This window comes from Microcoleus sp. B4-D4, assembly GCF_036705185.1.
In the GTDB taxonomy this organism is placed as follows: Bacteria; Cyanobacteriota; Cyanobacteriia; order Cyanobacteriales; family Microcoleaceae; genus Microcoleus.
Genome location: NZ_JAUBTX010000004.1, coordinates 98,178 through 213,520 on the forward strand (window position 1 = coordinate 98,178; position 115,343 = coordinate 213,520).

106 protein-coding genes, 1 rRNA gene and 1 pseudogene (1 of these 108 only partly in view) are annotated in these 115,343 nt (G+C 45.8%); 59 read left to right on the plus strand and 49 right to left on the minus strand.

The window, feature by feature from the left end; translation table 11 throughout:
- The 7 genes and pseudogenes from QUB13_RS05070 to QUB13_RS05100 form a co-directional block, all read right to left on the minus strand.
- Positions 1-970 (minus strand): annotated as a pseudogene (locus tag QUB13_RS05070) (hypothetical protein); the annotation flags it as partial.
- 3 nt (positions 971-973) lie between these two features.
- On the minus strand, positions 974-1,651 hold the full coding sequence (locus tag QUB13_RS05075; protein WP_333379527.1) for a DNA-binding response regulator: 678 nt from the start codon (positions 1,649-1,651) through the stop codon (positions 974-976).
- Between the two features lie 339 nt (positions 1,652-1,990).
- A complete protein-coding gene (locus tag QUB13_RS05080; RefSeq protein ID WP_333379530.1) occupies positions 1,991-3,262 on the minus strand; it encodes an FAD-dependent hydroxylase in 1,272 nt (423 codons plus the stop codon).
- A gap of 693 nt (positions 3,263-3,955) precedes the next feature.
- A complete protein-coding gene (locus QUB13_RS05085) occupies positions 3,956-7,072 on the minus strand; it encodes a PAS domain S-box protein (protein ID WP_333379532.1) in 3,117 nt (1,038 codons plus the stop codon).
- A gap of 587 nt (positions 7,073-7,659) precedes the next feature.
- Positions 7,660-8,634 (minus strand): serine/threonine-protein kinase, encoded by a 975-nt coding sequence (locus tag QUB13_RS05090; RefSeq protein ID WP_333379535.1) that lies wholly within the window; start codon positions 8,632-8,634, stop codon positions 7,660-7,662.
- Positions 8,574-8,789: a hypothetical protein gene (locus tag QUB13_RS05095; protein ID WP_333379537.1), complete on the minus strand. Its 216-nt coding sequence runs from the start codon at positions 8,787-8,789 to the stop codon at positions 8,574-8,576. Before QUB13_RS05095 ends, QUB13_RS05090 begins: the two co-directional genes overlap by 61 nt.
- 451 nt (positions 8,790-9,240) lie before the next feature.
- Positions 9,241-9,903: a glycoside hydrolase family 108 protein gene (locus QUB13_RS05100; protein ID WP_333379539.1), complete on the minus strand. Its 663-nt coding sequence runs from the start codon at positions 9,901-9,903 to the stop codon at positions 9,241-9,243.
- Positions 9,904-10,002: 99 nt separating this feature from the next.
- Between QUB13_RS05100 and QUB13_RS05105 the strand changes: the two genes are divergently transcribed.
- The 3 genes from QUB13_RS05105 (at position 10,003) to QUB13_RS05115 (ending at position 13,569) form a co-directional block, all read left to right on the plus strand.
- Positions 10,003-12,192: an O-linked N-acetylglucosamine transferase, SPINDLY family protein gene (locus QUB13_RS05105; protein ID WP_333379541.1), complete on the plus strand. Its 2,190-nt coding sequence runs from the start codon at positions 10,003-10,005 to the stop codon at positions 12,190-12,192.
- Between the two features lie 206 nt (positions 12,193-12,398).
- Entirely contained in the window at positions 12,399-12,995 is a 597-nt protein-coding gene (locus QUB13_RS05110; protein WP_333379543.1) for a tRNA-(ms[2]io[6]A)-hydroxylase, read from the plus strand.
- Positions 12,996-13,086: 91 nt separating this feature from the next.
- Positions 13,087-13,569, plus strand: coding sequence for a GNAT family N-acetyltransferase (locus tag QUB13_RS05115; protein ID WP_333379546.1), 483 nt, complete (start codon positions 13,087-13,089; stop codon positions 13,567-13,569).
- A gap of 83 nt (positions 13,570-13,652) precedes the next feature.
- On the opposite strand, the gene QUB13_RS05120 is transcribed toward QUB13_RS05115, so the two are convergent.
- The 3 genes from QUB13_RS05120 to QUB13_RS05130 all read right to left on the minus strand — a co-directional run bounded on the left by QUB13_RS05120 (position 13,653) and on the right by QUB13_RS05130 (position 20,420).
- The gene (locus QUB13_RS05120; protein ID WP_333379548.1) at positions 13,653-17,492 is read right to left on the minus strand and encodes a PAS domain S-box protein; all 3,840 of its coding nucleotides are present in this window, start codon (positions 17,490-17,492) and stop codon (positions 13,653-13,655) included.
- 284 nt (positions 17,493-17,776) lie between these two features.
- Complete coding sequence (locus QUB13_RS05125) at positions 17,777-19,168, minus strand: malic enzyme-like NAD(P)-binding protein (RefSeq protein ID WP_333379550.1); 1,392 nt, start codon at positions 19,166-19,168, stop codon at positions 17,777-17,779.
- Between the two features lie 856 nt (positions 19,169-20,024).
- Positions 20,025-20,420, minus strand: a complete 396-nt coding sequence (locus QUB13_RS05130) for a hypothetical protein (RefSeq protein ID WP_333379552.1) — start codon at positions 20,418-20,420, stop codon at positions 20,025-20,027.
- Between the two features lie 293 nt (positions 20,421-20,713).
- On the opposite strand from QUB13_RS05130, the gene argS reads away from it, so the two are divergent.
- Positions 20,714-22,471: an arginine--tRNA ligase gene (gene argS, locus QUB13_RS05135; protein WP_333379554.1), complete on the plus strand. Its 1,758-nt coding sequence runs from the start codon at positions 20,714-20,716 to the stop codon at positions 22,469-22,471.
- Positions 22,472-22,701: 230 nt separating this feature from the next.
- On the opposite strand, the gene QUB13_RS05140 is transcribed toward argS, so the two are convergent.
- The 7 genes from QUB13_RS05140 to QUB13_RS05170 form a co-directional block, all read right to left on the minus strand.
- A complete protein-coding gene (locus QUB13_RS05140) occupies positions 22,702-23,100 on the minus strand; it encodes a type II toxin-antitoxin system RelE/ParE family toxin (RefSeq protein WP_333379556.1) in 399 nt (132 codons plus the stop codon).
- Positions 23,090-23,650, minus strand: a complete 561-nt coding sequence (locus QUB13_RS05145) for a hypothetical protein (protein ID WP_333379557.1) — start codon at positions 23,648-23,650, stop codon at positions 23,090-23,092. Before QUB13_RS05145 ends, QUB13_RS05140 begins: the two co-directional genes overlap by 11 nt.
- Positions 23,651-24,493: an ATP-grasp domain-containing protein gene (locus QUB13_RS05150; protein WP_333379558.1), complete on the minus strand. Its 843-nt coding sequence runs from the start codon at positions 24,491-24,493 to the stop codon at positions 23,651-23,653.
- Between the two features lie 311 nt (positions 24,494-24,804).
- Positions 24,805-25,236 carry a DUF4279 domain-containing protein gene (locus QUB13_RS05155; protein ID WP_106147661.1) on the minus strand — a complete coding sequence of 144 codons (432 nt, stop codon included), beginning with the start codon at positions 25,234-25,236 and terminating at the stop codon, positions 24,805-24,807.
- A gap of 23 nt (positions 25,237-25,259) precedes the next feature.
- Positions 25,260-25,415: a polymorphic toxin type 33 domain-containing protein gene (locus QUB13_RS05160; protein ID WP_333379559.1), complete on the minus strand. Its 156-nt coding sequence runs from the start codon at positions 25,413-25,415 to the stop codon at positions 25,260-25,262.
- 151 nt (positions 25,416-25,566) lie between these two features.
- Complete coding sequence (locus QUB13_RS05165; RefSeq protein ID WP_333379560.1) at positions 25,567-26,256, minus strand: ImmA/IrrE family metallo-endopeptidase; 690 nt, start codon at positions 26,254-26,256, stop codon at positions 25,567-25,569.
- Between the two features lie 15 nt (positions 26,257-26,271).
- On the minus strand, positions 26,272-26,595 hold the full coding sequence (locus QUB13_RS05170; RefSeq protein ID WP_172189318.1) for a helix-turn-helix domain-containing protein: 324 nt from the start codon (positions 26,593-26,595) through the stop codon (positions 26,272-26,274).
- Positions 26,596-26,846: 251 nt separating this feature from the next.
- Between QUB13_RS05170 and QUB13_RS05175 the strand changes: the two genes are divergently transcribed.
- The 8 genes from QUB13_RS05175 to QUB13_RS05210 all read left to right on the plus strand — a co-directional run bounded on the left by QUB13_RS05175 (position 26,847) and on the right by QUB13_RS05210 (position 32,455).
- Positions 26,847-27,113 carry a hypothetical protein gene (locus QUB13_RS05175; protein ID WP_332966511.1) on the plus strand — a complete coding sequence of 89 codons (267 nt, stop codon included), beginning with the start codon at positions 26,847-26,849 and terminating at the stop codon, positions 27,111-27,113.
- A 188-nt stretch (positions 27,114-27,301) separates the two neighbouring features.
- The gene (locus QUB13_RS05180; RefSeq protein WP_333088707.1) at positions 27,302-28,003 is read left to right on the plus strand and encodes a hypothetical protein; all 702 of its coding nucleotides are present in this window, start codon (positions 27,302-27,304) and stop codon (positions 28,001-28,003) included.
- Between the two features lie 61 nt (positions 28,004-28,064).
- Positions 28,065-28,433 (plus strand): hypothetical protein, encoded by a 369-nt coding sequence (locus QUB13_RS05185; protein WP_333379561.1) that lies wholly within the window; start codon positions 28,065-28,067, stop codon positions 28,431-28,433.
- 57 nt (positions 28,434-28,490) lie between these two features.
- Positions 28,491-29,468, plus strand: coding sequence for a hypothetical protein (locus QUB13_RS05190; RefSeq protein ID WP_333379562.1), 978 nt, complete (start codon positions 28,491-28,493; stop codon positions 29,466-29,468).
- 114 nt (positions 29,469-29,582) lie between these two features.
- Entirely contained in the window at positions 29,583-30,662 is a 1,080-nt protein-coding gene (locus tag QUB13_RS05195; RefSeq protein ID WP_333379563.1) for a hypothetical protein, read from the plus strand.
- A 145-nt stretch (positions 30,663-30,807) separates the two neighbouring features.
- Positions 30,808-31,530 carry a DUF433 domain-containing protein gene (locus QUB13_RS05200; RefSeq protein WP_333379564.1) on the plus strand — a complete coding sequence of 241 codons (723 nt, stop codon included), beginning with the start codon at positions 30,808-30,810 and terminating at the stop codon, positions 31,528-31,530.
- Entirely contained in the window at positions 31,527-31,952 is a 426-nt protein-coding gene (locus QUB13_RS05205) for a hypothetical protein (RefSeq protein ID WP_333379565.1), read from the plus strand. The genes QUB13_RS05200 and QUB13_RS05205 overlap by 4 nt, the downstream gene beginning before the upstream one ends.
- 221 nt (positions 31,953-32,173) lie before the next feature.
- Positions 32,174-32,455, plus strand: a complete 282-nt coding sequence (locus QUB13_RS05210) for a YiaA/YiaB family inner membrane protein (protein ID WP_333379566.1) — start codon at positions 32,174-32,176, stop codon at positions 32,453-32,455.
- A 155-nt stretch (positions 32,456-32,610) separates the two neighbouring features.
- Here QUB13_RS05210 and QUB13_RS05215 read toward each other — a convergent pair whose 3' ends face one another.
- From QUB13_RS05215 to QUB13_RS05235, 5 genes are all read right to left on the minus strand, one after another.
- Positions 32,611-33,078, minus strand: coding sequence for a ferredoxin (locus QUB13_RS05215; protein ID WP_333088695.1), 468 nt, complete (start codon positions 33,076-33,078; stop codon positions 32,611-32,613).
- A 100-nt stretch (positions 33,079-33,178) separates the two neighbouring features.
- Entirely contained in the window at positions 33,179-33,565 is a 387-nt protein-coding gene (locus QUB13_RS05220; RefSeq protein ID WP_193974477.1) for a DUF1257 domain-containing protein, read from the minus strand.
- 41 nt (positions 33,566-33,606) lie between these two features.
- Positions 33,607-33,816 (minus strand): DUF2997 domain-containing protein, encoded by a 210-nt coding sequence (locus tag QUB13_RS05225; protein WP_332966526.1) that lies wholly within the window; start codon positions 33,814-33,816, stop codon positions 33,607-33,609.
- Positions 33,817-34,051: 235 nt separating this feature from the next.
- On the minus strand, positions 34,052-34,393 hold the full coding sequence (locus QUB13_RS05230; RefSeq protein WP_333379567.1) for a hypothetical protein: 342 nt from the start codon (positions 34,391-34,393) through the stop codon (positions 34,052-34,054).
- Positions 34,394-34,410: 17 nt separating this feature from the next.
- Positions 34,411-35,283: an ABC transporter permease gene (locus tag QUB13_RS05235; RefSeq protein WP_333379568.1), complete on the minus strand. Its 873-nt coding sequence runs from the start codon at positions 35,281-35,283 to the stop codon at positions 34,411-34,413.
- Positions 35,284-35,412: 129 nt separating this feature from the next.
- Here QUB13_RS05235 and QUB13_RS05240 point away from each other — a divergent pair, with 129 nt between their 5' ends.
- Positions 35,413-36,741, plus strand: a complete 1,329-nt coding sequence (locus QUB13_RS05240) for a M16 family metallopeptidase (RefSeq protein WP_333379569.1) — start codon at positions 35,413-35,415, stop codon at positions 36,739-36,741.
- A 431-nt stretch (positions 36,742-37,172) separates the two neighbouring features.
- Positions 37,173-38,201, plus strand: a complete 1,029-nt coding sequence (locus QUB13_RS05245; RefSeq protein WP_333379570.1) for a C39 family peptidase — start codon at positions 37,173-37,175, stop codon at positions 38,199-38,201.
- A gap of 330 nt (positions 38,202-38,531) precedes the next feature.
- Here the strand turns inward: QUB13_RS05245 and nadC are convergent, their stop codons facing one another.
- Positions 38,532-39,392, minus strand: a complete 861-nt coding sequence (gene nadC / locus QUB13_RS05250; protein WP_333379674.1) for a carboxylating nicotinate-nucleotide diphosphorylase — start codon at positions 39,390-39,392, stop codon at positions 38,532-38,534.
- 264 nt (positions 39,393-39,656) lie between these two features.
- Between nadC and QUB13_RS05255 the strand changes: the two genes are divergently transcribed.
- From QUB13_RS05255 to QUB13_RS05290, 8 genes are all read left to right on the plus strand, one after another.
- On the plus strand, positions 39,657-40,115 hold the full coding sequence (locus QUB13_RS05255; protein WP_333379571.1) for a hypothetical protein: 459 nt from the start codon (positions 39,657-39,659) through the stop codon (positions 40,113-40,115).
- Positions 40,116-40,131: 16 nt separating this feature from the next.
- Positions 40,132-40,665, plus strand: coding sequence for a hypothetical protein (locus QUB13_RS05260; protein WP_333379572.1), 534 nt, complete (start codon positions 40,132-40,134; stop codon positions 40,663-40,665).
- A 2-nt stretch (positions 40,666-40,667) separates the two neighbouring features.
- On the plus strand, positions 40,668-41,735 hold the full coding sequence (locus tag QUB13_RS05265; protein WP_333379573.1) for a hypothetical protein: 1,068 nt from the start codon (positions 40,668-40,670) through the stop codon (positions 41,733-41,735).
- A 14-nt stretch (positions 41,736-41,749) separates the two neighbouring features.
- A complete protein-coding gene (locus QUB13_RS05270) occupies positions 41,750-42,763 on the plus strand; it encodes an SPFH domain-containing protein (protein ID WP_333379574.1) in 1,014 nt (337 codons plus the stop codon).
- Between the two features lie 309 nt (positions 42,764-43,072).
- Complete coding sequence (locus QUB13_RS05275) at positions 43,073-44,185, plus strand: tetratricopeptide repeat protein (RefSeq protein ID WP_333379575.1); 1,113 nt, start codon at positions 43,073-43,075, stop codon at positions 44,183-44,185.
- Positions 44,186-44,229: 44 nt separating this feature from the next.
- Positions 44,230-44,400, plus strand: a complete 171-nt coding sequence (locus tag QUB13_RS05280; RefSeq protein ID WP_333379576.1) for a hypothetical protein — start codon at positions 44,230-44,232, stop codon at positions 44,398-44,400.
- Positions 44,401-44,473: 73 nt separating this feature from the next.
- On the plus strand, positions 44,474-44,947 hold the full coding sequence (locus QUB13_RS05285; RefSeq protein ID WP_333379577.1) for a type II toxin-antitoxin system VapC family toxin: 474 nt from the start codon (positions 44,474-44,476) through the stop codon (positions 44,945-44,947).
- Between the two features lie 3 nt (positions 44,948-44,950).
- Positions 44,951-45,145, plus strand: a complete 195-nt coding sequence (locus QUB13_RS05290; protein WP_333160832.1) for a hypothetical protein — start codon at positions 44,951-44,953, stop codon at positions 45,143-45,145.
- A gap of 68 nt (positions 45,146-45,213) precedes the next feature.
- On the opposite strand, the gene rrf is transcribed toward QUB13_RS05290, so the two are convergent.
- From rrf to sufR, 3 genes are all read right to left on the minus strand, one after another.
- Positions 45,214-45,330 (minus strand): 5S ribosomal RNA (gene rrf, locus QUB13_RS05295).
- Between the two features lie 244 nt (positions 45,331-45,574).
- On the minus strand, positions 45,575-45,982 hold the full coding sequence (locus tag QUB13_RS05300) for a hypothetical protein (protein ID WP_333379578.1): 408 nt from the start codon (positions 45,980-45,982) through the stop codon (positions 45,575-45,577).
- A 69-nt stretch (positions 45,983-46,051) separates the two neighbouring features.
- Entirely contained in the window at positions 46,052-46,744 is a 693-nt protein-coding gene (sufR, locus tag QUB13_RS05305; RefSeq protein ID WP_333379579.1) for an iron-sulfur cluster biosynthesis transcriptional regulator SufR, read from the minus strand.
- Positions 46,745-46,932: 188 nt separating this feature from the next.
- On the opposite strand from sufR, the gene sufB reads away from it, so the two are divergent.
- The 7 genes from sufB (at position 46,933) to QUB13_RS05340 (ending at position 54,065) form a co-directional block, all read left to right on the plus strand.
- A complete protein-coding gene (sufB, locus tag QUB13_RS05310) occupies positions 46,933-48,372 on the plus strand; it encodes a Fe-S cluster assembly protein SufB (protein ID WP_333088681.1) in 1,440 nt (479 codons plus the stop codon).
- A 239-nt stretch (positions 48,373-48,611) separates the two neighbouring features.
- Positions 48,612-49,403 carry a Fe-S cluster assembly ATPase SufC gene (gene sufC, locus QUB13_RS05315; protein WP_333379580.1) on the plus strand — a complete coding sequence of 264 codons (792 nt, stop codon included), beginning with the start codon at positions 48,612-48,614 and terminating at the stop codon, positions 49,401-49,403.
- The gene (sufD, locus tag QUB13_RS05320; RefSeq protein ID WP_333379581.1) at positions 49,400-50,740 is read left to right on the plus strand and encodes a Fe-S cluster assembly protein SufD; all 1,341 of its coding nucleotides are present in this window, start codon (positions 49,400-49,402) and stop codon (positions 50,738-50,740) included. The genes sufC and sufD overlap by 4 nt, the downstream gene beginning before the upstream one ends.
- 160 nt (positions 50,741-50,900) lie before the next feature.
- On the plus strand, positions 50,901-52,163 hold the full coding sequence (locus QUB13_RS05325) for a SufS family cysteine desulfurase (RefSeq protein ID WP_333379582.1): 1,263 nt from the start codon (positions 50,901-50,903) through the stop codon (positions 52,161-52,163).
- A 134-nt stretch (positions 52,164-52,297) separates the two neighbouring features.
- The gene (locus tag QUB13_RS05330) at positions 52,298-52,693 is read left to right on the plus strand and encodes a deaminase (RefSeq protein WP_333379583.1); all 396 of its coding nucleotides are present in this window, start codon (positions 52,298-52,300) and stop codon (positions 52,691-52,693) included.
- Between the two features lie 5 nt (positions 52,694-52,698).
- Positions 52,699-53,268, plus strand: a complete 570-nt coding sequence (locus QUB13_RS05335; RefSeq protein ID WP_333379584.1) for an Imm1 family immunity protein — start codon at positions 52,699-52,701, stop codon at positions 53,266-53,268.
- 155 nt (positions 53,269-53,423) lie between these two features.
- Positions 53,424-54,065 carry a Uma2 family endonuclease gene (locus QUB13_RS05340; RefSeq protein ID WP_333088677.1) on the plus strand — a complete coding sequence of 214 codons (642 nt, stop codon included), beginning with the start codon at positions 53,424-53,426 and terminating at the stop codon, positions 54,063-54,065.
- 224 nt (positions 54,066-54,289) lie between these two features.
- Here the strand turns inward: QUB13_RS05340 and QUB13_RS05345 are convergent, their stop codons facing one another.
- The 4 genes from QUB13_RS05345 to QUB13_RS05360 all read right to left on the minus strand — a co-directional run bounded on the left by QUB13_RS05345 (position 54,290) and on the right by QUB13_RS05360 (position 64,038).
- Complete coding sequence (locus QUB13_RS05345) at positions 54,290-57,436, minus strand: efflux RND transporter permease subunit (RefSeq protein ID WP_333379585.1); 3,147 nt, start codon at positions 57,434-57,436, stop codon at positions 54,290-54,292.
- Positions 57,437-57,841: 405 nt separating this feature from the next.
- Positions 57,842-60,985 (minus strand): efflux RND transporter permease subunit, encoded by a 3,144-nt coding sequence (locus tag QUB13_RS05350; protein WP_333379586.1) that lies wholly within the window; start codon positions 60,983-60,985, stop codon positions 57,842-57,844.
- 377 nt (positions 60,986-61,362) lie between these two features.
- Complete coding sequence (locus QUB13_RS05355; protein WP_333379587.1) at positions 61,363-63,297, minus strand: efflux RND transporter periplasmic adaptor subunit; 1,935 nt, start codon at positions 63,295-63,297, stop codon at positions 61,363-61,365.
- Positions 63,298-63,657: 360 nt separating this feature from the next.
- On the minus strand, positions 63,658-64,038 hold the full coding sequence (locus tag QUB13_RS05360; protein WP_333379588.1) for a hypothetical protein: 381 nt from the start codon (positions 64,036-64,038) through the stop codon (positions 63,658-63,660).
- A gap of 108 nt (positions 64,039-64,146) precedes the next feature.
- On the opposite strand from QUB13_RS05360, the gene QUB13_RS05365 reads away from it, so the two are divergent.
- From QUB13_RS05365 to QUB13_RS05380, 4 genes are all read left to right on the plus strand, one after another.
- Entirely contained in the window at positions 64,147-64,341 is a 195-nt protein-coding gene (locus tag QUB13_RS05365) for a hypothetical protein (RefSeq protein WP_333379589.1), read from the plus strand.
- Positions 64,342-64,464: 123 nt separating this feature from the next.
- Positions 64,465-65,661 (plus strand): sensor histidine kinase, encoded by a 1,197-nt coding sequence (locus QUB13_RS05370; RefSeq protein WP_333379590.1) that lies wholly within the window; start codon positions 64,465-64,467, stop codon positions 65,659-65,661.
- 10 nt (positions 65,662-65,671) lie between these two features.
- Positions 65,672-66,319, plus strand: a complete 648-nt coding sequence (locus QUB13_RS05375) for a response regulator transcription factor (RefSeq protein WP_333379591.1) — start codon at positions 65,672-65,674, stop codon at positions 66,317-66,319.
- Positions 66,320-66,366: 47 nt separating this feature from the next.
- Positions 66,367-66,792 carry a hypothetical protein gene (locus QUB13_RS05380; protein ID WP_333379592.1) on the plus strand — a complete coding sequence of 142 codons (426 nt, stop codon included), beginning with the start codon at positions 66,367-66,369 and terminating at the stop codon, positions 66,790-66,792.
- 137 nt (positions 66,793-66,929) lie between these two features.
- Here QUB13_RS05380 and QUB13_RS05385 read toward each other — a convergent pair whose 3' ends face one another.
- Together QUB13_RS05385 and QUB13_RS05390 are read right to left on the minus strand one after the other, a co-directional pair.
- Entirely contained in the window at positions 66,930-67,754 is an 825-nt protein-coding gene (locus tag QUB13_RS05385; RefSeq protein ID WP_333379593.1) for an SDR family oxidoreductase, read from the minus strand.
- 116 nt (positions 67,755-67,870) lie between these two features.
- Positions 67,871-68,185 (minus strand): zinc ribbon domain-containing protein, encoded by a 315-nt coding sequence (locus QUB13_RS05390; RefSeq protein WP_194061809.1) that lies wholly within the window; start codon positions 68,183-68,185, stop codon positions 67,871-67,873.
- Positions 68,186-68,387: 202 nt separating this feature from the next.
- On the opposite strand from QUB13_RS05390, the gene QUB13_RS05395 reads away from it, so the two are divergent.
- The 5 genes from QUB13_RS05395 (at position 68,388) to QUB13_RS05415 (ending at position 71,064) form a co-directional block, all read left to right on the plus strand.
- Positions 68,388-69,128, plus strand: a complete 741-nt coding sequence (locus QUB13_RS05395; RefSeq protein ID WP_333379594.1) for a hypothetical protein — start codon at positions 68,388-68,390, stop codon at positions 69,126-69,128.
- A gap of 235 nt (positions 69,129-69,363) precedes the next feature.
- Positions 69,364-69,837: a TspO/MBR family protein gene (locus tag QUB13_RS05400; protein WP_194070276.1), complete on the plus strand. Its 474-nt coding sequence runs from the start codon at positions 69,364-69,366 to the stop codon at positions 69,835-69,837.
- Between the two features lie 6 nt (positions 69,838-69,843).
- Positions 69,844-70,209, plus strand: a complete 366-nt coding sequence (locus tag QUB13_RS05405) for an AAA family ATPase (RefSeq protein ID WP_333379595.1) — start codon at positions 69,844-69,846, stop codon at positions 70,207-70,209.
- Positions 70,203-70,328 carry a hypothetical protein gene (locus QUB13_RS05410; protein ID WP_333379596.1) on the plus strand — a complete coding sequence of 42 codons (126 nt, stop codon included), beginning with the start codon at positions 70,203-70,205 and terminating at the stop codon, positions 70,326-70,328. Before QUB13_RS05405 ends, QUB13_RS05410 begins: the two co-directional genes overlap by 7 nt.
- Positions 70,309-71,064 (plus strand): tRNA(His) guanylyltransferase Thg1 family protein, encoded by a 756-nt coding sequence (locus QUB13_RS05415; protein WP_194008978.1) that lies wholly within the window; start codon positions 70,309-70,311, stop codon positions 71,062-71,064. The genes QUB13_RS05410 and QUB13_RS05415 overlap by 20 nt, the downstream gene beginning before the upstream one ends.
- A 122-nt stretch (positions 71,065-71,186) precedes the next feature.
- On the opposite strand, the gene QUB13_RS05420 is transcribed toward QUB13_RS05415, so the two are convergent.
- Together QUB13_RS05420 and hslO are read right to left on the minus strand one after the other, a co-directional pair.
- Complete coding sequence (locus QUB13_RS05420) at positions 71,187-73,253, minus strand: hypothetical protein (protein WP_333379597.1); 2,067 nt, start codon at positions 73,251-73,253, stop codon at positions 71,187-71,189.
- A 253-nt stretch (positions 73,254-73,506) separates the two neighbouring features.
- Positions 73,507-74,406, minus strand: coding sequence for an Hsp33 family molecular chaperone HslO (hslO, locus tag QUB13_RS05425; RefSeq protein WP_194070284.1), 900 nt, complete (start codon positions 74,404-74,406; stop codon positions 73,507-73,509).
- Between the two features lie 711 nt (positions 74,407-75,117).
- Here hslO and QUB13_RS05430 point away from each other — a divergent pair.
- Positions 75,118-75,771, plus strand: a complete 654-nt coding sequence (locus QUB13_RS05430) for a Crp/Fnr family transcriptional regulator (RefSeq protein WP_333379598.1) — start codon at positions 75,118-75,120, stop codon at positions 75,769-75,771.
- 18 nt (positions 75,772-75,789) lie between these two features.
- On the opposite strand, the gene QUB13_RS05435 is transcribed toward QUB13_RS05430, so the two are convergent.
- From QUB13_RS05435 to QUB13_RS05465, 6 genes are all read right to left on the minus strand, one after another.
- Positions 75,790-78,795 carry a CHAT domain-containing protein gene (locus QUB13_RS05435; RefSeq protein WP_442922134.1) on the minus strand — a complete coding sequence of 1,002 codons (3,006 nt, stop codon included), beginning with the start codon at positions 78,793-78,795 and terminating at the stop codon, positions 75,790-75,792.
- Between the two features lie 442 nt (positions 78,796-79,237).
- A complete protein-coding gene (locus QUB13_RS05445; RefSeq protein WP_333379599.1) occupies positions 79,238-80,458 on the minus strand; it encodes an FtsW/RodA/SpoVE family cell cycle protein in 1,221 nt (406 codons plus the stop codon).
- 551 nt (positions 80,459-81,009) lie between these two features.
- Positions 81,010-81,213, minus strand: a complete 204-nt coding sequence (locus QUB13_RS05450) for a phycobilisome linker polypeptide (protein WP_006634929.1) — start codon at positions 81,211-81,213, stop codon at positions 81,010-81,012.
- 318 nt (positions 81,214-81,531) lie between these two features.
- Positions 81,532-82,017, minus strand: coding sequence for an allophycocyanin subunit beta (gene apcB / locus QUB13_RS05455; protein WP_006634930.1), 486 nt, complete (start codon positions 82,015-82,017; stop codon positions 81,532-81,534).
- A 176-nt stretch (positions 82,018-82,193) separates the two neighbouring features.
- Complete coding sequence (gene apcA / locus QUB13_RS05460; RefSeq protein WP_333379600.1) at positions 82,194-82,679, minus strand: allophycocyanin subunit alpha; 486 nt, start codon at positions 82,677-82,679, stop codon at positions 82,194-82,196.
- A 69-nt stretch (positions 82,680-82,748) separates the two neighbouring features.
- Positions 82,749-82,877: a hypothetical protein gene (locus tag QUB13_RS05465; RefSeq protein WP_333088647.1), complete on the minus strand. Its 129-nt coding sequence runs from the start codon at positions 82,875-82,877 to the stop codon at positions 82,749-82,751.
- Between the two features lie 270 nt (positions 82,878-83,147).
- Here QUB13_RS05465 and QUB13_RS05470 point away from each other — a divergent pair, with 270 nt between their 5' ends.
- Complete coding sequence (locus QUB13_RS05470; protein ID WP_333379601.1) at positions 83,148-83,405, plus strand: hypothetical protein; 258 nt, start codon at positions 83,148-83,150, stop codon at positions 83,403-83,405.
- Between the two features lie 371 nt (positions 83,406-83,776).
- Positions 83,777-84,985: a hypothetical protein gene (locus QUB13_RS05475; RefSeq protein ID WP_333379602.1), complete on the plus strand. Its 1,209-nt coding sequence runs from the start codon at positions 83,777-83,779 to the stop codon at positions 84,983-84,985.
- A 113-nt stretch (positions 84,986-85,098) separates the two neighbouring features.
- Here the strand turns inward: QUB13_RS05475 and QUB13_RS05480 are convergent, their stop codons facing one another.
- Positions 85,099-85,683, minus strand: a complete 585-nt coding sequence (locus QUB13_RS05480; protein ID WP_333088644.1) for an endonuclease dU — start codon at positions 85,681-85,683, stop codon at positions 85,099-85,101.
- Between the two features lie 93 nt (positions 85,684-85,776).
- Positions 85,777-85,971 (minus strand): hypothetical protein, encoded by a 195-nt coding sequence (locus tag QUB13_RS05485; RefSeq protein WP_333379603.1) that lies wholly within the window; start codon positions 85,969-85,971, stop codon positions 85,777-85,779.
- Here QUB13_RS05485 and glpK point away from each other — a divergent pair, their 5' ends adjacent.
- Complete coding sequence (gene glpK / locus QUB13_RS05490) at positions 85,972-87,459, plus strand: glycerol kinase GlpK (RefSeq protein WP_333379604.1); 1,488 nt, start codon at positions 85,972-85,974, stop codon at positions 87,457-87,459.
- A gap of 74 nt (positions 87,460-87,533) precedes the next feature.
- Positions 87,534-87,911 (plus strand): cytochrome c6 PetJ, encoded by a 378-nt coding sequence (gene petJ / locus QUB13_RS05495; protein ID WP_333379605.1) that lies wholly within the window; start codon positions 87,534-87,536, stop codon positions 87,909-87,911.
- A gap of 16 nt (positions 87,912-87,927) precedes the next feature.
- On the opposite strand, the gene QUB13_RS05500 is transcribed toward petJ, so the two are convergent.
- Positions 87,928-89,478: an NB-ARC domain-containing protein gene (locus QUB13_RS05500; protein WP_333379606.1), complete on the minus strand. Its 1,551-nt coding sequence runs from the start codon at positions 89,476-89,478 to the stop codon at positions 87,928-87,930.
- 464 nt (positions 89,479-89,942) lie between these two features.
- Between QUB13_RS05500 and QUB13_RS05505 the strand changes: the two genes are divergently transcribed.
- The 5 genes from QUB13_RS05505 (at position 89,943) to rpmA (ending at position 93,187) form a co-directional block, all read left to right on the plus strand.
- A complete protein-coding gene (locus QUB13_RS05505) occupies positions 89,943-90,887 on the plus strand; it encodes a hypothetical protein (RefSeq protein WP_333379607.1) in 945 nt (314 codons plus the stop codon).
- A 107-nt stretch (positions 90,888-90,994) separates the two neighbouring features.
- The gene (locus QUB13_RS05510) at positions 90,995-91,504 is read left to right on the plus strand and encodes a DUF3122 domain-containing protein (protein ID WP_333379608.1); all 510 of its coding nucleotides are present in this window, start codon (positions 90,995-90,997) and stop codon (positions 91,502-91,504) included.
- A gap of 336 nt (positions 91,505-91,840) precedes the next feature.
- Positions 91,841-92,056, plus strand: a complete 216-nt coding sequence (locus tag QUB13_RS05515) for a hypothetical protein (RefSeq protein WP_194008992.1) — start codon at positions 91,841-91,843, stop codon at positions 92,054-92,056.
- A gap of 414 nt (positions 92,057-92,470) precedes the next feature.
- A complete protein-coding gene (gene rplU, locus QUB13_RS05520; RefSeq protein ID WP_194008993.1) occupies positions 92,471-92,863 on the plus strand; it encodes a 50S ribosomal protein L21 in 393 nt (130 codons plus the stop codon).
- A 27-nt stretch (positions 92,864-92,890) separates the two neighbouring features.
- Positions 92,891-93,187, plus strand: coding sequence for a 50S ribosomal protein L27 (rpmA, locus tag QUB13_RS05525; RefSeq protein WP_333379609.1), 297 nt, complete (start codon positions 92,891-92,893; stop codon positions 93,185-93,187).
- Positions 93,188-93,552: 365 nt separating this feature from the next.
- Here the strand turns inward: rpmA and thiS are convergent, their stop codons facing one another.
- Both thiS and QUB13_RS05535 read right to left on the minus strand, forming a co-directional pair.
- Complete coding sequence (thiS, locus tag QUB13_RS05530) at positions 93,553-93,765, minus strand: sulfur carrier protein ThiS (RefSeq protein WP_333379677.1); 213 nt, start codon at positions 93,763-93,765, stop codon at positions 93,553-93,555.
- A gap of 180 nt (positions 93,766-93,945) precedes the next feature.
- Positions 93,946-95,028, minus strand: a complete 1,083-nt coding sequence (locus QUB13_RS05535; protein ID WP_333379610.1) for a thiamine phosphate synthase — start codon at positions 95,026-95,028, stop codon at positions 93,946-93,948.
- A gap of 220 nt (positions 95,029-95,248) precedes the next feature.
- On the opposite strand from QUB13_RS05535, the gene QUB13_RS05540 reads away from it, so the two are divergent.
- Complete coding sequence (locus tag QUB13_RS05540; protein WP_333379611.1) at positions 95,249-97,126, plus strand: DUF1565 domain-containing protein; 1,878 nt, start codon at positions 95,249-95,251, stop codon at positions 97,124-97,126.
- 915 nt (positions 97,127-98,041) lie between these two features.
- Here the strand turns inward: QUB13_RS05540 and QUB13_RS05545 are convergent.
- The gene (locus QUB13_RS05545) at positions 98,042-98,191 is read right to left on the minus strand and encodes a hypothetical protein (protein ID WP_333379612.1); all 150 of its coding nucleotides are present in this window, start codon (positions 98,189-98,191) and stop codon (positions 98,042-98,044) included.
- A gap of 64 nt (positions 98,192-98,255) precedes the next feature.
- Positions 98,256-98,942: a peptidoglycan-binding domain-containing protein gene (locus QUB13_RS05550; RefSeq protein ID WP_333379613.1), complete on the minus strand. Its 687-nt coding sequence runs from the start codon at positions 98,940-98,942 to the stop codon at positions 98,256-98,258.
- Between QUB13_RS05550 and QUB13_RS05555 the strand changes: the two genes are divergently transcribed.
- The 5 genes from QUB13_RS05555 to QUB13_RS05575 all read left to right on the plus strand — a co-directional run bounded on the left by QUB13_RS05555 (position 98,941) and on the right by QUB13_RS05575 (position 105,633).
- Positions 98,941-99,147, plus strand: a complete 207-nt coding sequence (locus QUB13_RS05555; RefSeq protein WP_333379614.1) for a hypothetical protein — start codon at positions 98,941-98,943, stop codon at positions 99,145-99,147. The two genes, QUB13_RS05550 and QUB13_RS05555, sit on opposite strands and share 2 nt — an antisense overlap.
- A gap of 88 nt (positions 99,148-99,235) precedes the next feature.
- Positions 99,236-101,167, plus strand: coding sequence for an SdrD B-like domain-containing protein (locus QUB13_RS05560; RefSeq protein WP_333379615.1), 1,932 nt, complete (start codon positions 99,236-99,238; stop codon positions 101,165-101,167).
- Positions 101,168-101,344: 177 nt separating this feature from the next.
- Complete coding sequence (locus QUB13_RS05565; protein ID WP_333115938.1) at positions 101,345-101,509, plus strand: hypothetical protein; 165 nt, start codon at positions 101,345-101,347, stop codon at positions 101,507-101,509.
- Between the two features lie 318 nt (positions 101,510-101,827).
- Complete coding sequence (locus QUB13_RS05570; protein ID WP_333379616.1) at positions 101,828-104,395, plus strand: SdrD B-like domain-containing protein; 2,568 nt, start codon at positions 101,828-101,830, stop codon at positions 104,393-104,395.
- Positions 104,396-104,772: 377 nt separating this feature from the next.
- Entirely contained in the window at positions 104,773-105,633 is an 861-nt protein-coding gene (locus QUB13_RS05575; protein ID WP_333379617.1) for an SDR family oxidoreductase, read from the plus strand.
- A gap of 254 nt (positions 105,634-105,887) precedes the next feature.
- Here the strand turns inward: QUB13_RS05575 and QUB13_RS05580 are convergent, their stop codons facing one another.
- The gene (locus QUB13_RS05580; RefSeq protein ID WP_333379618.1) at positions 105,888-106,916 is read right to left on the minus strand and encodes a hemerythrin domain-containing protein; all 1,029 of its coding nucleotides are present in this window, start codon (positions 106,914-106,916) and stop codon (positions 105,888-105,890) included.
- 353 nt (positions 106,917-107,269) lie between these two features.
- On the opposite strand from QUB13_RS05580, the gene QUB13_RS05585 reads away from it, so the two are divergent.
- The 5 genes from QUB13_RS05585 to QUB13_RS05605 all read left to right on the plus strand — a co-directional run bounded on the left by QUB13_RS05585 (position 107,270) and on the right by QUB13_RS05605 (position 115,193).
- A complete protein-coding gene (locus QUB13_RS05585) occupies positions 107,270-108,535 on the plus strand; it encodes a M16 family metallopeptidase (protein ID WP_333379619.1) in 1,266 nt (421 codons plus the stop codon).
- A 395-nt stretch (positions 108,536-108,930) separates the two neighbouring features.
- Positions 108,931-110,199 carry a M16 family metallopeptidase gene (locus QUB13_RS05590; RefSeq protein WP_194009023.1) on the plus strand — a complete coding sequence of 423 codons (1,269 nt, stop codon included), beginning with the start codon at positions 108,931-108,933 and terminating at the stop codon, positions 110,197-110,199.
- Between the two features lie 872 nt (positions 110,200-111,071).
- Positions 111,072-111,674: a hypothetical protein gene (locus tag QUB13_RS05595; protein ID WP_333379620.1), complete on the plus strand. Its 603-nt coding sequence runs from the start codon at positions 111,072-111,074 to the stop codon at positions 111,672-111,674.
- A 249-nt stretch (positions 111,675-111,923) separates the two neighbouring features.
- Complete coding sequence (locus tag QUB13_RS05600) at positions 111,924-113,741, plus strand: efflux RND transporter periplasmic adaptor subunit (protein WP_333379621.1); 1,818 nt, start codon at positions 111,924-111,926, stop codon at positions 113,739-113,741.
- Positions 113,742-113,927: 186 nt separating this feature from the next.
- Positions 113,928-115,193 (plus strand): ABC transporter permease, encoded by a 1,266-nt coding sequence (locus QUB13_RS05605; RefSeq protein ID WP_333379622.1) that lies wholly within the window; start codon positions 113,928-113,930, stop codon positions 115,191-115,193.
- A gap of 16 nt (positions 115,194-115,209) precedes the next feature.
- Here QUB13_RS05605 and QUB13_RS05610 read toward each other — a convergent pair whose 3' ends face one another.
- On the minus strand, positions 115,210-115,343 hold the final stretch of the coding sequence (locus QUB13_RS05610) for a class I SAM-dependent methyltransferase (RefSeq protein WP_333379623.1). Its footprint extends 1,339 nt past the window's final position; the window shows 134 of its 1,473 coding nt (coding positions 1,340-1,473); the start codon falls outside the window, past its right edge — the gene reads right to left on this strand; it ends in the stop codon at positions 115,210-115,212.

The following is a 115,343-nucleotide window of genomic DNA, read 5'->3' on the forward strand; positions in this document are numbered from 1 at the left end:
CACTGTAGGCTGCTGCCAGATTATTTTTCGTCGCCGCCCATTCGGGAAAGGCATCGCTGGTGTAGACGGTTAATGCATCAGTGTAAGATGCGATCGCCAGTTCGATATTCTCTGCTTTCTCTCCGCTGATTCTGTCACTGTAGGCTGCTGCCAGATTATTTTTCGTCGCCGCCCATTCGGGAAAGGCATCGCTGGTGTAGACGGTTAATGCAGCAGTGCAAGATGCGATCGCCAGTTCGATATTCTCTGCTTTCTCTCCCCTGATTCTGTCACTGTAGGCTGTTGCCAGATTATTTTGCATCCCTGCCCAGTTTTCGCTTCCGGGTTCCCAATTACTTAAAAGTATTTGATAACCGGTAATGGCAATTTCAAGATTATTCGCTCTTTTCCCCAGCGGAAAGTCACTAATATGAATACTCAAGTTTCCAATGAGGCCGAGAATAGATTCAATTGCTGCGGGATGTTTGGCAATAAAATTCTGGGTCACTTGCTGTAAAATCTCGGCAAAACGGTCATTGAGGAGATGTTGCCGCTCGGCCAGCATGGGGTAAATTACTTTAATATCGCTGTTGCTATCTTGTTCTGCTTGCAATAAGTCTCGGATAAACTCTAAATACTCTTGGGGATTTTCACCTTCAGAGTTATCGCTATCTCCCTCATCATTCATCCCCAAGAATTGCCCTAGCTGACTGACCAAATTCCGTAAAAAATTAGCGTCATTTTCCTGTCCTTCCTCGGCCCGGTTTTCTGCTACTGACTCGCAAGCTTGCAGAAACCCCGAATCTACCAATTCTAAGTTAGCCTGTAAAATCTGCGGTTCCTCACCGTTGGCACAAGTCAGGAGTGTCTCAATCAATTGCAGATAAACTTGGGCGCGGTTTTCATCCATGATGGCGAGGAGGTAGCCAGTAACACCGATGTTTATTTTATCACGATTGATGGTTTGGCGGTTGACGCTCCCCCGTATCAATTTCTACCCAATCCCGAACAAGTAATCGAAATTACCATCTCCCACAGAGTTTTTAAGCGTATTGATAATTTTCCTTGTATTATCGTGAGGCCCTTCAATATAACAAGGTTTTCCATTGCGACCGAATTTCAAGCCAATTTCGCTGGTTGATTCTCCTAAATGAGCCTTCGACTGCTCGAAATCGCGATGCGGTTCAAAGCCTAATGTTTTGGCATAAGCGATCGCGCCCCAAACCAGGGCTTGTGCTTGCTCTAAACTAATCTCCTCGTATTCTTGAATAAACTGCGAGTAACAAAGCTGAACGAAATTTTTATATTGGCTATCGTTGCAGTTACGTGGCGGGATGGCATCCTTGACTCCCAAACACCAGTAGTCGATCAAATAAGAGGCTGCAACAAAACGATTGTATCCCTTGGAACGGGTAACCACCACTAAACCCAAACCGCCCGCTTCAGAGGTTTCATTACGCAACAAGGCATTCGCAAAATTTACATCCACGAGACATTGAGCAACGGGCAATAACTCTCCTTTTTCGGCGCTAGCGAGGGCTGTTTGTTCTGCATGAGATTGAAGAAAGGTACTGACTTCGGATGCTTTCAATCCTAACTTTCGGGCAATTTGTTTGGGCGTTAATTGGCGATCGCGCAGGTTGAGAATTTCTTGTTCTTGTTCGGGCTGCATAGTTTTTCTATTGCCGTCAGGGCTGGGTTCGATCTGAGTCGATCATTGTACCGCGTTTTTGCGACCAACTTCGTAACATTGCAAAGATTGAGGAAAAAACCCAGTTTCTTTGATGGTGCCAGTGGCGAGCAACCTCGGCTATCCCGATAGTCCGCCAGGGGTTTCAACCCCTGTCTCATAGCAAAAGTTCTCTTAAAGAGGACTAAAGAGTTTTTCATTTTTATCTCGGATTTTCAGTCGGTTTCAACCGACTTTCGCTATTAGCCAGGGGTTGAAACCCCTGGCGGTTGTGGCAACACCGCTAGAGTGCAAGCAACATAGGAAAAAACCCGGTTTCTTCTAATTTTTGGCTAATTCCGGCGGCCGCCCCATTAAGCCGGTCATCAAGCGCAATGCTAAAAACCTCACTGGGGGAATTGTCCGCAAACACCACAATCCGAAGCGGCGAAATGCGACTATTGGCAGCCAAGTATTAGAAAATAATCTGTCTAGAAAATCGGTAAATCCTAACACGATTAAATTCTCTTTTTTGCGCCAGTTGTGATACCGTTTCAATACTCGCAAATCGCCGATGTCTTCGCCTTTTTGGTGTGCTTGCTGCAAGATTTGGGCGATCGCCCCTGCGTCTCGAATGCCCATATTTAATCCCTGCCCGCCCACGGGATGGCAGCAGTGGGCCGCATCGCCAATTAGTGCTAATCTGGGCAAAACGTAGCGATCGCTCTGCATTAACTGCACCGGAAACAAAAAGCGATCGCTCTCCAATTCCAAGTTTCCCAAAATCCCGCCCGTGCGCTGTTCCAACAAAGTCAAAAACTCTTTTTCATCCATTTGTTGCAAAGCTTTAGCTTCCGCGTGGGGTGCTGTCCAAACTACTTGACAGCGGTTCCCAGGTAATGGTAAGACTCCCATCGGGCCGCTCGGCCAAAAGCGCTCAAAAGCGATATCATTGTGCGGTTTTTCTGCTTTAATAGTAATCGCAATGCAGGATTGCCAGTATTTCCAGCCGCGAGTGCCGATATTTGCTGCTGTGCGGATTCGAGATTTAGAACCGTCGGCGGCAACTAACAATTTAGTACGAATTGTGCGAGTTTCGCCGTTTTGTTTGATGTGAATTTCAGCGCTATTATTTAAATATTTTACATCTATTACTTCCGCCGGACAAACCCAACTGAAATTTGGATTTTTTGCCAAACATTCGTGCAAAGCTGACAGCATGACTCGGTGCTCGCCAACGTAACCTAAAGCTGTTTTTGGTACCGGCAATTTGCCAGTATTTCCCAAATCCGGGCGGTGGAATTCGACGACACCGGGATAGTCGCCGTCGCAGAGGCTAATTTGCTCGAAGGTGGTGATTTGCGGCAAGATTTGCTGCCACACGCCGATACCTTCTAAGATCATTCCCGATAGCAGGGTGATTGCGTAAGCTTGTTTTTTGGCTGCTGCGGCTGCGGGGAGTTGGGTTTCAATTATGGCTATTTTTAAGCCGGAATCTTTTAAAGCGCAGGCTAAGGTAGCGCCGACTATACCGCCTCCGACGATGGCTATGTCAAAGTCGAGTGTTGGTGTTTGAGTCGAGGCTGCGGTTGGAGAAAGTTGGTTTACGGGCATTTTCAAGGAAGTTTGTCAAAGTAAATTGGATAGTTGCTTTTTTATTGTAAAGAATTATTTCGATTTTGGGCGATCGAAAAGCGGAGCCTCTGGATATGGGTTCGGAGGCTGAGGCCGGGAAGCAGAAAATCGCGGTTTAGCTCCCCGACTTCTTTAATAAGTAGAGGAAATGGATATTTTCACATAAAAAATAACAGGTAACGGAGGATGCGGCAATACAGTTTCTTTACCGTAAGAAACTAATTTTTCTATTAACTGCGGGGAAATGGCGCTGCCATCTCCTGACTGTGGATAATATTAATTCCGATGCTGCCGGATTGGATATTGTTGTTTATGATAGCGAAAAACTAACAATTAATAACTAACAATTAAGAGGGCGGGAACGCACCATCCACCGCCCCTACCTACTGACTATTAACTAATGACTACTAACTAATGACTAATGACTACTGACTAATGACTAATGACTACTAATACCAAATCCGGGTAATATACCCCCTTGATGATTCGGCGGTTGAAACCGCATCTACACAAACGATGTCGGCCTGCGCCGACTGGTTCATACAGGGGATATAAACCCGGATTTGGTATAACAAATGAGGGCGGGCACGCACCATCCACCGCCCCTACCAACTAACAACTAACAACTAACAACTGACAACTAACAACTGACAACTAACAACTAACAACTGACTACTGACTACTGACCATTTCCATGATTTTTTCCGCCGCCAGGGCTGATACGTTCTGGCAAATGGGAATCTCGATGGCAAACTCTGCACCTTCCCCGGACGCAGAAAGACACTGCAATTTTCCTCGGTGTTTTTCAACTATAATTTGATAGGCGATCGACAATCCTAATCCGGTACCTTTTCCGACTTCTTTAGTAGTAAAAAATGGGTCGAACAATTTGCCAATAAATTCTTGCTTGGCTCCCATTCCGCTGTCAGCAATCCGAATTGTTGCCATGTCTGAATCCGCACTGGTGCTAATCCGAATTGTGTTGGGGCGAGAATATATTTCTTTTGAAGAATGCTTGCTGTTGTATTCTTCGATGGCATCGATCGCATTTGTAATAAGATTCATAAATACTTGATTGAGCTGACCTGGATAGCATTCGACTTTTGGGAATGTACCGTATTCTTTGATAATTTTAATAGCCGGACGAGCTGCATTAGCTTTGAGCCGGTGCTGCAAAATTAGCAAGGTGCTTTCAATTCCTTCGTGAATGTCTACTCGCTTCATCTGCGATTCGTCAAGTCGCGAAAAGTTACGCAAGGATACAACTAAGTCGCGGATGCGATCGGCTCCTACTTTCATGGATTCCAAAATTTTCGGAAAGTCTTCCATTAAGAAATTAATTTCAATATCTTCGGCTGCTTCTACAATTTCCGGGAGGGGATTTGGGTATTTTTCCTGGTAAAGGTGGAGCAAACCGAGCAAGTCTGTAGCATATTTGCTGGCGTGGGTGATGTTGCCGTAGATGAAGCTAATTGGGTTGTTAATTTCGTGGGCGACGCCGGCGACTAACTGCCCAAGAGAAGAGATTTTTTCGGTTTGGATGAGTTGAGTTTGGGTTTCGTGCAAGTCGCGGAGAGCTTTTTCTAGCTGGATTGCTTGCTGGCGGTACTGTGTGGCTGACTGTTCCATCGCTGCCAAAACTTGCACTCGATCGCTAATGTCGGTGTGAGTTCCCACCCATTCGCGAACGCTGCCGTCTGCGGCTAAAACTGGAACTGCGCGCACCCAGAAGTGCCTGTAGCTGCCGTCTGCTGCCCGCAAGCGGTGCTCGACTTCGTAGAGACTTTTGGTTTCAAATGCGCGCATCCAAGCTTGTATTGTGCGATCGCGATCTTCTGGGTGCACTGATTTTATCCAGTAGTCCTTGTCTTCTTCCAAACTTTGCCCTGTATATGCCATCCATTCAAGGGGGGCGATCGGCTTGCCGTCGGCGTCTGTCATCCAAACCATCTGCGCGGTGGCTGCAATCAGCGATCGGTAACGTTCCTCGCTCAGACGCAGCGCTTGTTCAGCTTGTTTGCGATCGCTCATGTCGCGGGCAATAGTTGAAATGTATGCGAGTTTGCCGTCGGATGCCGAGTGGGATAGGATGACTTGGCTGACGGGAATTTCCAGGCCCGATGCTGAGACAAAGGTTGTTTCTCCACTCCAAAAGCCCTCGGAAACAGCGGTGGCGATCGCGCCTTTCAAAGCACTGCGGGCTGAGGCTGCCGTGAATTCTGCAACTTGTCGGTTGGATACATCTGCATTTTCGTCTATACCCACCATTTTTCGGCCTGCTTTGTTGATGTAAACGGCACGTCCTTCGAGGTCGCAGATACCTACAAAATCCGGCGTTGCTTCCAGAATCGCTGCCAGACTTCTGTTGGCAATTTCGGCTTGTTTGCTCTCAGTAATATCCCGCGCGACGCTAACTATTCCGCTAATGTTTCCTTGCCCGTCCCGGTAAGCGTTTTTTGTCGAAAGAAATGTCCGCAAATTGCCTTTAATTGGTAGTTCTTCTTCGATAACTTGCGTTTTTCCCGCTGTTACAATCTGGCGATCTGTTTTCCTAATATTGCTCGCAATTTCGGGCGGAAATAACTCGCTGTCATCTCTGCCAATAATTTCGCCGACCGATTTGCCAATTATACTAGCGCCCGCATCGTTTAGCATGATGTAACAACCATGAATATCTTTGACAAATAGGGCTGTTGGCGTACTGTTAATGACTGTCACCAGCAGGTTGTAGTTTTTTTCAAGCGCCTGCTTTGTTGTTTGAGAATTTATAATTTGTTGCTGCAATTGCTCGTTGGCGAGTTGCAGTTGGAGAGTCCGTTTTTCAACTTGAGTTTCTAAGTCGGATTTAGCTTTCCTAAGTCCCAGTTCTGCTCGATAGCGCTTCCGGTCTGCGGTACACAGAGTTTTCGCGTTCTGCCAAATCAGAACTGTAAAAACGATCGCATTCAAGACACTTAACAGCGATAGTCCTAGCTCTGGTTCGTAGGCTTGAAATCGCTCTCCGTAAATGATTAAAAAACCCGCTAAAGGCGGAATAATGATTGCCTGCGGCAACAAGCGCCTTGCCATGATGCCGCCCGCGCGATCGCTCGCCATTACTGCTATTAATCCTTGCTCTGGATTGGTAAATAAAATGCCGAGGCTGAGCAACATAAATGCTGCGGACGTGTGCAAAGCCATGCCTGTATGATCGCCAATTCGGTAAAATAAAGCTTTGCCGTAGAAATAGCCTATCAAACCCAGAAATGCAATTAAAAATGTACAACAGCTTAATATTTGAACCGGCGGGTATTTAGGGCGGCGTTGTGACAGCAGCAACTGGGCTGTTCCCAGAAATAAAAAAGCAGCAGCAGTATTTGGTGCCATGCGTCCTGGTGTTCCGGGGTTTGGCAAGGTGTAACTTTCTTTAAATAACAGTTGGTCGATGCCTAATTCTAAATTAAAGCTGTATTGAACTAAGGTTAACAGGCTAATTAGTATGATTAAAAAGGAACTGCTAACAATTAAAAATTTAAATATTTTTTGAAATTTTATTGTTGTTAATTTGGCGCGTTCTTGTTGTTGGAGGCACAGAGAAAGCCCGCCCAAAATAAAGCATACTGCTGTATTGGCTTTCATTGTTACGAGTCCGGGCAGAATGCTTTTTAAGAGTTGCAGATCGAAGATCCAACCCAAAATGACTGTACAGCCGATCGCGATTACTGCAATTCCAGCTTTTTTGGCAAAAGACTGGAGCGCAACAATTGTGGTTGAAGGTGGCTGCGCTTGTGCGGGTTCAAAACGTTCCAATTTCTCGATACCTCAAATTATTGGAGTTTATACTTATCTAAGGTAACAATAAAGACTGTCGTTATATTGTTGCGCCTTATACAAAGCTGCTTAATATCTTGTGAAAATTGCCTAGCCAAAAATATTAATTATCTTATCTAATTTCAGAGAGAGTGTCAACTAAAAGTAGAAGGCTAGAGATGTAGAAAAAATTTGGCGTAATTCAATATTTTTTTGGGCTGGTTAGTGAAAATCAAAGATTGCTTGTTTGTTGTTCCTTCGGTTTTTTTCATTCTATGTCAAAAATTAGCCATCGCCCGATTCATCGGTTCAGGCGAGTGTTTGCAGTCAGTCGTTGGAGGGGTTATGGTGGCGGATTGTGCGATCCTCTGCGTTGATGAGCCTCCCATAGGGGCGGGCTGCACTAACGGCACAAAAAATAAGACTCGGCGGTTGAAACCGCGTCTACACAAACAAAGTCCGCGCAACGCGAGACTCAATAGGGCGTATTAAAACCGGATTTTGGTATCAAATCTCACATCAATGGTCTTGGGTTTCGTTCTTTAACTAATGACTAATGACTAATGACTACTGTCAACTGTCAACTGTCAACTGTCAACTGTCAATTGTTGAAGTGCGAGCATTGCTTCGGTTGCTGATGGGTAACGCTGGGGAAAAGCGTACAGCACCATCTGGTCTAAAATGCTAGCAAACTCCGGGGTGACAGTTGCATTTTTCTGCCAGATGAGATTGCCTAAATTATCGACTTTGAGTTGTTTCGGCCGCATCCCTGTCAAGGCTTGAATGCCGATGATTCCGACAGCGTAGATGTCGCTGCAAAATTTTGGCGAACCGATGGCTTGTTCGGGGGGAATGTAGTCTTGCTGGGTGCCGCCGCGCGATCGCGTTTGACCTGTGCTATTTTGCGAAATGTTGATTTCTTTAACTGCTCCAAAGTCAATTAATACAATCTTGCCGTCTGATGCGCGCTCGATTAAGTTTTGAGGGTGAACATCGCGGTGAATTACATTTTGTTTGTGAACGAAGGCCAGGACTTCTAAGATATCTTTTAACAAAGCAATAACGCGATGTTCTTCCCAGGGTTGACCTTCGATTAATTCTTGATACAGGGGTTCTCCTTCGATGAATTGATAGACTAAATAAAAATATCCATCTTCTTCAAATCGAGCTAACAATTCCGGTATCCGATCGTGTTTCCCTAAGCGATACAATACGCGCGTTTCTCGATCGAATAGCTGGCTGGTTCTGTCTGACTGGCTTTTCAGGCGCTTGACGAGACACAAAGGTCGATCGGGCAAATTTTCATCTTCAGCGAGATAGGTATCGCTGTACTCGGTGCTCGCCAAATGTTCTCGGATTCGGTAACGCATCCGCAGCAGTTGTCCCAATATCGGATCCAGAGATTGAGGTGGTTGCGTGCCTTTTTGTACACCTCTGATGATGCAGTCCCAAAGGTTTGCTCCGACTACTCTTTCTTCTGCTTCAATAATTCCTGCTTGCTTCAGTACCTTGGTGAGGTCTTTCCACAAGTTGTAGCCGACATACCGCGCCAGGTAGCCCACGGTGTAGCCACGGGCGGATCGTTTTGCTGAATTTCTTGATACGTCAAACCCCCTAAAACGCCTCGCGCGATCGACTGTTGCAACCGAGTTAGGCGTTTTTGGGTTTGTTCGTACACCAGATTGTCTAAAAAATTTATTGCTTCTTCTACTGTCATATTTTCATGGTTTAAGTTACTCGTGCAGCCGCTATAGGTTTTGTTTTTATGTTTCTGTTATGGGCGGTTTATGTTCAACTGATTAGTCTTTTAGGATCGAAAACTTAATAACTTAAGCACTTCCTACAGTCTTTTCTTATCTAAGGATCGAAAACTTAATAATACCAATTTCATAAAGTAGCGCTAGATATTACCCCCCCGAACTCGCGGGGGGCTAAGACTTCATCTATAGCACATCTTTAGAAAAATGGTATAACTTAAGCACTTCCTACAGTCCTCTCTCCAGAAGCCGCGAGATAGAAGGAGGCAGAGCCTCCGCACCTGCATTACCAGGCAGAGCCTGGTAACGAGCAATTTTATTTGTTGATTATAATTCGGAATTACCAACTGCTTTCCTGCCAACAACCAACAACAAACAACCAACTGCCAACTGACAACAATCAACTGCCAACTACTTAATCTTGTTTACGTAGCCCCACAAACTGTAATCGCGGCTCAGCCAACCCCGAAAAAAAGCCATTTGACTCGGATCTTCTTGCACCCGTTTGTAGCGGTAAATAATCCGTTCGTTAATCATTTGTAGCGCTGTATTTTTGTTGTTAGCGACTTTCAATGCTTCCCTGGTGCGCGCGTCAAAAATGCCGCTTTGTGGCAATCCCAAGGCTTGCTGGAGAAATGTAATAGAATTGTTAATACCGAAATTAACTGCGGTGTCAAACATGACGATCGCCAAAGCAGGCTGCATAGTTCCCGAAAGACTAGAATCCCAGTAATATTTATAAATTTCTAGGAGCTCTGCTTCCGACATTTGCGTCACGTCAAGGGGCGGCAGCCCGCGACTGTAGCGGTACGAGTTGTATTCTGTTTGCAGGATGCCCCGATAGGTTCTGCCGCCTTTATCGGCTGGGTGATTGCTGAATCCACCCTCAAAATATAAGGTGAAATAAAGAGCAGTTTGAAATACTCGCTGCCGAAAGTTCGCTGTTTGCTGTTGTGCGAGAGTCTTTTGGGCAAAAGGCAAGGGGATTGCTAAGGCTAACAAGAGTATCCCCAGCAGGAGGTTTGGCTTCCACTTGATGTTAGGTTGGTGCTGTGTCGCTTGCTTGTCGCTCATAAATTCTCTGTGACGATCGCGCGTAATTCCGCTAAAACTGGTACTCTGCAAAATAATATAGATTCAACCTTTAACTTGATAGCACAGATAGGCCGCCAAATGAATTCCGATTTTCGCAACCAATCCGAAACACCCCAATTTGAAGATGCTGCATCGCTGACAGTCGTTGCAGAAACCTATTACTCCCAAGGTGATTTAGCAGCAGCAGTCGCTGCTTGTCGCCAAGCTCTGGAATTGCAACCGGATTGCGCGGCGGCTTACGTGACAATGGGTAACGTGCAGCAAGCCAGCGGCCAAATTGAGGAAGCGATGCGGTTTTATTCGGAGGCGATCGCCCTGAATCCCGATTTTGCTGAGGCCTATGCTAATTTAGGCAGTATGCTCTACAAGCAAGGGCGTTTGGTGGAGGCGACTGTCAATTACCAAAAGGCGATCGAACTCAAACCAACTTTGGCCGCTGCTTACTGGAATTTGGCAGGGGCGATGAAGCAGCAAGGGCAGTTTGATGCTGCTGTAGCCTACGAACAAAAAGCTCTCGAACTCAATCCCCATCTGGCTCAGGTAGATTTTTACATAAATTTGGGAGATAAATTAGCGCGGCAGGGGAAGCTAGATGAGGCTGTGGCTGCATGGCAGCAGGCGATCGCATTAAAACCCGATTTACCCGAAGCATACTGTCAAATTGGCATAATTTTGCGCCACCAAGGCAAATTTAAAGACGCCATACCCAACCTGCAAAAAGCCCTAGAAATTAAACCCGATTTTATTTCGGCCCACCAACATTTGTGCGGCATCCTCAGAGATACTAGCAATTTAGCAGCCGCGCGGCAAGCCGTGCACGCATACAGCCAAATGTGCGCCGAAACCGATCCTATTATGACGGCGATTTACTTCGTCAGCACCTATCAAGTATCGGGATTGAATCAAATTGCAGGCGATCGATTTTTAGAATTAGAATCCTACTTGCAGCAAAACTTAGAAACGGCAAGTTCGGTAGAAATTAAATCGCTTTATGCAAACTTCTTATTCAGCACGCCCTATCTGCGAGATGACTTGGCAGCAAACTCTAAACTTTACAGATTAATTGCCAAAAAGTACGTTGACAAATGTATCAAACCTAATTTTCCTCAACCTGCAAATTACAGTTACCAACCAAAAGCCCCAGGTAGCAAATTAAAAATCGGCTTTTTATCCAATCACTTCAGCCGCCATTCTGTAGGTTGGTGCAGCACTGACATCATTCGCGAATTGTCGGAAATCACGCCCAACTTGCATTTATATGCTTCCGAAAGAATTGTTTCTGACGATCGCACTCAGGAATTTGAAAAAATTGGCAAACTGACTTATCCGAAAACTTACCCGAACGGACTTGCCAATTCCGCAGAAATTATCGCCCAAATTCAGCAAGATGAATTAGACGTTTTAGTCGATTTAGATTCTCTCAGCGTACCGATTCACGCAGACATTCTCTACCAAAAACCAGCACCAGTTTGTATTTCTTGGTTGGGATTTGATGCACCTTACATATCCTCGGAAAATTACTTTCTTACAGACTGGCACTCGCACCCAGAAGGTCGCGAAAAATATTATGACGAACAGCTAATTAGGATGCCGGATTCTTTTGTAGCGGTGTCAGGTTTTCAGAGGTACGGAGTCGATCCGGTGGCATTGAGAAGGTCGAATCGGATCGGTTTGGATCAGATAGTTTATTTGTGCGTCGCTCCGGGCCGAAAATTTAATCGCGACTTAGTAAAAGCACAAGTTGCGATTCTCAAACAAGTGCCGAACAGCGTTTTAATTCACAAAGCTTTGGGCGATGCTGCGGTGTTTGAGGCTGCGTATCATCAAGCTTGCGAAGCTGAAGGAGTCAGCAAGCACCGAATTAAGTTTTTGCCGAGGTTTGCTACGGAGGAAGAGCACAGAATTGTCTATTTGCTGGCAGATGTTTTGTTGGATTCCTATCCTTATAATGGAGGAACTCACACTTTAGAGGCTTTGTGGTTTAATTTGCCTGTGGTGACTCGTACTGGAGAACAATTTTTATCGAGAATGGGTTATTCGTTTTTGCAGGTTTTGGGGATGGAAACTGGTGCGGCTCGGTCTTGGGCGGAATATGTGGATATGGGTGTAAAATTGGGTAAAGATGGTGATTTGAGACAGGCAATTAAAGCGCATTTGATGAAGTCTAAAGACCCAGCTAATTTGTCGCCGCTGTGGAATCCTAAAAAGTTTGCTGATGATATGTATGGGGTGTTTGAAAAACTGTGTAAAATCAATTTTGAAAAGTAGGGACACGGCAGTGCCGTGTCCTAGTCCCTGCGCCGGACACGGCAGTGCCGTGTCCCTACAATTAATCGGGCGATGGTTACATTTTTAATCAAGGAAGATGGATTATTTTTGGGTAGGGAAACGGCATTGCCGTGTCCTCGGTTGCCTATCCTTCCGATGCAAAGGTCAACGATATCATTCCTCTCAAATCTAAAATCTAAAATAATATGAGTTTAACACTGCCAACTATTAAGTTTTTGAAACAGCCAACTTCGGAAGCTTGGATCGAACAGGCGATCGCCCATTTGGATACAATTTTGTTAGATCATTCTCACTGCGAGCGGAAAGCGGCGGGAGTAGCGTTAAATTTAATGTTTCGCTACCCAGCGCGGGAAAAGTTGGTGAGGATGCTAACAGCGATCGCCAGGGAAGAATTAGAGCATTTCGAGCAAGTCAACCAGCGGTTGGAACAGCGCGGTATCGCTTTGGGGCCTTTGGCTGCGCCTCCCTACGGTGCCGGTTTGTCCGCCCAAATTCGCAAACAGGAACCGGAGAGACTTTTGGATTCTTTGCTGGTTTCTGCTTTGATTGAAGCGCGGAGTCACGAACGGCTGGGGCTGTTGGGCGATCGTTGTCCCGATGCCGAATTAGCTAAGTTTTACCGCAGTTTGATGGCTTCGGAAGCGCGCCATTATGGGATATATTGGATTTTAGCAACAACTTATTTCGATCGCGCTTTGGTGATAGAACGGCTGGAGGAATTATCATTGTTAGAAAGTCAGTTGCTGGCAACTCTTTATCCTGAACCGAGAATTCACAGTTAAAAGTTGGGTGTATTTCTATACTGTAAAGCACAAATAATCAGTAGTTTTACGGTTGCTACAGCAAACCAATAATTATAATTTTCAACAACCCATGAAAACTCAACATTTAGATTTTTTGATTCGTTCCTGGGAAACGCGCGATCGGGCGGATGCGTTCAATTTAATTAAAAATATTTTAGCAGAGTACGGTTTAAACTGTGAGCCTTGCGGGGCAGATCGAGATGTCTATGATGTCGAATTATTTTATCATAAAAATGGTGGAGAATTTTGGGTAGTAGAACGGCAAGAAGAAATCGTGGGTACGGCCGCTTATTATCCGATTGAACGCGGTAATAATGCTGTAGAAATTCGCAAAATGTATATTTTGCCGGCAGTAAGGCGAAAAGGTTTGGGAAAGTTTTTACTGCAAGAGTTGGAAAGTACAATAATGGCTCGCGGCTTTGATGAAATCTGGATCGAAACGGCTAGCGTTCTCAAGGAAGCTGTTAAGATGTACGAAAATAGCGGATATTTACCGACGACTGGTGTGGAAACGCCAAGGTGCGATCGGGTTTATGTAAAATGTTTAAGTTAAAAGCCAAGTCCAAAAAACCAAGTTCGTAGTGAGGACTTTAGTCCTTCTTTCCCCAAACCCAGTTTGTGGGAATTTTACGGGTTTTAATTTCTTTTTTGCCGCAGCGGAATCTCGATCGCAAATTCGGCACCTTCTCCCACTACAGAATTGCACGACAACTGACCGCCGTGTTTTTCTACGACAATAGAGTGCGAAATTGCTAATCCTAAGCCCGTGCCTTTGCCGACTGGTTTTGTGGTAAAAAATGGGTCAAACAAGCGCTGTTGCACGTCTTCGCTCATCCCTGGGCCACTGTCAGTTATTCGCATCGCCACGCAGTTATTTTCCGTTACTTCGGTACGAATCGTAATTGTGAGATATTTGCCCGTGCGAGCGAAATTATCAATTTCCATTTCCACAGCGTCGATCGCATTTGTCAACAAATTCATAAATACTTGATTTAACTGACCGGGATAACATTCCACTAAAGGCAAGTTACCGTATTCTTTGACAATATTAATAGGCGGGCGATCGGGTTTATTTTTCAGGCGGTTTTGCAAAATCAGCAGCGTGCTTTCGATGCCTTCGTGAATGTCAACTTGTTTCATTTCAGCTTCGTCAAGTCTTGAGAAAGTCCGCAGGCTCAAAACAATGTCGCGGATGCGATCGGCTCCGAGTTTCATAGATGATATCATTTTCGGTAAATCTTCAATAAGATAATCAATTTCCAACTCTTCTCTTGCCTCTAAAATTGTGACAGGTGGCTGCGGGTATTCCTGCTCGTAAAGTTGCAGAATTTTTAGCAAGTTTTGAGTGTATTCACTGGTGTAGCTGAGATTACCGTAGATAAAATTAACCGGGTTGTTAATTTCGTGGGCGACACCTGCTACTAACTGTCCCAAACTAGACATTTTTTCACTTTGAATTAATTTAGTTTGGGTGCGTTGGAGTTGGTACAAAGTTTGTTCTAGGTGTTGAGTTTGAGATCGAGCTAATTCAGCCGCTGTAAGGGTTTGGGTGTATAATTCTGCGTGGTCGATCGCGATCGCAATTTGAGCAGTTACCGCTTGCATCAGCTCGACTTCTGAATCGCTCCAATGGCGCGCGGACACAGCCTGATAGCAGCTAATCGTGCCTATATCGCCGGAAGCAGTATGAACCGGCAGCGACAGCACTGAGTTAACTTGAAATGCCTGGAAAATTGCGCGCACTTCTACATCTTCAAACAAGCTAACATCATCAACTCGCAGAATTTGTTGGCGCAAAATCTGCTGCACTGCGGCACTAGATTTGTCATCTACAGCATAGGCACCAATAAAACTAGGCAAATCTGCATTCTTTGCTTCGCAAACTATTTCCCACATTGGAGGATTGCTGTTGGGGCGATACCAAATGAAGACGCACCAATCTAGCTGCATCAGATTGCGAATTTCTTGAACGGCGGTTGCTAAAATTGTGTCTAAATCCAAAGAATTGCGGATTTGGTTGGCAATTTGATTCAACAGTTGTTCTCGTTGAGCTTGCTGTCTCAGGGCTTGTTCCGATCGCACTAATGTTTCTTCAGCCACCTTGCGATCGGTTAAATCTTGGACGACTGCTTGGATATGTTTTTGATTTCCCACTTCGATGGCTGTCAGCACGACTTCTGTAAGAAACTCAGTACCGTCCGATCGCTCGTGCAGCCAATCAAAACGGTGGTTTCCGTGTTCAAAGGCGATCGCCATCATTTCGCTCGCCAATGTCGAAGAATCTCTGCCATTGGGTTGAAAAGGTGGCGACAATTTACCCGGATGATTCCCAATAAACTGCTCTTTTCCAGTATATCCAAATAGTTTTAATGTGGCGTTATTGACATCGTAAATAATATTTTCATCGGACATAAAAACAGCTATAGTGGTTGATTCGTACAGCGATCGAAATTTGGCTTCCGAATGTTTCAATGCCGCTTCTGTTTGCTTGCGAGCAGTAATGTCGGCAACCATTGCCAAAGCCCCGACATAGCGCCCTTCTTTGTCTGAGAAGGCATTAGTAGAAACCATCGCCCACAAGTCGCTGCCGTCTCGACGAAGGAACTTAAAATCGTGCTTTTCGCTAATTCCTTCACGGCGGCGGTTGAGATTGGCTTCGGCGATCGCCATGCCTTCTGCATCCATGAAAGCAAATAGCGGCTGCCCGATCGTCTCCTCTACGGTGCAGCCGAGCATATCGGCCATTTTTTGGTTGACAAAAGTAGTTTTACCCTCCGCATCGATTATCCAAATTCCTTCATCGGCTGTCTCGACAATGCACCTGTATTTTTCCTCGCTTTCCTTGAGGGCTTCTTCTGCCAATTGGCGCTCAGTAATGTTTTGAGTCATCAACAATCCGCCGGTGATTTCTTGCCGTTGGTTTCTGACTGGCAAAGTGTAAGCGAGGTAGATGCGATCGCGGTAAGTAAATTCTGTTACAACTGTTTCTCCTGCGAGCGCCGCCCGATAATTCGGCTCGACGGCACGGCAAAAATCGGACTCGAATACTTCCCAGATTGTCTTGCCTTCCATCAATTCTTTGGAAAGCCCCACGGCTGCTAATTCTGTACCTTCTACCAGGGTGTAGCGCATTTCTTTGTCAAACAGCATCACCGCACCGTTAGGAATGTTGCTTGCCATCGTGCGGTATAGCTGTTCGCTTTTTTCCAGTGCTGCTTCTGCTTTTTTGCGATCGCTAATGTCAATGACGAGTGCACCGATGCCGATCGCCTCACCGTCTTTGTCTAATAGAGGAAAATAAGAGCCTGTCATGTGTAGCACAACTCCTGGCAGCCTGGGATTTTCAGCGCTCGTCTCGATGTTAACTAAGGGAGTTTTCGTTCTCAATATTTCGGCGTACAAAGGCTCTAGCATTGGAGCGATATGCGGCATTATTTCGCGTAGAGTCTTGCCGAGGTGTTCTGCGGCAGTGAGGCAATTTATTTGTGCTAAAAATTGATTAATTTGCACGTAGCGCAGTTGCGAGTCAAAAATGCAAATTCCCGCCGGGGCTTCCTGCAAAAAGCTATCGAACAGTGCTTTTTTTTGTGCTAATTCTTGTTCTAAAACTTTGCGATAGCTGATATCTGTCAAATAGCCAACCATCCCAATAACTTCTTCCGTCTTGTCTTTCAGCAGCGAAAGTGACAGGTGCGATTCAAATTGTTCTCCAGACTTGCGACAGGTAATAATTTCTACTTCGTGAAAACCTTTTTTTTGTAGGGGTTTGATAACTTGCTCTAATAAAAATTCCTGCTGTTGGGGAGGGTAAATTATAGAAATATGCTTTCCGATTACCCAATCTTCTTGATATCCGTATAACCTTTCGGAGGCTTGATTCCAACTGGTAATATACCCGTCGATATCGGTGCAAATCACCGATTCTCGAATTTGGTCTAAAACCAGACTGTGGTGGTGCAGTTGCGATTTTGCCACTTTGAGTTCGGCGTTTTTTTGTTGGAGTAGTTCCTGAGTTTTTGCCAGTTCAGCAGTCTGCTTCGCGAGCAATTTTTCTAGATTTGAATTGCTGTGCTCTGTTGATTCCAGCGGCTCGCTATTGTCATTCTGAATATTAAAAATTTCTTCCGCACTCAAGCAAATCGCGGACTCTCCTTCTGTTTCAATTGTCCGCTGGGAAACTCGCACGGGTACGAGATAGTTATTTTTATGTTTGTATGCTGCGGCGCACGATCGCGTGGAGCTATTTTTAGTAAGATTTTCTCGATCTTTTTTTGTTTCAGCGCAATCTGTTTGCAGAATTTCCCAGTAGTTGAGCTTGATAGTTTCTGCAACTGTGCGCCCGATCGTACTTGCAAAAGCTGGATTTACGTCCAAAAAAGTCCCGTCCGCGCGGCACAATGCTAGCCCGATAGGACTTAGTTCTAATAAGTTGCGGTTGCTGCGATCGCTCCGGTCTTCTCCTAACTGGCTTTGCATCTGACTTAGCTAGACTTGGGTGATTCAATTGGGAGCATATAGGGCTTTGTAAAAAGCATTTTTTTATTGAGAGTGTTCCGCGCGTGCATTCATTGTAAAACTCGCGAGCCGGGACAGCACTCTAAATGTAAAACAGAGACGCTCCGATTCAATTATATCTTTATTATCTAGTTTATTGTAACTTTTATAACTCGGTAAGGAAGTTCGACTAAGGAAGCCGAACTTCCCTCTATGCGTTACATCAGTTAAATCTGCGATCGAATCCGTTGCGGAACTTCGTTCAATTAATCGCGGGCGATACCTTCGGCGCGGGCGGCCAACTGCACTGCATCGGCGACTGCTATCGCAACTCTTTCGTCAAAAACAGATGGTATAATATGTTCTTTGTCAAGTTGAGAAGAGCTGACTAAAGAGGCGATCGCGTAAGCTGCACCCAAATACATACTGGTCGTAATCGTGCTAGCTTTGCAGTCCAAAGCACCTCGAAATATCCCCGGAAATGCCAAAACATTGTTAATTTGATTTGGGTAGTCGCTGCGTCCGGTGGCAATAATTGCGGCATCTTCCATAATTAATTCTGGCTGAATTTCGGGAATGGGATTTGCCATTGCAAAAACAATCGGATTCTCGGCCATCGATCGCACCATCGATCGCGTCAGCACGCCGGGGGCGCTAACGCCTAAAAATACATCCGCACCGGCGATCGCATCTGCCAAAGTACCGCCCTTGGCCACAGCAAATTCTAGTTTTTCTGGGTTCATGTCCGTGCGCTCTTTGGAGAGGACGCCTTTGGAGTCGCACATGATGATATTTTCGGCACCTGCTTGGCGCAGCAAGCGGGCGATCGCGACTCCGGCCGCACCGGCACCGTTAATCACGATACACACTTCTGCAAGGGTTTTTTTGACAATTTTCAAGGCATTAATTAGTGCTGCCAAACTAACAATCGCAGTGCCGTGCTGGTCGTCGTGAAAAATCGGAATATCTAGAGTTTCCCGCAATCTTGCTTCGATTTCAAAGCAGCGGGGAGAAGAAATATCTTCGAGATTCACTCCCCCAAAAACCGGGGCAATAATCTGCACGGTGCGAATAATTTCTTCGGTATCTTGAGTGTTCAGACAGATAGGAAAGGCATCAATTCCGGCAAATTCTTTAAATAGCATGGCTTTGCCTTCCATGACCGGCAGGGCGGCCTCTGGCCCCAGGTTTCCCAGTCCTAAAACTGCGCTGCCGTCGGTAACAATGGCAACAGTATTTTGTTTGATTGTGAGGTTGTAAACTTGTTGCGGATCGTTGGCGATCGCAGTGCAGATGCGGCCGACTCCGGGGGTGTAAGCCATTGCCAAATCAGACTGGCGTTTGAGGGAAATTTTGCTTTCTACGGTGATTTTTCCGCCTCGGTGCAAGTGGAAAGTGCGATCGTACACGTCGATCACTTTGATATCCGGTAGCGTTTTTACTGCTTGGACTATTTCTTCGCTGTGCTCGGTGCTCGAAGCATCGACGGTGATATCGCGCACCGCAGTAGCGCGGGTTTGCTCGATCGAGTCGATTTGTCCTAAGTTGCCGCCTGCAGAGGCGATCGCGTTGATGACGCTGGCGAGCATTCCCGGCTGGTTCGGCACAGCAACGCGAATCGTTAAACTAAAGCTGGGGTTCGGTGTCAGTTTTACCATGAGGGCTTAATTTGAGATTTGAGAATTTCAATCTTAGATTTTATCGCCCATATTAGACATAAAATTTAATAATTAAAATTTTCAACTTAAATTTTTAACAAATTCTCCGATCGCGGCAGAGCGATCGCACTATATATCGCCGTAGGGTGCGTCAGTTTCAAAGTGTTTGAATTGTGTCAAAAATCGGGACTGACGCACCCTAAGCTTTTGCTCATATAGATTGTGTATGGCAATTGAGGGGGAGAGGGGGATCGGGGGAGAGAATTTGACAATTTTTGATTGTCATCAAAATCTACAATTTAAATGCACAACAGCTTACGAACTACTAGCGATATATCGCCGTAAGGTGCGTCAGTTTCAAAGTGTTTGAATTGTGTCAAAAATCGGGACTGACGCACCCTACTAACTACTAACGATATATCGCGTGGTGAGGTATGCCTTATGCCCTATGCCCTATGCCCTATGCCCTATGCCCTATGCCCTATGCCCTATGCCCTATACCTCATAGGAGAGATCGAAAGGCTCTACTAACTCTCAACTGTCTTTTGAAGCGAGACACCCGGAAATTTTATGCGGCGTTTTGGCGGCTTTGATGGTGGAGCTAAAAAGTAGATGCACGGCTGTTTGAGCCTGCAGGTAAAAATCAGAGCGACTGACAAGCGAGCCTTTTATATATTAATTTTCCCGACTTGTTTAACACTCTTTTATAACGAGTGCAATGTTGCTTTTGATCGAATTACCTGCACGATTTGCCCTCTAGATTCCAGCAACTGAACTAACAAGCAATCTATTCGATGCCTGCAAGCTGCACAGCTTGGGCAGATCGCAGCGATTTGCTGGTTGCTAACTGTCAATTTTAGCGATCGGCAGCAGCATCGGCACATAGAATAGTAAAGAATTTGCAAGCCAGACAATCTGGGGGAACTTTTTCTAAGTCTTGCAGAGCGACCGGTCGATCTGCTTCGCTGCAGGCGGGAACTATGCACAGGGCAACTTGTCCGACTCCAGCCATGAGTTCGGCAACTCGCTCCAAAATACTGTCGATTTTTTCTATTAGTTGCTCTGCTGCATCGAGACTCGGCGCGATAATGAAAAAGGTTTTGACTCCATCGGGACAGGGGGCGAAGCCGAGGGTACAGTCTCGTAATAGTGCTTCGGTGGAGAGACTGAAACCGTTGTAGAAGCGATCGATTACTGCTTGATAAAAGGCTTGGGTCAGAGAACGATCGCCAAAAACAGGTTGAGATAACATAACTACTTCCTTTCGTAGGATTTTTGGGAGCATTGAAAAAATTTTAACATACCTTAATGTAAGCGATTTAACAAAATTATTTAGCGATCGCGATCGTTGACTATATGTGATCTTGACGGGTTTGTTTGGCGATCGGCATTGTGATAATCTGTAATCTAAGATACGAAACGCTGTGATTGAGGTCAGGATAGAAAATATTATCGAGGGGGAAATCCCCCCAGCAGTAAAGCTAAAAGTTGCGATCGACCTCAACCCCTAGCGTTTAAAATAAATATCCAATCAAAATATTAAAGATGAACTCGATCGCCCAACAGTTAAAAACCAGATTTGAAAAAGCCTTCACCTCCGCATTCGGCGAGAGTTATGCGGGTACAGATCCGATGCTAGCCCCTGCGGGAAATCCCAAGTTTGGGGACTTTCAGTGCAATGCAGCTATGAGTTTGGGCAAAAAGTTAGGAAAACCCCCACGGGCGATCGCCTCTACAATCATCGAAAATCTCGACATCGCCGACATCTGCGAAACCCCAGAAATCGCCGGGCCCGGTTTTATCAATTTGAAGCTCAAACCGGCTTATTTGGAAGCGCAAATTAGTGCGATCGCCGCCGACACCCGTTTGGGGATTGAACCGGCGAAAACGCCTCAGAGAGTGGCGATCGACTTTTCGAGCCCGAATATAGCCAAAGAAATGCACGTCGGACACTTGCGATCGACAATCATCGGCGATGCGATCGCCCGCACCCTCGAATTCCAAGGCCACGACGTACTCAGAATCAACCACATCGGCGACTGGGGCACCCAATTCGGAATGCTGATCGCATACTTGCGCGAAGTTCACCCCGAAGCCCTCACAACCGCTGACGCCCTAGACTTAGGAGATTTAGTCGCATTTTACCGCCAAGCAAAACAGCGCTTTGACACAGACGAAACCTTCAAAGAAACCGCCCGCCAAGAAGTAGTAAAACTGCAAGCAGGCGCAGAAGACACCCGCCGCGCTTGGAAATTGCTGTGCGATCAATCGCGCCGCGAATTCCAAGTAATATACGATTTGCTCGATATCAAATTAACCGAACGCGGCGAATCTTTTTACAATCCATTATTGCCCGCAGTAGTCGAAGATTTAACCAATTTAGGTTTGCTAGTAGAAAGTGACGGCGCGAAATGCGTTTTTGTAGAAGGTTTCACCAACAAAGAAGGCGAACCACTACCTTTAATCGTCCAGAAAACCGACGGCGGCTACAACTATGCAACAACAGATTTAGCAGCCATCCGCTACCGCATCCAAAACGACAGTGCAAAGCGCATCATTTACGTCACAGATTCAGGACAAGCCAACCATTTCGCCCAAGTATTTGCCGTAGCCAGAAAAGCCGGTTGGATTCCCGAAGATGTCGAAATTGTCCACGTTCCCTTCGGTTTAGTCTTGGGAGAAGAAGGCAAAAGATTAAAAACCCGTTCAGGAGAAGCTGTGCGCTTGCAGGATTTGCTCGATGAGGCGATCGTCCGTTTCCGCAAAGATTTGAAAAAAAGATTAGAAGAAGAGGAAAGACACGAAACGGAAGAGTTTATTGCTAACGTAGGTCGCGTAGTGGGTTTGAGTGCCGTTAAGTATGCCGATTTAAGTCAAAATCGCGCCAGCAACTATGTATTTAGTTACGACAAAATGCTCGCATTGCAAGGAAATACCGCTCCTTATATGCTGTATGCTTACGCGCGCGTGCAGGGAATTGGTCGCAAAGGCGGGATTGATTTCGATAATTTAGATGCTAGCGCGCCAGTAGTTTTGCAATCTGATGCGGAGTTAGTTTTAGCCAAGCATTTATTGCTGTTCAGCGAAGTCATAAATGCTGTTGAGGGCGATTTGTTGCCGAATCGGATTTGTCAGTATTTGTTTGAATTGAGTCAAAAGTTCAATCAATTTTTTGAGCAATGTCCGGTGTTGAAAGCTGAGGAACCGTTGCGGACTTCGCGGTTAATTTTGTGCGATTTGACGGCGAGGACTTTGAAATTGGGTTTGGAGTTGTTGGGGATTAAGGTATTGGAAAGAATGTAATTTAAAGTTTGTAGTAAGGACTTTAGTCCTTCCAAAATCTTGAACAATACCGATGCCACCAGAAGTTATATTACCCAAAATCAGGACACGGCAGTGCCGTTTCCCTACAATTAATCTGGCAATGGTGACATCTCTCATCGAGTGCTCATGATTATTTCAGGGTAGGGACACCGCACTGCCGTGTCCTCCGTTGCCTTTTTTCAAGATTTGAATTTAATTAATTATAAACTTTAGTCCTTATCTTGTATTTCTTCTGTCGTTTCTCCTGGATTTTCAATCAACTCGTTAAATTCGCTGATAATTGCTAAAATCCGATCGGATGCAATATCTGATTGTTCTGATTTTGAATAAATGGCAATCAAGATTACCATCGTCATTGTTTGAAGATAGTAAATGAATCTATATCCACCGCTTTTTCCTTTTTGAATGTCGCTGTTTTTGACACGCACCTTAAATATCTCGTAACCAGTCCCAGGTATCGGAATCCCCAGCAACTCTCCAGCTTGCAGTTTTTCAATAATCGGCTGAACATCTGATCGAATATGGCGGTACTTTTTAGAGAGAACCCGCAAGTCGCGTTGAAATTCTCGTGTCGGTATGATCTTCCTTAAAGGAGGATTATTCTGCATCAATTCCCTCCCACAGTTCAGAAAGCGGTACAGTGTCTCCTGTCATTGCTTCCTTCCATCCTTGACGAAAACACTCTTCTGCTGACTTCAACGTTTCGTCGCAAAAAACAATTTCTTGTTTTGCGCGTTGGGCAGCAGCCACAAGTTGCGGTTGCGTTTTCTCGAAAGATTCTTCCCATTGAAGCTCATCTTTTAATTCTGCGATATACTCTTTCAAGTATTCTGCTACTTGCTGCTGTAAAGTTTCTGGCAGAGACTCCATCATGTCGATCGCTGTATCAATTCCATCCCACAGTTCTGATACAGGTCTAGTTTTTCCTGTCTTTATTTCTAGCCATGCTTGTCGAAAACTTTCTTCGGGAGATGGGAGTGCTTCTTCATCTTCGTTAGCAAGAACGACGATCCGAACTCTGCGTCCGGCAAATTTTTCGGATAGGGCGAGAATCTCTTCCCACGTTCCCTCTAGTTCTAAAAGTTGTGATGTCATAGCTTTTACTTTTTTTTGAGATAGGGATTTAGTTAATTGTAGCGTATCTCTAAAATCGAGCATTTACGGCTTTTTGTCAACAATCAAGCTCTCCAGAAGACCTTTAAACATTGTTACGACAATTTGGCGATCGTTATCTCTCACAAAAATATCGTAATTGGGACTTGAGTTAATTTCAATCAACCAATATTGTCCGTTTTTATCTAGCGCAATGTCAAGCCCCGCATAATTAATCGCCATTTCATCAAAAACAGGTTTAACAAAATCTTCAATCTCCGACATGAGAGCGGGATTAATTATATGTTTAGCTTTTGCACCTTCCCAGTGCAGCGGGCTTAAGTTCCCCGCAAATTCAGCCTGAGATTTGTCTTTTTCGTACAGCAAAACTAGCTTTTCTTTGCAGAATACAGCCCGATATTCGTGGGCAATTTCGATATATTCTTGAGCTAGCGCCACATAGTCATAATCTTTGCTGTTGACGTTAAATATAATTTCTAGGGCTTCTTTAATTTGCTCTATAGTTTTACATAAAAAAACATTGTTGCCACCAGCACCGCGATTTCTTTTGAGAATCACCGGGAAAGCGAATTTTTTGTTTACTTCTAAAACAATTGATTCAATATCTGGGAAACTCAAATACTTTTTATACTTCTCCTCGCAGTGAGGCGAGACAAAACTGAGAGTTTTGGGAGTATTTATCTTGCCGTTTAATAGTTGATAGGTATATTCTTTGTCTTTAAAAATCTCTGCTGCTGACGCGCTGTTAAATGGCGTCATGTAATTGACAAAATAATATTCTTCGCCGCCGTGTTTGATTCTAATCAAGTTTTGGGTAGGATGCAGGATTTCGCAAGGGATATTTAATTCCTCACAAGCTGCCAGCAGGATTTCAATATTCGTTAGCATAATTTGAACAGGATAAATTTTTAGGACTTACGCGCCCTGACCTCAGAAACCCGGTTTCTAGCCACCATGCGTAAGCCTTGATTTTTTTCATTCATACTGTACCACAGGAGGAAGCAATGAGACTAAAAGGGCGATCGCTCTTTGCAGAACAACCCTATACCCCAATACGGTTTACTTAACACTATTTATGCGCCGGAGATCCCCCTAAATCCCCCTTAAGAAGGGGGACTTTGAGAGCATTCTTGTCCCCCCCTTTTTCAAGGGGGGTTAGGGGGGATCTGTCTTAAGTGAACCGTATTGCCCTATACCCCTCATGCTGCTACTGCTTCATCCGAGGCAGTCTCCTCTGGCAAAACATAAAAATCTACATCAATTGCCGCATTCAATTGATGTACTTTTTCAACAATATATTTATCAAAATGAATCGCTGGGATGCTGCCACTTCTGTAATAAATGACGCAAGAAATCTCGACTTTACAATGCTTACACAACTCTACCAAAGATAGCCATCCCGGTTGAAGTTGTTCCATCACAGATTTAATGTGAGATTCTAAGTCGTCCGACTTGCTAAGTTGAGAATCTACTCTCCAGCCATTGTACTTTTTGCGGATAGTAGCCTTTGAGTGAATTAAATCGCCAATTTTCCAAGTTTTACTTGGTTTTATGCCGACTTTTTCTGTTACCTCTTCTGGAGATAAGTCAGTTCCAATTAAGGCAAAATAAGCGTAAATCTCTGATTCCATCCTCAAACTCCTGTTTAATATGATTAGAAATCATTAATGTTTATATCTGTTGGTTCGCCCGGACTCATACCGCCTTTAGGTTTGACATATATGTTTCCATCTCTGTCTTTGTAAAGGTCTTTTTTAGAGGCATTTTCTTCGTTTTTGATTTCGTGTATGTCAATTTCTCCTATTTTCAATCTCTCAATCTCCTGCTTGGTAAGCAGCTTGTCTTGTCTTGTCTCCAGTTTCGCTCTTCTGCACTATTCCCTGATATTATTTCCGCCATTCCTTACACCAAAAAAAGCTGAGGTTTGAACATTTCTCTCAAACCTCAAATTGAATCAAATTTTATCCAAACAACCGCTGTTGCCCGTTTGCCGCATCTTTCCCGGCATAAATCTCGCGCGTTCCCTTGGGAATATAAATCCAGTCGAATTCTTGCAAACGGTTTGTCAAGTTAGAAATGCTCACTCCCAATTCATCTCTCATTTTGTATAAATGCGACCATTTTGTTAAATCGCGTCCCTTTCTTTTATCTTCCAAAACACCTCGGGGCATTAACAAACAGCTTGCAAAATATTGGGCTTGCCATTCGATCGACGCAATTTTGGTATTGGCGATCGCACCCCGACACACAAACGGTTCTTCGACATCAGACGCTGTTTTTTCTCGATCGCCCAAATTGAGTTCTAACTGTTCCACAGTACCGTCTGCTTCGTCTTGATTGACGTGCAGCACCCAGTGGCCGATTTCGTGGGCGATCGTCGATTCGATGAACCCCGGCGGTTTTTCGAGAATCAATTCGTTGATTTCGATTAACCGCTGCTGGGGTAAAATCCTGGCGGCGATCGCACCTTCTTCATCCGGCTCAATGTAGTCCCAAACTACGCCCAAATCCAGAAAATCAGCAACCGTCGTCGCTTCAAAAGGCCATTTCGGAGCAAACTTTTGCGTTTTCTGCATCTGCATCAGGATGTCATTTGCCAAACGCTCGATCGATTCTTTGGGATAGAAGCAATACGGTTTAAAAATACTCACTATCAGGGGCCTCTCTTACGCTTCAAAAGATTGTTTGAGCCAATCTGGATTTTCTTGCATCCGGCGGAAAAGAGCCTGCATTTCCTTCGGATTTTGCTTCAGCAGCGCTTCGTACTGCTGAGGCAGCCTACCCGCCAAAAAAATCAATTCCTCTTCGTTAATATCGAGATTCCGCGCCAATGCTCGAATTACGTCCTCTTTTGGCGCATAATCGGCGCGATCGTTCTCCAACTTCGACAAATAAGTAAAATCCACACTTAGCATAGCAGCAAGCTCACGTTGTGAGTAAGCCTTATCCTTGCGAGCTTGACGGATCAGTCTTCCAAATGTTTGTTCCACGGTTTTTCGCCTCCTGACAAGCATTCTAGCCTGTTTTGATGAAAACTTCAACAAAATACTTGACGGGAAAATCAACATACGTTACTATAAATTTAGTTGACCCTTTAGTCAACTCCTTTGACCGCACTGCTGTGGTAAAAAGTGGAAACAATCTAAAAAACACGCTATATATAGCGCTGCAAACTTGAGAGGAGCGATGCCACCCGGATCTAAACCCTTGTACGCAGCAAATAAGGAGGAACAGATAGCAAATGCTGAGAACCTGGACAGACACGCATTACAAGCTCGAAGACGATGACTGGCTATACATCGCCACCCACGAAGAACAAAGCTCAGCCTCACTGGTTTGTCCGGGCTACGCGCGGGATGGCGAAGGCTTCAGCATCCACTTCACCCCAGCCCACCTAGAAACCTTAGAGCATTTGCTCACCGCCCTGCGGATTATCAAAGCTCAACAAGAGGCGATGCTGGAGTATACCTATCCCGAACCAAAAGCTACAACACATCTCATTCGGTAATCGGAAGGGGAGATGGAGAGATGGGGAGAGGGGGAGATGGGGAGAGGGGGAGATGGGGAGATGGGGAGATGGGGAGAGGGGGAGAATTAGCCAATTACCAATTCCCAATTACCAATTACCGATTCCCAATTACCAATTACCAATTACCAATTGCCTGTAAATCAATAAAGAACTAAGGAAAAACAACAATGACTACTACAAAAGAAAGACCTACATTTTCAGTATTTGGAGCCAAACCGAGCAATGCTTTGCTAGTACCAGAAATCCCGATCGCAGTCCGCAACAATTGCCAAAGCGGCCAATGGGCGATCGGCGATACCGATTACGGTTCCAAGTGTTCGATTACCATCCTTAAATTTGCCAAATTTTTCGGTTCCCTCGGTCAAACTTCCCACACACTTTGGGGTCAACTTTGGTTCGTCGCAGAAACAGGCGAACTCCCCCAAGGAGTTGTCATGGTGACATACATCAAAAACCGCAGCTTGAACGATTTTAACCGTTTAGTCGCATCAGTTCAATCACGCGGCGTAGAGCCGGCAACCGGAATCTTTGTTCCCGAATTCGTCAAACATTCCGGTCAAAAGCCAGACGACAGCGGAGTAGTAAAACCAATTAATTACTACAGTTTAAAATGGTCTTGGATGGAGCGAAAAGACTGGGCAGTCATCGATCAAGCAGCAGCAGTTTTGTCCGATCCGAGCAATCAATCGCGGATGATTGACTTAGAAGGAACCAGGGCTATGATCTGTTTAGATAACCTACCAGCAGCACAAGTTGCGTCCTTGATGGCCGCTCACACTAGCGGTGAAAACGATGCTATTGCTTTGAATTCTAACGGCGGTATGTCGCTACCGTCAGCGGAAGATAGAGCAACTGCTGACTTGTTCTAATTTTGTGGAAAAGGCGCGATTTAATCGCGCTTTTTCCGTAACTGTGACAACGAAGAGTAAAATGAAAAAAGTCACTAAAATTAAAATCAAACCAAACCTGCAAGAAAGCCGTTTGAGAGAGAATTTCGAGATGCTCGATCGCATTCGGGATGATACAGTCAACGACATCGAAAGTCTTACCGAAGACTTCCAGCACATGACTGTAGTTGCCGAATCTATCCGGCGGAATTACCGAGCTTTGCTATCGGAAAATCAACTGCTAAAAAACACGCTTTTAAGTATAGTTGAGGAGTGCGAATGCTGGCCAAGCAATCGGTGCGATCGCTGTCAAAAAATTCTCAAATCTCTAGACAGCAATAATCCCGACTTTCCACCGAATGCAGCCAAAGAATACCGAGCTATTCTCAGCCAACTGCGGAACTTAGAATAGCTAAAAACGTCTCACAAGCCAACCCTGCAAAAATTTGAATCAGGAGCAACAAACCTTATGACACTAGCAACAGCCAAAGATAGCAAAACCAAGATTTTGCAAAATTTTCAGCAGATTTTAGCAGACAAAAAAAAGATTGAATCTAAAGTCGAAACTAAGGAACAGTCAGCGGAAAAAGCCAAAAGCAAACAACTCCTAGAAGTTGCTTCTACCTACACAATAGACAGTATTGTTAAAGGCTTGGCAGACTTGCAATTAGATTTCGGTAGCATCACCAGCGGACTTTCGGAAAAACTGAAGGCGGAATCTGCGAAATTAGATGAATTAAAACGGGCGATCGAAATTGAAGCCGAACAATTGCAGGAGTTGCAGCAAGTTAGAGTTGTAGCAGATGCTCTCCACATTTTAACTCAAGAGCACCGGGAAAAACTGACGCTCCTCGAACAAAACGCCGCCAACCAGCGCGAAGTCCTGGAAAAAGATACAACCCAAAAGCGCAAGATTTGGGAAAAAGAACAGCAAGAATTTGATGCAGCATTTCAAGAACAAACTGCACTCACAACTAAACAGCGCCAGCAGGAAACAGCCGATTATCAATACGAATTGCAGCGCGATCGCAAAATTGAAACCGACGAATACGAAGAAACGAAGCGCAAACTAGAACGGGAATTGCAAGAATCTACCCGCGAAAAAGACAAAAACTGGGCGGAAAGAGAAAAAGCCCTCAGCGACAATCAAGCGGAGTTTGAAGAGAATCAAAGGAAAGCCGCTGGATTTGAAGAAGAACTCAAACAGGCTTATATGAAAGCCAAAGAAGAAGCTATTCAAGAAGTTTCCCGCGAAGCTAAAGTCAAGGCAGATTTAGCGGACAAGGAATGGGAAGGAAGCAAGCAGGGATATGAGTTGAAAGTGCAATCTTTACAGCAGACAATTGCGCGGCAAACTGAACAAATTGCTGAGATTTCCGCGCAACTGCAAGCTACGATAAAGCAAGCGCAAGATTTGGCAATGAAAGCTTTTGCTAGCAAAGCTTAAAGATTACTCGGCCGTTGAAACCGCGACTACACAAACGAAGTCCGCGCAACGCGAGACTAAGAATTAGAATTGAAACCAGACCAAATTTGCCCAACTATTAAGAGATGGAAAGTTGTGAACAAAAAAGTTAGCGACAAAAGCACCAAGGCTGAAATCTTAGAAGCGTACAAGGAAGCCGCGCAAGAAAAAGCTGCATTAGAATTGCAAATCAAACAGCTAAATGCTTCCCCAAAGCAAGCAGCAGTTCCTGAAAAACTTATTGTGGAGGCACAAAAATCAATGGTTTTAACTCAAACTCAACAAAAAATGCAGTCCACAATCGACAATCTGATTTTGCTGCAATTTGGCTTTGGTGGCGCTGTCAGCGAGTTGTCTGAAAAGTTAACTTCCGAAGCTACTAAATTGGAAGAATTGCGGCGCGTTGTGGGGGAGGAAGTTCAACAACTGCAAGAGTTGCACAGTTTAGAAGATGTTGCGGAAGATACGCTGGATAATTTAATTCAGCAGTACGAAGAAAGTGCGAAAACTTTTACTGACGAACTCAGCGAACGGCGCGAAACTGTTGAACAGGAGTTGTTAGAACTGCGGCTGGCTTGGGAAAAAGAGCAGGAATTGCAAAAGTTGACTGTTACAGAACGTAATGATAATCAGCAAAAAGATCGCAGCCGGGATGAGGAGTTGTATGATTACGATCTGAATCTTCAGCGAAATCTTGATATCGAAGAATACGAACAGCGCCAGCAAAGGCTTTATCAAGAAATTGAAGAGTTTCGCCAGGAACAGGAGAAACAGTGGGCGGAACGCGAAAAATCTATTTCGGAACGGGAAAGTTTGTCTGCGGATGTTAAGGCTAAGGTGGAAGTTTTCCCGAAGGAATTGGAAGCTAATATCAAGAATGGCAAGGATACTGGTCGCAATATTGGCAATTATCAAGCTAAGGTTAAGGCGGATTTGTTGGCTAAAGATATTGAAGGACAAAAGCAAAATTATGAACTGCAAATTCAAGGAATGTTGCAGACTATTCAAAATCAAGATGCGCGGCTTGCTAGTTTGTCACAGCAACTTGATTCTGCTTTGAAACAGGTTCAAGATTTGGCGGTGAAGGCGATTGAGGGTTCGTCGAATTTGAGTTCTTTCCAAGCTGTGAGGGAAATTGCGATCGAACAAGCTAAGACTCAGCAGAAAAATAAGTAGATACAGCGCTTTTAGGAGTTAATTAGGTTGCTTTAGATACCCGATTTCTTGAAGAAGTCGGGTATCTGGGTATTGAATGGAGAGATTTTTGCGATCGCCCGCTTCTTGTGCAAAAATATAAGTATTTAGGATTAGGACAACTGCTATGCTTGATACTAACAACTTTGAACTGCGGGATATTCCGATATATTCTATCCCTCAAGCAGCACAATATCTCAGGCTGCGAAGAGATATGTTGCGACATTGGGTTGTTGGCTGGTACTCGCAAACAAAAACGGACAAGCACTTCTTTGAGCCGTTGATTGAGTTACCTCAACACCATAATCTTGAACTGCTGCCCCAGTCCAAAACTAGACTACTTTCTTTTACCAATTTGGTAGAGGCTCATGTGTTGATTGCTATTGTTAAGGCTACTGGCTTCTCCCGAAAACAACTTAGCACCACTCTCAAATGTGTCAACCGTAATTTTTCTACTCCTCACTTATACGCTCGAATTGAGTTTCAAGTCGAGGGAATTGCTCTTTTGTTTGAGAGATGCGGACAGAAGCTTGCAGCCTCCGGCAGGAAACAGGAAGCGAGGCAGATTCTAGACATTTATTTCGATCGCATTGTACGAGATGAAGCTGGATTACCTATCAAACTCTTCCCTTTCACGAAGCTACCAGGTTCCGACGAACCTAAAACAGTGATGATTGACCCCACAATCTCCTTTGGCCGCCCTGTTTTGGCTGGAACTGGCATTCCCACAGCTATGCTGGCAGAACGTTACAAAGCGGGTGATTCCATCGATGAACTTGCTGAGGACTATAATTGCGATCGGCTCCAAATAGAGGAAGGTATTCGCTGCGAACTTCCGCTAGTAGCATGAATGAGATATTTTTCATCGATCGATGTTTAGGAACAAAACTGGCAGATTCGTTACGAAATGCGGGGGCGACAGTAGAAATTCATGACGATCATTTTAAGCGGAAAGACGTCAAGGATGAGGATTGGCTGAGGATAGTTGGAGAAAGCAATTGGGTTGTACTTACAAAGGACAAGAAAATTGCTAGTCGTCCTTTGGAGTTATTGGCCGTGGCTCAAGGTAATGTACGGCTGTTTGCATTTGTGGGTGGCGATGTTTCTGGAGTTATAGTCGCACAAGCTTTTGTAAATGCCTTAGAAAATATGCGAGGATTTATGCGGGGGAATCCAGCTCCTTTCATCGCTAAGGTGTACCAGTCGGGTTTGGTAAAGCCCTGCAAGAACCAAAAGGAACTTTTGAGAATCCTCCCTAAAACCAGTGAGTAAATCATCTCAAAGTTAATCTCGATTAGTCCAGTTTATAAACTGTCTACTCCCTTCCAGGCTCAAAGAGTATGAAAACCTATCTACAGGGTTGTAGTTTTTAATCAAAAGCCCGATCGCCCTGTGCACTTCTAGAAACTGTCCTTTGTTCTCCTGACCGCTTCATTCACGCTCATTATTGTATAAGTTAATCAACCAAAAAATATATTTGGGGCTTAAAGATTATGTCACAACAAATCATACGTCAAAAAGATACTAATGCTTGGATTCTTCAGTGCTGGGTTTCTTTTATTGTTGCCATTTCTGCAACTACTGTTGGTGTGATTTATTTACAGGTAGATCCTTGGCAAAAAGCTTTTATGGGTATGGGTTTAACTTTTTCGGTGGGTTCGTCTTTTACTTTAGCAAAAACCATTCGCGATAACAATGAAGCAACAACATTAACTGCCAGAATCGACGAAGCGAGAGTTGAGAAAATTCTCGCGGAACATCATCCTTTGAAATAAGCAGATGACTCGGCGGTTGAAACCGCGACTATACAAACGAAGTCCGCCTCCGCGGACTAAGAGTAAGTGAAAGTTATATATTGTATAAAAATGCCCGCGCAGGCGGGCTTTGTTTTTTGCTGATTGTTTCAAGCTGTGGATTTTGATTGTGGATTTCAATGGCTACCTTTGAACTGACGATCGCCCTTATTTTTTTGGCGCTGGCGAATGCCGGCCTGAACCGTAGCCATATCTACGGGAAAACCAACGACAGGAATCACCTGATCCTTGCGTTCTTCTTCCAGATTCTTGAGTTCGGTGTAATCAACCCAGTGAATGCAATTCACCGGACAAGTGTCGATCGCCTCAGCAATCAACTCCTCAGAATCACCGTCTTGTCGGACTACGCGCGATCGCCCGTAATCCGGCTCAATGTAGAAAGTATTGCGAGCAACATGAGCGCAGTGCTTACAGCCAATACAGGTAATCTCATCAACATAGACACCTTTTTGGCGAAACACACCGCCTAATTCCGGTTCCAAACCAGAGCGATCGGGCGCATCCCGCAAAAATCCGCCCAACTCCGGCTCCAAACCAGTGCGATCGCTTGCTGTATCTATTCCGAGTCCAGAAAGCTCAGACATTTAGACCCCTCAGAATAATCAATAAGTCCAGGCGGACTCGAATCTTTCCCCGATCGCCAGCAACGACTTGCATTCCTGGCTGCGAACAATCTGTAAATTTTTAAGCACACCAGCGCTGAACCACCAAGCGGATCGAACCGTCTTGATTTTGCTTTTGCTCAGAAACTTGGAAACCCTGCTTAGCGCTTTCATTAACCACAGTATGGTAAGCATAGCGCTGAGTCACCTTATTCAGAAAACGGTCTACAGACCAAGCTTGCTGCCAAAATTGCAGATCTGCCACCAATTCATACTCAGTCCCGTTCCAGCTAAAACCTAAGTCATAGCCGTTTTCTTGCTCGATTACAACCTCAGCGGTGCTGGTGAGGCCGCGATAGCCGCGCACCTCAGTCGGGCCCGACTTCCAGTCGATACCCAAATCAGTTAAAGCAGCTTCCAAAGAATTCAAATTGCGGATCTGGGTCTTAATTTGGCTAAAGTGTGACATGGTGATTCCCAAAAAAATTTAAGTGAACTCAACAAAAAAGATTACCAATCGCTAAAAGCCACTTGGGCCGTCGCTTCGGCTGACTGATTGAGCGCAAGCGCGAAATATTCAGATGTTGACTCTTGATGAAGCACCACGCCAAGCTGGGCTTCAATAGCAGCAGTTACCTCAGCGCAGGAAGCACCGACAATGCCGGTGACTGTTTCCTGTACGCGGCCATCTGGATAAATCACAAATTCTAGTGTTTCCATAATCCGGGCTGACTGAATAGGAACGATGAAATCAGACACCGACGCCAGCAAGCTTGGTACGATGCCTCCTGAAGTCGCTTCTTGAGAGTTGGCTGACTCGCCACTATATCAATTTTGACTAATTGATAGGTTTTGAGTCACAACTTAACAGAACTTATTAATAGGTGGGATCAATACGTCAGTGTTATGTAAAGTTTCGCGTACATCGTGACATCAGTCAAGTCGATTTTAGATTTTAGATTTTAGATTTTCGATTTGAGAAAGAGGAGGAAGTTCGGCAACGGATTGTATAGCGGACGTAACGGATGTAATTGATGTATGTAATGGGTGGATGTTGAGGTTCGAGGGTAGAAGAAGGATTTTGCCCAATCTCCCAATCTCCCCCTCTCCCAATCTCCCCCTCTCCCAATCTCCCAATCTCCCAATCTCCCCCTCTCCCAATCTCCCCCTCTCCCCCTCTCCCAATCTCCCAATCTCCCAATCTCCCAATCTCCCAATCTCCCAATCTCCCCCTCTCCCAATCTCCCAATCTCCCCCTCTCCCCCTCTCCCCCTCTCCCAATCTCCCCCTCCCCCAATCTCCCCCTCTCGCCTTCTAATTCCCTCTGGGGTCTAAAACGTCTCGCAGGCCGTCGCCTAAAAGGTTGAAACCGAGAACTATCAAGGTAATTAGCAAACCTGGAAACAAAATAGTCCAAGGAGATGAAAGAGCGTATCCGCCTTTAAAAGCATCGGAAAGCATTGTCCCCAACTCCGGGGCTGGCGGCTGCGCGCCCAAACCGAGAAAACCTAAACCGGCGGCTTCTAGCGTGGCTGTACCAGTGGAAAGAGTTGCTTGTACAACTAACGGCGGGAGACTTCCCGGCAAAATGTGGCGAAAAATAATCCGTAAGTCGCTGGCGCCCAAGGCTTTGACTGCTAAGACAAATTCTTGTTCTCGCAGCGATAACACCATGCTGCGCGTGAGGCGGATGTAAATGGGAATTTGCACGGCGCTGACGGCGATAATTACGCTTTGCAGGCTCGGCCCGGTGACGGTGACAACGGCGATCGCCAGTAAGATCGAAGGAAAAGCTAGCAAAATATCCGCCAAAGTGCCGATCGCCACTTCAGCCCATCCGCGAAAATATCCGGCGAAGAGTCCCAACAGCCCTCCCACAAACAATCCCGCAGCCACAGAAACTAAGCTGACGAGCAAAGATATCCCCAATCCGTGCCACACTCGCACCAACAAATCTCGCCCCAAACTGTCGGTGCCGAACCAATGCTGGGCGCTAGGAGCCACTAATCGGGATAAATAATCGCGATCGACCGCCGGATTGTAGGGGGAAAGTAGGGGAGCTAACAGTGCCGAGAAAATCAGCGCTACAGTCAAAATTAAGCCGATTTTGCCCGAGGTCGATCGGGCGAATCGCTGCCAAGCAGGCTGTCGAAATATTAAATTTTGATGCAATTTGGGATTTTCCATTTTTAATAATGTCAAAAAAAAACAGTTGTGCCCGATCGCAGTTTTTATAGCCAATGACAGATGCCGAATCCCTGATGCCTTCGTTAAAGACCATTTAAGATATAGAGAACAAATAAATTTAAAAGCCCAATGACATCAACCCTGCTCAAATCATCCTCCCGATCGCCCCTGAACGCTCCAACAGTGCGCCATTTCCCCAACGGCCTCACAGTTATAGCCGAACACTTACCAGTCGATGCCGTCAACCTCAGCGTGTGGATGAATTTAGGCTCAGCCGTAGAATCCGACGAAATCAACGGTATGGCTCACTTTTTAGAACACATGATTTTTAAGGGAACTCCCAGCATTCAGAGTGGAGAATTTGAACGGGCGATCGAACAACGCGGCGCTGTCACCAATGCCGCCACCAGTCAAGATTACACGAACTATTACATCACCACAGCTCCTAAAGATTTTGCTGAACTAGCCCCACTGCAAGTCGATGTCTTGCTCAACGCCAGCATTCCCGACGATGCCTTCGAGCGAGAACGGCTGGTAGTATTGGAAGAAATTAGACGATCGGAAGACAATCCGCGCCGGCGCACCTATCAGCGATCGATGCAATTAGCCTTTGAAGTCCTGCCCTACAAGCGACCGGTACTGGGCCCGACTTCCGTCATCGAAAATCTGAGGGCCCAACAAATGCGGGATTTCCACAGCAGCAGATATCAGCCAGGGGCGATGACAGCAGTCGCTGTAGGTAACTTGCCGGTCGATCGACTAATAGAAATTGTCGCCGAAAGTTTTGCTAGCAAAAGCACAGCACAAAACAGCACCATAAATCTGCCCGCCCTCAGCAACTTTCACCCAGAATCCGAAATTCTCAACTACGGCCAAGAATCGCCCTTTACCGAAACAATCCGCCGCGAATTTGTAGACTCTGCCCTCCAGCAAGCTCGACTGATCGTGATGTGGCGAGTCCCCGGCTTTGTGGAAATGTCCGAAACATACGCCCTCGACGTTTTGGCGACAGTATTGGGCCACGGGCGCACAACTCGCTTGGTTAAGGATTTGCGCGAAAATCGAGGGCTAGTCTCGTCAATTTCCGTCAGCAACATGACTCAGCGACTAGGCGGGGTATTCTCGATTTCCGCTCAACTGGCGACAGAAAATATAGCCGAAGTGGAAGCAGCCATCGTCGGACACATCCGCACTCTGCAAACCGAACTGGTGACAGATGCCGAAATTTCCCGCATCCGCACCCAAGTAGCAAATCGGTTTATCTTCGGTAACGAAACTCCCAGCGATCGAGCAAGTTTGTACGGTTACTATCAGTCGATGGTAGGAGATATCGCTCCCGCCCTCAACTACGCAGCCTGCATCCAATCTCAGACAGCCGAGGATCTCCGGGAAGCCGCCGTCAAATATCTGTCTCCCGATGCGATGGGTGTGGTGGTAATTCGCCCCGAAGCAGCATAAACCCGACTGCTTCCTTCCCAGACGCAATCGTTTGCTTGTCAAGCTAGGGAGCACAAAGAAGGTAAATCATCGCCTTCTTTGATTTGAAAATACTGTGTCAGATCGTGTCCGATCTAGGATGGTAACAAAAAAAGGTTAGTAGTGCGGACTAAAGTCCGCACTACTAACCCATCTTATTTCGATCGATCGACTGGACAGGATATCAAGTTCGATCGCACTCCGCCTTAAAGGTTTTGTATCGAATCATGAATTTAAAGCTTTTAAGGTACGGACGATCGGTAGAATGGCCGTAATTTTATGAGACGATAAACTGGGAATTATTGACGGTCGAGCAATTTGCTGTAGGGACACCGGATTTATCGGCGATCGTAATTCTCAAATCTAAAATCTAAAATCTAAAATCTAAAATCGATTGACGTGGGCAGGGAAGCATGAAATTACAAAACTTTCTCAACTCAAAAATTAGGTACGATGCCAAAGCAATCGCTGCCGACAACGAGCTCAGCCGCCAAATTCAAAGCCGTCTCATTGACCTGGGTTTACTGAAACCTCCAGTAGACGGCATCTTTGGCCCACTTTCTACCGCCGCCCTCCACCGATTTCAAACCTTGATGAAGTGCGGCGAACCGGGTTTTTTGGGAGCAATTACAGCCAAAAAGCTGATCGAAACCAAAACGACGGACATTCCCACACCTCGCCCGATCCTGAAAACGACCAGAGACACTATTTTTAAATCAAAACCCCTAGCGTCTTCTCAACTTCAGGAATCAGAAAAACAAGTAATCCCAGCGGGAAAAGAGTTTGAACTCCTAGCTTTTGTGCCAATTCGCGGTCACATTAGGGTTGCTCTCCGCAATGAATCTTTCAAAGGTTCAGGGATTTGGTATGTTTACGGAGGACACGCTCAAGTTACTTTAGACGGCGTTTTGCTTTATCCCAAACCAAACCCGCCCACTGTCCGACTTGGCATTCCTTATCGATCGCAATTAGATAATTTTTACAATCCTACAGGTGCTTGTAATGTAACTTCTATAGCGATGTGTCTGGACTTTTTGAGAGTGCCGCGGCGCAATAGAAGCGGACAATATGAAGATGAACTCTACGAATATGCGATCGCCAAAGGTTACAGTCGCTGGGACCCCTACGATTTAGCAAAAATTGTTAGAGATTACGGCGCTCAAGATTACTATACCGAGAATGCAACTATTGATGACGTTCAAGATTGGCTGGCAAGCGGAAATCCCGCTGTCATCCACGGATACTTCACGTCTTTCGGTCACATTATAGTTGCTGCTGGCTACGACAGTGAAGGATTCTTCGTTCACGACCCCTATGGCGAGTGGTTCCCAGGCGGCTACGACACAAGTGTCAGCGGTGCCTACTTGCACTATTCCTATCGTTTAATCCGCAGCGTTTGTATGGCTGACGGAGATTTTTGGGTGCATTTTATCTCAAAGTAATTTGGCATTGGGCATCGAGAATTGGGAATTGGGAATTGGGAATTGAGCGTTAAAAATTGGGAATTAACTATTAGTTATTCACACGACTAAATAACCAATAATATCAAATCTGGTAGCATCAGAATTGCCGCTCTCTCTTCTCTTTCTCTGTGCCCTCTGTGTTCTCTGCGGTTAAATTCTTCTGATGCAATTATAATTGATATAACAATAGTGAACAGCGAATAGTCAATCAAAATAATCGATTGCGCTTGCGAGGAGGAGACGGCAATGCCGTTTCCCTACCCTAATTAATTGTAGGGAAACGGCATTGCCGTCTCCTGATATCAGTAACTAACTATTAATTTTCATGCTCAAATCCAGCCAAGTCGATCGCGTAATTGGAGCACTGGTAGAAATATAATCAACTCCGGTTTCCGCCACACTCCTAATAGTTTCTAAAGTAACATTCCCAGAAGCTTCAATTTTTACCCGATCGCTCTTTTCGCGAATTATTGCCACAGCCTGCCGCATTAAGTCAAAGGACATATTATCTAACATGATAATATCCGCCTTGTGCTGCAATGCTGTCTGCACTTCGGCGAGGGTTTCGGTTTCGACTTCGATTGTCAGCGGATAGGGGATAGAATTGCGGATACGGGCGATCGCCTCGGCAATTCCCCCAGCCGCCGCAATGTGATTGTCTTTAATCATTACCGCGTCATCTAATCCCATCCGGTGATTGCAAGCGCCGCCGATTTGAGTTGCGTATTTTTCCAACAATCTCAACCCCGGCGTTGTCTTGCGCGTATCCACCAATTGCACGGGTAAATCGGCAATTTTGTCAACATATTTTTGAGTTAAAGTAGCGATGCCGCTCAAACGCATTGCCAAGTTTAATGCTACCCTTTCTCCGGTTAGCAGCGCGTCGAAGTTGCCGGACATCTCGGCGATTACTTCTCCTTTTTCGCACAGTTTCCCTTCGGGTACTTGGGGGATGAAACTGAGGCTGCTATCTAAAAGTTTAAATGTGCGATGTGCGATCGGCAATCCGGCAATGACTCCAGCTTCTTTAACAATCCATTTAGCAGTACCCTGGATGCTGTTTGCGGGAAATAAGGCCGATGTTGTGCGATCGCCCCTACCGATATCTTCTAGTAGCCAGTTGTGCAGTAGGGAGTCTAAAACTATCCAAGGTGGCAATATTGCTGTCATGTTTTCTTTGTGATTCCTGCTACTAGGAACGATAGTCGATCGCGTAATTTTCGGCAAGTTGCAAGATAGTGATGGTGTGAGTGCGATTTTGGGCGATCGCACTACATAATGGGCTATTGTATTGCTGACGTTGGGTATAGTTATGGTTCTCAAGTTATCGGTGGGACGGTAGCCTGAGTATTACTTGTTGACATTCAAAATTAAATAGGTTATACTTTAAGTTAAATATTTATTTCAAAAATAAATAGTTTAAAGGTAGAAAGTATGTTAGACCCTCAGCCACTTGCAAATATGGTTACTTCTCTTCTGGTTCCAGCAATCCCATATCTGTTAAAGGGAGGGGAACAAGCTTGGGGAGAAGCTTCAAAGAAGATAGGCACTGATACCTGGGAATGGGCAAAAACTATTTGGATGAAACTTGTTTCTCGCTCTAAATCAAAATCTAATGGGGAAGAAACGACTACAGAAATTGCAAAAGCAGCTACAGAAGTTGCAAATAATCCTTCGGATGCAGATGCACAAGCTGCACTGCGCTTTCAAATCAAGAAACTTCTAATGGATGATCCGGAGTTAAGCCTAGAGATTGCGAAAGCTCTTGACGAGGCAAAAGCATCTTCTGCTCAAACAAGCATTCGCATTGGAGGTGTAGATATTGGTGGTGGCTCAACTATCGATAACTCAGGAAGTATTGTTGGGGGTAATCAGACGCTCGGCAATCACTAGCTGGAGACCCAATGAGATGAGCAACAAACCTACTTCTGATGATTCTAATGATGATAGAGATGACGAATCCATTAAGCCAATTTCAGAGGAAGAAGGCCTTAAATCAGCCGAGAGCGTTTTCAAGGCTAAAGGTAACAAGACTGAAGATTCTAGCTTAGATGAGGATAAAGAATTTCTTAAATATCTAAAATATCGTAAAAAGGCAAAAGACCTTAGACTTGATGAGCCATTGTTCACAACAATTTATCAGGGTGGTATTCACATTACAGATAGTAATGTAGAAAACCACGGAAATGTTGTAGGAAACAATCAAACAACTCATTCAAACGCTAATACAGGGGGGTTCTCAGGAGAAGTTAAGGATAAACCACTTGATAATAAAGAGAATATTGAATCTATCGACTCAGTATTTGACAGATGCGAAGATATTAAGCAACGTAGCTTTATGATTGCTCTAGCAGCACTTAACGGCTGCAATTATCGCATAGTTGTTGAAGCTAGCCAACGATTGCAATCTATTCTCCAACCTCAAGTAGAAGGGGAGGCATAAGCATGACATCTAGCATTAAGAATGCAGGATTAACTGAGAAGAAACGAACTCAATGGCTTGACGATATCTCTGCATATCTAGCTGACGCTTATGAAGTTACTGAATATGGGAAGAGTCAGATCAAGACGGTCTTATTTAAGAATGAAGAAGCTCCTCTATCTATTCTGTCTCACATTTGGCATGAGTATGATAATTACGCAGAAGCGACACTTAAGTGGGTAAATGAGCTAGGAGAACACCCAAGTTTTGAGGTGCGCTTAAGAGCGGCAGCAGTCGCAGGGCAGCTAGCAATATACGAATTTCGTCCTGTTCGTGAAAAGATACTCTCACCTTGGGCGAAATCAGACAAGCAAAGCGTTCAAAGATTAGCAGCATTAGGTCTTACTATAGTGGCGTATGACGAGAATGAGGAGATTGCCCAGCAAGCTCTAAATCTCCTTCATCACTGGAGTGCGTTACAGAACTCACCTCGTTTGCATTGGACAGCTATTGCTGCATATGGTGGTTACATAGGCTTACTCTTTCCTCAACAAGCACTTGACAACTTGAAGATAATTGCTCAGTCAGGTGATGGAGGTTTATTATCGGATATTGCTCAAGCTGTGGCAAGTTTGTTTGATGCTGGTCAACAGGTTTCCCACCTACATTTGCTCGTATTAAATGCACTTAAAAAATGGGTAGGGCAAGATCAGAAAATGTCTATTCATCGGCTAAGTTTACTTATATTTTGGGGATTAATGAGTGAGTCATGGATCGTCAAAGATCATGTTCGTCAACCAACCTTGCTGTGGTTGGCAAAACAGAGTCAAGACTTTGAAGATTTAATAACATATCTTGTAAGAAATTCTCTCAATTTAGAAGGGACAAGAAATTTGATCCTGCCAGAAATTCTTAGTTGGCTGAAATTTGTTGATAAGCAGGAAGCGTTATATAAAACTCTTGCACGAATTATCTTTACATTAGCCAATCCTGGTAAAGAGCGTGAACGGATTTGTAGCTATCTAAATAGGTGGTCTAGAAGTTCTGAGACAGCTATCCGGATTCTAAATTTGATTAAACAACATTCTTAACACAGGAGTATAAAATGTCAGAGGAAAAGTTGCTTTTTGTTGAGAAAGAACTGAATCGTTGGAAGCGACCTGAATCACCAAAACCAGGAACCGCATTTGTTTTTGTTGGCGATGGTAAACCCTCTCTCGTTGTTTATGAAGGTGAACGCGGTCCGACACAAGGAGAACTATTGTGGGGCAGATACAGCACATTTTATGAAGTGGATATGGGTGATCGCTCACTCAACTTTTATGAAAAGCTACCTTGTGCCGATGCTTTTGAATTTCAGGCAGAAGTTAGGCTGACATATGCAATAAACGATAATCCTGCTGTTCAGGCTCCTGCCCTGATTGTGCGTCGTGCTAGAACAGATGCAGGTCAATTTATAAAGGATTTAGCAGTTGACGTGATGCGGCGTACTAGCCGCAGATACATGCATGAGGAGAGTGGAAATGCAGAAAATGCTATTGCTGCTCGAATTGAAGAGGAGGTTCGTGACAAAGGCTTCAAGCTAAGTCGCCCCGCTTTTGTCAAATTGTCTTTAGATGAAGAAATTCGTACTCGTCTTGTTAACAGACAATTGAAAACCCACGATTTTCAAGATGAAAAGACTCGATTTTCAAGGGAGTCTGAACTAGACGACTTGCAACAGACAGCTAAGCTAAGTTTAAAGGGGAAGAGAGCAGAATTTTTTGCACCTTTAATCAAATCTGGTGATTGGGCAACTCTTTTGGCAATGCTCGATCCAAATGATCCTGAAGATGAAGCAATTAAAGCAATGGTAGATGTCACGTTGAGTCACCAAAGAATGCAGACCGAAAAACAGCAAAAAATGCTTGAAATTGCTATCGAGAAAGGTGCGTTAGAAGGTTGGCAACTTGAAGGAGTCGCTAAAGCTTTATTCAAAGAAGTAAGTGGAATTTCTGAACAATCAGTAGCTTTCTTAGAAGGTAAATCCGAATCTCAGGAAATAGGGGGTTTTCAACACATTGAAGAGGTCAAGCCGTCTATGCCTGACGAAATTAGTCGAGATCAAGATGATGAATGATAAAAGATAGTCCAGAAAATTAACATAATCAACAATTACTTTGTCGTATTTATGCGATTTATACTTCAAAAAATATGGGAATTGCTATTGCCAATACCCTTGCCGTGGCAGGTAGTATTAGTATTCCTGCTAGTTATGCCTCTTGTTCCGTGGCTCGTACTTCGTTGTCTACCCTGGCTAAGTGTAAAAATCTTAGAAATAGTTTTATTTTTTGCAAAACTTACCGCTCAATCGTTATGTTTCTTTGAGTGCCAGATAACTCAAGTCATAAGAAAAAGAAAGGAGAAGCCACCAGAAATACTCTACATAGTGAGCGATATTTTAGCTAACAGTGTAAGGCTTACTCAATCTTTAAATATAAGTGCAGAACAGTTATCTATAACTATATTTCGCATACCTTGGATACTTCGTCCAAAAGGATGGTATGCTTTGCCTTTAATCCTTATACCTATTTGGTTTTTACGTCCACATCTGGGTAATTCTGGTTTCGCCACATTAATTGATAGTAGTGTGCTATGGTCGTGTTCTCTTGAACACTGGATGATGACTGGTGAATGGATATCTTCAGATTTAACGTGCCGATACCCTAATTCGCCTCCTAAATGGGATACCTTCTTGAAGACTAAAGAGTATGAATTGAAGAGAAGAATCCTAGAATATACAAGGGAAATTGAAATTCAACACAATAGCTCCACTGCATATTACAACCGAGCCAATGCCTACTTAAGCCTAGAAAATATTAAGGCTGCTTTTAAGGACTATACTTCAAGTGTGAAAGTAGATCCTAAGTATGCACTTGGCTATATTGGTCGCGGTGATATCTATTTACTTGACGGAGACAAAGATGGAGCTTTCAAGGAATACTCTAATGCCGTCAGTGCCGATCGAGAATATGCACCTGGATATGTTGGTCGTGGTGATGTTTATCTAGCAATGAACGATGACTTATCTGCTCTCAAAGAGTATTCTGTAGCAGTTAAACTTAACTCAGAATATGCACCTAGCTATGTTGGTTTTGGTGATGTTTATCAAAGAGGAGGAAAGAAAGATGCTGCATTACAGGAGTATAGGAAAGCTATTAAGATTGATCCTAACTATGCGCCTGCTTATGTGAGAATAGGAAATCTTTACTATCATGATTTTGATAATCGTGAATCTGCTATTAATGAATATGAAAAAGCAGCAACTCTTTTTCTAAAAAATGGTCAAATTAGACTTTATAATCCTGTTATTAGCATATTAAATGATTTAAATAAGTACATAATTCACACTGTGCAAAGTGGAGATACTTTGAGTAAAATCGCACAGAATTATAGTGTCTCTGTACAAATTATAGTCTCAGCGAATAGAGAGACTTATCCAACACTGGTAACGAATCCAAACCGTATTGAGGTTGGTTGGAAGTTGAAAATTCCTCAATAGTTATTGTGTAATAACTGGATGTGAGGCGATCGATTGTTATGATTATGTTAAAATCAAATAGAATAGCTGATGCCAAACTCCCAGACGATATTGCTAAAGCTTGGGCAAAATGGTTCGAGGAGGTCGATCGCCTGGAAGTAATGACTAATCAGCCGAAGAGCGAATATCAGCAACTCCTACTCAATAAGTATCGGCAACAAGGTTTAGAACTATGATCCTATGCGATGCAGAAGTTTTACAACGAGGAATGGTTGGGTTTAAAATGAAGAGGCTATCAACCTATCCCCTATGAGCGAAACCCTCTACATTGAAACCAGCATCTTGGGCTACCTAACAGCTCGATCGACCAAAAACCTAATCCTGGCTGCCAATATCGAGGTAACAAAAGATTGGTGGGAGTATCGCCGCAGTGCTTTCACAATGTACATCTCACAGGCTGTCCTAAACGAGGTAGCACAAGGAGACACAGAAATTGCGGTTCAACGTATGGAACTCCTTCGCGGTGTTCCATTGCTAGAATTAAATCAAGCTGTCCGAGAGTTAGCCTCGCAATTTCTTACACGCAGCAATCTTCCCCCTAAAGCAGATATCGATGCAATTCACATTGCAGCAGCGACCGTTCACGGCTTGGATTACCTGTTAACCTGGAATTGTAAGCATATCGCAAACGCTCAAATCCAGGGAAAACTTGCAGAAATCAGTTTTGATTTCGGATATCAGTTACCCATCCTTTGTACGCCCTATGAACTACTAGGAAATTAATTTATGTTGCAAGATGAAATCGTAGAAGAAATTCACAAAATTCGTGAAGAGTATGCCAAGTCTTTCAATTATGACTTGGAGGCAATATTTGCAGACTTGCAGAAGAAACAAGCTGAAAGCGGCAGAGAAGTTGTGAAATTGCCACCAAAGCGCGTTCTAACAGGGCGTTGGAGCGGACGGGGCAAAAATATTCAGTGATAAATATTCTGTGACAAAACTAAAGCCCTTTTCCTTTGTTGCGGGAAAAGAGCTTTAATTTATTATTAACCTGGCACCGAGCTATTTTACCGGGCAGTGACCCGCCGAGTATCTTCGCCATAGCAACGTTTAACAACCGAGTTCGGGATGGATCGGAGTGGTTCCATTACATCATAAGCACCAGGAAAGCTTTGAAAACTTTAAATCCTGTGTCTGCGTTTAGTTTGATGCGCTGCATCTCTTTCGCTCGACCTAATTACATTACCAAACTCTCCCCAGTTTGTCAACCCCTTGGTGAAAAGTTTTTTTCCGATGATGTCATGGAGTCCGATGAGAGGCGAGAAACCGGGTTTATTATGAAAATATTTCGTTGCACGCGACAGATTCCGAAAAAACCCGGTTTCTGGGAGTCTGAGCGCGTCAGCCCAATCACAAATCCAAAAACGCCGCATCCGTTCCCTGCTCTCGGCGAATCTTCCCATCCTTTACAAACCACGCCACAACCTGCTTAACTGTTAATTGCTCGATCGCACTTTCAGATTCTGCCGCAATTTGCTTCAACGGTCGCAAAGACGCAACCACCAAATTAGTAAAAAAGTTTTCAAAACTAGCATCAACTTGAATCGACTGTTGAATGCTCTCATCATTCTTAATCCAATCCATCACCTGCTGATTAGACACCTCAGTTATCGGCAAACCAGTCTCCCCAGCAATTTGCTTGAGCACCCTCAAACCATAAATTGCCAACCGAGTCGAAAACTTTTCCTTCGACGACAGCAGCGCCCTATCAACTTCGGCGCACTCTTCCGGCTTTAAAAAATCTGCTAATGGCTCCATAGTTATTTGTTGACTGTTGACTGTTGACTGTTGAATAACTAATAACTAATAACAACTACTGACTACTGACTACTGACTACTGACTACTTCCTTCTTCCTAGCAATCAAATAACCGCAGCGGTGTTCCCCATCAATAATCCAGTGAGTCCGCTCCACAATACAATCTGGCAAAACCCCCGCAAACATTTCCAACTCATTGCCGCAAACACTCGGAAAAGTTTCCGCCACATTAGAAATAGCACAGTTGTGTTCCATCAACACAAATCGATCGCCCAAACCAGCGCGATCGCACATTTCCATACCTACAGATTCTACAGGATAACACTCAGCCATATAACCTTCAGCCCTGCGGAGTTCCACCAACTTAGTCACCCGCTCTTGCAGCGAACCCGAACCCACAAAGCGCCGATAGTCCGTAGCCTTGCGCTGCCACTGTTTTCGCAGGATACTAATCACTTGCTCGCGGCCGACGGTTTCCGCCAAAGTATCCAAGAAAGACACAGCAAAATCGCCGTAACGATTCGGGAAGCGATCGCGCCCCAGACTGGTAAGCTCATAAATATGCTGCGGTCGCCCCATCCCAGCCTGAACCGACTGATACCGAATCAGCCCCTCCGCCTCCAAATCCTTCAAATGACGGCGAATCGCCTGCGGGCTCATCTCCAAAGACTCCGCCAACTCAAGAGCCGTCCCTTTATCCCCCTTGAGCAAATATTCCAGGATGTCTTGTTTCGTGGAAGTCTGCTGAGTAGTCTCCATCATCTTCACAAAAAATTATTAATTTGACTTTGACAATATCACTATTGTTAATGTAGCTTAAAATATAGTAAAGCAACAAACCTGTTGTTTAACTCAACCGAGCAGTCCAGCAGAACTCGCTCAAGCCCAGACAACCATTGCCCGTCTGCCATCTTTGAGAGCATTATCTAGAACACTGAACACGCAAAATCATGAGCTCTACAGTCACAACCTTAGTCAACCAGCCCTACAAATACGGTTTCGTTACCGACATCGAGTCGGACACCATCGCCCGCGGCTTGAGCGAAGATGTAGTCCGCCTGATATCATCCAAGAAAAACGAACCGGAATTCATGCTGCAATTCCGCCTCAAAGCATACCGGAAGTGGCTGACAATGACCGAGCCCACCTGGCCTCATGTCAACTATCCCGCGATCGACTACCAAAATATTATCTACTACTCCGCGCCAAAACAAAAGCCCAAAAAGCTCAACAGTTTGGACGAAGTTGATCCGACACTATTAGAAACCTTCGAGAAATTAGGAATTCCCCTATCCGAACAAAGACGACTGGGAAATGTCGCCGTCGATGTTGTTTTCGACAGCGTTTCAATTGCCACAACCTTTAGAGAAAAACTAGCCAAAGACGGCGTTATCTTCTGTTCCATCACAGAAGCCATCAAAGATTATCCCGAACTAATCGAAAAATATCTTGGCACAGTCGTACCAGTAGGCGACAACTTTTTTGCAGCCCTCAACTCCGCCGTATTCACCGATGGTTCCTTCGTTTACATTCCCAAAGGCGTAAAATGCCCGATGGAATTGTCAACCTATTTCCGCATCAACAACGAAGATTCCGGCCAGTTCGAGCGCACACTAATTGTCGCAGAAGAAAACAGTTCCGTGTCTTACCTAGAAGGCTGCACCGCGCCGATGTTTGACACCAACCAACTGCACGCCGCCGTCGTGGAATTGGTAACAATGGACAATGCCGACATCAAATACTCAACAGTCCAAAACTGGTACGCCGGCGACGCGAACGGTAAAGGCGGAATTTACAACTTTGTGACAAAGCGCGGTTTGTGTCAAGGAGTCAATTCCAAGATTTCTTGGACGCAAGTAGAAACCGGTTCCGCGATTACTTGGAAATATCCCAGTTGCGTATTAGTCGGCGACAATTCAGTAGGGGAATTCTACTCGGTAGCCCTGACAAATAACAAGCAGCAAGCTGACACCGGCACCAAAATGATCCATGTCGGCAAAAATACTCGCAGCACGATTATTTCTAAGGGAATTTCGGCGGGTAATTCTGCAAACAGCTATCGCGGATTGGTAAAAATGGGGCCGAACGCTAAGGGCGCTCGCAATTACTCTCAGTGCGATTCGATGCTGATTGGCGACAACGCTCAAGCAAATACTTTCCCCTACATTCAAGTGCAGAACCACACTGCTAAAGTGGAACACGAAGCTTCGACTTCCAAGATTGGGGAAGAGCAATTGTTCTTCTTCGCACAGCGGGGAATTTCCGCAGAAAATGCTATTTCGATGATGATTAGCGGTTTCTGTAAAGATGTTTTCAATCAGTTACCGATGGAATTTGCGGCGGAAGCTGATAAGCTGTTGAGTCTGAAGCTCGAAGGAAGTGTCGGGTAGAAGGAAGAAGGAAGAAGGAAGAAGGAAGAAGGAAGAAGGAAGAAAATATTTTGGCGGGCGAGAAACCCTCGTTACCAGGCTCTGCCTGGTAACGCATATCTAGAGGCTCTGCCTCACGTTTCTCTCTCCCGTTTCCAACGAGGCAGAGCCTCGCCACACGCATTCCTAGGCAGAGCCTAGGAACGAGAAGAACGAGAAGAAAAAACTGTAAAGTGCATTGAGGAAAAGGACAAAAATAGATGATTGTTGAAAATAGTCAAGTGGTGCTATCCGTCCGCGATTTAACTGCGAATGTGGATGATACCCAAATTCTTAAGGGTTTGAATCTGGAAATTAAATCGGGTGAAATTCACGCGATTATGGGCACGAACGGTTCAGGTAAAAGCACTTTGTCCAAAATATTAGCCGGCCATCCTGCTTATACGGTGACGGGTGGAGAAGTTACTTTTATGGGACAAAATCTCCTGGAATTACCGCCAGAAGAACGTTCTTTGGCGGGCATATTTTTGGCTTTCCAATATCCTTTGGAAATTCCCGGCGTTAGTAATGTGGATTTCTTGCGCGTGGCTTACAATTCTCACCGCAAACATCGGGGATTGGAAGAGTTGGATGCTTTTGATTTCCAAGATTTAATCGAGGATAAGCTGGATGTTGTGAAGATGAATCCGGCTTTCTTGGGCCGCAGCGTCAATGAGGGTTTTTCTGGGGGCGAGAAAAAGCGCAACGAGATTTTGCAAATGGCTTTGTTGGAACCGAAGTTAGCGATTTTGGACGAGACTGATTCAGGTTTGGATATCGATGCTCTCAAGATTGTCGCCGGTGGTGTCAATCAGTTGTCAAATGCTGAAAATTCGATGTTGGTGATTACTCATTATCAGCGGTTGCTCAATTACATTATTCCTGATTTTATTCATGTCATGGAAGCGGGCAGAATTATCTTGACTGGCCCGAAAGAGTTGGCGATGGAATTGGAAGAGCGCGGTTATGACTGGGTTGTGGAAGAGGAAGCTGCAGGAGTGGGCGCGCGATGATAAATACGCAAGTTGCTAGTAGGGAAATGTTTTTGGCTGATTTGGTGAATCAGTGCAGCAAGTTGGAGGTTGCTAATGGCAAAGGTTCGGCTTACGGGTTGCAGGATTTGCGGGATGCGGCGACTGAATACGTGCTTGCTGCGAGTTTTCCGACGGTGAAGGATGAGGAGTGGCGCTTTACTGATTTGTCGTCGGTGTTGCAAGTTCCTTTTCATGTACCGCAAAGCTATCAGTCAACGGTTAAGCTGGCTGATATCATTATGCCTGTGAAGAATCGGGATGATTTACCGTTAAGATTGGTATTTGTCAACGGTTTTTATGCGCCGGATTTGTCAACGGTGGAGTCGGCGGTTTTGCCGAATTTGCCGGACTTTTATGCAGGTAATTTATCTAATGTACCCGAAAAATATCGATCGCGCATCACCGATGTTTTGAGCAAGCACAGCCAGCAAACAGAAGTTTTTACAGCCCTGAATACTGCGGGTTTGGCGGATTCTGCGGTGGTGTTCGTGCCGGCCAATGTGTCCGTCGAAATGCCGATTCACTTGCTGTTCCTCACCGCACCCGGTGCATCTGCGACGATGTGTCAGCCGCACTGCTCAATCATAGCTGAGGCTGGCAGCAAAGTTACACTGATTGAGGATTACACCACAATCGGTAATTTACCCGCTTTTACGAATGCTGTGACGGATGTTTTTGTCGGCGAAAACGCCACGGTGAACCACGTTAGGCTGCAGCGGGAAACTTTGAATGTGGTTCATATTGGCAAAAGTGCGATCGAGCAATCGCGCAACAGCAGCTATACTTGTCATGCTATCAGCTTGGGCGGCAAAATATCGCGCCACAATTTAGAAGTATTTCAGCGCGGCGAAGGCACGGAAACAATTCTCAACGGCTTAACCGTAGCCTTTGGCGAACAGTTAGCTGACACTCACAGTCTAATTGATTTCAATCACCCCCACGGCACAAGTAAGCAATTGCACAAGTGCATTGTTGGTAACAAAGCTCGCGCAGTATTTAACGGCAAAGTTTTCGTTCGCAAAGCCGCACAATTGACAGATGCCGGACAGTTGAGCCGGAATTTGTTGCTGTCGCCGAGGGCTCGCGTCGATACTAAACCGCAGTTAGAAATTGTGGCGGATAACGTTAAATGTTCCCACGGTGCAACTGTCAGCCAGTTAGAAGATGATGAGCTTTTTTACTTGCAAAGTCGCGGTTTGGATTTGGAAAGAAGTCGCTATTTGTTGATAGATGCTTTTGCGGCGGAAATTCTCAATATGTTGCCGATTATTGGGGTGGCGAAAATGCTTTCTACTTGTGTGGCTGTGCAAGAATAACTGATAGAGACAGATTAGGACACAGCAGTGCTGTGTCCCTACCACATATTGCACCATTTTTAACAGCTTGTAGGGCGGGTTTCACGAATAATAATTGCCTAAAACCAACAATCTCGTAAACCCGCCCCCACCCAAGGACAAATCACTAACTTCAAAAAATATGACACTTATTCAAGAAAAAACCTTAGCCTCAAAAGTTCGCGCAGACTTCCCAATTTTGAATGAAAAAGTCCACGGGAAACCGCTAGTTTATTTAGACAATGCAGCTACTTCCCAAAAACCTCTGGCTGTACTCAATGCTTGGCGCGATTACTACGAACAATACAATGCTAACGTGCACCGCGGCGCTCACTCTCTCAGCGCTAAAGCGACTGATGCTTACGAAGGTGCGAGAGATAAAGTTGCAGCGTTTATCAATGCGGCTTCGCGACAAGAAATTGTTTACACTCGCAACGCCACCGAAGCGATTAATTTGGTTGCTTATTCTTGGGGTTTGAGCAATCTGCAAGCGGGAGATGAAATTATTCTGTCGGTGATGGAACACCACAGCAATCTGGTTCCCTGGCAAATGATTGCTCAAAAAACTGGTGCGGTACTCAAGTTTGTTGAGTTGACGGAGACTCAGGAGTTTGATTTAGCACAGTTCAAAACGCTGATTTCCAATAAAACTAAGTTGGTGTCTGTAGTTCACGTTTCCAATACTTTGGGCTGCATCAATCCGGTTAAAGAAATCTGCGGAATTGCCCACAGTTTTGGCGCAAAAGTTTTAATTGATGCTTGCCAAAGCGTGCCGCACATGGTAGTAGATGTGCAAGCAATGGATTGCGATTGGCTGGTGGCTTCGGGCCACAAAATGTGCGCTCCGACTGGTATCGGCTTTTTGTACGGCAAACTGGATTTATTGAGAGAAATGCCTCCGTTTTTTGGCGGTGGCGAGATGATTGCTGATGTGTTTCTCGAATATTCTACCTATGCAGATTTGCCGCACAAATTTGAGGCGGGGACTCCGGCAATTGGGGAGGCGATCGCCCTCGGTGCCGCAATCGATTATCTTAATAACATTGGCATGGATAAGATTCACGCTTGCGAAGCCGAATTGACGGCTTATCTGTTCCAACAATTGCGACAAATTCCACAGATTAAAATTTACGGGCCACAACCGGACAGCAACGGCGAAGGTAGGGCTGCTTTGGCGGCATTTACTGCGGGAGAAATTCACCCTCAAGACTTGTCTACCATGTTGGATCAGGAGGGGGTCGCGATTCGTTCGGGGCATCACTGCACGCAACCTTTGCACCGCCATTTGAACCTTTCATCTACTGCACGGGCGAGTTTGTATTTTTACAATACTCGCGAGGAGATTGATGTGTTTGTCAAAGCGTTGAAAGAGACGATCGACTTTTTTGGTGAGATGATGGGGTAAGCTTTGCGGGGTGGGCATTTGCCCACCCCCTAGTAATATGATAAATCTTAGATTCGCAATCCCAAATCCCAAAACCAGAACGTAACATGGTAAAATTGGGCTGTCAACCCAAAGGAAAGGCAAAAATATAAAGTGTGTTTGATGAACTAGGTGAATATAGACAGAGCCTAGGTTTACCAGCGGCTGGCAGCGAAACCGATAAATCAACCATAGCTAAACTAGAAATAGCGGGTCAAATTTTTTTTGGCATCAACTCTGGCAGCAACCCCTATCGCCGCCAAATAACTTTTAATGTCAATCCTATCACCAAAACCCATGCTGAAGCCGATGCTTTTCAACAAGCAGCCGATGCGGGAATTAGAGGAGGTAAAGCACGTTTGATTTGCGATCGCGAACTTTGTGCAGCCTGCGGCTTAAGAGGTGGAGTAAACTCTATGGCTTGGCAGTTAAATATAGAAGAATTAGAAATTATTACTCCCAGTGGAAGTAAGACAATAACCGTTCAACCCCCAAATAGAAGGAGGCAATAATGTTTGTGTTAAACCTATCAGCAGAAAATTGGGTTGGCAACCAGGAGGAAGGTGATTTAATAGAAAGTCCTACTTGGAGTCAAATAGAACAAGCCATCCGCGAGTTAAATGGGAAAAGTAAAACTTTAGTTACCTTGGGTGCAGATGACGAGTGTTATATGAGCATTGGCGGCGGTGAATCCGGGAAATATATTGTTAACGTAACTTTTGATAACGTTAGCTTCCATAATTTAGTAGATCCATCAAAACCAGATGCAATAGAAAAGCTAGTTATCGGCGGACAAGAAGGTAATTATTCTGCCAAAATGTGTGTGAAATTAGAGACTGCACTGTGGGCAGCTCAAACATTTACCCAGGGCTGTTTCATTCTCCGTAGGGGCAAACCCCCCGTGGTTGCCCCCATGTCTGAAACGCCTGTGAAATCGTCTGTGGGGGGGCGGGCACGGGGGCACCGCCCCCTACAAAATCGCGATTTTCGTGAGAATGAAACCGCCCTGAACATTCACCGTATCAGGACAACTTCAAATAGCACTGTCTTGGGAAGAAGAGAAAGAATTCGCGGTGTCATCAAATAAGATTTAACACAACCTAAGTGAAGTGCGAGCGCCCTTTTTTTCATCCGCGTTCATCAGCGTGCATCTGCGGTTTAAAAAAGAGCGCCCTTTTTTGATAGTATCTTGGCTTGTGGTACAATAAAACTATAGTTTGCTCAACTCAAGGAGATTTTGAGATGATTGCTACTACTTCAAGTTTAGCCGAACAGAGAACACTGCTAGAAAATATTAGCTGGTCAACCTTTGAAACCTTGCTCAAAGAAATAGGCGATAGCCGAGGTTATCGCATAGCTTATGATAACGGGATGTTGGAAATTATGAGTCCTTTATACGAACATGAAAATCCCAAGATTAAGTCTGACCGCTTCATTTTTATTTTAGCAGAAGAACTAGGCATTGAAATCAAAAGTGCTGGCTCAATGACTCTCAAGCGAGAACGGGCTAAAAAAGGCATAGAACCTGATAATTGCTATTATATCCAAAACGAACCAGCAGTCAGAGACAGGCAAGAACTAGATTTAGAAACTGCACCCCCGCCGGATTTAGCAATTGAAATAGATATTACCAGCAGTTCAATTAATAAGTTGGCAATTTATTCAGCACTTCGCGTCCAGGAACTCTGGCTATATAATGGACGAGTTTTGAAATTTTATCAGTTGGTAGAGACAGAATATGTTGAGTGCGACTTTAGTATTGCTTTTCCCTTTGTATCTGTAGCGGAAATGGCTGGGTTTTTTACTCGCACTCAAACTATGGGAGAAATGGCTTTGCTGAAATCCTTTAGAAATTGGGTTAAAGGAAAAATAGAGAAGTTGTAGGATGAATTTTAACTACAAAAATCTTACAGATAAATAACGATCGCCCTTTCTGACTATCCGCATCTCATTTTTGTAAAAAGCATTTTTTTCTTATAGTGCGAGCGTCCCCGCTCGCGTATCGTATAATACGCGAGCGGGGACGCTCGCACTATTAAATGCAAAACACCAGATGCTCCCTTTCTTCATTTGCGTCTATCCGCGTTCATCTGCGGTTAAATCACCTCTTAATTTCGCCTCTCAGATCGAGTTTTAGGACGCAAAAAGAATTCAGAAAACTTGATTTTGGGATGGCCTAACCGTTTTCTCAACCCTTCCATATAAATGTAAAAGACTGGAGTCAGATACAGGGTTAAAATTTGCGAAAACAGCAATCCGCCGACGATCGCAATTCCCAACGGGCGGCGCGATTCCGAACCGCTACCCACGCCCAGGGCGATCGGCAAAGTGCCAATTAATGCCGCCATTGTCGTCATCATAATCGGACGGAAGCGCACGACACAAGCTTCGTAAATGGCATCAAAGGCGCTGTGGCTGCTGTCTTGTCGCTGTTTCTCGATCGCAAAATCCACCAGCATAATCCCATTTTTCTTGACAATTCCCACCAGCAAAATAATCCCGATAAACGAATACAGATTCAATTCCACCCCAAAAATTACCAGAGTTAACAGCGCACCAAATCCGGCTGATGGTAAACCTGATAAAATGGTCAGCGGGTGAATAAAATCCTCGTATAAAATGCCGAGAATTAGATAAATTACTAAAATTGAAACCACTAACAACCAACCTAAATCGTTAAATGATTGGTTGAATACCTGGGCTGAACCTTGAAAACTTGTTGTTACTGACGGCGGCAAAACTTCCTGGGCAACTTTCTCAATGGCGGCGGTTGCTTGACTCAGCGATGTGCCTGGAAGCGTATCAAAAGAGATTGTAGCAGAAGGCAATCCGCTTAGGTGATTGACTGTGAGCGGGCCGACTGTTTGGGTAATATTTGCGATCGCACTTAACGAGATCATTTGTCCGGTATTCGATCGCACGTACAGCATCGACAAAGCACTCGGATCGCGCTGAAACTCAGCCTTTAATTCCAACACAACCGTAAATTGATTGTTGGGAGTATAAATCGTCGAAACCTGTCCTGAAGCGTAAGCAGCGCTGAGGGTTTTCTGCACTTGTTGCGGGCTAACACCGACGATTGCTGCTTTTGCGCGATCGACTTTAACCTCAAGCTGAGGCGTGCTCAATTGCAAATCGCTATCGACACCGCGCAATCCCGGCAGCGTTTTAACTTTAGCTAACAATGCCGGCACCGCTTGACGCAGCGCTTGCAAATCTAAACTTTGCACCGTAAACTGATATTGCGAATTCGTTTGTTGACCGCCAATCGGAATTGCGGCCGGAGAACGCAAAAAAGCTTGAATGCCAGGAATTCCGCGCAATTTCGGAGTTAGTTTTTGGATAATTTCATCCGCACTGAGGCGGCGTTGCGAGATCGGTTTGAGCCTAATTGTAATCCGTCCGTTATTCGCCGATGCGTTCGGGCCACTCGCACCTACAGTTGAATTCAACGCTGCAATATTTGGATCTTTCCGAAGGATATCAACAATTTGTTGTTGGTGAATCATCATATCATCAAACGAAATATCTTGCGCTCCTTTCGTGTTAGCCATCAATTGTCCGGTGTCTTCAGTCGGAATAAAACCTTTCGGAACTAAAACAAACAAATAAGCCGTAAATACCAGGAGAACAACCGAAACAATCAGCGTTAAAAAACGGTATTTCAAAACAGGTTTAAGCGTCCATTCATATCCTTGCAAAAGTAGCTCAAATCCCCGCTCCCAGAAGCGGTAGAAGCGGTTTGTTTTTTGGTGGTGGGACGGGGATTTGAGAAATCGACTGCACAACATCGGTGTCAGGCTCAGAGATACAAAGCCCGACACCAAAATTGCTACAGCAATAGTTACAGCAAATTCGTGAAACAATCTACCGATTAATCCACTCATAAACATCAGAGGAATAAACACTGCCACCAATGAAAGCGTCATTGAAAGAATGGTAAAACCAATTTCTTTCGAGCCTTTCAATGCTGCTTCTAGGGGTGCTTCTCCCATTTCTTGGTGGCGGACAATATTTTCCAAAACTACGATCGCATCATCCACCACAAACCCCACTGAAAGCGTCAGCGCCATCAGCGACAAGTTATCTAACGAGTATCCCAACTGATACATCACAGCAAAGGTGCCAATAATCGCCACCGGCAAAGCTAAACTCGGAATTAGCGTCGCTGTGATGTTCCGTAAAAAGATAAAAATTACTAAGACAACCAGACACACCGACAACACTAAGGAGAACTTCACATCGTCTACAGAAGCCCGAATAGATTGAGAACGATCGTACATAATTCCCATTTCGATCGATTGGGGAATTTGTTGTTTTAGTGAAGGTAACATTCGCACTACCGCATCGACAATATCAACGGTATTTGCATCGGGTTGAGGCTGCACTGCAAGCAAGATAGCAGGTTGATTGTTGACTTGTCGATCGCTGTACAAATTCAACACTTTGTTGTTCTGCACGTCATCAATGACATTGCCTAAATCTTGCAGCCGCACTGCTGCGCCATTTTTGTAAGCAACAATCAGCGATCGATATTCTGCAGCAGTATTTAATTGACCGTTTACCTGAATTAAATAGCTTTTTTTATCGCCAGAAAGGCTGCCAGTTGGTAAGTTAACATTTCCTTGAGTAATGGCGGTTCTAATTTGATCTAATCCGATTCCCCTCGCAGTCAATTCTCGCGGATCGAGTTGAATCCGCACGGCATATTCTTTCTGCCCGTAAACCTGCACCTGCGCCACACCATCTATCGCCGAAATTGGTTGGGCCACCGTCACTTCTGCGGCTTCGTCTACTGCTGCAATGGATAGGGTTTTTGAGTACAAATAGAGGTAGAGAATTGGCGAAACAGAAGGGTTAACCTTGCGGTAGCTGGGCGCTTTGGTCATTCCAGCGGGCAATGAACCTGCGGCGGCGGCGATCGCAGCTTGTACGTCTTTAGCAGCAGAATTGACGCTGCGGCTGAAGTCGAATTGCAGGGAGATTCTGGCGCTACCGGTGGAACTTGTAGAGTTAAAAGAATTCAGCCCTGCTATTTCTGTAAACTGCCTTTCTAGCGGTGCGGCGACGGAGGATGACATGGTTTCTGGCGTTGCACCGGGTAAGCTGGCGGAGACGCTGACAAAGGGATATTCTACGTGCGGCAAGGCGCTAATTGGTAGCAGAAAATAACTCATTAAACCGAAGATTAGAATGCCGACTGTGACTAAGGTAGTCATTACGGGGCGGCGGATAAAGATTTCTGATAGGTTCATAATTATTAAGGAAGAAGTCAGTAGTCAGTAGTCAGTAGTCATTAGTCATTAGTCATTATTCATTAGTCATTAGTGCTGTCGCCTCTGAGCTTTCCGTACAAAGTCATCAGGAAGAGGGAAGAGGGAAGAGGGAATAAGTTGTAGGGTGTGTCGCTAAGGATCGAAAACTTAATAACTTAAACACCTCCTAAAGTCCTTTCTCGTTTAAGTTGCGACATCAAAGGAGGCAGAGCCTCGCCTATCTGCATTACCAGGCAGAGCCTGGTAACGAGCAAAAATTATCTGCGTTTATCTGTGTTTGTCTGCTTAAAATTTGCGGTTTATGTATCAATCAAAGACTTATGCAATCTTGTCTATTTAGTTAGAGATTTATCGCAGGCGACGCACCCAACGACAAGGTTATTTTTACCGCCCTCCTTTAAATGAAAATACTTGCCCGAATTTCACCTCTCTGAGTTTCTTTCGCCACGATTCCATGTAGATGTAAAATACGGGCGTTAGATACAGCGTTAAAACTTGTGAAAATAACAGTCCTCCGACAACTGCAATACCTAACGGGCGGCGAGATTCTGAACCTGCACCAACTCCCAACGCAATTGGTAATGTGCCCATTAATGCCGCCATTGTAGTCATCATAATTGGTCGGAAACGCACTAAGCAGGCTTGATAGATTGCTTCCGCCGGTTTTTTGCCATCTATGCGCTGGGCTTCGATCGCAAAATCGACCATCATAATCCCATTTTTCTTGACAATTCCTACCAGTAATATGATACCGATGAACGAATAAACGTTGAGTTCGACTCCAAACAACATTAGTGTTAATAATGCTCCAAATCCCGCCGAAGGTAATCCCGACAAAATTGTAATCGGATGGATGAAATCTTCGTACAAAATGCCGAGGATTAAATAGATGACCAAAATTGCGATCACCAATAAGATACCCAAACTCGGCAGCGAACTCTGAAACACTTGACTAGCGCCCTTGTAATTGGTCGTGATGCTGTCAGGAATCACTGATTTGATGATTTTGTCGATCGCGCTATTTGCATTTCCCAGCGCCACCCCAGGCGCGAGGTTATAGGAAATTGTCGCAGCATTCATTCTACCGACGTGGTTGACAATTAACGGTGCAACTCCTAGAGAAATTTTGGCAACCGTTGCTAGCGGCACCTGTGTTTCACCCCCAGAAGCATCGCTAGAATTACCCGCTGTACTGATGTAAAGCTGCATCAAAGCATTCGGATCTTTTTGATACTTTGGTTCTAGTTCCAAAATAACTTGATACTCGTTACTCGCACCGTAAATCGTCGAAACTTGGTAAGCGCCGTAGGCATTTCTCAAGGTGTTTTCGATTTGACTGGCCGTAATTCCTAATGCTGAGGCTTTGTCGCGATCGATATCAATGTTAATTTGAGAAGTCATCTGCAAATCGCTGTTAACATCCTGAATTTCCGGTATTGCTTTCATTTTTTCAATTAGTTGCGGTACGTATTTACGCAGCGGTAAAACATCCGAACTTTGCAGCGCCAATTGGTACAATCCCGTGCTTTGTTGAGCGCCCAGCGGGATTGCTGGAGGATTTTGCAAGAAGACTTGAATGCCTGGAATTTCGGCTAATTGCGATCGCAAACTCTGCACAATTTCGTCGGCACCCATCTGCCGCTGCGAGATCGGTTTGAGGCGCACAAACAAGCTGCCAGAATTCCCCGCAACCGCAGCCCCGCCGCCATTGGCGCTCGAACCTGCCCCGATATTCGAGTTTACTGCTTCCACGTTTGGATCTTGGCGAATCGCACTGACAACCGCTTGCTGGTGGCGAGATAATTCATCAAAAGAGGCATCTTGGGCGGCTTGGGTAATTCCGGTAATTTGTCCCGTATCTTGGCTGGGAATAAAGCCTTTGGGAACTACAATAAATAATCCAACTGTAACGAACACCATTGCTAATGATAAAATCATCGTGGTGCGGTGATATTTTAAGGCTATTTTGAGGCTCCAATCGTACAAGCTTAAAATTCGATCGAATACGTACTCAGAAGCTCGATAAAGCTGGCTTTGATTTTCGTGATTTACCGGGCGCAAAAAACGGCTGCACAACATCGGTGTCAAAGTCAAAGAAACAAAGCCGGAGACTAAAATAGAAACCGCAATTGTGACGGCAAATTCATGAAACAAGCGCCCCAACAACTCGCTCATAAATAACATCGGAATAAACACCGCCACCAAGGAAAGCGTCATCGATAAAATCGTAAAACCGATTTCGCTAGAGCCGTTTAGCGCGGCTTCTCGCGGGCTTTCTCCGGCTTCGATGTGGCGGACGATGTTTTCGAGCATGACGATCGCATCATCGACTACAAAGCCCACAGATAGCGTCAGGGCCATCATTGACAAGTTGTCGAGGGAGTAGTCTAACAAGTGCATGATACCGAAGGTGCCGATCAGCGATACCGGTAGCGCTAAACTGGGAATGACTGTGGCAGAAAGGTTGCGTAAAAATACGAAAATTACTAAGATCACGAGGGCGATCGTCAAAACGAGGGTAAACCGCACATCATCCACCGACTCGCGAATCGATTGAGACGCATCGTACATCACCCCAAGCGCGATCGAACTTGGAATCTGAGTTCTCAAATTGGGTAGCAATTTTTGAATCGTATCTACCACTTCTACGGTATTCGTGCCCGGCTGTCTCTGAATCGTGAGGATAATTGCGCGATCGTTATTGTACCAACTAGCAAGTTGAGTATTTTCTACACTGTCAATCACTCGCCCTAATTGTTCGAGATAAACAGGCTGTCCGTTTTTATATGTCACAATTAAACGGCGGAATGCAGCAGCATCTTTCAGTTGTCCGTTAGTTTGCACCGCAAAGTTTTTATGACTTCCCGAAAGGCTTCCTGTAGGTAAATTAACATTGCCTTGTTGGATAGCAGTTTGCACTTTATCGATGCCAATTTGCCGCGCTGCTAACTGTTGCGGATCGAGTTGAATTCTAGCAGCATACTTTTGGGAACCGTAAATCTGAACTTGCGCCACACCGTTGATTGTCGAAAGTTTTTGCGCGAGATAACTTTGCGCGTAGCTATCAACTTCAGAAAGCGGCAAAGTTGGCGAAGTAAGATAAAGGTAAAGAATTGGCCCGTCGGCGGGATTGACTTTGCTGTAAGTCGGCGGATTTGGCAAATCGTTAGGCATTTGGCCCGAGGCTGAAGAAATTGCCGATTCGACATCTTGCGCCGCATCATCAATATTATGACTGAGATTGAATTGCAGGGTAATTTGAGTTTTGCCGCTGGTACTGGTAGAAGTCAGCGTATCGAGTCCAGCAATACTCGAAAATTGCTTTTCTAGGGGGCGCGCTACCGATGCGGCCATCGTTTCCGGGCTAGCACCGGGGCGGGAAGCGCTAACTTGAATTGTGGGATAATCGACCTTGGGTAAATCGCTAATCGGTAGCAAGCGATAACTCATCCAACCAAAAATTATAATTGCCGCCATCACCAATGTGGTCATAATTGGACGGCGAATAAATGGTTCTGATAAATTCATTTAGTTACACCAGTTTAAGATCAAAATAAAATTGCATTCATTTGGTATATTTCGTTTTTTCCTGAGTCTCTATCCCCCTAAATCCACCTTAAGAAGGGGGACTTTGAATGCTTCCGATTTTCACGTCAAAAAGGGGGCTTTGAGCGCTTCCTGTGATAAATTTCGTTTTTTCCTGAGTCTCGATCCCCCTAAATCTCCCTTAAGAAGGGGGACTTTGAAAGATTCTGATTCTTCCCTTAACAAGGCGAACTTTGCTCGCTTCCGGTTCCCCCTTTCTTAAGGGGGGCTAGGGGGGATCTAGAGCCCATCGTCACATCCAAAATCTAAACTCGATCGCCCTACGGATTATTTCGCGATTTACCTGACTTATTTCCCGACTAATGGGAGTCAGCGCCAGATTTTTTATCCCCTGATGTGTCTGACTTATCACCTTTACTAGACTCAGAATTATCTCGATTGTCCTCTGCATCTTTAATCCGAATCTTGCTACCATCAACCAGATTAGCTTGTCCGTCGGTGACAACATCATCACCAGCATCTACACCTTTTTTGATGACACTTAATCCGCCGATCGTATTTCCGACAACTACAGGCACATTGTCTACTGTATCGTCGTCTTGGGCGACAAATACAAACTGTCTGTTCGGCCCGGTTTGTACTGCTTGGGAGGGAACTACAATTGCATTTGGCTGTTGAGATAATGTTAAGGTAGTATTGACAAATTGACCGGGAAATAGTTTCCCATCGGCGTTATTAAAATCGCCAATCAGTTGAATAGAGCCTGTGGAATTATCAACCGTGTTGTTGACAAATGACAAGGTTCCTGATATTGGGCGATTGTTGCCGGCAAAGGTGACATCAACTTTTAGCTTGCCGTTGTCTACGTATTTTTGGATGTCTGAAAGGTTGGATTCTGGAACAGAAAAGGCAACTTGAATAGGATTGATTTTCGAGATTGTGACTAAGGGTTTGTCTGTGCTTGGTTGCACTACATTACCTTCTGTGACTAGGATATTGCCGGCGCGTCCGTCGATCGGCGCAAACACTTTAGTATAGGATGATTGCACCTGAGCGTTTTGCAAACTACCGCCGTCGGCGCTGACACTAGCTTGAGCACCCTCGATCGCCGATCGATCGCCATCAACAACAGCCCGAGCATTGTCAATCCCCACTAAATCGCTCTTCACCGCCGTCTGAGCGTTCTCAATTCCCACCAAATCGCTCTTCACCGCAGTTTCAGCATTTGCGATCGCCACGGAGTCACCGTTGACGACAGCCTCCGTATTTGTGATGCCAATGCGATCGCTCTTTACCGCCGTTTCTGCATTGGCGATCGCCTGTTTGTCAAGCTCCACCGTTGCCGCCGCAGCTCGACTGCTGGTAGCGTATTGTTGCGCCTGATCTTGACTAATTACTCCTTGTTTGTAGAGCTCTGCGTAACGTTGACTTTGGGCTTCGGCATACTCGGCTTGCGCTCGATCTTTTGCTAAAGTTGCCATCGCCTGCTTAACCGCACCTAAGTCTTTTTCCAACGTCATTTTCGCCTGTTCAACAACTCCCTTATCTTTCGCCAGAGTCATTTTCGCTTGTTCGACAACACCCAAATCTTTTTGCAGAGTCGCCCTAGCTTGTTCGACAATTCCTCTATCTTTATCAAAAGTCGCCCTAGCTTGTTCGACAATTCCTTCATCTTTAGCAAGATTAGCCGTCGCTTGTTGCACCTGCGCCCGGTCTTTTGCTACGATACCCTGAGCTTGTTGGATCGAAGCATTTTGAGAGCGATCGTCGATCGAGAAAAGCAACTGTCCTTTCTTAACTTCTTGCCCTTTCTTAAAATAAACTCCCGTCACCCGCCCGCTGGCTTGTGCTGTCACCGACACAGTAGCACCAGATTGCACAGTACCGATCGCCTGTAACTGAATCGGCACAGTTTTTTTAGTCGCCGTCGCCACCAGAACCGGAGTTATTTGCATTTTACCACCGCGACGGCTCGCTTTTTCCGGTTTAGGGGCGATCGCCCGCTGCCAAACCAAAAATCCCAAACCACCAAGCAACAACAACCCCAGCAAAAACATCGCAATTCGCCCTTTCGCCAGCACCTTTTGAGGCTTCGGTTCTTGTGCTAAAATATTATTTGTAGGCTCGCTTTCCGGCAAACTCGGAGATTCCAGAGCCACTTCAGGAACAGTGTCATTCGGAATTTTATCAACAATTTCAAAATTCTGCGTCGGTTGCTCGTTCAGCTTCAAATTTTCATCAGAAACTTTAGGGCGAGTGCCATTTCGACTGTCACTAATAATTTCTTCTATCATCACAAACCTCTTAAAAATAGCCCTCATCTCATGTCCGGTATACGAGCCCCAAAAAACGGTTCGTAGTGCGGACTTCGGTGCGCCCTTGAAGTTCGTAGTGCGCTCAATTCACCGGACATAACATCACTCTTCATAGCATTTATTAGATTTTCAGTAGAATTCCCTTTGCTATCTTGAATTTATCTGCGTAAATCGGTCTTAATCTGCCTCGATATGCGGTTAACCTATTACTCAAATATTTATGAAATTCAAGTTTATTATAGGGTGCGTCAGACCCAAAAGTTAGCAATTGCTAAAAACATTAAACCCCTGACACACCATACAAAAACTGAAAACAAACAAAACTTGTTCTTAGATCATTTACTTAGCTTTAGCTCCAGACTGCCCATTTTGCGCGCGAGGATAAGCAGCCTTGAGAATTCCCTTAACTTGGGTTTTTTGGTCAGCACTGAGGTTTAGCTCGTTAAGAGCTTTCCGCATTTTTTCGCCTCCCTTGATTTTGGAGTCCAACTGTTTCACCTGCTCGGGAGTTAGCACCGCTTCGACTTGTTTGCGAAGTTCCTCGCGTTTCTGGGCGCGTTGAGCAGGAGAAAGCTTCGGTTGTCCTGAAGTTGCTGCATTTGCCGCCACCGCGTTAGATTTGGTGACATTAGAAGCGTTGGATGGCATACAACCAGACAAACTACCTACCAAGATGGTGCCGGTGAGGATAAATGCTGCTGCGATGGTATTTCTTTTCATGATTGACTTTCTGTAAATTAATCTTCACCTACAAATCTTAGAAGCTTAAACCAGCCAGCGCATCACGCAATACTCCTAATCTAACCAGTCAAAAAGCACATAGCACTTGTGACTTTTTTCCTAGTCCCAAACCCCAAAATCAGCCACAAAGGCTCTAACGCAATCGATCGCACCTTCGCTAAGCTGTTATGGCAAAAGGGGGAATGGGAGAGTGGGAGAGTGGGAGAGGGGGAGAGTGGGAGAGGGGGAGGATTGCCCAATTACCAATTACCAATTACCAATTCCTTCAACATCCATCCATGACATCCAGTGACGAACTTCCTTCACCATAGGGGGAATAATATGTTTTTTGACTCCAAAATACCATCTATAATTAAATCATTGCGATTGCTTGAATCGCTTCAGATATTGATGGGAAAAAGTTCTATGATTCGGCTAACCTATCCGTCCTTTCGTTTATTGCTTTATTTGGAATGGCTGCTGCTAGCGACGGCCGCATTGATAGAAATGCTGCATCAGTTTCAGTCGCTGTATTCGCTGATATGGCGCGTGGGGGCGATCGCACTTTTCGGCATCATCGGGCTGCGTTTACCAACAGTTAACTTACGCAAAAAAGTTTTATTCACAGCCCTCGAATTTGGATTAATTTTCCTACCAATAGTCCAACAAGGATTATCCAGCAGATCGAGCTTTTTGCTGTTTCTCGTTTTGCTGATGCGGAGTTGCCTAATTTTCCGGCAGCCCGGACAGATAGCAGTCTTAAGTTTAGCAATGGTGTCCTATACTTCGCTGCTGTTGTTCAAACCAATTTTACCCGAAAAAGTCATTTCCACAGTTTGGGAATGGCGGTTGAGCAACGTGTTATTATTTGGGTTGACATTAGTATTTGCCTTGCTATTAATCAATGCCTTAATTGCCGAACGTCAAAGCCGAGAGGAATTAGAAATTGCCCACGACAAACTAGCGGTGACTCACCAGCAACTGCGCCATTACGCACTGCGAATAGAAGATCAAGCAACATTGCAGGAACGCAACCGCATTGCTCGCGACATCCACGACGGATTAGGACACACCCTCGCGGCTCAAACAATTCAGCTCAATAACGCCCTATTGTTCTGGAATGCCGAGGATGACAAATCCCTGGAATTTCTGAAACAAGCCAAACAACTCGGTTCAGAAGCATTGTTAGAAATTCGCAAATCTGTTTCTGTATTGCGATCGAATCCTTTGCAGGGATTGTCGCTCGAAAGTGCGATCGACAAACTGCTCCAAGACTTTAAGTGCATGACGGGTAGCGAAATTTCTGACTCAATTAACTTACCTGTTAGTTTATCTCAAGAAATGAATATCACGCTTTACCGTATTGTGCAAGAATCGCTGACAAATATTCACAAACACGCCCAAGCAACGCTCGTCATAGTTAAATTGCAGCAACACGCCGGACTGATTCATTTGTCGATTTCTGACAACGGCAAAGGTTTCGATCCGGCCCAGAATACTACAGGATTTGGAATGCAAGGAATGCGAGAACGAGTGGCGGCGCTGAGCGGTCAATTTGCCATTTACAGCGAGTCAGAAAACGGTTGCCGAATTTCAGTTTCTTTGCCTTCTCAAAATATTTAGGGTTGATAATATGATTAGAATATTGCTAGTAGACGATCAGCATATTATTCGTCAAGGACTCAAAAGTATGTTAGAGTCCAATTCAGATATGCAAGTAATCGGTGAAGCAGAAAACGGACAGCGGGCGATCGCCCAAATCCCAATTTTAGCGCCCGACATCGTACTGATGGACATTCGGATGCCCGTGATGGACGGCGTAGCAGCAACCGAGGCGATCGCCCGATCCTATCCCGACACAAAAGTTCTGGTGTTAACCACCTTTGACGACGATGAATATGTCAGCAAGGCAATGCGAATGGGTGCCAAAGGCTACCTGCTAAAAGACACCGAACCCGACGAATTAGCCCTAGCAATTCGCGCTGTTTATAAAGGACACACCCAACTAGGCCCCGGATTGTTTGAAAAAGCCCTCATGACACCTGCGGTAACTAATTCTCCGGCGGTTTTGCCACCAGAATTAGAGCAACTCACTCCCCGAGAATTAGAAGTATTGCGTTTAATAGCTTCAGGTGCAAATAACCGAGAAATTGCTCAAACCTTATTTTTGTCAGAAAATACAGTAAAAAACTATGTAACAAATATTTTGAGTAGATTGAATTTGCGCGATCGAACTCAAGCGGCGCTATTAGCTCATTCACTATTTAATCCCAAAATTTGATAGCTTTAGTTGTGTATGATGGTTTCTATAATTAAAATTGAAATGAGATGCTTTCAAAACTACTAACTACTACAATTGTTTTTCTGTCTGCAGCCACCCCTTGTTTGGCGATGACTCCCTCAGAGTTAGCAACATTTGCAACTAACTATAAATACAATGAAAATGCTCCGGTAGCTTATTCTTATTATGACAAAAGTTGTCAAACTACTGTTTCTGTGCCGCTGGTAAAAACTCTGGATTTAGGTAGTGGAAGAATCGGAGGAATTACTAACAAATATCTGTGTTGGGGAGCTACCTATACTTATTTTGAAATGACTCGCGGCAACTTAGAATCTATTCGAGTCTTTGCGGAAGTAGGTGCAGGCCGATCGACTCGTTATACAAACTGGGGCCCCGTGGCAAATCCTGGGGATGATTTAACTCAGGATCAGCTTATATCTGTAGCAAAAGCGATCGCCAAACATACGCAATAAGCTAGCTTTTTGCACAAATATTCGATCGACCAGTTAACCGCAGATTTCCAGCGGATAAACGCTGATTGACGCAGATAATTGAAAAAAGAGCGATCGCCTGAATGCAATTCTGTTTAATGCGTGTTTAATGACTGCATTTAATACTCTCTAATTTCAGGATGGATAAATTGATAACCAGCAGCCTTAATCTTTTGATTCGACACCTTCGCATTATAAGGTCGCACGCTAGGACTTCCATCCCAAGTAGCTTTTGGCAGATTGTGACGTTCAAAAATGCGATCGACTAATTCGCGACTCGACAGCGAGACATCCCCAACTAAATTGTAAATTCCCTGTAATCGATTGTCCAAAGCAAAGGTTAATCCCCCAACAATATCATCGCGATGCACCCAATTTGTAGCATCTTCCCCCGTACCCGGACGAGTGGTTCCAGCCCAGCCTCCAAAGATTTTAACTAATTCTCGCCCGGGCCCGTAAATGCCACCCAAACGAAGAATGCAGGTGTGAAGATTTGGACTGGATGCTGCTAATAAAATTCGTTCTGTTTCGGCGAGAATTTCACCGTTGGAATTGGCGGGCTCCACGGGCGATTCTTCGTTTACAAGTTTACCTTGTCGATCGCCATACACAGAATAAGTACCCGTATAAATCACCTGCTTGACTGTCGGTACTTGCTGTAAAACTGATACCAAAGTTGTCGCCGTCTCTAAGTAACTTTCTCGATAAGCACTAGAATTTGGAGCGCCGACGCACAGCATAACAGCATCTTGGTCTTGTAGTAAACTGGCGATCGCACTTGCATCATTTCCCTTAACTACAGCTACCCGCTGGGCGACAGCCTCCAATTCACTGACTCGGCTCGCCGTCGTCGTTGTCGCCGTCACGGTACAATCGGGTTTAGCGCGTAAATGTTGGGCTGTCGCAGTACCCACATAGCCGCAGCCGACGATCGCCACTTTCATCAAAAATTCTCCCTTGTATCATTCCATCTCAAATTATTACCGATTTTGGCGATCGATTAGTCAGTCAGAACGATCGAACCTGAAGCCATCACTACAAACTGGATTAGTTGGGATTTTCAGTCTTTAAGCGGCTTACCTTCTCGATTCACAATACGGCTTTCACCATCCTTAGCCGTGACATTTTCATAAACTCCTTCATCCCGCTTCACGTACTTGCTGAAACCAGAATTTTTATAATCGGTGTCGGATGTCGGCTTCATCAACCTCGGAGCGCTCAGCAAACGGCGCACCGGAGCATCTGCGGGGGTGTCTCCGGGTTCGCACTTAGCCAACTCGCACAGTTGGCCCCAAGTCGAAACTTCCAGGTTCATGCTGTGCGAAACTTCTAACTGCTGGTTGTTTTTGGGACAAAAATAATCGTATACAGGCATACTAAGAATCTCGTTGGCGACTACTAAAATTATTAATTGCACGGTAACAGCCAGTATTATAGCTCAACATTACTAAATGTTCAAGCCAAAAAAATAAAATTTACTATTTTTAACGGTTGTTGAAACACTAAATCAGCTATATTATTAACCCTGTGCTGTTGCTCCCGGATGCGATCGAGACCGAGCCCAAAAGTACCCTACCGTGAAATCGTCTCGCGCGATCGCTCGATCGACGGTTAGCAAATGCCTGCAAGACTTCCCTAAATGCAGTCAAAGGATCGATCGTCAATTTCAGACTGCACCCAAATCACAAATTCTAGGTTTCAAGTTTATTCATCTACTCACCAGCGAGGATTTACCGATGAGCGATTTCAAAGTTACACCAGAAGTAGAGCTGAACATGGCTCAAATGTTGGAGAGATACCAACTACAAGACGAGACAATTCTGCGGCGTTGGGCAAAACTGCACGGTATCAACAGCACTCGCGGTTTCTTCTATCCCGGTGAAGTAGATTTGATGGATCACGCTCACCACCACATTTATAATTTGGGAATGAGCATTGGTGAATATCAAAGTCTTTTAGACCGCCGCCGCAGCAATTCCGACACATCGGGCGATCGCAATAAAACAGTAGCAACTCAAGTTGCTGACGAAGCATACGATGCCATAGAAACGCTGAGAGAACAGTATTCTGAAGCAGTTGATTTAATGGGAGAACGTATAGCAGACCATTTCATCGATGAACTAGATTTATCAGTGATGCGACACCTTTCTCAAAAAGTTAAAGACCGCCGTGATCTCAACGGTCAAGCTAAAAAACCCAACCGTTTTCTGCAAGTGATTAAAGCCGTGTTGCAACCGAGCAGCGAAAATACGCTTCTAGTTCCCAGAAAAGATGATGACTCTAGTTTAGAACTAGAACAGCATCACCGGCTAGGCTAGTCTGGAAAAGTTGCCAGGTGAAACGCTACTTATAGCGGTAGGGTGCGGTGTGCTTCGCCCCTACATAATTCAGTTGTGCCCCAGGAGCAGGAAAGTAATAAATTTGCTGTTTTTCACAACTCTAATTCACCTTTAAATTATTATAAATTTAAGACTGGAGAGAGATGTATTTTGTGCCACATCTACATAAAATCAGAGTTGAATCTCAACCGTCAATCTAACTAAAGGTAGAGAAATGATTAAATCTTGGATGGTAATTGGAGGTGTCGCCTTTGCGGTAGCACTGTTGGCTAACTTGCTCTCGCCCAGCGACATTAAGTGGTTCAACCGCTTGCAGCGTCCGAAATGGCTAGTATTTGAAAAAGCAATTCCCATCATTTGGACAGTAATTTTTATTTGTGCAGCTTGGTCAGCAGTGATTGTTTGGGAAAAAGAACCGGGAACTCAGGAGACTTGGCTGAGAATGGGTTTGTACCTACTTTTAGAAATAGTAACCATATCTTATACCTCTGTGATGTGCAAACTTAAGAGCCTAAAAGTCGGCACAATCATCGGCGGAACGGGCGCTATTTTAAGCGTAATACTAGCTTTAAGCGTGTTGCAAGTTTCCCAGCCTGCGGCCCTGTTATTGCTACCTTACATACTCTGGAGTCCGATCGGCACTTACACGACTTGGGCGATGATGCACCTGAATCCGGCGGATGTTTAGCCTTTCATGGAATTAGTCATTTTAATGGGATTGCAAGCATCGGGAAAAAGCACCTTTTGCCGCGACTATTTAGCTGCAACGCACGTTTTGGTCAGCAAAGATTTAATGCGAAACAATAGAAATAAATCGCGCCGACAAATTCAATTAATTGAAAATGCACTCCAAGCAGGTCATTCAGTCGCAGTTGACAACACCAATCCCGAAGTTCTCGATCGCAGACCGCTGATTGATATCGGTCGCACCTATCATGCCCAAATCATCGGTTACTACTTTGAATCAATAGTCAGCGACTGTTTAGCTAGAAATCAAAAGCGATCGGGCAAATCTCAAGTTCCAGACATAGCAATTTATGCTACTAAAAAAAAATGGTAGTGCCCAGTTACGACGAAGGGTTCGATCGGCTGTTTTCCGTCTGCATAGCAGACAACTTTAACTTAGAAGTAAAAACCTTGCCCGCAGAGGAAGTTATTCATGGACAATCAGATATTTGAAAAAAAAATGCGGGAGCTAGAATACTTTCATAGCTTGCGTTTATTGCCGGAAACTCACACAGTAATTCGCGCCGACGGTCGCAGTTTTTCAAAATTTACTTCTTCAAGTTTTGATAAGCCTTTCGACTTAAAATTCCACGAACTAATGGTGGAAACCGCCAAAGCGCTCCTGTCAGAACTAGGCGGCATTTACGCTTATACCGAAAGTGACGAAATCTCAGTTTTGTTTCCTCCAGATTGGGATTTATTTGACCGCAGCTTAGAAAAAATTGTCTCTATTTCTGCCAGTATTGCAAGTGCAACTTTCACTTGTGCCGCCCAAACAACAGTAAATTTTGACACCCGCATTTGTTCCGCAGCGAACAAATCGCAAGTAGTAGATTATTTTCTATGGCGCCAAGCAGATGCAGCGCGCTGCGCTTTGAATGGCTGGAGTTATTGGATGCTGCGAAAAAATGGCGAAACGGGTGAAAATGCAACAGTTATATTAGACAAACAATCGGTGGCTTTCAAAAACGAATTGCTGTTTCAAAACGGAATTAATTTTAACGAACTGCCGGCTTGGCAGCGCCGGGGAACGGGATTGTATTGGGAAAAATACGATAAACCAGGTTATAACCCGATCGAAGGCAAAGAAGTTGTGGCAGTGCGGCGACGACTCAAAGTTAATGAAGAGCTGCCCATGAAAGAGGAATACAAAGAATTTATTTACCAATTTTTAAATGTTGACCATTAACTCGCCAAGGATATCTTGTTAAATCTAGTGGCAATTGATGAATGCTCAGTCTGTTTTAACCGAATGCAAGCTTTGAGACGGGGGTTTCAACCCCCTGCTCAAAGTCGGGCAAGCGAGTTAGCCTAGGGACTCGGAGACGGGCTCGGAGGCTCGGTTTCCGGTGGCTCGGGAGCCACCGCCGGAGATTCGGCAGGCGGAGGATTCAGGGACTCTTCCCAAACTTTGATTTGCGATCGCGCTTGCTCAAAAGCCCGAGCTCCCGAGGGAATTTTCTTCAAAGTGGCGATCGCCCCAGCCAGATCCGACGACGACTGTTCCACAGCAAGCCCCAAAATCCGCTGGCTCCACTCATCAATCGCCTCACTCGCCTGCCAGCGGAGCGAACTCGACTCTGGTACCTGAAGGGCAAGGGAAATTGCCGTTTCCAAAGCGTCAGCAGTCCCCGGTATGGCGGCCTGACGGGCGCTCTGCAAGCCTTGCTCGCCCAAAAATTGAGCCTGCCAAGTCCTCATGTTCGATCGAGCTTCCTCATAAAGCACCCTTCCCGATCGAATCCGGCGGGCCATCTCAATTGCCCCCGCCAAATTGCCGCTTGCTGCTAGCTGCTGAGCTCTATCCAAAAACGGCTGGTCTTGAAGGCGCTGTCTTCTCTCGATCCAAGCTTGAATTTTGGTTTGAGCTTCCCGGTAAAGCGTCCTACCTTGACCGATCCGAGAAGCTTGAGCCACGGCGGCCTCCAGAGAATTCGGATCGCCCGCGCTCGCCAAATCGTTAGCTCTTTGGAGGTACGGACTGTCTTCGAGCAGCTCGATTTGACGGCTCAAGTTAATAATTTGAGTGCGAGCTTCCCCGGAGCGGGGATTTGATTGGGGGACTGTTTGCAATTGCGCGATCGCAGCCCTCAAATCCTTCACTCCTCCCGGCGCCGCCAGCCTGCTTGCCACATCCAAAGTTTTCACATCAGCAATTTCTTGCTGCCAGCGGCCGATTAAATCAGCAGCTTGTTTGTACAAAGGGCGACCGTCCTTCAACTTTTGAGCAATCTCGATCGCCTTAGACAAACCCTCAACCGAGCCAGTCAAAGCCTGAGCCGTAGCACTCGCCAACTGGTTAAAATCTTCAACTTGTGCTTTTAAATTTGCCGCATCTGGAATCTTGTTAGCGATCGCGACCGCCTCCTGCCAATCGCCCGCCTGCAAGCGTTTTTGGGCGATATCCAGAATTTTTTTGCTAAATTCCGCGATCAACTTATTGGCAGCCTGATACAAATAACTGTTTTGATCGATTCCCTGAGCCAGCTTAATACCCGTCACCAGATTGTCCAGCCCTCCCGCCGAGGCTGTATTTCGGGCTTTGATCAGCTTATTGCCTTCAGCCTTTGTCGTGTCAATTGCCTGAGTCAGTTCTTCGTACTTAGTCGATTCCCAGAAGGTATTTCCCGTATCCAACAGCAGATTAGCTTGGCGGAAAGCTTGGCCCCACTCTTCCTGACGCAAGTAGGCGACTGCGGCAGCATAAATTTTCTCTGCATCGTTCCATATCGACTGCCACTGTTGAATCTGCTTTTCCACCGCCGGGTAAGCGGGAACGTTTTGAGGAACCTTGCGGGCGATCGCGATCGCCTCGTCCAGCTTCCCTTCTTGGAATCTAGCATTTCCCAACTTGAGAATATCCTGCGACCACCGATCGATTTGACCGTTAATTCTCGGTCGCAGGGGGTGATCTGACGGCAAAGCATTCACTAATTCGATCGCCCTGAGCAAATCATCCACCGTCCGCTTGCTAGCTGCTTCTTGAGCGCAAAAAAAGCGATCGTTAGCAGAAGCCGTCGGCCAAAAAACCTTCGAGCAATTCGACTCCGCAGTCAAGTTGAGCAAAGACGCAATTGCCACAAACCCCATACCCACCGACAGTATCAAACTCACCGCCAGCCAAAACTGCCAGTTCTTCAACCACTTCCGCCACAAAGGATTATGTTCCTCCGGCTGCCAGTTTTCCCCAGACTCTTTGGGCCGCTGTTCCAGATACCCTCCCGGCTGTTTTCCCGAAGTCACCAACTCACGGATTTCTTTAAGTCGCTCAGCGCGGTTTTTCCTGGCGGGAATTGGCACTAGCGAGGAAGTATCCTTTTTTGACTCGAAGGATTCTGATGCAGACCAATGGTCTGGTGTTTTGCGATCTTGACTCATAAATCTCCGCTCACCACAAACAGCAACCAGCCTGTCTTAATTATTTCAAAACTGCGATCGCTGCTATCTACTGCTCTATAGAATGTATTCATTACTTTTACATACTCCCGTCGGCCCAAGACTGCTTTGGGCCGATCCCCAAACTGCCAAAATTTTAATTTTGCGATTAGGTAATTGATAATGCGTAATTGGCAATTGGTCAAGGCCGTCATCCCTAACTCGCACTCAATAGAGCCAATTACACATTATCGTCTCAAGAACCGGAGTCAGAGCGCAAATCGCCAATCAGTTCAGCCAATTCGTCGCTGTTAGCTTTGTAAACCTCGTTGCAGAAATGGCAAGTAGCCTCAGCCCCGCCATCTTTTTCGATCATGTCTTGGAGTTCGGCTTCGCCCAACATTTTGAGAGCTCCCAAAACTCGCTCGAACGAACAGCCGCAGTGAAAGCGCACCATCTGAGTTTCCGGGAAAATTTCTAGCCCCATATCACCCAGTAACTCTTCGAGAATCTGGTGCAGCGTTTTGCCCGATCGTAACAGCGGCGTAAAGCCCGACAGTGCAGCCACCCTAGATTCTAGAGTTCGCACCAGTTCTTCGTCCGCTGCAGCCTTCGGCAACACCTGCAACAGCACGCCCCCAGACGCTTGCACACCGCCCGCCCCGACAAACACCCCCAAAACCATAGCCGAAGGAGTCTGCTCCGAGGTTGCCAAATAGTGAGTCAGATCGTCGCCAATTTCGCCAGAAACCAATTCTACCGTACTTGAGTAAGGGAACCCGTATCCAACATCCCGCACCACGTACAAATAGCCCTCACCGATGGCCCCGCCGACATCGAGTTTACCTTTGGCATTGGGCGGCAATTCCACTGTGGGATTGCTCACATAACCTCGAACCGTGCCATCAAGTCCCGCATCAACCAGAAGTCCGCCCAGCGGCCCATCTCCTTTGATGCGAATGTTGACCCTCGATTCGGGGCGCTTCATGCTGGATACGAGTAACAGCCCCGCCGACATCGTGCGTCCGAGGGCGGCTGTAGCCACGTAGGAGAGGTTGTGTCGCCCTCTTGCTTCTTCAGTCAGACGGGTGGTAATGACGCCTACAGCCCGAATTCCGCCATCTGCTGCTTTCGCGCGAATTAATTGATCGGCCATGAAAAACCTTACTTTTCTCTTTTGATACTTCCTTCAACTATTTTAGAAGCTCTTGAAGGTTGTCGCAGCAGGTAGCAGCAGACTCGGCCGGTATGGAAGGGCGATCGAACTTCACAACTCCCGTATTTTTCAAGGTAAAACCTTCATCTACTATTTTTTAACAAATAGTCTGATTAATTATTAAAAATACATTCATTGCCACATGATATCAATTCCTGTTGCACTCATACATGATGTTAACTGTTAACTATTAACTGTTAACTGTTAACTGTTAATTTACTATTCCGATGATAAGGAATTTGATATAATCTCTATACCTAGGGCGAACCACACCGCACCGCGAGCCATATAAATAAGCATATAAAACCACTTATTGAGTTGTTTTAAAATAAATATTTATTGAAAAGTCCAGCATAACAAGTGCATTTATTTTTTCGCTCCCGCCCGCACTCATTCAAGTGACAATTACTAACAACCAACAACTAACAATTGAGAGAGCGGACACGCACCATCCACCGCCCCTAGCAACTAACAACTAACTAACAACTAACAACCAACAACTAACAACTAACAACTAACAACTAACAATTGACAACTGACAACTAAAGCTTATCTTACCGCTAACCTGGCGATCGCCAAACCTTTACCTTGGCAAGCTAGAGTCAGATGCGTAGGTCTGACACTCATGTTTTTTAGCTGGAAATAACGGATATGCCACCAACATCTAAAGCACTTTTAGCGGAAGTCCAGCATAACACAGGAGCGACTCGAAACTTGCATTTTTATGCCAAGGGCGAAACCATTCCTTTGATGTCTCAAGGACTTTGGCGCGTCTGTCAAGGCTTAGCACAAATGAGCACGCTTTATCCAACCGGGGAAGAAGGACTTTTGGGTTGGGTTGGGCCTTCGATGTGCTTCGGTTTGTGGTTGACAAATTTGCAGACTTACCGAGCTACGGCGACATCTGATGTTTATTTGATTTGGTATTCTATGGTGGAAATCGAAGCTTCTCCTCAATTGGCTCAGGAGTTGCTGCCTCAAATGGTTCGGCGGCTGCGGCAAATGGAATCAATTTTGGCGATCGCCGGACAGCGGCGAGTAGATCACCGTTTGTATCAGCTACTGCTATTATTGCAACAGGACTTCGGTCAGCCTGTGGTTGAGGGAACTCGTTTGAGCATCCGCTTGACTCATCAAGATATTGCTAATGCTATTTGTACGACGCGGGTAACAGTAACACGAATGCTGGGAAAATTGCAGCAGCAAGGGTTAATCAGTCGAGATGGCGATCGGCATTTAATTCTTAACAAAGATGTTTTTGCCTCTACCTCGGATTTGTTTGGCTGCAACCCTCAAGCAGTGTAGCAAGCGCAGAAAAAAATCTTATTCGGCTTCGCCAATCAGCGTAAACGCTGCCCAATCTTGCGGAGTTGGGTGCATCTTCATTGTCATCAGCATCGCTTGCCGCAAAGCTTGAGCTTTATTCGGGTTTTTCTGTAACTGGCGATAGAATTCTGCCATTAATTCCGCTGTCGCAGCATCGGATACTAACCACAGAGAAACGATAATACTAGGAACTCCAGCACTAATTAAAGCACGAGATAATCCAAGCACACCATCACCTGTGATTTTTCCTCTGCCTGTATTGCAAGCACTTAATACCACTAATTCAGCATTTAATTTTAAATCCAAGATTTCACTGGAAGTCAGCAATCCGTCATCATTTCCTGATGGAGCAAGGGCGATCGCTCCCGGTAAATCTCCCCTCTTCACTTCATTGAGTAATCCGTGAGTTGCCAGATGAATAATCCGGGCTTTTAGCATCTGTTGAGTAATCGATGCTTTAGTCGCTTGAGAGCCTGTAATCGGTTTAGTATTCAGAAGTTGGGCAATTATAATTGCTTCCCGTTCGCTGCCCGGTAAGGGATCTAATTGGCGCGGCGGGGTGCCTATTTTGGGCATAATTGGATTGCCGACGACGAGGTTATTTTGGAGAGAAAGTTGTCGGTTTTTTTGCCGTGAGTGGCGGGTAAACTGCAAAATTTGAATGGCGGGAGCAGTGAGGATGGTATGTTTTTCAATCAAATATTGACCTGTCGGAGCTTGTAAAGCGACAAAGGGAACTAAAAACAGGGATTGATGGGGAATGAAGATGATAGGAGCATTCGGGTCAGTAGGTAAAATATCGGCAATGGGTTGAATGAGTAGTTGATAACTTTGCTGTAATTTGGGGTAGATTATCCGAGAATTAGCAGTGGTAGAAGCAGGGGAATTAGCTGTTTGTGTATTGGCAGTGTCCCCCAATACACCGAGAGCATCGCGAGTGCCGCGAATCATCTCAGCTAAGGCGGTATCTTGCTCGTTTAATCCTCTCCTCCCGGTAGCAGCAGATACTCTTGTCTCTTCGCTGGCTTCGGGTAGATTGATGTCGAGAGATTTGAGGTCAACGGAGCGAAAGGTAATTTCACCAGTCGGCTTGATGACCCAAATATAGAGGGCTTCATTCCTAATAATGGAATACTCGACGAGGGTAGCGTTTTGCTCTTTAGCGATTTGTTGAATTTGCTGGATATTGGGGGGGTTGATAGTAGTTGGGACAGATGTAGATGGGGCTTGGCGAGATGCCAATAACTCCACAAAAGCTCGGGCCCTACCCCGTTCGGCAATTTCTAAAGCGTCATTAGTTTTTTTCTGAGCAATGAAGACTTCTTGTAAAGTGAGGTAGGGGTTAGTTTGAGTTTCAAAGATTGACACTTTATTGACATCGCCTAATCCAGCACGGAGAGATTCCGAAACTTTAATACTATCAAGTAGGGTTTTCTCTGCTGCTGGGAGATTGCCAGATTTGGAGAGAGCGAATCCTAGATTGTTGAGAGCCGTCTCCTCGCTTTGGCGGTCTTTAATTTCTCGGGCGATCGCCAACCACTGCTGAGCGTAGTCGATCGCTTTGGCGTAGTCGCCGAGGGAAAGGTAAGCAATTCCCAGACTTCCGAGAGCTTTCCCCTCGCTTTCGCGGTCTTTAATTTCTCGCGCGATCGCCAACGACTGCTGTTGGTACTCGATGGCTTTGGCGTAGTCGCCGAGGGAAAAGTAAGCAATTCCCAGAATTCCCAGAGCAGCCCCCTCGCTTTGGCGGTCTTTAATTTCTCGGGCGATCGCCAACTGCTGCTGAGCGTACTCGATGACTTTGGCGTAGTCGCCGAGCGAAAGGTAAGCAAGTCCCAGATTTCCCAGAGCCCCCCCCTCGCTTCGGCGGTCTTTAATTTCTCGGGCGATCGCCAACCACTGCTGAGCGTACTCGATGGCTTTGGCGTAGTCGCCGAGGTTACGGTAAGCATTTCCCAGATTTCCCAGAGCTGTCCCCTCGCTGTAGCGGTCTTTAATTTCTCGGGCGATCGCCAACTGCTGCTGAGCGTACTCGATCGCTTTGGCGTAGTCGCCGAGGTTACGGTAAGCATTTCCCAGATTTCCCAGAGCTGTCCCCTCGCTTTGGCGGTCTTTAATTTCTCGGGCGATCGCCAACGACTGCTGAGCGTACTCGATCGCTTTGGCGTAGTCGCCGAGAGAATCGTAAGCAATTCCCAGACTTCCCAGAGCCCACCCCTCGCTTTCGGGGTCTTTAATTTCTCGGGCGATCGCCAACGACTGCTGAGCGTACTCGATCGCTTTGGCGTAGTCGCCGAGGGAATCGTAAGCAATTCCCAGACTTCCCAGAGCCCACCCTTCGCCTTGGCGGTCTTTAATTTCTAGATAAATTATTAGTGCCTGTTGCCAAGACTGCAATGCAGCTTGAAATTGACTAATATCATACTGCTGAGTCCCTTCCTTTAAGAGTCGGTCTGCTTCGGCTTGCTGAGCTTGGGTTTGAGCCAAGGCCTGAGAATTGATGATTTTAAATTGAGAATTAGGGATAAACCGAAACTCGCCTACAGTCAGCCCCGCTAAGATTGAGATCAGTGCCGACAATCCAATTTTTTGCAGTTTCATAACTTTTGACAGGCCTCTGGTTTGAGCATCCGCTTGACAGATCAAGATATTGCTAATGCGATTTGCTGCACGACGCGGTTCGGTTGACGGTTGACGGTTGACTGTTGACGGTTGACTGTTGACGGTTGACTGTTGACTGTTGACTGCAAGATAGCGACCTCTAACTGGAAGGAAGAGGATTGGACTAATAAATAGTCTTCTTTTAATTTCTCCCGATCGGGCTTGGGGCTTTAAACCAATTCTTTCTGGTAACAGTAACGCGAATGCTGGAAAAATTGCAGCAGCAAGGCTTAATCGTTCGATCTCGCCATCTCGGCATTTAATTCTTAACAAAGGTGTTTTTGCGTCCGCCTCCGATTTGTTTGGCTGCAACCCTCCAGCAGTATAGCAAGCGACAGCCATTTGCATCTACATAATGCTGTCTAATATTAAAGCCCAAATCGAATTGTCTGTCTTGATTTTCCTCCCCCTATCTACAGCAATACATTTGTAGCCAGAAAAGATATCATTAAGCGGTGCATCTATTTAGGAAAAAACTCAATGGCTAACTCAACTCCAGAAACACCGCAACCCGACAAAAAAGAATTAGCTAACATCACAGCTAAACCTCAAGAACAACAAGAAGAACTGCCAAATAAGGGTGACGGGCGGAAATAGTCGATCGACATTCATCTGTGACGGTATAAATCTCGAATTGCCTTAAGATCGCCGACTTCTTTTTTTCTCAACATCAGTGTTCTTCCCTACAATACCGGTTCCTATAAATTGGTATTCTGCCAGTAGTTTTTAAGTAATAAACAAACCCGATTTTTGCCAAAAACCGGGTTTGTTTGCTATTGACAAATTATTCGGTTTGTGCAGTGCCGTTGTTCGATCGCAACTTCGGCTTTCCAGGCATCTTTCTGCGTCCCTCCAAAGAAACAACATCAGCCTCAGAACTCTCCCTAGCCACCCGAATCAGCAACCCCGACAACAAAAAACTCGCCACCATCGACGAGCCCCCGTAACTAAAAAACGGCAGCGGCAAACCCGTAGTCGGCAAAACCCCCGTCGCCACCCCAATATTCAGCAGCGACTGTCCCACCATCACCACCATCGCCCCAATCGCCACCAACTGACTCTCAATATTCCGGGCCCTCGTCGCCACCCTCAAAGCCACAGTAGTGTAAGCCGCCAACATCAGCAACAGCGAGAAACCTCCCACCAAACCAAACTCCTCAGCAAACACAGCAAAAATAAAATCGCTGTACTGAATCGGCAAATAAAATAACTTTTGCTGCGACATCCCCAAACCAACACCCCAAATCCCCCCAGAACCCACAGCCAGCAGGCTTTGAATCAACTGATAGCCATCCTGCATCGGATCGGCCCAAGGATTGAGAAAAGACATAATCCGGCGGCGCTGATATTCCCGAAAACTAATACTTAAAACCGCCAACATCATACCCCCCAAAGCCGTTGCGCCCAACTGCAAGTAAGGCAAACCCGCCGCCAAAGCCACCAACCACAAAGTCATTCCGCACAAAGCCGTGGTGCTCAAATTTGGCTGCAACAAAATTCCCAACAGCATTGCGCCGAAAATTAACAGCCAACTAAGGCGAACTTTATTTGTCAACCGGGGCCAGTTGCCGAAAATGCGGGCACTTTGGAGTACAAAAAACGGCTTGATCAATTCCGAAGGTTGAATAATCGGCACCGGGCCCAGAGATATCCAGCGAGTCGCCCCGTTGACTGTGGTTCCCACTCCCGGAATTAAGGTCAACCAGAGCAATCCCAGCAGCAGCAGGATGCCTAATTGAGCTGATTTGAGCAGGTAACGCAGGGGGGAGTAGACCATTAAGTTAAAGCCGGCCAGCCCGATCGCCACTGCGATGAGCTGTCGTTTAAAATAGTAAAGGCCGTCTCCAAATTCTGAATTTGCAATGGGATAGGAAGCCGAAAACAATGCTGTCAGCCCTACAAACAGCCACAAAAAAGTCAGCCACCTGAGCCAGCGGGCCTCAGCGCCCCATTGCGACGCGCTGGGGTCTAAAAATGGAATGAAGCGTCGAATGTCATTAGTCATTAGTCAGTTGTCAGTTGTCAGTTGTCATTAGTTCTTAGTCTAGTTTGCGATCGCATAGACTGTTAGAAACCGGGTTTTTTCACCCAATATTTGCTTAAAACCCTCAATCTCGATGAAAAAACCCGGTTTCTTTTAACTGGTTCCAAGGCTCTGCCTGGGAACCCATATCACTCTTACTCTGCCTCGGCAGAGGATTAAGGAGGCTCTTCCTCACCCATCTGCGTTACTTTCGCTCTTCCTGGTAACGACTAGAAAAGTCAACCGCTGGGGGAATGGGCTACGAAGTCAACCGGTGTACAGTGCACACCCAACAAATTACTACATTCTTCCGTCTTCCGTCTTCCGTCTTCCGTCTTCCGTCTTCCGTCTTCCGTCTTCCGTCTTCCGTCTTCCGTCTTCCTTCTTCCGTCTTCCGACGGACTTACATCCGTTACATCCGTTACATCCCGTACATTGCTCGTTGCCGAACTTCCTTCTGCTATAAAATCATAACAAACAAAAAAAGAGGCCGCGATCGACCTCTTGCCCCTCTACCAATCCATCCTCGGATTTTAAAGTAGACCCGTATTAGCTCCGGGCTTACCGGTAGCCAGTTGCACTTTAATAATTCTGCCGCCCATTTTCATAATTCTTTGCTGTTCCCGGAACCAGTTGTCATAGGGAACCAGCTTAGTAAAATAGGTATTTTGCAATTCGCGCTGAGTGCGGATGCGAGTTTGGCTGGGGACGCAAGCAGTCACTTTAAACATTCTCATGGGAAACTAACTCCTGAGTAGGTTTACAGATTTTTAGATGGATTTTAAAAAGATTGAAGTCAGGGAGTTAGGAGTCAAAACTAGCTCGTTAAAACTTGTCGGGCTTTCTCGACTGGCCTTTGACGGTCTAGCAATCACTCGTAACTTCCCTGACCTCTTTGAAAGCTAAAGGTAGCAAGTCCAAAGTTAAAAGTTTAAGGTTAAAAGTTTAAAGTTAAAAGCTTAAAGAGGTAAAAAATAATTTTTTTTTCCTTCTTCCTTCTTCCTTCTTCCTTCTTCCTTCCTTCTTCCTTCTTCCTTCTTCCTTTTTCCTTCGATTTAGCTCAAGCCAGAGCAGATGTAGTCGAAATAGACGCCCATTTCTTTACCAGCGTCAGAACCAACCAAACCGGCGGTGACTTCTTTCATTGCTTGGATTGCTTGTACGGTAGAACCGATGGGCACGCCCAAGGAATTGTAGGTTTCTTTCAAACCGTTGAGCACGCGCTCGTCGAGGATGGAAGGGTCGCCAGCTAGCATTGCGTAGGTGGCGTAGCGGAGGTAGTAGTCCAAGTCGCGGATGCAAGCTGCATAACGGCGAGTGGTGTACATATTGCCGCCGGGACGAGTTACGTCTGAGTACAACAGAGACTTAGCAACTGCTTCTTTGACGATTGTGGCTGCATTGGCGCTGATAGCGGTAGCGGCGCGGACGCGCAGTTCGCCAGAAGCGAAGTAGTTCTTGAGCTTGTCTAATGCGCTGATGTCAAGGTACTTACCTTGAACGTCAGAGGAATTGATTACGGCGGTAATTGCGTCTTGCATGGTTGTCTTGTTTCCTAGAAAGTGGCTGAGTCAGTCCAATTTTGGAGCTAGAATTTGGGATTTGGGATTGGGGATTTGAGATTTTTAAGTGGTTGGTTATCTGCAAAAGCTTTTAGCTTGCTGTCAGCAACCCCCGATTCTTCAATCAAAAATCAAAAATCAAAAATCAAAATTCCTTACTGCATCGCACCGATAACGTAGTCGAAGTAAGAGGAAGCTTCGGAAGCATCTTCTCCAGACAGCAGCGAGGAAGCTGCACTCTTCATAGCGCGGACGCCTTCAGCGACGCCTGCAATCGGGGTTCCGAGAGAGTTGTACATTTCGCGGACGCCGACAATACCGATTTCTTCGATCGGAGTAATGTCGCCAGCTACGATTCCGTAGGTGATCAAACGCAGGTAGTAATCCAAGTCGCGCAAGCAAGTTGCGGTCATTTCTTCGCCGTAAGCGTTGCCGCCGGGAGAAACAACATCAGGGCGCTTTTGGAAAAGTTGGTCGCCTGCTTGCTTGACGATGCGTTCGCGGGATTCGCTCAAAATTTGGGCGATGCGGACGCGGCGTTCACCAGAGGTGACGAAGCTCTTGATCCGGTCTAATTCACCTGGGCTCAAGTAGCGAGCTTCGGCGTCTGCGTTGACGATTGATTTGGTGACGATACTCATCTTGTGTGTACCCGCTGGATATTTTGCTATACGAACTGCTCTGCGTTGAGCTAGCGGCGGCGGGCGCTTTCATCCCGTACCTTTCGCTTCGCTGGTCGCAGGAGCTTTGACGGGGAAGGGCGGACTTTCCAGAGCTAGCAAGTGTTGAATTTGCTTGCTGGTGACTGCCTTCGGTGTTTGACGGCGCTGGTTCTTCACGCCGGTGCGCTTGTGAGTGCCCGCACTGTGCCTGTCGCTTAGAATACCACAAATGACTGATGCGATCTTTAATCTACGATCGAGATTGCAGCAGATCGCTAAGTGGCGATCGAGTAACTGTCGGGCAGTTAGTCAGAATATTGCTTGTCTGACGCAACTACCTCTCGCAAGTATTTTGAGGCATTATGTTCACATTCTGAGTGTTACTGTAATAGTTTGTAACATTCCTTTTCATCTTGGGGCCCCGGTTGGGCTCTGATAGGTGCAAATTTGACAGTCAAGAAAATCGCTAAAATTATTTACCAGCAAAGGTTGCAGGCGATCGCTCTAGGGACTGGTTTGTCCCGAAGGCGGCGGCGCGAGGATCGAAGACTTCTGTCTCAAAAAAAGGTGCGGGAGACGGGGAGGAGACAGGGTGGCGACTGGTGCGGATCGGAAATGGTGACTTTCTGGCTTGTAGCTAAATTTGACCCGGCCAAAAATGGAGACAAGCCCCCGACACTCGTCGCGATCGACCTAAAATTTTAGATCGAAGTCAGAATCCCACATTGACGGAGCTGCAAGTAATGCCATGTCCGGTCAATTGACAATGATAAAATTGGATCGAGCGTGCGGACTGTTTTTGTGACGAGCGTAGACCGGACATGATAAGTAATTGGACAGAATTAATTACACACTGATTTTTTGCTGATTCTTTACTAGACAAGGCTTGTAGCCCAGAGTTTTGTGTAATTAATTGTGTCTTACTACTTATTACGGAGCATCTCACTTTTACCATAACTATTTTTTGACGGCTGGCGATCGCCACAGCTCGCTAAAAATACAAAACTACAGATGCTCCCCCAACCAAATCTAAAATCTAAAATCGATTGACTCTCACTTTATAATTCAGGTGCGCCGTGAAAAGAAATCTATCAGCCATTAAAAAAGCTTTGCAGTTTGGGATTAGCGGTGCTGTCGGCGGTTTTGCCGGCAATCTCATCACCGAACCTTTCATGCAGCGGCTCAATAATTCAACATCTGTTTTTGACAGTGTATTGTCCACAACTCGCTGGTTTGGATTGGTAGGCGGCGGGATTGCTACTGCGATTATGATCGGCTATTATTACTACATTAAAGGCAAACCCCAAATTAAACAAGCTTTTAAAAATGGCGGATTATTTGGTTTAATAACCGGGGCAATTTCTGGAGCGATTGCCGAAGGTATTTTTAGCGGGATTGGCGACGGCAAAAACGAAATATTACGAGTAATTTGCTGGGGAATAGCCGGCAGTTTGTTGGGACTTGGACTTTCCAAACGAATTCCTAATTTGGGAGTGCTGCGCGGCGCGGGAGGTGGCGGTGTTGGCGGGCTTTTGGGCGGTTGTTTGTTTATTCTATTTGCTTACAATTTATCCGGTGTGGCGGGCCGTTTAGCTGGCTGTGCTGCGATCGGCTTTTGGATTGGAATTATGTTGGTTGTAGCCGAAACTTTGTTTAACAAAGCTTGGCTGGTAATTAGTTACGATAATGGAGCGAATCGCACTCTGACTATTGGTGCCGAACCGGTGACTTTTGGTAGCGATGAAAATTTGTCTATTATCTACATTCCTGGTGTTTCGCCCTTAGCGATGCGGTTTCAATTAGAAGGCGGTCAAATTGCTTGCGAAAATGTCGGTAGCGGGGTGGTGAGTTATTTGCGATCGGGCGACCAAAAGAGAATCGGCAACTGTACAATTACCGTCGGAAACTCTGACTTTCCCGCTGCAAGTTCGCCTCCTGTCAACCAGACTATTATATCACACAAATCCCCAGCCGATTCTTCTAACAACGGTCAATTTTTTCTGAAATTGGGAAGTCGAGTGATGCCTCTGACTGCGGGAACTCAGCTATTAACATCGGACATCCCTAGTTTAACAGCTACCGCGTCTAATGGTGTTGTAGCGCTGGTTAATTCTCGTTCAAAAGACCAGCTTTCGTTGGGATTGACTAATTTGGGCGATCGGGCTTGGTGGGCCACAGACATTCAAGGCGACATAAAAATGATTGAACCTGAAAGCACCCTAACTTTAGCCTTGGGAACTAAAATCGAATTCGGTGAAATTGAGGGCGAAATTGTCAGAAGCTAAATCATTATTTGGTTCGATCGTTCGGAATGCGATTCCGCATCCAAATTAGCGGACTCGCATTGCTCACTACCAACCTTTTTGACTTCAGATCAATCAAATCGCCCATAATAAATTCAAGCAGAACTACCACTAACACCAGTAATAACCGCCGCACCAATCAAATGAGCCAAACGCAAAGCTTCAGGAACCTTACCAGTATCAGTCAAACGCTGGAGTACCAGCGCGATTACTTCCGGTTGTTCGCCGCATACCTGAAAAAAGAAAGGTTCAAAAGCATAAATTTTTCCAGCCCGACGCAACAATTCTAAACGGTATTCCAAGTCCGGTAAATAGCCGAGGGCTTTTTCAATAGCAGCTAAATCTGGTTGGCGGCGCATCACAGCAACGCAAGGAATTTGCAGCCGCGATGCTAACTCCCGAAGGTCAATAATATTGAAGCCGCCGAAAGCAATTCCATCTAGTAAAACGAGATGCAATTGCGGCAGAAATTTTCCTCCTAGCAGTAGCTGACAAATAGCATCAGTGGAATCTAATCCGTCTGGGAGGACTTGTCCCCAGACCATTCCTTCAAATCTGGTGCCTCCGCAGACTACTCCGGCGACGGACACCAGACCGCCGCTGGTACGAGAAAATGGAGCGTCGTCAAAGCCAATAACCTTAATTGTGCGATCGAGTCTGAGCAATTCTGCTAGTTTCAAAGTAGGGACTTCCCTAAACTAAAAATTTTGAGATTAATTTGACTTTTACATATTATCATAGACGTTAAAGACTCGAACGCTCAGTAAATTGACTTAACTAAACCTAAAATACATATTGCTCCAAAGGTTGCTGTTTATGTCTTCTTTTTTCTTATGTCTTCTTTTTACCCGCTTGCAAAGCCGAAGGGCTTCCTTCTTCCTTCTTCCTTCTTCCTTCTTCCTTCTTCCTTCTTCCTTCTTCCTTCTTCCTTCTTCCTTCTTCCTTCTTATTAAAAAGGTTTTAAACAATTGACAAAAAAATACGTAGCAGCGATCGACCAAGGAACCACCAGCACTCGATTTATCATATTCGATCGCCAGGGACACATCATTTGCAGCAACCAACAAGAACACCAGCAGATTTATCCGCAACCGGGATGGGTTGAACACAATCCCGATGAAATTTGGCAGCGCACCCAAAGCGTCATTAAAAATACCCTTGAACTAGGCAAAATCGACCCCAAAGATATTGCTGCCCTCGGCATTACCAACCAGCGCGAAACTACAATTGTTTGGAACCGAAAAACTGGTAAACCTTACGGAAATGCGATTGTTTGGCAAGATACCCGCACTCACAAAATTTGTACTAGCTTAGCAGAAGTTGAGGGCAAAGATCGATTTCGAGAACGATGCGGTTTGCCACTGGCTACTTATTTTAGCGGGCCGAAAATCAAGTGGATGTTGGACAATATTGCAGGATTGCGGGAAGCTGCAAATCGAGGCGAGGCGATTTTTGGTACTGTCGATAGTTTTCTAATTTGGCACCTCACCGGCGGCGCGCACGTTACTGATGTTACCAATGCTAGCCGCACGATGTTGATGGATTTACAAACCCTCGATTGGGATGCTGAAACTTTGGAAATAATGGGAATTCCCCGCTGTATGCTGCCAGAAATTTGCCCTTCCAGTCACATTTTTGGTACTGCAAAAGGATTGTTAGATGGTGTTCCAATTGCTGCTGCTTTGGGCGATCAGCAGGCTGCTCTGGTGGGGCAAACTTGTTTCAATGTTGGGGAGGCGAAAAATACTTACGGTACGGGCTGTTTTATGCTGCTGAATACTGGTGAGGCGATCGTCCCTTCAAAGCAAGGGTTGCTGACAACTGTTGCCTACAAGATGGGAGAATCGCCCGCTGTGTATGCTCTCGAAGGCAGTATTGCGATCGCCGGAGCATTAGTACAGTGGCTGCGGGACAATTTGGGCATTATCAACACATCTGCAGAAGTAGAAACATTAGCAAATACTGTCGAAGACAGCGCAGGAGTTTACATTGTGCCGGCTTTTTCTGGACTCTACGCGCCCTATTGGCAAGACAGCGCGCGGGGAGTAATTGTAGGTTTAACTCGCTACGTGACTAAGGCACATATTGCCCGTGCAGTATTGGAAGCGACAGCATGGCAAACGCGGGAAATATTGGATGCGATGAATCAGGATTCTGCTGTGCAGCTTTTGTCTTTAAAAGTAGATGGTGGGATGGTGGGAAATAGCACGCTGATGCAGTTTCAGAGCGATGTGTTGGGAGTGCCTGTGGTGCGGCCTGTGGTAGCAGAAACTACTGCATTGGGCGCTGCCTATGCGGCTGGTTTGGCGGTGGGTTTTTGGAGTAAATTAGCTCAATTGCGGGATAATTGGGCGGTGGATTGTATTTGGGAACCGCAAATGCCGATCGCACTTCGGGAACAAAAATATCGCTTTTGGAAAAAAGCAGTTACCCGCACATTCGACTGGGAAGAATGAATCGGTGAGTCAACCCCAAAACCCGTATTTAGTGATATCATGAAACCCAGCACTATTTTTCAAATTGCAAATAGATGATTTCCCTAAATAAATTAAAAAAAATTCTCACCGCCTTTCTATTGATACTGACACTAGCATTTGTAGAAATCGCTGCTAATTCCCAAATGGCGATCGCCGATCCAGCTACAACTCCCGAAACTGCCACCGCCGCCGAAGTCTTCAGCGCCAACTGTGCCGGCTGTCACATCAACGGTGGCAACATTATCAGGCGCGGCAAAAACTTGAAACAAAAAGCCTTGAAAAAATACGGCATGGATTCCCTCGATAATATTTCCAACTTAGTAACCAACGGCAAAGGTATTATGCCCGCTTACAAAGATCGTTTGTCGGAACAACAAATTATCGATGTTTCAGCCTACGTGCTATCCCAAGCCGAAACCGATTGGAAATAGAACCTCGGTAGATTATTTATAGCTTAGGCAATCTTGCCACAGACATCAGATATTTCTTGATCGCAGGTTGAAGCGCGAACAGGGTTTCAGTTTCGGCTGGGACTGTTTCAATTAGCGATCGCCTGAAAAGCGATTCCAACGTCTTAAAAAAATCCGAGTCCCGATCTTGCTGAATATTTGAACACAATTTTTCAATCTCAACAGGCTTGACTTCTTTCGCCATGCAGTGCAATAGCTGGATTTCTAAGGATGATAAGCGATCAAACTGCCGAGATAACGTATCGCTATAATCTCCCAGAAATAGCCCATTTCTTAAAAAGTTAGCAATGCTTCCGCCAAACATATCCTTAATCGTTGTTGTGACTATTTTTAACGCTAAAGGATTGCCGCTGTATGCTTCTATCAGTTCTGAGTATTCACATTCTTCAGACAAACCCTTGTTTTTAAGGATTTCCACAGCAGCCTCTCCCAAACCACCCAATTTTAATGACCGTACAGCTTGATTTTGACCTTCTAACGCTGCAATTTCTTTGGGTTTTTCACAGCTAGTCAACAGCAAGCAACTTTGATGCTGCGATTTTGCTACTTGTTTCATAAATTCCCCATATACTTGATATCCTTCTCGATAATTTCCTGTTAACTGCTCAATGCTGAAAACAGCTTCCCACTCATCTAAAATTATTAGGCATCGACGCTTTTGTAAACACTGAATCAGCCGCTGGATACCATCAGCGATGATCGTCTGTTCTATTGCAGTTGTGGAAGCGATTAGTTTTTCTAGATAAAATTCAAGCTGCGGTCGCTCTTTGAGAGCGATCGCAGCTTGAAGAAAAACTTTTTTTTCCCGATCGCGAGCAATTAACCGCAATTTATCTAAACCGCTTAGTGGTTTATCTGATAAGAATTCGAGCAAATTTACTAAAGTATCTGCCAATAGAGGTGCATGACTTAGGTTGAGCCAAATCAATCTCTCAAACTGGTGTTTAATCACATCTGTTAGCTTAGATGCTAAAGAAGTTTTGCCAATGCCCTCCATACCCAATATAGCAACTAAACGACAGTTTTCTTGTAAAATATATTGCTCTAAGTTAGCAAGTTCTGTTGCGCGCCCGTAGAAAATAGACGTATCAGCCAACATCCCCCATTCAGTTGGATTGTCAATGGAAGTTTCGGGAGTTTGGATATAATGTATCAATGTAGGATGTAATGTTTCTACATTCCCCTTTTGTTTATAACCAAATATTTCTAGGAGACTGGGAATTTCTTTCCAATCTTTCGGGTGTTGCAGCGTTAAAACTTCTATATAGCGATACAGCCCTCTCGATAAGTCTACTCTAATACCGGCGCATTCGCGGTGGAGTGCGGTGGCAATTTCCGGGGGACTATAATTGCAAAGTAATCCTCGCAGGTAAGTTTTTTCTAAAGGAGTGAGTCGCTGCTTTGTACTGCTAGCGTACTCTTGTTTGGCCGCTGTCAAGTCTGCATATAACTGTTCGAGATTCCAGCAAGCCGCAGCCTCTATAAACTTCTGTTCTGGTATTTGTAAGGATTTATTTAGGTTTGTCATGGTATATTTATAATTATTTATAATTATTTACAATTGTACCTGCTTAAGGCACTAACTTTTTGTGAAATTTTATCCCACATTCCGCACCTTAAACTGTCACAATCGGTTTTTACTTATTTTTATCGAACCCTCAAGCTATAAATTATACTGATATACCGTAGATAAAAAAATATTTTTCTAATAATATATAACTTTTTACTGGAAAAATTGATTTTATAAGTAATTATGCTGTGTGACACCGTAGGGTGCGGAATGTGGGTTTTACTGATGTCAGACAATGTTTTACATAAATTTAACAATTTATGTAAAATAAAATTAATTCCCGCGTTGGTATACTTTTCACAAAAATACCTAATAAAAATACTAATAGCTCTTAGGTAACTTATCAGTCTTGAGTGTTTTATAAATGTAGAAGGCAGTATTTTATAACACCTGCTATCAAAAAAGTTAAAAGGACAGCTTAAATGGCATCAATTCAACTGTCAAATCAGTTAACTGCAACTGACAAGGATATCCCGACTCCTAATCCTAACGATGGTTCGGCAAGAACTCGCGCTAAAGATTACCTTTTAAAAGTAGATTTAGTTAATCAGCCTATATCAATTGATCTTTTTAAAGATCTAAGCACTGGCTTCGACCCTTACGTGCAAGTCTTTCAGGTACCCAAAGACAGCACGGGTGCGAATGTCGCTGATACGAGGGGTCTTCTTGTTGCTCAGGATGATGATAGCGGCGGCTTCCCAAACCCAAAAATACCGGGTTTTGGTACCATATACTCCAATGGTGCTTCTAACCCGCTTACAAGTGTGCCTGGTGTGGACTATGTAGTCCGCGTGACTAGCTATAATACGTTAAACGAACTTCCTCAGCCTTTCACATTACAGGTTTCAACTCCCAGTGGCAATGTCACCTTGAATGACCCTATAACAGGTGCGCCTGTAAATACAGGAGGCAGTAGTGGCGTTCCCGTCGCGCGTTTCTTTGACAAGACGGCAGGAGGGCATTTTTATACTACAGATCCAACAGAGAAAAGTGACCGACTAACCAACCCTGCTCGTTTCCAGAGTGAAGGCGATGAATTTATTGCTCCAAACGGCGGTAACGCACAGGTTCAACGCTTCTTAAATACGGCATCAGGAACCTATTTCTTTACGAATAAACCTGGTGAGATAAGCTTTGTTCGCACCTTACCCCAGTTCCGCGATCAGGGGGAGGTTTTCAATTCATATAGCACGGCAGTTCCGGGTGCGATACCCGTCTATCGTTTTACTAACCTAGCGAGGGAACGGGAAAATTCGCTAAATATTACACACTTTTTCACAGCAAGCGACGAGCAGCGGCGTGCGGTACAAGGGAGATCTGATTTCCGGGATGAGGGCGTTGCTTTTTATGCTCTTCCCGGCGCTTAAGCAGGCAGTGGGATTATAGGTTTAAAATGAGTAGTAGGGCGCGTCGCACGCACCCTACTTTTTTATCTATTAAACTTTTGGGTAATAAGCGATATTTTGGTCATCCTATGAACAATCTCAGTAAGAAACCTTTTTTTTTCAAGGCTTTAACAATCATTAGCTTGTGTTTGTATCTAACCTTAACTCTCAGCCCGCCCGCTTTCGCCTCGATTCACAAGTATCCAGAAGCGGGCGACAGAGTAATGTTTCGTTCCGTACAAAGCCTGCGCGATACTGATGACAAAGCGTGGCAAGTGGTTTTGTACAAGCGAGTAAAGTCGGGAGTAGTAAACTCTTTTAATCTGAGATTGGTAGGGTTTCCCGGAACAGAATTGCAGCACCCTGTGCCGCTGAATGTGGCTGCGGGAAGTCGCGCAATGGGCATGGCTAATGATATTTGGAGCGAGTCGGATTTGCCGATTAATGTCGGAGAATACGATTTTAAATCAATCATTACACAAGTCGAAAGTAATCAGCCTTTGCGGTTGAACTTGCCTGTGAAAGGTGAAAAACAAGCTGCGTTGCTGGTTCCTCCCTTTGCTGTCAGAGAATGGCGACTGTTGTTAGAAACCAACTAATGCCTGTGACAATAAATTGTGCTACATTTTTAAATTTAATATCATTTTTTAAAATTAGATGATTCCTAGGCAGGGCAAGGGATTGCCATTTATTTTTAAAGTATTCTACACTATTGATGTGTAGCTTGAGTTTCAAGAATAGCTGTTAAATCATCAATTGAATCGCATTTGTGAGTAAAAATTGATACAATTCTCCACTGACAAATCGATAGGTTTAAATATGCCTTAAGGTAGATTTGACCTATTTGAAGGGCGATCGGGAAACAAACTAAAATCTGAGTTAGTCTGGTGACAAAACTCCACTGTTTACGTGCGTGCCTGCAGGGTGAATCTACTATGACTTTAATCAGTACCATTGTCCAAAAAGCTTTAAAAACAGGTTATTTAACGGTTGAGGCAGAAGAAATGTTGCGACAGCAGTTGCAGATGACTAAGTACGGTTTAGAAGATTTTGAGGCTTTTATTACTTTACAAAAAGAGGTGATGGAAGGCAGGGTAAGACATCAGGCTTTGGAATTGTTGCGAAGTAGCAGGTGTTCTGCGACTGCTTGAATTTGGATAAATGGGATAAAAATGTCCAGTATCTTCTGTTTTTATCCCTAACAGTTCGCGACATTCAGACCAAAGAAACCGGGTTTTTTATCCTTACTCTGGGTGAAAACGCCCCTTTTCGTAAAAAAAACCCTGTTTATGACCGCCTTTGCGTGCAAGACTGCCTAATTAGAAAATTGCGGCGCACGGGAGAACTTGACAAAAATACCCAAATCAACAATAATTGTAGATTGTCTGTCTAAATCCTGCTCGGATCAGGTCGAGACATTCCAAAAGCTGGAGAGCAGCCGTCAAAAGTCCACAGCCAAAAGTCCACAGCCAAAAGTTCATAACTAAATGACTGATGACTAATGACTAATGACTAATGACCAATGACTAACCAGCTACCTGTACGGCAAACCCAACGACTATCCCATGACCTACGCAATTATTGAGACCGGCGGCAAACAATTTCGAGTAGAACCGGGCCGCTTCTACGACATCGAACTGCTTCACGTCGAAGCTGAATCACAAGTCACCATTGACAAAGTATTTCTGATCCAGCACGAAGACGACGTTCATATCGGCCAGCCTCTAGTAGAAAATGCCACAGTCGAAGGAACTGTGCTGCGGCATTTCCGGGGCCGCAAAGTCCTCGTCTACAAGATGAAGCCGAAAAAGAAAACTCGGAAGAAAAAAGGACACCGCCAAGAAACAACTCGGTTTATGATTGACTCTATTACAGTCAATGGTGTTGTTTTGGCCGCGAGAGATTTGTCTCAAGCAGTTGTGGAAACTCCCCAAACTGGCGAAATTGAATCAGAATAAACAATAGTAAATAAAGTTGAGGACATTATGGCCCATAAGAAAGGTACAGGCAGCACACGTAACGGACGCGACTCTAATTCCCAGCGTCTTGGTGTCAAAAAGTACGGCGGTCAAGTTGTCAGAGCTGGCAACATTTTGATTCGTCAACGCGGCACGAAAGTTCACCCCGGTAATAATGTTGGTATCGGCAGAGATGATACTTTGTTTGCTTTGGTTGATGGTGTTGTGACTTTTGAAAGAAAGGGCAAAACTCGCAAGAAACTCAGTGTTTATCCTGTGGTTGCAGCGGCGACTGAAGCTGTGGCTGAAGCTGTCGCAGTTTAATTTTATGCGTTCCTGGGTTTTGCCTGGGAACGTATATAATTGGGGATATGTTTCCTGATTTCATATCTCAATATACCCATATCCTCGACTTCTTTAAGAAGTCGGGGATGTCATGTTTGGTAGACAATTTTTATGAGAAATTCGGAATGATTTAACCGCAGAGGCCGCAGAGGCCGCAGAGGAAGAGAAGAGAGAGATCCTCGTTCCTAGGCTCTGCCTGGGAACCGATATATAGAGGCTCTGCCTCGACACAGGATTAATCCAATTTTTGGGTAAAAAGGAGGCAGAGCCTCCGGATCTGCATTACCAGGCAGAGCCTGGTAACGAGTAAATTTGGAAGGACTGAAGTCCTCACTACGAACCTGTTAGCCTCCTCCGACGATTGTGACAACTTCTAGGATGTCGCCATCTTTTATTTGTGTGGTTTCCCAAAATTGTTTATGCAGGATTTCGCCGTTGTACTCCACAGCTATTAAGCGCGGGTTTAATCCTAGTTGTTCTAGTAATTTTGGTAACGGTGTGTCGATCGCACAATTGCGTTTTTCTCCGTTAACTTCCAGCGCAATTTGATTTGTCATCATTTAAATATTATCAGTTTTTAGAGCTGCCTCGGTACCAAAATTATATTTCAATATGTTTGAAATGAAAAGACTCGCCGGTTTGAACCGCCAGAAAGTCAGACAAAACCCGAACTCAGACGGGTTATATCGGTATACGAAACCCGCCCGACAAATTGCTAATCAACTAAGCTAATAAATTTAGCTTGTCCCTCGCAAAGCTTTCTGGGCCTTCAGATTCTGCATCCGAATCAACTGCGAGATCAAAAACTGCGTGACTAAAGTAGGCTGTTCTGCTTCCATGATCGATCGCACTACGGCAACTCTTTGAGCTCCAGCATTCAATACTTGATCGAGGTTGTTGATATCAATTCCGCCGATCGCAAACCAAGGAACAGGCGACTTATCAGCAGCATACCTCACATAGTCCAAACCCGCCGCCGGCTTGTTTGCTTTCGTCGGAGTTTCGTAGACAGGCCCAACTCCAATATAGTCGGCTCCCGCATCAATAGCTCGCTGCATTTCCTCGCCATTGGTAGTCGAACAGCCGATAATCCGTCCCGGGCCGAGCAACCTGCGCGCTTCGGCTACAGGCAAATCTTGCTGCCCTAAGTGTACGCCGTCGGCATCCACTGCGATCGCCAAATCCACGCGATCGTTCACAATCAACAAAGCATCGTAGCGGTGACAAAGTTCGCTCATCTGCCGCGCGTTGGCCAACCTTGCGCCGTCGTCGGAGGTTTTGTCGCGGTACTGCACCAAAGTCAGCCCGCCTTGCAAAGCAGCTTCCACGACTTGTAACAAATTGTCTCGGGGCGAAGTTACCAGATATAAGTGCGATCGAAGTAACTGCTGGTAGCGCCGGTAAGCCAGCAAATCGCTTTCGAGAGTATACACCCGATAGCGCATCTGCTTAAAAGCCTTGCCCATATTTGGATCGTAAACTTTGCCGTACTCTTCCAGTACCCGCAGAGCTTCTTCCACCCGACAGAAATTCGCCTCCAGTAGCTGCTGGATGCTCGATCGCTGCTCTTCCTGCGGGTGAGTCAACTCCGTCCCCGGATCTGCCGGCGTATCCCTAGCGCTGCGTAATTCTGCCGTGTGCCAAGCCGCCAATTCCTGACGCAGTTGCTTGCACGCCAGGGCCTTTTCGGCATTGTTAAGACCAAACCTGCACCATTCTTCAATAATTCTCAACCCTTCGCGCGCGCGGTCTAGATTTGCATCTAAAATCCGGCAGAGGGCCGGCTGTGCCGGTAAAGTTCTGTTTTGTTTCTCGGTCATTCAGAACCACCTTAATTAAAATTAATCCTACCTTTCAAACTGCTACATTCTCCCACACCGTCAAGATTGTGGCAAAAGCGACCGACCTAATTTTCGCATCAACGGATCTAAATTTGACAAATTTTTAAGTTTTAGGGAATTTGAAAAAAACAAAGCATAATAGATCAAACTTGTATAGAAGTGGAATCGTTAACCTGCATACCACACTTGGAGGAGAGCCGTGAGGTTAGCAGAGCAAAACAAAACATTAACAGCAGAAAACGCCAGCAGGCGGGTGAAATTCAACTGCGATCGCCAGAACCAGATACAAAACAGCGGATGCGAAATTTGGCTCAAAGATAAATTGTGTTTTTTTATGTTCCTAAATTCAAAACAGAGCGAGTGCAAAGAAAATCGTAGCTTGCGGGGCGGAACGCCATCGCCAAGGAAAGCTTTAAGTTCTTGCTTGCTGCTCGTCTTTGCCAGCACAGCTTTTTATAGCCCTCAAGCCTCAGTTGTCGCTGCGGGTATCCCCCCGGTGCAGATTCTTTCTCAAGCACCAGAAAGCGACATTAACATACTGTACGTCAGCTCCAACGGCGGTAGCGACACAGGAGGTAACGGGAGCGATCGATCGCCATTCAAAACCCTCACCTACGCCTTAAGCGTAGCCCCGCCCAAAACAGCAATTTTACTAGCGCCCGGTACTTACAGCGCTCAAAGCGGCGAAAAATTTCCATTAATACTCAGGTCAGACGTGACGGTGCAGGGAAATCCCAACACTCGCGGCCAGAATATTGTGATCAAAGGCGGAGGAGAATTCCTCAGCCCGACTTCGGCGGGTCAAAACATCGCAATTTTAGGCGCAGACGGGGCGGGACTTAGCGGGGTGACAGTGACAAATACCAACTATCGCGGTTACGCTTTGTGGATCGAATCGAGTTCTCCGACGGTTGTCAACAATACTTTTTCGGGGAGCACTCACGACGGGATTTCGGTAGTGGGAACTGGAAGGCCGACGATTGGTAGCAATGTTTTCTCAAAAAATGGAGCTAACGGGATTACGATTTTTGGCAGTTCCCAGCCGGAAGTTCGAGATAATGTGTTTGAAGACACTGGATTTGGCGTGAATGTAGCGCAGAATGCTTCGCCTCTGCTGATCGGTAACAAAATTACTCGGAATAAGGACGGCGTAGTGGTGCAAGCTGATGCTAGACCGGTGCTGCGTAACAATTATATCGAAAGTAACAAGCGGGACGGAATTGTGGCGATCGCCCGAGCTCTGCCGGATTTGGGAACTGCTGCCGAACCGGGGGGCAATGTCATTCGCAACAACGGTCAGTACGATGTCAACAATGCGGCGAAAGGTCAAGTAATCCCAGCTTACGGCAATCAATTGTTGAGCAATCGCACGACGGGTTCGGTAGCTGTGGCTGGAACTTTTAGCCCGCCTGCGCCTATTGCGGGCCGTGGTTTGCTGCTAACGTCCGATCGATCTGCGAGTATTGGCGGCCCTGAAACTTCTCTCCCTGTTTACAATCCGGGGCGGTTAACTCCCCGAGTTGAAAGAGCGCTAATTGCGCCACCACAGCCTGTTTCCATAAGGTCGTCTAACCCTCAGTTGCGGCCAGAAATTGCTCCGATAAATGCCACTGCTGCATCGATTGTTCCAGGGGCGATCGCAATTCCCGTACCAGATCCCGATGCTCGATCTGTTCGAGAAAGTTCAGTAGATCAACCAATAATTTCGCCCAATTTTGATAGTTCTAGTTCGGTTTCTTCCGAGGGTAAATTGCCTGTTCCTGGCCGCAACATTCCTCTAGGGAGGGGCGGCTACGTACCTGCTATTTTAGGGGGGAATTCTGTAGCAGGTTTGGAGAATTCGCCGTCATTCGATCGAGCTATTGCTTTGGGTTTCCGGTATCGAGTTGTGGTGGATGCCCAGAGTTCCGGCGACAGACAAAAAATACTCTCCTTGGTTCCCGATGCTTTTCGGACTTTTACCAACGGGCGATCTGTGATGCAAGCCGGTGCTTTTCGGGAGCGCGAAAAAGCTGACGAATTGCTCCAAATTCTCACCGTTAACGGTTTGAATGCTCGCATTGAAGATATTAAATGAAATGGGCTTGGCAGTTGGCAGTTGTTTGTTGTCAGTTGTTTGTTGTTATATCAATTCCGGTTGCATTCCTCATGATGTTGACTGTTGACTGTTGACTGTTGACTGTGAATCGAATAACTGAAAATTGCACCGAGATAGGTGGTGATTTGTAAAAATCATTCATGAATTGCCCTCTAATTTATCACCTGACGATGCAGCCGGAAACGATATTATTAAGCTGTAACGTGTAGCGCAAATAAACATTGCATATTCAGGATTCAGCGCGGGCGGGACACCCCACTCATTGTTTTATTGTTTTTTGATATACAGTTTAAATGCCGCAACAGCTTAGCTAATGCCAACCACCAACTGCCAACCACCAACTGCCAACCACCAACCACCAACTGCACGCAAAATTTTAGGGCCTAGCATATCGGATGCCAGACCCTAAAACATTTGTGAGTTAAATTGATTCAAGTGGGTTTTTAGCTGTGCTGAAATCCAGCAAAACTACTACTAAAGTTTACTTTTTGGCAATTGCTCTGCGGGCGATATAGCTAATAGCGGAGCCTATGCAGACTTCTGTGTTTGACTGCGCGATCGCCATTCTAACTTGTTGACATTCGATTTCTCAAATCGCCTCAAGCTATTTCACAAATCTCGATCGCAAGATCAACATTTATTTGCTAATAAACTATACGATTCAGGCATTGCCTGCGAACTAGAGTCGATCGGGACAAATACTCTAATTTCAAATTTTTTATCCAAGTTTTTTTTGCTTCTTGGTTCTGCCCCTCATGTATTTAACATAACACCAACTTCCGCCATGACAATACTTTCTTTACCAAACTTGACACTTTTTAAGGAAGAAGGAAGAAGGAAGAAGGAAGAAGGTATATACAGCAAGCTTTTTAGCATTCCACACTGTATGTTTAATTAGGTTAATGGACTTAACAATTTGTACGATCGCCCGTTAGCCCTAGAAGAGGATCGCGCAACGTGCATATAGCGGTTGTCAACCGTCGTGAGGTATGCCCTGTTTGCCCAATGACCTGTTTGGCCGATGCCCGATGCCCCATGCCCCATGCCCCATGCCCAGCGGCACCTCATCTTTATGAGAAATGCTATATCCGACAGTATTTGCTGGCTTTCAGCGCAGCAAAGCTTCCCAAGTAGCGCGGCCGACAATGCCGTCTGCTGGTAGTTGATATTGTAGCTGAGCAGCCTTGACAGCAGCTAGAGTTTCCGCCCCGAACACGCCGTCAGCACTAGCGCGCAAAAATCCCTTCGCCCGCAGTCGTTCTTGCAAATCTCTGACCGCCGGGCCCCGCATTCTTCTTCTCAAAACCGGAAAATCGGTGGGCTGCGGTTGTGGGTTAATCTCTGAGTTGTCTGCTGTTTCAGGATTGTTGGCGATCGGGTTTTCGATCGCCCCAGGAGTCGCAGGAAACAGTCGGTTCCAAGTATCTTCACCGACAATACCGTCTGGGGCGATGCCTGCTGCTTGCTGGAACTGAGACACAGCTTTAGCGGTGCTTTGCGAGAAAATCCCGTCTACACTGTCAGCGTAAAATCCCAATAACGCAAGAGCAGCTTGAAGTTCGCGCACTTCCGAGCCGCGGCTGCCCAATTTGATGGCCGGACGGACGATCGCACCTGTTTGGGCTGTTTGGGCGATCGGGCTATTATTATTAGCGGGTTCGGAGGCCGGTAGCTGTGCAGCAGCAGGAGTGGAGGCGATCGAACTTATTGCCAAAAAACCGCACAAACCCCAGCCTAGGGGCCAACTCAGAACCTCGCGAGCTTCATTCCAGCGTGCTGTCTGGTTTCGGGACATGGAAAATTCGACCTCTGTCTGCACAACTCTTGGCGATCGTACATCAAATCTGGCAAAAATTGGGCGGAGCGAAGCGGAAGGATGGGGAATGGGGAATGGGGAATGGGGAATGGGGAATGGGGAATGGGGAATGGGGAATGGGGAATGGGGAATGGGGAATGGGGCATTTTTGATTCTCAGCGCTTCCCTCCGATCAAAAAATTAATCCCCTCAAATAGCTGCAATTGGCAAAAAAACTGCTAGATTGCCGTAGAGCAAACATTGAATTGCGTTCATTGGGCCCCAGCAACACCATGACCGAATCCAGCATCCCCACCAGAACCGCCAGCCAAATAGACATTGGCAACGTCAACATCGGCAACTTCCAAGTCGGCAGCATCAGCGGCAACAAATACAACGACTTCAACGCCAACGGCCGCCCGGATATCGGAGAAGTGCCAATTCCTAACTGGCAAATCTACCTCGACCTCAACAACAACGATCGACTTGACTTTAACGAACCTTCCACCGTCACCAACGCCCAAGGCAACTACACCTTCGCCAACCTGCCGCCTGGAACTTACCAAGTTAGGGAAGTCCAGCAGCCGAACTTTCGCCAAACTACGCCCAATCCCGCGCCCATCACGATTAACAGCGGGACTTTTGCTGGCAATATCAATTTTGGCAACAACTTCAACGCCGGGACGATCGCCGGGACAAAATTCAACGACATCAACAGCAACGGCAGCCAAGACCCAGGGGAACAACCCCTAGCTAACTGGCAAATTTATCTCGACCTCAACCGTAACAACAGGCTCGACGGCGGCGAACCTTCTACTGTTACAAACCTTCAAGGCAATTACGCTTTTGTCAATATTCCCGCAGACACATATTTGGTGAGAGAAGTCCAGCAACCGGGTTTTATCCAAACTACGCCAGACCCTGGCCCAATTGAGGTTACTTCCAATGCCAATATCAACAACGTCAATTTTGGCAATGTCTTTTTTGTCGGCAGCATTAGCGGTCTCAAGTTCAATGACCTGAATGCCAACAGCATCCGAGACGCGACTGACCCGCCTCTGGCTAACTGGCAAATTTATCTCGACCTCAACGGCAACAACAGCCTCGATCCGGGCGAACCGAATACCATCACTAACCCGGAAGGTAACTACACTTTTGGCAATGTTTCCCCCGGCCGCTATTTGGTGAGGGAAGTTCAGCAGCCCGGATGGGTTCAGACTACGCCAAATCCAGGGGCGATCGACATTACCGGCAATACCAACGCTGTCGGCCTCAATTTCGGCAACAATTTCCCCACCGGTAGCATCAGCGGCTTCAAGTTCAACGACCTCAACGCTAACGGCATCAACGAACCCACAGAACCGAGAGTTGCCAACTGGCCGATTTATCTGGACACCAACAACAACAACGCCCGCGATCCCAACGAACCTTCGACTTTAACAAACCCCCAAGGTAATTTCTCTTTTATCAATTTGCCTCAAGGCATTTATTCGGTGAGGGAAGTCCCGCAGCCCGGTTTCCGACAAACCACGCCCAATCCGACTCCGATCGCCGTGGGTAACGGCACAAATGCCACTAATCTCAGCTTTGGCAACGTGTTGGTGACGGGGACGATCAGCGGTGTCAAATTTAACGATTTTAATGCCAACGGTCGCCTAGATGCCGGGGAACCGCCGATCGCCAATACCCAAATTTACATTGACCTGAATAACAACAGCCGTTTAGATCCGGGCGAAGCGAACACCTTTAGCGACAGTCAGGGCAATTACAGTTTCCGCAATGTTCCGGTAGGTAGTTATGTAATTAGGGAGGTTCCGCCCCCAGGCTTCATTCAAACGACTCCGCCTGCGCTGGTGGTTGTCTCGGCAGATATTCGGGCTAGCAGCATCGATTTGCTGACGGGAGAGGCTGATGGTCGATCGGCTAAATCTTTGAGTGGCGACTCGCTGACGGATGGGGGCAACTCTGCGGGTGCGGAACCGGAGGCTTTGATGCCGGCGGATAACTTGCTTTCGAGCGCTGGTCGTGCTATTTATCCAATTAGTGATTTTTTGGTCGATCGACAAGCGGCGAGTTTAGGCAATCTTCCTAACTTGGGGCAACAGAATGTCGGTCGGGAGCTAAATGCACAAGTGGGTGAATTTGTCAATAAAAACGAATTAATTAATTGGAATCTCGGAAACTCTTTCGTGCCGTCGGGTGCGAGGGATTTGTCGGTGATGTAGTGTAAAAAAAAGCTCGATCGCCGGAATGCCAAACAGCAGATCAAAATCAGGAAGTGGTTAAAGGGCGATCGCGTGATACCGTATTGTTGGCAACCTCCAACACTCAAGCCTGAGTTCCGGCAACTCCGAAGCAGGCTTGTATATTGGGTGCAAGATTCAGAGGCTGTAGGATCGATCGTGAGTGAGAAACTATCAGACAGTTCCCCAACGCCGACCGACATATTTCCAGGCAAAGCAAGTCAGTTCGAGTCCGATCGCTCGATCGGTCTAAAGTTTTTTCAGGTTGGCAATCCCAGAGGCTGCGATCGCCTCTTCACAGCGAACCTTGACAAACCTGAATGATTCAGCCTGACTAGATATCGGGGAGAACACTAAGTCTTAGCCTTTTTAAAGATCGAAACAGCAAGTACGTAGGGACACAGAAGGCGTGCAAATCTTGAAGAGGTTGCCCTCAAATTGCCAGGGTTCTTCAAAACCTGATATACTTGCCAGCGACAAAGCTTGAGGCATTGTTGTGTGAGATGGGGAACATTACCTCAAGCGCAGACGTATGTAAAATCGAGTGGCAATTGTCAGCGACTAGCAAAAGCTACTCAGCTATTGACAAACCCATACAGTAGTCTGTAATTAACTTGGATTTAGGTGTGAAGGAGAGAAATCATGGCAGATTTAACTAACGAAGAGCGGATTGCCCAGCAATTACAGGTTGGGAATGCAGGCCCGGCAATTATAGGTATCAAGTTCAATGACTTGAATGCGGATGGGATCAGACAGGCAAATGAACCGGGTCTGGCAAACGTCCCGATTCTCCTCGAACCTGCGGTCGGCAGCAACGGCACATTAGATGCAGGGGATGTCTCCGTACTGACAAACGCCAACGGATCGTTCTCATTCATAAATCTTGTTCCCGGCAACTACGTACTCACAGAAACCACAGTACCGGCAGGTTTTCGTACTACGACTCCCAATCCCCTCGCTGTAACTGTTGGAAACACAAACGCCAACGTTTTCTTTGGCAACACCCAAGTTGTGGGCAGCCGGATCGTTGGATGCAAATACCTAGACGTAAATGGCGACGGCTTTCGAGACGGGAATGAACCGGGCATTAAAAATGTCAGGATATATCTTGATATAAATGGCAACGGCCAACGCGATGCAGGCGAAGCCAACACCTTAACAGACAAAAATGGTGCGTGGTCGTTTAACGTAGCGCCCGGAACCTACAAAGTTCGGGAAGAACGGATCGCATCACAAGTTGATGCAAACGGACTGAGACTTAACAGTCCGACCGCAGAACCCTTAGAAACACAAGATTTCCCCCAAAGCACCCCACCCAACAACATTCCCGTACTGGACGTAACGGTAGCCGCAGGTCAAACCTTTGCCTGCGCTCAAGTTGGTGACACTCCGCTCTATCAAATTGAAATTAACAAATTTCGGGACTTAGACCGCAGCGGCACGCGAAATGTAGTTAGTGGAGTTTTGGAATCCCCGATTGCTAACGTACCCTTCATTTTAGATTTGAACGGGAACGGTCGCTGGGATGGAGCCTCCGCTGAACCAGTTGCCATCACCGATGTCAACGGAGTGGCTACCTTTAAAAATTTGCGATCGGCCAATTATTCAGTTTTGGAAGTTTTTCCCATAACCTCTCTGAGCGAAGTAGGTGGGCCTAACATTCCTCCCGGCAACCTCAATGCTCCAGTAGCAACAACTCCCAACCCCGCTCTGGTTTCTGCACCAGGCCCGCAGGCACGGTTCCAGGCCACGATCAGCAGAGAGCAACCGCTGTTAGTAGCAGACTCAACCTATACGCTGAAACCAAACGACCCTAAATTCGTAGACAACAACTTAGACGGCATCCAACAGGCTGGGGAACCTTCTATTGCAGTCACGGGTGTACGACCGATTTTTGCGAACACGCCTTTGGCTTTCCCAGCGACTAACCCCTCACCGGCACTTACCTTTACTCCTGTGGGAGCTAATACTGGCGCTGGAACGAATGCTGGCGTGGGCAACACTCGACCTAACATCACTGTATTCAAATACAATGACCTGAACGGAAACGGTCGCTACGAGCCAATTCAGGGTGAAGCACCCATTAGCGGTGTTAACGTCTTCCTCGACACCAACAATAATGGGGTTCCTGACACCGGAGAACAACAAATACAGACTAATGCCCAAGGCAGAGGAGCATTTACCAACTTGGCGACGGGCAGTTACACGGTGCGAGAAGTCGTACCGGCTGGTTTCTCGCCTTCTACATCTGCTGCTGTTCCGGTGAGTCTGAGCACTCAGGACGCTAACGTTACTTTTGCTAACACCCCGAACAGCAACATCACCGGTTGCAAATTCGAGGACTTTAACCTCAACAGCTATCGAGACGGAAATGAACCGGCGATTGCCAACGTTAGCATCTATCTCGATACCAATAACAACGGTGCTCTGGATGCAGGGGAAGCCACTACGACTACCGATCAGTTTGGTCGCTTTGCGTTCAACAATTTGACTCCGGGTACTTACAACCTTCGAGAAGTACCTCCTCCTGGTTTCTTCCAGACGACTCCTGCGCTGAATATTGTTCTGGGCCCCAATCAAACTTTTACCTGCGCTTTGATTGGCAACTCTCGCAACTATGACCTACGGGTTCCTAAATTCCGAGACGACAACCGCGACGGCACACAAGATGCAAACGAACCGCCTCTTGCCAATATCCCATTTACTCTGGATTTGAACAACAACGGCCGCTACGATGCGGCAACTGAACCTCTGGCAAGAACGGATGCTAACGGGATTGCTCTATTTCCCAATTTGTTCCCTGGCAACTACTCGGTTTTGGAAGTCTTCAACGATCCGAGTGTTCCCAATGAGTTCCCGATCGCAACCGGGCCCAATCCTGTTACCTTTAACGTGCCTGGCCCCAATACTTCGCCTTCGGTGCCTGTACCAGCGGCAACTGTAACTGGTTCTAGCCTCGATTTGTTGACTGGCGACACGGGTGTGGCTGCTGCTAGCATCGATCCTTTGACCAACGGCGGCAGTTCCGCTGTGGTGCAGGCTAGCAGTGTCGATAGCTTGATCGCTCCTGAAACTGCAGGCGTAAGTAGCTTTGACTTCAACGGGTTGAAAGACGCGGCGGAAGCTTCAATTGTCACGTTTTTAGAAGCTCAGAAGCTCGATGAACCTAAATTACTGTTGGGCGCTCCAACTTCGACTCCGCTGTTTTAAGGTTAATTGGATTCTCTAGTTTGAGACTGAGCAATTAGCAGCTAGCTGGTTTAAACTGCACCTCAAAACATGATTTTGGGGTGCATTTTGCTGCGATCGGGACTTGCGAATAAATACCTTTGGGATCTATATCAAGTCCGATCGAACTACGGTAATATCCAGGCTTGGGAAGGCTTTTTGAGATTTTCAATTATTGGTCGGTATTGTTGGTGACCCGAGTCCCTACGGAAATCGCGACTGGATGCTAGTCAAGATCCTAACAAGCGGGTGCCGATCGCCCAAACTGTCTTTAGTCGTAGAGTGCGATCGGCAAAAAGAAGGATTCGCTACCTCGAAAAAACCTTTATTTATGAAGGTAGAACTTAGAGGAATATGTTATGCCAGCTCAACAACAAACTAATCCGGCTCAACATCAAGAACAGCAACCGGGCATCGAATCCCAAATGACTCCGCAGCCTGAATCCTTTGCCTCCGAGTATCGCGGCAGCGACAAACTGCGCGGCAAAGTAGCCTTAATTACCGGCGGAGACAGCGGTATCGGGCGCGCCGTGGCCCTGGCATTTGCTAAGGAAGGGGCCGACGTGGCGATCGGCTATCTCAACGAAGATGGAGATGCTAAAAAGACTAAAGGGGCGATCGAACAACTCGGCCGCGGCTGTCTGGCGATTGGCGGCGACATCGGCGACGAAAGCGTCTGTCAAAACCTTGTAGAACAAACTGTTAAAACCTTCGGACACCTCGACATCCTCGTCAACAACGCCGCCGAACAGCATCCCCAAGAAAGCATCGAAGACATCACTGCGGAACAATTAGAGCGCACCTTCCGCACCAACATTTTCTCAATGTTTTACCTGACAAAAGCCGCTCTAAAACACCTCAAAGAAGGAAGTGCAATTATCAACACTACCTCAGTCACCGCCTACAAAGGCAACCAACAATTGCTAGATTACTCCTCCACAAAAGGAGCAATTGTTGCCTTTACCCGCTCTTTGTCTCAAAGTTTAGCCGAGAAAGGAATTCGCGTCAACGGAGTCGCCCCCGGTCCGATTTGGACACCTCTAATTCCTGCAACTTTCCCGGAAGAAAAAGTTGCAAAATTTGGTGCAGACACGCCCTTGGGACGCCCCGGTCAACCCGATGAAGTTGCTCCCTGTTACGTGTTTTTAGCTTCAAAAGATTCGTCTTACATGACGGGTCAAATTTTGCATCCCAATGGTGGCTCTGTAGTTAATGGTTAGGAAGGACTAAAGTCCTTACTACAAACCTTGTTTTTAAGAAGGACTAAAGTCCTTACTACAAACCTTGTTTTTAAGAAGGACTAAAGTCCTTACTACAAACCTTGTTTTTAAGTTTGTAGTGAAGACTTTAGTCCTCATACTTCCTTTTTCCTGCTTCTTAAAATATTAATCCCGCCACCTTGGTAGCGGGATTGATAGGTTGCAGTTTACCTAGTTTTCAGCTCGGCTAGAGTTGAATTTAGCTCGCTGCTCGATTAGCTCATTTTAGCCATTTCTTGCTGAATCGTGCTTTTAGCTGCTTTGAATTTAGTAGCCATTTGTTCCATTTGGGCTTCGCTCAGGTTGCGGCGAATTTGAGGGAACATATCGCCTTCTTCTTGCTTGACGTGATCCTGAACCGCTGTTTTAAGCTGTTTGATTTGGGCTTTGAAATCTGCAGAACTAGGGCTCATTGCCTTGATTTTGGCGAGCATTTGCTTCATTTCTGCTTGCTCGTCGTACAATTCTTGGGTATCGGTGTAGTAGCTGCGAACTGCGGGATAAACTATTTGTTCTTCGGCTTCTGCGTGAACGCTTAAATCTTTGTAAATTTGACCGAAGAATTCTTGCAGTTTTTGAGGATCGTCGGTTTTTTCGATTTCCATAAATAGGGTATCGACTTTGCGGTGATCCATTGTGATAATTTCGACAATGTTCATCTCATCTTTGCTGCGGGTAACTGCACCGCCGATGATGCCGCTCATAGCAGCTACAGCATCTTGGACGCGAGCCCAAACGCCTTGGTCGGGGTCTTTTCCGGTGAGTTCGCGCACGCCCAAAATTTCGAGAACTCCTTTGAGTTGTTCTTGGTGAGCGCGGTTTTCAAAGTTAACTGTGTTGAGGGGAGTAATGGCGGCTTCGATGTCGGCGCCGACTACTTGAGCGGCTTTGTGAACTAACATTCCGGCCATTGTTTGTTGGTGTTTGAGCAGTTCGTGCTGACCCACTTTTTCAAACATTGTGAGTTCAGAACCTTTCATTAGTTTGTGAACTGCTTCGATCATTTTTGTGGTGGTTTCTTTGGGTTCACTTTGAACCCCGTATTGGACGATCGTAGTTTCCAATACGCCCAAGTTTTTGCGATCGTCTTCGAGCATATCGCGGAAGCGATCGCACAGTTCGGAATCGTTGCAGGAATTGATGAACAATTGTTCGTTAGCAATCAGCAGATTTTGCACTGCTTTCATGTCTGCTAATTTAGTTGCGATCGCTTGGCGCTTTGTATCTTCTAAGGTAGCTACCATCTGTCGTGTCTCCTCTCGATGTCTTTAGTGTTCTTTCGTGTTCTGATATCTTTTAATTTATTGGAATATTCCGATCGCTTCCTCTTTCTCCCGACTGATTCATTAATATCCCGCGCAACCTATTGACTTTTAGACCAAAAAATGGTATTAGATTAAGGCTAAGGTCGTTTTAAAAAAAAGCCAAAATTACCCTTAATAACAGCCAACACTCAACAGTCAACAGTCAACTGACAACAGCCAACAGCCAACAGCCAACAGTCAACTGAGTTTTGTATCAATTAATCCAGATCGCAAATCAGTAAAGCGCTACCATAGTTGCAGCCGAAGTTAACTAAAGTTTAAGAATAACTAGCTTGTCTCAACTGCTCGCTGCTTTAGAGTTCCCAGCCAATATCTGGAAGCTGCACAATGGGTTAACGGTCATTCACCAACGGATGCCGGCCACACCTGTGGTTGCGCTAGACGTGTGGGTGAGGGCTGGCGCTACGCGGGAAACCGATGCTTGGTCGGGAATGGCTCATTTTCTCGAACACATGATATTTAAAGGGACGGATTCGATCGCCCCAGGACAATTTGACCGGGTAATCGAAAATCGCGGCGGTGTCGCCAATGCAGCTACAAGTCACGACTACGCCCATTTTTTCGTCAACTCTGCGGCTGATTATTTAGCAGAAACGGCGCAGCCACTGGCAGAATTGCTGCTGCGCGCTGCGATTCCCGATGCAGAATTCGATCGCGAACGAGATGTGGTGCTCGAAGAAATCCGCCAAGCTCAAGACAGTCCCGATTGGCTGGGTTTCCAAGCATTGATGGAAACAGTTTACCAGCGACATCCCTACAGGCGATCGGTACTAGGAACCGAAGAGTTGCTGATGTCGCGAACTCCCCACGAAATGCGGTGTTTTCATCGGTGGCACTATCAGCCGGATAATATGACTGTAGTGATAGTCGGGGGAATTGATGAAGAACAAGCCAGAGACATCACAGAGAAAGCATTCGATCGATTTTCCGATCCGTGGGAATGTCCCAAATTTGCAGCAGAAGCGGAACCGCCACTGGTAGAAATCCGCCGTCAGGAACTCCGCATCCCCCGACTGGAACAAGGGCGGCTGATGATGGCCTGGACTGGGCCGGGAGTTGAACAGTTGCAAAATGCTTGCGGCTTAGATTTGCTCTCAGTGTTGCTCGCAGACGGGCGGACTTCGCGTTTGGTCAGGGAACTGCGCGAAGAATTACAATTGGTAGAGGCGATAGAAAGCTCTTTCTCGCTACAACGGGAATCTAGTTTGTTTACTATTAGTGCAGTCTTGGAAGCGGATGATATCGAACAGGTGGAAGCTCGGATTTGCGATCGGCTTTGGGAATTGCAATCTGAGCCGGTTTCTGAGGCAGAACTGATGCGCTGTAAGCGTTTGCTGTGCAATGACTTTGCTTTTTCGATCGAAACGCCGGGACAGTTAGCCGGTCTTTACGGATATTACAGTACGATCGCCACTGCCGAATTAGCGCTCAGCTATCCCACCACGATTAAAGCATTTAAGCCATTAGACCTGCAGCGCCTAGCTCAACAATATCTCTCTCCCCGTCGCTACGCCGCTGTGGTGCTCAAGCCTGTCTGATAATAGTTGACTGTTGACTGTTGACTGTTATAGCAACCGCCGTGGTGCTTTACGGCATTTATGTCATAGTTCCCGATCGCGGAGTACAAGGGTTCAATAACCAAAGCGCCAAGGCGCAGGGCTATATTAAGAGGTTTTTACCACAGAGGGCGCAGAGGGCGCAGAGGGGGGAGGGATGAGAAGGTTTGTTAGGAGAGGATGAGGTAGCCCAATAAGTTAATTGATTAAGATTTTCTTCCAACACTCTTCCCTCTGCGCCCTCTGTGTTCTCTGCGGTTCAAAACTCTTCTCTTCCCTCACCTGTGGCACAATTTATAGCAACAGCCAACAGTCAACAGCCAACAGTCAACAGTCAACAGTCAACAATCAACAGTTAACAGTTAACAAATAATTCAATGAAAAACGAAATCCAGCGCACTATTTTAGATAACGGTATCGTTGTCTTAGCAGCAGAAAATCCTGCCGCAGATATTATTTCAGCTAGGATATTCCTGCGGGCCGGTAGTCGCTGCGTACAGCCCGAACAAGCAGGATTGTGTCATTTGCTGTCGGCGGTAATGACTAAGGGAACCGATCGCCATTCTTCGCTGGAAATAGCCGAACGTGTAGAATCGGTGGGAGCGAGATTGGGTACAGACTCGACTACAGATTATTTTTTAGTCAGTGTGAAGACGGTTGCTGCCGATTTTCAAGACATTTTGGAATTGGCGGCGGAATTGATGCGATCGCCCACTTTCCCGGAAGCTGAAGTCGAACTCGAACGCCGCATCGCCATATCAGCAATTCGATCGCAGCAAGAACAGCCATTTGCGATCGCCTTCGAGCAATTGCGACAGGCGATGTACAAAGAACATCCCTACGCTTTCTCTACCTTGGGCACGGAAGCTACGATGTCAAAGCTTACCAGAAACGATCTCGAACAGTTCCACAAAACCTATTTTCGTCCCGACAATGTAGTTATTTCTGTAGCCGGCAGAATATCAACCGAAGATGCGATCGCCCTGATCGATCGCACTTTTGGAGACTGGAAAGCACCTTTAACACCCCTACCCACCTTAAACTTCTCCCCCCTCACCCCCTCCCCTCAAACCGTAGCTAAAGCGCAAGATACCCAGCAATCAGTGATTTTGCTCGGCTACCTCGCACCCTCGGTAAAAAATCCCGACTACGCAGCAATTAAGTTGCTCAATACCTATTTGGGTAACGGTTTGTCGAGCCGGTTATTTGTGGAATTGCGGGAAAAACGGGGCTTAGCTTACGACGTTTCCGCGCTCTACGCGACACGCTTAGACGCGGCTCAGTTTGTCGCGTACATGGGTACAGCACCGGAAAATACGGTGACAGCTTTTGAAGGATTGCGTACTGAGGTCGATCGGCTAGCCAACACCCAACTAAGCGAAGAAGAATTGCAAGATTGCAAGAATAAAATGCTCGGTCAATATGCTTTAGGAAAACAAACTAATTCGCAAATTGCCCAAGTTTTAGGCTGGTACGAAATTTTGGAATTGGGAATTAAATTTGACGAGCAATTTCAAGCAGAAATTGCTGCAGTTACGACAGCCCAAGCTCAGGAAGCTGCTAAGAAATACTTCATCGAACCGTATATTTCTCTGGTTGGCCCGGAAGCGGCGATTCAGGAATTGGGTGTGATGGCTGTTTGTTGAAAAATTTGTGAGTTTATACCAATTTCATAAAGTAGCGCTAGATATTACCCCCCAACTCCCCCAAAGCATCGGGGGGCTAAGACTTCATCAGCACATCTTTAGAAAAATGGTATTACTCGTTACCAGGCTCTGCCTGGTAACGCAGATCCAGAGGCTCTCATTCCATTGAATGTTCGATCCAATATTCCAAGGTTCAACTTCCAAAACAGCAAAGCTTTTTAAGGGTGAAATAGATTTTCAAGCAGACTCTGGGAATTGGTTTATCTAAAAAAATATGCGTTTATCTGCGTTTATATGCGGTTTTATACAATCCAAGAATTTATGCAAAAATGTTATATTATATGGATGAACCGCAGCAAAAATCCATCGCGCGTGCGGAATTGGGTTCTGGGACAGAAAGCGGATTGAAGTCCGCACGACAAACCGTTTTTGTTATGGTAATCGATCGCGTGCGATCTAAGTTTACTGCACAAAAAAATTGATGTTAATCCCAGTAACTCAAGTCAGATCAGGATACAAACCGCAATTATTTGATACCAGCATAGAAGCCGACGTGCTGATGTTTTAACTGTTGCAGTGGCTGACTCCCCAAACAAAAATAACTCCCGCCATCGACTTTAATCGAGCCGTGCGAAGCCTAGCAGCAATATCGGGAATAGAAAGCCAGTACAATAGTGCAACTCCTGTATGAAAAAGGCAGGAATTTATTAAACGGCGCTTGGGTTCTAATTGGATATAGCCGTTCTCACAAAAGTGAGGTATGCCCTATGCCCTATGCCCTATGCGCGGTTTGGCCTATCCCGAATAGTACCTCATCTTTCGCTAGAAAGGCTATAAATATTTTATCTTATACTTATAATTGGGGTGATTTGGTGATTCAAAATCCAATTTGGTTGGCGCGAAAAATAGCTGATATTCTGGAACCGTTAGGTATTTCCTATTTAGTTGGTGGCTCGGTGGCAAGTTCTTTGCTAGGAGAAAACAGAGCTACAAAAAATTTAGATTTGATAATTAATATTTTACCACAGCAAGCGCCACAACTAATCTGCGCCATGCCCGACGAGTTTTATATTAGCGAATCTGCGGTATTTGAAGCAATTTTTAGATCTAAAAGTTTACCTCGCAAATCATCTTTTAATGTGATTTATTTGCCTGCTATCGAAAAGGCTCAACTTTTTGTGATGAGTAATGACGCTCCTTTTTCAGTTTCTGTGATGAACCGCCGCCAGTTGCACGTTACGAGTGCTGGATCGGAGCGAGGAATTTATATTTATTCAGCCGAAGATATCATTCTGCAAAAACTCTGTTTCTACAAACAGAATGGGGCTGTTTTTAAAAGGCAGTGGAAAGATGTATTGGGTGTTGTGAAGGTACAGGGCGATCGGCTAAATTTTCATTATTTAAACGAATGGGGGGAATGTCTAGAGGTTGTAGATTTGCTAGCACAAGCGTTGCAGCAATCTGGATTAGAGTAGTCACATTCTCCCAAGTTGTGTATTTAACTTTTTAAGTTGATTCGGCTGCGTCAGATTGGGTGATTTGCCGATCGCCCAAAATTTTCAACTGATGAATTCTACTGATTTCTGGGACGATCGCCCGCAAGCATTAAAAGCGATAAAAGCGATAAAAAAATCAGCACGCTGCCATTGAACCTTTAGTGTGCGCGATCGGTCTAAATCACATACAGGCCCATCAGGTCTAATCTATATGTACTTTTTTAGAATATGTACCTTGTAAAAAATTTTCACATTAAAAAAGAGCTGACTCCCTGGCTGGGCGGGCTTCTCGCCACCGGATTGCTGGCAGGAGCAGGCTACACAGCTTACAGCCAATTCGCAGTCCAACAGCGTAGCGAAACCGGGCGCAAGGAAAAAACCGTTGCTGTAGAAAGGCTCAACCTGCCGATTACAATTTCGGCAAACGGCACGATTGTGCCGGAACGTTCCGTCAACGTCAGTCCCAAAACTTCAGGAATGCTCAAAAGTTTGCTTGTCAACGAAGGAGATAGCGTTGAAAAAGGGCAGATTCTCGCCTACATGGACGACTCCAACCTCCAAGGCCAACTTACTCAAACTCGCGGACAACTCGCAGCCGCCGAAGCAAACTTGCAAAAATTGCTCAACGGTAATCGCAGCCAAGATATTGCTGCAGCTAAGGCAGTGTTAGCAGAACAACAGGCAAGTCTCGAAAAATTGCTCAACGGTAATCGCAGCCAAGATGTTGCTGTCGCTGAGGCGCAAGTGGCAGAACAACAGGCAAATTTACAAAAATTGCTCAATGGCAATCGAACTCAGGAGATTGTCGTCGCCGAGGCACAAGTGGCAGAACAACAGGCAAATTTACAAAAATTGCTTGAGGGCAATCGGCCTGAAGATATCGCCCAAGCAACTGCCAAACTCAAAGATGCCGAATACGCTGAAAATCAGGCAGAAGATGAGTTTCAGAGAAATCAAGAACTTTATACTGCTGGGGCGATTGCTTTACAAGTTGTCAACAATTCCCGCACCGCGCGCGATCGAGCCGGCACGCAAGTCAGACAAGCCGAACAAGCTGTAGCTTTGCTGAAAGCGGGTGCTCGCCCCCAAGAAATCGCAGCAGCTAGGGCTGCAGTGGAGCAGAAACGGCAAGCTTTGGCCCTAGCGCGATCGGGCGCACGCCCCGAAGATATCGCTGCAGGACGGGCTGCAGTGGAGCAAAAACGGCAAGCTTTGGCCTTGGTGCGATCGGGCGCGCGCCCCGAAGAAATCGCCCAAGCCCGGGCCGCTGTCGAGCAAAAAGAGCAAGCTTTGGCGCTGCTAGAAGCCGGTTCTCGCCCCGAAGAAATCGACCAAGCCCGCGCCCAAGTTCTCTCCGCTAAAGGCAGCCTGCAAAGCGTTCAAGCCCTGATCGATGACACTGTGTTGCGGGCTCCTTTTAGCGGCACTATCACCCGCAAATACGCAGATCCGGGCGCTTTTGTGACTCCCACTACGGCGGGAAGTGCGGTTTCTTCGGCGACTTCTTCTTCGATTTTGTCCTTAGCTTCAAAAAATCAATTAATCGCAAACGTAGCAGAAACTAATATTGCTCAGATTCAGATCGGCCAAGCTGCGTCTATTCAAGCCGATGCTTTTGCAGGAAAAACTTTTGCCGGTAAAATCACTCAAATTTCGCCTCAGTCGATCGTCCAGCAAAATGTGACGAGTTTTGAGGTAAGAGCCGCAATTATTGATGACAAACAAATGCTGCGTTCTGGGATGAATGTCAACGTGGAGTTTAAAGCAGGCGAGCTCAAAAATGTTTTGGTAGTCCCCACTGCGGCAATTGTCCGCCAACAAAGGACAACCGGGGTGTTTGTTCCCGGTGGAAAAGATGGCAAACCTGCTTTTATGCCGATTAAAACTGGTATGACGGTGGATGACAAGACGGAAGTGCGATCGGGTTTGAAAGGAGATGAAAAAGTGCTGATTAGTGTACCCGCCGGATTGCGGCCGAAATCCCAAAATCCATCGTCGGGCGGAATTCCGGGTTTGCAACCAGGTGGTAGAACGCGATTGCGTTAGTGGGAAAAATGAAGAAGGAAAGCACAACACAGATTAATTATTGAGCATAAATCATATTAAATATGTTGGCATCATAAATATCGATCTCTTTCTTCTCTCCCTCTGTGTTCTCTGCGCTCTCTGCGGTAAAAAAAATCTTAATCCTCACCAATTAGCCATTACCTATTACCTATTCCCAACTACCTAATGAAATTAAAGACTCGCCCACCTATTAAGAAAATATCCAACCTTCAAATCGCCTTCATGGCGACAGAAGCGCTGTGGAATAACAAATTGCGTACCAGTTTAACCATGCTGGGTGTAATTATTGGGATATCTTCAGTAATTGCCATTACTTCGGTAGGACAAGGAGTCCAAAAATCAACAGAAGAACAGTTAAAATCTTTGGGTACAAATGTGCTGTTGGTGTTATCCGGTGCTTCGCGATCGGGCGGTGTCAGTCAGGGAAGCGGTTCTGCTACTACCCTAACTTGGGATGACGCAAAGGCGATCGGCAAACAAGCTCCTGCAGTCAAAGCAATTACCGCTTATTTGCAACGCCAAGTGCAAATCGTTTACGGCGGACAAAATTCATTTACTGCTATCTTGGGAACAGATTTAAACTATCCAGATGTGAAGAACATTCAACCCCAACAAGGACGGTTTTTTACTGAAGATGAATTGAATGCTGCTGAGCCAGTAGTCGTCCTCGGTTCTAAGGTGCGGGACGAACTTTTTGGAGCCGGAGTTAATGCGCTATCCTCCGATATTCGTATTCAGGGAAACCGCTACAAGGTGATTGGAGTGATGGAAACTAAGGGGTCTGTAGGGGGAACCGATCAGGACGATAGAGTGTATATTCCCCTCAAAAATATGTCTTCGCGGATTGTGGGGAGAAATTCTTTGGCGGGGATTGCAATATCAGGTTTTTGGTTGGAAACTGCAGGGGAAGCAGATTTAGCAGATGCTCAATTTCAAGTTGAAAATATCCTGCGTTTGCGCCACAATATTTATCCGCCGCAAGCGGATGATTTTCGAGTTGTCAATCAAACTGAGATTGTTAATACTTTCAGCAATGTGATAGGTTTATTTACAGTTATGGTGGGATCGATCGCCGGAATTTCTTTGGTTGTTGGCGGCATCGGTATTGCTAATATTATGTTGGTGTCGGTTGTGGAGCGCACCAAGGAAATCGGGATTCGCAAAGCGGTAGGTGCTACTAATGCAGCAATTCTGATTCAATTTATGGCGGAATCTATTTTAGTTTCCACGGTGGGGGGAACGGCGGGTATTGGGTTGGGAATTGCGATCGCCTTTGGGGCCGCGACAGCGTTCAAATTTCCGTTTGTGGTGTCTGTATGGTCGATATCAGCAGGTTTTGGGCTATCTTTTACCGTCGGACTATTAGCAGGAGTATTGCCGGCCAGGAATGCCGCTCGCTTAGATCCGATCGCAGCTTTACGCAATGATTGAACTGACTCATCCGCGTTTATCTGCGTGCATCTGCGGTTAAAGATTCCAAATCTGCCAGCAATGTTAGATTGAGACAATTTAAGATGCTAGATTTAATCGGGCGCTTTTCATCCCAAAACACAATTGATGAATAAAAGCTAATTGCAGCAG

Coding starts and splice junctions, on each gene's coding strand:
- QUB13_RS05125 (WP_333379550.1), bottom strand. CDS start 19,168: ATGGTAAAACTGACACCGAACCCCAGCTTTAGTTTAACGATTCGCGTT.
- QUB13_RS05390 (WP_194061809.1), bottom strand. CDS start 68,185: ATGCCTGTATACGATTATTTTTGTCCCAAAAACAACCAGCAGTTAGAA.
- QUB13_RS05180 (WP_333088707.1), top strand. CDS start 27,302: ATGACTACTACAAAAGAAAGACCTACATTTTCAGTATTTGGAGCCAAA.
- QUB13_RS05270 (WP_333379574.1), top strand. CDS start 41,750: ATGTCAGAGGAAAAGTTGCTTTTTGTTGAGAAAGAACTGAATCGTTGG.
- QUB13_RS05545 (WP_333379612.1), bottom strand. CDS start 98,191: ATGGGGCATGGGGCATCGGGCATCGGCCAAACAGGTCATTGGGCAAAC.
- QUB13_RS05225 (WP_332966526.1), bottom strand. CDS start 33,816: ATGGAAACACTAGAATTTGTGATTTATCCAGATGGCCGCGTACAGGAA.
- QUB13_RS05510 (WP_333379608.1), top strand. CDS start 90,995: ATGAACAATCTCAGTAAGAAACCTTTTTTTTTCAAGGCTTTAACAATC.
- QUB13_RS05400 (WP_194070276.1), top strand. CDS start 69,364: ATGATTAAATCTTGGATGGTAATTGGAGGTGTCGCCTTTGCGGTAGCA.
- QUB13_RS05210 (WP_333379566.1), top strand. CDS start 32,174: ATGTCACAACAAATCATACGTCAAAAAGATACTAATGCTTGGATTCTT.
- QUB13_RS05420 (WP_333379597.1), bottom strand. CDS start 73,253: ATGAGTCAAGATCGCAAAACACCAGACCATTGGTCTGCATCAGAATCC.
- QUB13_RS05100 (WP_333379539.1), bottom strand. CDS start 9,903: ATGAGCGACAAGCAAGCGACACAGCACCAACCTAACATCAAGTGGAAG.
- QUB13_RS05240 (WP_333379569.1), top strand. CDS start 35,413: ATGACATCAACCCTGCTCAAATCATCCTCCCGATCGCCCCTGAACGCT.
- QUB13_RS05105 (WP_333379541.1), top strand. CDS start 10,003: ATGAATTCCGATTTTCGCAACCAATCCGAAACACCCCAATTTGAAGAT.
- QUB13_RS05115 (WP_333379546.1), top strand. CDS start 13,087: ATGAAAACTCAACATTTAGATTTTTTGATTCGTTCCTGGGAAACGCGC.
- QUB13_RS05200 (WP_333379564.1), top strand. CDS start 30,808: ATGCTTGATACTAACAACTTTGAACTGCGGGATATTCCGATATATTCT.
- apcB (WP_006634930.1), bottom strand. CDS start 82,017: ATGCAAGACGCAATTACCGCCGTAATCAATTCCTCTGACGTTCAAGGT.
- QUB13_RS05155 (WP_106147661.1), bottom strand. CDS start 25,236: ATGGAATCAGAGATTTACGCTTATTTTGCCTTAATTGGAACTGACTTA.
- thiS (WP_333379677.1), bottom strand. CDS start 93,765: ATGACAAATCAAATTGCGCTGGAAGTTAACGGAGAAAAACGCAATTGT.
- QUB13_RS05145 (WP_333379557.1), bottom strand. CDS start 23,650: ATGCTCGATTTTAGAGATACGCTACAATTAACTAAATCCCTATCTCAA.
- QUB13_RS05515 (WP_194008992.1), top strand. CDS start 91,841: ATGACTTTAATCAGTACCATTGTCCAAAAAGCTTTAAAAACAGGTTAT.
- QUB13_RS05590 (WP_194009023.1), top strand. CDS start 108,931: ATGAAAAACGAAATCCAGCGCACTATTTTAGATAACGGTATCGTTGTC.
- QUB13_RS05580 (WP_333379618.1), bottom strand. CDS start 106,916: ATGGTAGCTACCTTAGAAGATACAAAGCGCCAAGCGATCGCAACTAAA.
- apcA (WP_333379600.1), bottom strand. CDS start 82,679: ATGAGTATCGTCACCAAATCAATCGTCAACGCAGACGCCGAAGCTCGC.
- petJ (WP_333379605.1), top strand. CDS start 87,534: ATGATTTCCCTAAATAAATTAAAAAAAATTCTCACCGCCTTTCTATTG.
- sufD (WP_333379581.1), top strand. CDS start 49,400: ATGATAAATACGCAAGTTGCTAGTAGGGAAATGTTTTTGGCTGATTTG.
- QUB13_RS05260 (WP_333379572.1), top strand. CDS start 40,132: ATGAGCAACAAACCTACTTCTGATGATTCTAATGATGATAGAGATGAC.
- QUB13_RS05245 (WP_333379570.1), top strand. CDS start 37,173: ATGAAATTACAAAACTTTCTCAACTCAAAAATTAGGTACGATGCCAAA.
- sufB (WP_333088681.1), top strand. CDS start 46,933: ATGAGCTCTACAGTCACAACCTTAGTCAACCAGCCCTACAAATACGGT.
- QUB13_RS05350 (WP_333379586.1), bottom strand. CDS start 60,985: ATGAATTTATCAGAACCATTTATTCGCCGTCCAATTATGACCACATTG.
- QUB13_RS05215 (WP_333088695.1), bottom strand. CDS start 33,078: ATGTCTGAGCTTTCTGGACTCGGAATAGATACAGCAAGCGATCGCACT.
- QUB13_RS05325 (WP_333379582.1), top strand. CDS start 50,901: ATGACACTTATTCAAGAAAAAACCTTAGCCTCAAAAGTTCGCGCAGAC.
- QUB13_RS05575 (WP_333379617.1), top strand. CDS start 104,773: ATGCCAGCTCAACAACAAACTAATCCGGCTCAACATCAAGAACAGCAA.
- QUB13_RS05185 (WP_333379561.1), top strand. CDS start 28,065: ATGAAAAAAGTCACTAAAATTAAAATCAAACCAAACCTGCAAGAAAGC.
- QUB13_RS05265 (WP_333379573.1), top strand. CDS start 40,668: ATGACATCTAGCATTAAGAATGCAGGATTAACTGAGAAGAAACGAACT.
- QUB13_RS05255 (WP_333379571.1), top strand. CDS start 39,657: ATGTTAGACCCTCAGCCACTTGCAAATATGGTTACTTCTCTTCTGGTT.
- QUB13_RS05300 (WP_333379578.1), bottom strand. CDS start 45,982: ATGGAGCCATTAGCAGATTTTTTAAAGCCGGAAGAGTGCGCCGAAGTT.
- QUB13_RS05375 (WP_333379591.1), top strand. CDS start 65,672: ATGATTAGAATATTGCTAGTAGACGATCAGCATATTATTCGTCAAGGA.
- sufC (WP_333379580.1), top strand. CDS start 48,612: ATGATTGTTGAAAATAGTCAAGTGGTGCTATCCGTCCGCGATTTAACT.
- QUB13_RS05570 (WP_333379616.1), top strand. CDS start 101,828: ATGGCAGATTTAACTAACGAAGAGCGGATTGCCCAGCAATTACAGGTT.
- QUB13_RS05130 (WP_333379552.1), bottom strand. CDS start 20,420: ATGTTATCTCAACCTGTTTTTGGCGATCGTTCTCTGACCCAAGCCTTT.
- QUB13_RS05120 (WP_333379548.1), bottom strand. CDS start 17,492: ATGCAAAGCCAGTTAGGAGAAGACCGGAGCGATCGCAGCAACCGCAAC.
- QUB13_RS05605 (WP_333379622.1), top strand. CDS start 113,928: ATGAAATTAAAGACTCGCCCACCTATTAAGAAAATATCCAACCTTCAA.
- sufR (WP_333379579.1), bottom strand. CDS start 46,744: ATGATGGAGACTACTCAGCAGACTTCCACGAAACAAGACATCCTGGAA.
- nadC (WP_333379674.1), bottom strand. CDS start 39,392: ATGACAGCAATATTGCCACCTTGGATAGTTTTAGACTCCCTACTGCAC.
- QUB13_RS05450 (WP_006634929.1), bottom strand. CDS start 81,213: ATGAGAATGTTTAAAGTGACTGCTTGCGTCCCCAGCCAAACTCGCATC.
- QUB13_RS05445 (WP_333379599.1), bottom strand. CDS start 80,458: ATGACTAATGACATTCGACGCTTCATTCCATTTTTAGACCCCAGCGCG.
- QUB13_RS05560 (WP_333379615.1), top strand. CDS start 99,236: ATGACCGAATCCAGCATCCCCACCAGAACCGCCAGCCAAATAGACATT.
- QUB13_RS05555 (WP_333379614.1), top strand. CDS start 98,941: ATGGAAAATTCGACCTCTGTCTGCACAACTCTTGGCGATCGTACATCA.
- argS (WP_333379554.1), top strand. CDS start 20,714: ATGAACTCGATCGCCCAACAGTTAAAAACCAGATTTGAAAAAGCCTTC.
- QUB13_RS05405 (WP_333379595.1), top strand. CDS start 69,844: ATGGAATTAGTCATTTTAATGGGATTGCAAGCATCGGGAAAAAGCACC.
- QUB13_RS05360 (WP_333379588.1), bottom strand. CDS start 64,038: ATGAAAAGAAATACCATCGCAGCAGCATTTATCCTCACCGGCACCATC.
- QUB13_RS05345 (WP_333379585.1), bottom strand. CDS start 57,436: ATGAACCTATCAGAAATCTTTATCCGCCGCCCCGTAATGACTACCTTA.
- QUB13_RS05175 (WP_332966511.1), top strand. CDS start 26,847: ATGCTGAGAACCTGGACAGACACGCATTACAAGCTCGAAGACGATGAC.
- QUB13_RS05600 (WP_333379621.1), top strand. CDS start 111,924: ATGTACCTTGTAAAAAATTTTCACATTAAAAAAGAGCTGACTCCCTGG.
- QUB13_RS05380 (WP_333379592.1), top strand. CDS start 66,367: ATGCTTTCAAAACTACTAACTACTACAATTGTTTTTCTGTCTGCAGCC.
- QUB13_RS05355 (WP_333379587.1), bottom strand. CDS start 63,297: ATGATAGAAGAAATTATTAGTGACAGTCGAAATGGCACTCGCCCTAAA.
- QUB13_RS05280 (WP_333379576.1), top strand. CDS start 44,230: ATGTTAAAATCAAATAGAATAGCTGATGCCAAACTCCCAGACGATATT.
- QUB13_RS05370 (WP_333379590.1), top strand. CDS start 64,465: ATGATTCGGCTAACCTATCCGTCCTTTCGTTTATTGCTTTATTTGGAA.
- QUB13_RS05340 (WP_333088677.1), top strand. CDS start 53,424: ATGATTGCTACTACTTCAAGTTTAGCCGAACAGAGAACACTGCTAGAA.
- QUB13_RS05205 (WP_333379565.1), top strand. CDS start 31,527: ATGAATGAGATATTTTTCATCGATCGATGTTTAGGAACAAAACTGGCA.
- QUB13_RS05550 (WP_333379613.1), bottom strand. CDS start 98,942: ATGTCCCGAAACCAGACAGCACGCTGGAATGAAGCTCGCGAGGTTCTG.
- QUB13_RS05190 (WP_333379562.1), top strand. CDS start 28,491: ATGACACTAGCAACAGCCAAAGATAGCAAAACCAAGATTTTGCAAAAT.
- hslO (WP_194070284.1), bottom strand. CDS start 74,406: ATGGCCGATCAATTAATTCGCGCGAAAGCAGCAGATGGCGGAATTCGG.
- QUB13_RS05235 (WP_333379568.1), bottom strand. CDS start 35,283: ATGGAAAATCCCAAATTGCATCAAAATTTAATATTTCGACAGCCTGCT.
- QUB13_RS05410 (WP_333379596.1), top strand. CDS start 70,203: ATGGTAGTGCCCAGTTACGACGAAGGGTTCGATCGGCTGTTTTCCGTC.
- QUB13_RS05150 (WP_333379558.1), bottom strand. CDS start 24,493: ATGCTAACGAATATTGAAATCCTGCTGGCAGCTTGTGAGGAATTAAAT.
- rpmA (WP_333379609.1), top strand. CDS start 92,891: ATGGCCCATAAGAAAGGTACAGGCAGCACACGTAACGGACGCGACTCT.
- QUB13_RS05110 (WP_333379543.1), top strand. CDS start 12,399: ATGAGTTTAACACTGCCAACTATTAAGTTTTTGAAACAGCCAACTTCG.
- QUB13_RS05140 (WP_333379556.1), bottom strand. CDS start 23,100: ATGCAGAATAATCCTCCTTTAAGGAAGATCATACCGACACGAGAATTT.
- QUB13_RS05075 (WP_333379527.1), bottom strand. CDS start 1,651: ATGCAGCCCGAACAAGAACAAGAAATTCTCAACCTGCGCGATCGCCAA.
- QUB13_RS05430 (WP_333379598.1), top strand. CDS start 75,118: ATGCCACCAACATCTAAAGCACTTTTAGCGGAAGTCCAGCATAACACA.
- rplU (WP_194008993.1), top strand. CDS start 92,471: ATGACCTACGCAATTATTGAGACCGGCGGCAAACAATTTCGAGTAGAA.
- QUB13_RS05285 (WP_333379577.1), top strand. CDS start 44,474: ATGAGCGAAACCCTCTACATTGAAACCAGCATCTTGGGCTACCTAACA.
- QUB13_RS05385 (WP_333379593.1), bottom strand. CDS start 67,754: ATGAAAGTGGCGATCGTCGGCTGCGGCTATGTGGGTACTGCGACAGCC.
- QUB13_RS05500 (WP_333379606.1), bottom strand. CDS start 89,478: ATGACAAACCTAAATAAATCCTTACAAATACCAGAACAGAAGTTTATA.
- QUB13_RS05535 (WP_333379610.1), bottom strand. CDS start 95,028: ATGACCGAGAAACAAAACAGAACTTTACCGGCACAGCCGGCCCTCTGC.
- QUB13_RS05220 (WP_193974477.1), bottom strand. CDS start 33,565: ATGTCACACTTTAGCCAAATTAAGACCCAGATCCGCAATTTGAATTCT.
- QUB13_RS05505 (WP_333379607.1), top strand. CDS start 89,943: ATGGCATCAATTCAACTGTCAAATCAGTTAACTGCAACTGACAAGGAT.
- QUB13_RS05415 (WP_194008978.1), top strand. CDS start 70,309: ATGGACAATCAGATATTTGAAAAAAAAATGCGGGAGCTAGAATACTTT.
- QUB13_RS05290 (WP_333160832.1), top strand. CDS start 44,951: ATGTTGCAAGATGAAATCGTAGAAGAAATTCACAAAATTCGTGAAGAG.
- QUB13_RS05080 (WP_333379530.1), bottom strand. CDS start 3,262: ATGCCCGTAAACCAACTTTCTCCAACCGCAGCCTCGACTCAAACACCA.
- QUB13_RS05095 (WP_333379537.1), bottom strand. CDS start 8,789: ATGACAGTAGAAGAAGCAATAAATTTTTTAGACAATCTGGTGTACGAA.
- QUB13_RS05435 (WP_442922134.1), bottom strand. CDS start 78,795: ATGGCTGTCGCTTGCTATACTGCTGGAGGGTTGCAGCCAAACAAATCG.